General features: G+C 71.1%; 83 protein-coding genes, 5 pseudogenes and 1 riboswitch (1 of these 89 only partly in view). Of the genes and pseudogenes, 64 read left to right on the forward strand and 24 right to left on the reverse strand.

The window, feature by feature from the left end; all coding sequences use genetic code 11:
- Positions 1–1,170, reverse strand: partial view of a phosphatidylglycerol lysyltransferase domain-containing protein gene (locus R2S09_RS22050; protein ID WP_316742775.1) — the 5' portion only. 747 nt of this gene lie to the left of the window's left edge; the window shows 1,170 of its 1,917 coding nt (coding positions 1–1,170); it begins with the start codon at positions 1,168–1,170; its stop codon lies beyond the left edge, outside the window.
- A gap of 214 nt (positions 1,171–1,384) precedes the next feature.
- A complete protein-coding gene (locus R2S09_RS22055) occupies positions 1,385–1,675 on the reverse strand; it encodes a hypothetical protein (RefSeq protein WP_316742777.1) in 291 nt (96 codons plus the stop codon).
- Between the two features lie 470 nt (positions 1,676–2,145).
- On the opposite strand from R2S09_RS22055, the pseudogene R2S09_RS22060 reads away from it, so the two are divergent.
- Positions 2,146–2,196 (forward strand): annotated as a pseudogene (locus tag R2S09_RS22060) (hypothetical protein); the annotation flags it as partial.
- A 251-nt stretch (positions 2,197–2,447) separates the two neighbouring features.
- Here the strand turns inward: R2S09_RS22060 and R2S09_RS22065 are convergent.
- Positions 2,448–3,341 carry a LysR family transcriptional regulator gene (locus tag R2S09_RS22065; protein ID WP_306190097.1) on the reverse strand — a complete coding sequence of 298 codons (894 nt, stop codon included), beginning with the start codon at positions 3,339–3,341 and terminating at the stop codon, positions 2,448–2,450.
- Positions 3,342–3,421: 80 nt separating this feature from the next.
- Here R2S09_RS22065 and R2S09_RS22070 point away from each other — a divergent pair, with 80 nt between their 5' ends.
- The 3 genes from R2S09_RS22070 (at position 3,422) to R2S09_RS22080 (ending at position 6,107) form a co-directional block, all read left to right on the forward strand.
- Positions 3,422–4,345, forward strand: coding sequence for an EamA family transporter (locus R2S09_RS22070; RefSeq protein ID WP_316742779.1), 924 nt, complete (start codon positions 3,422–3,424; stop codon positions 4,343–4,345).
- A 287-nt stretch (positions 4,346–4,632) separates the two neighbouring features.
- Positions 4,633–5,643 carry a helix-turn-helix domain-containing protein gene (locus R2S09_RS22075; protein ID WP_316742781.1) on the forward strand — a complete coding sequence of 337 codons (1,011 nt, stop codon included), beginning with the start codon at positions 4,633–4,635 and terminating at the stop codon, positions 5,641–5,643.
- Between the two features lie 104 nt (positions 5,644–5,747).
- Positions 5,748–6,107, forward strand: a complete 360-nt coding sequence (locus R2S09_RS22080) for a hypothetical protein (RefSeq protein ID WP_306190046.1) — start codon at positions 5,748–5,750, stop codon at positions 6,105–6,107.
- Between the two features lie 117 nt (positions 6,108–6,224).
- Here R2S09_RS22080 and R2S09_RS22085 read toward each other — a convergent pair whose 3' ends face one another.
- The gene (locus tag R2S09_RS22085) at positions 6,225–6,662 is read right to left on the reverse strand and encodes a hypothetical protein (protein ID WP_010353923.1); all 438 of its coding nucleotides are present in this window, start codon (positions 6,660–6,662) and stop codon (positions 6,225–6,227) included.
- Between the two features lie 606 nt (positions 6,663–7,268).
- Here R2S09_RS22085 and hemL point away from each other — a divergent pair.
- The 8 genes from hemL (at position 7,269) to R2S09_RS22125 (ending at position 15,687) form a co-directional block, all read left to right on the forward strand.
- Positions 7,269–8,585: a glutamate-1-semialdehyde 2,1-aminomutase gene (gene hemL / locus R2S09_RS22090; protein WP_306190044.1), complete on the forward strand. Its 1,317-nt coding sequence runs from the start codon at positions 7,269–7,271 to the stop codon at positions 8,583–8,585.
- A complete protein-coding gene (locus R2S09_RS22095) occupies positions 8,582–9,283 on the forward strand; it encodes a histidine phosphatase family protein (RefSeq protein WP_316742785.1) in 702 nt (233 codons plus the stop codon). The genes hemL and R2S09_RS22095 overlap by 4 nt, the downstream gene beginning before the upstream one ends.
- A 203-nt stretch (positions 9,284–9,486) precedes the next feature.
- Positions 9,487–10,818 (forward strand): hypothetical protein, encoded by a 1,332-nt coding sequence (locus R2S09_RS22100; RefSeq protein WP_306190042.1) that lies wholly within the window; start codon positions 9,487–9,489, stop codon positions 10,816–10,818.
- 66 nt (positions 10,819–10,884) lie between these two features.
- Positions 10,885–11,550: a TlpA disulfide reductase family protein gene (locus tag R2S09_RS22105; RefSeq protein WP_316742788.1), complete on the forward strand. Its 666-nt coding sequence runs from the start codon at positions 10,885–10,887 to the stop codon at positions 11,548–11,550.
- Between the two features lie 6 nt (positions 11,551–11,556).
- Entirely contained in the window at positions 11,557–12,318 is a 762-nt protein-coding gene (locus tag R2S09_RS22110; protein WP_306190040.1) for a cytochrome c biogenesis CcdA family protein, read from the forward strand.
- A 3-nt stretch (positions 12,319–12,321) separates the two neighbouring features.
- Entirely contained in the window at positions 12,322–14,121 is a 1,800-nt protein-coding gene (locus tag R2S09_RS22115) for a cytochrome c biogenesis protein ResB (protein WP_306190039.1), read from the forward strand.
- Entirely contained in the window at positions 14,118–15,224 is a 1,107-nt protein-coding gene (gene ccsB / locus R2S09_RS22120; RefSeq protein ID WP_306190038.1) for a c-type cytochrome biogenesis protein CcsB, read from the forward strand. Before R2S09_RS22115 ends, ccsB begins: the two co-directional genes overlap by 4 nt.
- 64 nt (positions 15,225–15,288) lie before the next feature.
- Positions 15,289–15,687 carry an SRPBCC domain-containing protein gene (locus R2S09_RS22125; RefSeq protein ID WP_306190037.1) on the forward strand — a complete coding sequence of 133 codons (399 nt, stop codon included), beginning with the start codon at positions 15,289–15,291 and terminating at the stop codon, positions 15,685–15,687.
- Between the two features lie 25 nt (positions 15,688–15,712).
- Here the strand turns inward: R2S09_RS22125 and R2S09_RS22130 are convergent, their stop codons facing one another.
- Positions 15,713–16,690 carry an isopenicillin N synthase family oxygenase gene (locus R2S09_RS22130; protein WP_306190036.1) on the reverse strand — a complete coding sequence of 326 codons (978 nt, stop codon included), beginning with the start codon at positions 16,688–16,690 and terminating at the stop codon, positions 15,713–15,715.
- A gap of 97 nt (positions 16,691–16,787) precedes the next feature.
- Here R2S09_RS22130 and R2S09_RS22135 point away from each other — a divergent pair, with 97 nt between their 5' ends.
- From R2S09_RS22135 to R2S09_RS22170, 8 genes are all read left to right on the forward strand, one after another.
- Entirely contained in the window at positions 16,788–18,245 is a 1,458-nt protein-coding gene (locus tag R2S09_RS22135) for a menaquinone biosynthesis decarboxylase (protein WP_306190035.1), read from the forward strand.
- Positions 18,242–19,144: a menaquinone biosynthesis prenyltransferase MqnP gene (mqnP, locus tag R2S09_RS22140; protein WP_306190034.1), complete on the forward strand. Its 903-nt coding sequence runs from the start codon at positions 18,242–18,244 to the stop codon at positions 19,142–19,144. The genes R2S09_RS22135 and mqnP overlap by 4 nt, the downstream gene beginning before the upstream one ends.
- Before the next feature lie 28 nt (positions 19,145–19,172).
- Positions 19,173–19,847, forward strand: a complete 675-nt coding sequence (locus R2S09_RS22145) for a UbiX family flavin prenyltransferase (RefSeq protein ID WP_306190033.1) — start codon at positions 19,173–19,175, stop codon at positions 19,845–19,847.
- A gap of 65 nt (positions 19,848–19,912) precedes the next feature.
- Positions 19,913–20,368, forward strand: a complete 456-nt coding sequence (locus tag R2S09_RS22150) for an Lrp/AsnC family transcriptional regulator (protein ID WP_030174273.1) — start codon at positions 19,913–19,915, stop codon at positions 20,366–20,368.
- Between the two features lie 38 nt (positions 20,369–20,406).
- Positions 20,407–21,570 carry an aminofutalosine synthase MqnE gene (gene mqnE, locus R2S09_RS22155; protein ID WP_306190032.1) on the forward strand — a complete coding sequence of 388 codons (1,164 nt, stop codon included), beginning with the start codon at positions 20,407–20,409 and terminating at the stop codon, positions 21,568–21,570.
- Between the two features lie 51 nt (positions 21,571–21,621).
- On the forward strand, positions 21,622–22,296 hold the full coding sequence (locus tag R2S09_RS22160) for a UdgX family uracil-DNA binding protein (protein ID WP_306190031.1): 675 nt from the start codon (positions 21,622–21,624) through the stop codon (positions 22,294–22,296).
- Positions 22,297–22,848: 552 nt separating this feature from the next.
- Positions 22,849–23,148 carry a DUF4229 domain-containing protein gene (locus R2S09_RS22165; RefSeq protein ID WP_306190030.1) on the forward strand — a complete coding sequence of 100 codons (300 nt, stop codon included), beginning with the start codon at positions 22,849–22,851 and terminating at the stop codon, positions 23,146–23,148.
- A gap of 72 nt (positions 23,149–23,220) precedes the next feature.
- The gene (locus R2S09_RS22170) at positions 23,221–23,886 is read left to right on the forward strand and encodes a TetR/AcrR family transcriptional regulator (RefSeq protein ID WP_306190029.1); all 666 of its coding nucleotides are present in this window, start codon (positions 23,221–23,223) and stop codon (positions 23,884–23,886) included.
- Here the strand turns inward: R2S09_RS22170 and R2S09_RS22175 are convergent.
- Together R2S09_RS22175 and R2S09_RS22180 are read right to left on the reverse strand one after the other, a co-directional pair.
- The gene (locus R2S09_RS22175) at positions 23,874–24,710 is read right to left on the reverse strand and encodes a MaoC/PaaZ C-terminal domain-containing protein (protein ID WP_316742862.1); all 837 of its coding nucleotides are present in this window, start codon (positions 24,708–24,710) and stop codon (positions 23,874–23,876) included. The genes R2S09_RS22170 and R2S09_RS22175 overlap by 13 nt on opposite strands.
- A pseudogene (locus R2S09_RS22180) lies at positions 24,710–24,916 on the reverse strand (short chain dehydrogenase); the annotation flags it as partial. The pseudogene R2S09_RS22180 and the gene R2S09_RS22175, both read right to left, overlap by 1 nt.
- A gap of 597 nt (positions 24,917–25,513) precedes the next feature.
- On the opposite strand from R2S09_RS22180, the gene R2S09_RS22185 reads away from it, so the two are divergent.
- Positions 25,514–27,484, forward strand: a complete 1,971-nt coding sequence (locus tag R2S09_RS22185; RefSeq protein WP_316742796.1) for an AMP-binding protein — start codon at positions 25,514–25,516, stop codon at positions 27,482–27,484.
- 36 nt (positions 27,485–27,520) lie between these two features.
- Here R2S09_RS22185 and R2S09_RS22190 read toward each other — a convergent pair whose 3' ends face one another.
- Positions 27,521–28,195 carry a class I SAM-dependent methyltransferase gene (locus R2S09_RS22190; RefSeq protein WP_316742798.1) on the reverse strand — a complete coding sequence of 225 codons (675 nt, stop codon included), beginning with the start codon at positions 28,193–28,195 and terminating at the stop codon, positions 27,521–27,523.
- Between the two features lie 308 nt (positions 28,196–28,503).
- Positions 28,504–28,707, reverse strand: a complete 204-nt coding sequence (locus R2S09_RS22195) for a cold-shock protein (protein ID WP_004984723.1) — start codon at positions 28,705–28,707, stop codon at positions 28,504–28,506.
- A gap of 361 nt (positions 28,708–29,068) precedes the next feature.
- On the opposite strand from R2S09_RS22195, the gene R2S09_RS22200 reads away from it, so the two are divergent.
- The 6 genes and pseudogenes from R2S09_RS22200 to R2S09_RS22225 all read left to right on the forward strand — a co-directional run bounded on the left by R2S09_RS22200 (position 29,069) and on the right by R2S09_RS22225 (position 33,939).
- Complete coding sequence (locus tag R2S09_RS22200; protein WP_316742804.1) at positions 29,069–29,917, forward strand: menaquinone biosynthesis protein; 849 nt, start codon at positions 29,069–29,071, stop codon at positions 29,915–29,917.
- Positions 29,918–30,006: 89 nt separating this feature from the next.
- Positions 30,007–30,480 (forward strand): annotated as a pseudogene (locus R2S09_RS22205) (serine/threonine protein kinase); the annotation flags it as partial.
- A 399-nt stretch (positions 30,481–30,879) separates the two neighbouring features.
- Positions 30,880–31,233, forward strand: a pseudogene (locus R2S09_RS22210) (zinc ribbon domain-containing protein); the annotation flags it as partial.
- A gap of 187 nt (positions 31,234–31,420) precedes the next feature.
- Positions 31,421–32,635 carry a cyclic dehypoxanthinyl futalosine synthase gene (gene mqnC / locus R2S09_RS22215; protein WP_316742806.1) on the forward strand — a complete coding sequence of 405 codons (1,215 nt, stop codon included), beginning with the start codon at positions 31,421–31,423 and terminating at the stop codon, positions 32,633–32,635.
- A gap of 7 nt (positions 32,636–32,642) precedes the next feature.
- A complete protein-coding gene (locus R2S09_RS22220) occupies positions 32,643–33,101 on the forward strand; it encodes an imidazolonepropionase-like domain-containing protein (RefSeq protein WP_316742807.1) in 459 nt (152 codons plus the stop codon).
- 145 nt (positions 33,102–33,246) lie between these two features.
- Positions 33,247–33,939 carry a demethylmenaquinone methyltransferase gene (locus tag R2S09_RS22225; RefSeq protein WP_306190023.1) on the forward strand — a complete coding sequence of 231 codons (693 nt, stop codon included), beginning with the start codon at positions 33,247–33,249 and terminating at the stop codon, positions 33,937–33,939.
- Between the two features lie 22 nt (positions 33,940–33,961).
- Here R2S09_RS22225 and R2S09_RS22230 read toward each other — a convergent pair whose 3' ends face one another.
- Together R2S09_RS22230 and R2S09_RS22235 are read right to left on the reverse strand one after the other, a co-directional pair.
- Entirely contained in the window at positions 33,962–34,285 is a 324-nt protein-coding gene (locus tag R2S09_RS22230; protein ID WP_316742808.1) for a PASTA domain-containing protein, read from the reverse strand.
- Positions 34,286–34,404: 119 nt separating this feature from the next.
- Complete coding sequence (locus R2S09_RS22235; RefSeq protein ID WP_316742810.1) at positions 34,405–34,920, reverse strand: GNAT family N-acetyltransferase; 516 nt, start codon at positions 34,918–34,920, stop codon at positions 34,405–34,407.
- A 97-nt stretch (positions 34,921–35,017) separates the two neighbouring features.
- Between R2S09_RS22235 and R2S09_RS22240 the strand changes: the two genes are divergently transcribed.
- Positions 35,018–36,310, forward strand: coding sequence for a geranylgeranyl reductase family protein (locus R2S09_RS22240; RefSeq protein ID WP_306190020.1), 1,293 nt, complete (start codon positions 35,018–35,020; stop codon positions 36,308–36,310).
- Positions 36,311–36,521: 211 nt separating this feature from the next.
- Here the strand turns inward: R2S09_RS22240 and R2S09_RS22245 are convergent, their stop codons facing one another.
- A complete protein-coding gene (locus tag R2S09_RS22245; protein WP_306190019.1) occupies positions 36,522–37,358 on the reverse strand; it encodes a C40 family peptidase in 837 nt (278 codons plus the stop codon).
- 873 nt (positions 37,359–38,231) lie between these two features.
- On the opposite strand from R2S09_RS22245, the gene R2S09_RS22250 reads away from it, so the two are divergent.
- The 15 genes from R2S09_RS22250 (at position 38,232) to recQ (ending at position 56,546) form a co-directional block, all read left to right on the forward strand.
- Positions 38,232–38,591, forward strand: coding sequence for an NADH-quinone oxidoreductase subunit A (locus tag R2S09_RS22250; RefSeq protein ID WP_007383963.1), 360 nt, complete (start codon positions 38,232–38,234; stop codon positions 38,589–38,591).
- Between the two features lie 14 nt (positions 38,592–38,605).
- Complete coding sequence (locus R2S09_RS22255) at positions 38,606–39,160, forward strand: NADH-quinone oxidoreductase subunit B family protein (protein ID WP_030174336.1); 555 nt, start codon at positions 38,606–38,608, stop codon at positions 39,158–39,160.
- A 68-nt stretch (positions 39,161–39,228) separates the two neighbouring features.
- Positions 39,229–39,966 (forward strand): NADH-quinone oxidoreductase subunit C, encoded by a 738-nt coding sequence (locus R2S09_RS22260; protein ID WP_306190095.1) that lies wholly within the window; start codon positions 39,229–39,231, stop codon positions 39,964–39,966.
- Positions 39,963–41,294 (forward strand): NADH-quinone oxidoreductase subunit D, encoded by a 1,332-nt coding sequence (locus R2S09_RS22265; protein ID WP_316742814.1) that lies wholly within the window; start codon positions 39,963–39,965, stop codon positions 41,292–41,294. Before R2S09_RS22260 ends, R2S09_RS22265 begins: the two co-directional genes overlap by 4 nt.
- The gene (nuoE, locus tag R2S09_RS22270; protein WP_306190015.1) at positions 41,291–42,160 is read left to right on the forward strand and encodes an NADH-quinone oxidoreductase subunit NuoE; all 870 of its coding nucleotides are present in this window, start codon (positions 41,291–41,293) and stop codon (positions 42,158–42,160) included. The genes R2S09_RS22265 and nuoE overlap by 4 nt, the downstream gene beginning before the upstream one ends.
- Positions 42,160–43,536, forward strand: a complete 1,377-nt coding sequence (nuoF, locus tag R2S09_RS22275) for an NADH-quinone oxidoreductase subunit NuoF (protein ID WP_316742816.1) — start codon at positions 42,160–42,162, stop codon at positions 43,534–43,536. The genes nuoE and nuoF overlap by 1 nt, the downstream gene beginning before the upstream one ends.
- A complete protein-coding gene (locus R2S09_RS22280) occupies positions 43,533–46,037 on the forward strand; it encodes an NADH-quinone oxidoreductase subunit G (protein WP_316742817.1) in 2,505 nt (834 codons plus the stop codon). Before nuoF ends, R2S09_RS22280 begins: the two co-directional genes overlap by 4 nt.
- Positions 46,034–47,398, forward strand: a complete 1,365-nt coding sequence (gene nuoH / locus R2S09_RS22285; RefSeq protein WP_306190012.1) for an NADH-quinone oxidoreductase subunit NuoH — start codon at positions 46,034–46,036, stop codon at positions 47,396–47,398. Before R2S09_RS22280 ends, nuoH begins: the two co-directional genes overlap by 4 nt.
- Positions 47,391–48,032: an NADH-quinone oxidoreductase subunit NuoI gene (gene nuoI / locus R2S09_RS22290; RefSeq protein WP_306190011.1), complete on the forward strand. Its 642-nt coding sequence runs from the start codon at positions 47,391–47,393 to the stop codon at positions 48,030–48,032. The genes nuoH and nuoI overlap by 8 nt, the downstream gene beginning before the upstream one ends.
- Positions 48,029–48,871: an NADH-quinone oxidoreductase subunit J gene (locus tag R2S09_RS22295; protein ID WP_306190010.1), complete on the forward strand. Its 843-nt coding sequence runs from the start codon at positions 48,029–48,031 to the stop codon at positions 48,869–48,871. The genes nuoI and R2S09_RS22295 overlap by 4 nt, the downstream gene beginning before the upstream one ends.
- Positions 48,868–49,167 carry an NADH-quinone oxidoreductase subunit NuoK gene (nuoK, locus tag R2S09_RS22300; RefSeq protein ID WP_003974374.1) on the forward strand — a complete coding sequence of 100 codons (300 nt, stop codon included), beginning with the start codon at positions 48,868–48,870 and terminating at the stop codon, positions 49,165–49,167. The genes R2S09_RS22295 and nuoK (R2S09_RS22300) overlap by 4 nt, the downstream gene beginning before the upstream one ends.
- A 15-nt stretch (positions 49,168–49,182) precedes the next feature.
- Complete coding sequence (gene nuoL, locus R2S09_RS22305; protein ID WP_306190009.1) at positions 49,183–51,129, forward strand: NADH-quinone oxidoreductase subunit L; 1,947 nt, start codon at positions 49,183–49,185, stop codon at positions 51,127–51,129.
- Between the two features lie 5 nt (positions 51,130–51,134).
- Positions 51,135–52,706, forward strand: coding sequence for an NADH-quinone oxidoreductase subunit M (locus R2S09_RS22310; RefSeq protein WP_306190008.1), 1,572 nt, complete (start codon positions 51,135–51,137; stop codon positions 52,704–52,706).
- Positions 52,703–54,352 carry an NADH-quinone oxidoreductase subunit NuoN gene (gene nuoN, locus R2S09_RS22315; protein ID WP_306190007.1) on the forward strand — a complete coding sequence of 550 codons (1,650 nt, stop codon included), beginning with the start codon at positions 52,703–52,705 and terminating at the stop codon, positions 54,350–54,352. Before R2S09_RS22310 ends, nuoN begins: the two co-directional genes overlap by 4 nt.
- A 187-nt stretch (positions 54,353–54,539) precedes the next feature.
- Positions 54,540–56,546: a DNA helicase RecQ gene (recQ, locus tag R2S09_RS22320; protein WP_316742864.1), complete on the forward strand. Its 2,007-nt coding sequence runs from the start codon at positions 54,540–54,542 to the stop codon at positions 56,544–56,546.
- Between the two features lie 14 nt (positions 56,547–56,560).
- Here the strand turns inward: recQ and R2S09_RS22325 are convergent, their stop codons facing one another.
- Both R2S09_RS22325 and fahA read right to left on the reverse strand, forming a co-directional pair.
- Positions 56,561–57,499, reverse strand: a complete 939-nt coding sequence (locus tag R2S09_RS22325; protein WP_316742827.1) for a M56 family metallopeptidase — start codon at positions 57,497–57,499, stop codon at positions 56,561–56,563.
- Between the two features lie 288 nt (positions 57,500–57,787).
- Positions 57,788–58,999 (reverse strand): fumarylacetoacetase, encoded by a 1,212-nt coding sequence (fahA, locus tag R2S09_RS22330; protein ID WP_316742828.1) that lies wholly within the window; start codon positions 58,997–58,999, stop codon positions 57,788–57,790.
- 245 nt (positions 59,000–59,244) lie between these two features.
- Between fahA and R2S09_RS22335 the strand changes: the two genes are divergently transcribed.
- The 3 genes from R2S09_RS22335 (at position 59,245) to R2S09_RS22345 (ending at position 62,813) form a co-directional block, all read left to right on the forward strand.
- Positions 59,245–60,483: an ATP-grasp domain-containing protein gene (locus R2S09_RS22335; protein WP_306190004.1), complete on the forward strand. Its 1,239-nt coding sequence runs from the start codon at positions 59,245–59,247 to the stop codon at positions 60,481–60,483.
- A 206-nt stretch (positions 60,484–60,689) separates the two neighbouring features.
- Complete coding sequence (locus R2S09_RS22340) at positions 60,690–61,892, forward strand: FAD-dependent oxidoreductase (protein WP_316742830.1); 1,203 nt, start codon at positions 60,690–60,692, stop codon at positions 61,890–61,892.
- Between the two features lie 114 nt (positions 61,893–62,006).
- Positions 62,007–62,813 (forward strand): Cof-type HAD-IIB family hydrolase, encoded by an 807-nt coding sequence (locus tag R2S09_RS22345; RefSeq protein WP_316742832.1) that lies wholly within the window; start codon positions 62,007–62,009, stop codon positions 62,811–62,813.
- Positions 62,814–62,833: 20 nt separating this feature from the next.
- On the opposite strand, the gene R2S09_RS22350 is transcribed toward R2S09_RS22345, so the two are convergent.
- Positions 62,834–63,325 (reverse strand): transglycosylase SLT domain-containing protein, encoded by a 492-nt coding sequence (locus R2S09_RS22350; protein WP_306190001.1) that lies wholly within the window; start codon positions 63,323–63,325, stop codon positions 62,834–62,836.
- A gap of 3 nt (positions 63,326–63,328) precedes the next feature.
- Positions 63,329–63,514, reverse strand: a riboswitch (cyclic di-AMP (ydaO/yuaA leader).
- Positions 63,515–64,106: 592 nt separating this feature from the next.
- Between R2S09_RS22350 and R2S09_RS22355 the strand changes: the two genes are divergently transcribed.
- The 4 genes from R2S09_RS22355 to R2S09_RS22370 all read left to right on the forward strand — a co-directional run bounded on the left by R2S09_RS22355 (position 64,107) and on the right by R2S09_RS22370 (position 68,515).
- A complete protein-coding gene (locus tag R2S09_RS22355) occupies positions 64,107–65,117 on the forward strand; it encodes a polyprenyl synthetase family protein (RefSeq protein ID WP_030174370.1) in 1,011 nt (336 codons plus the stop codon).
- Between the two features lie 281 nt (positions 65,118–65,398).
- Positions 65,399–66,613 (forward strand): DUF2092 domain-containing protein, encoded by a 1,215-nt coding sequence (locus R2S09_RS22360; RefSeq protein WP_316742834.1) that lies wholly within the window; start codon positions 65,399–65,401, stop codon positions 66,611–66,613.
- 41 nt (positions 66,614–66,654) lie between these two features.
- A complete protein-coding gene (locus R2S09_RS22365) occupies positions 66,655–67,635 on the forward strand; it encodes an ABC transporter ATP-binding protein (protein WP_316742835.1) in 981 nt (326 codons plus the stop codon).
- A complete protein-coding gene (locus R2S09_RS22370) occupies positions 67,622–68,515 on the forward strand; it encodes an ABC transporter permease (protein ID WP_316742836.1) in 894 nt (297 codons plus the stop codon). The genes R2S09_RS22365 and R2S09_RS22370 overlap by 14 nt, the downstream gene beginning before the upstream one ends.
- Before the next feature lie 12 nt (positions 68,516–68,527).
- Here the strand turns inward: R2S09_RS22370 and R2S09_RS22375 are convergent, their stop codons facing one another.
- A complete protein-coding gene (locus R2S09_RS22375; protein WP_306189996.1) occupies positions 68,528–69,037 on the reverse strand; it encodes a DUF6668 family protein in 510 nt (169 codons plus the stop codon).
- A gap of 177 nt (positions 69,038–69,214) precedes the next feature.
- Between R2S09_RS22375 and R2S09_RS22380 the strand changes: the two genes are divergently transcribed.
- A complete protein-coding gene (locus R2S09_RS22380) occupies positions 69,215–70,432 on the forward strand; it encodes a tetratricopeptide repeat protein (protein ID WP_316742838.1) in 1,218 nt (405 codons plus the stop codon).
- An 18-nt stretch (positions 70,433–70,450) separates the two neighbouring features.
- On the opposite strand, the gene R2S09_RS22385 is transcribed toward R2S09_RS22380, so the two are convergent.
- The 3 genes from R2S09_RS22385 to R2S09_RS22395 all read right to left on the reverse strand — a co-directional run bounded on the left by R2S09_RS22385 (position 70,451) and on the right by R2S09_RS22395 (position 72,991).
- Positions 70,451–70,942 (reverse strand): VOC family protein, encoded by a 492-nt coding sequence (locus R2S09_RS22385; RefSeq protein WP_316742840.1) that lies wholly within the window; start codon positions 70,940–70,942, stop codon positions 70,451–70,453.
- 18 nt (positions 70,943–70,960) lie between these two features.
- Positions 70,961–72,004: an EamA family transporter RarD gene (rarD, locus tag R2S09_RS22390; RefSeq protein WP_316742842.1), complete on the reverse strand. Its 1,044-nt coding sequence runs from the start codon at positions 72,002–72,004 to the stop codon at positions 70,961–70,963.
- 132 nt (positions 72,005–72,136) lie between these two features.
- Complete coding sequence (locus R2S09_RS22395) at positions 72,137–72,991, reverse strand: SDR family oxidoreductase (protein ID WP_316742843.1); 855 nt, start codon at positions 72,989–72,991, stop codon at positions 72,137–72,139.
- 94 nt (positions 72,992–73,085) lie between these two features.
- Between R2S09_RS22395 and R2S09_RS22400 the strand changes: the two genes are divergently transcribed.
- The gene (locus R2S09_RS22400) at positions 73,086–73,493 is read left to right on the forward strand and encodes a helix-turn-helix domain-containing protein (protein ID WP_316742845.1); all 408 of its coding nucleotides are present in this window, start codon (positions 73,086–73,088) and stop codon (positions 73,491–73,493) included.
- Between the two features lie 49 nt (positions 73,494–73,542).
- On the opposite strand, the gene R2S09_RS22405 is transcribed toward R2S09_RS22400, so the two are convergent.
- The 5 genes from R2S09_RS22405 to R2S09_RS22425 form a co-directional block, all read right to left on the reverse strand.
- Positions 73,543–74,544 (reverse strand): 2-oxoacid:ferredoxin oxidoreductase subunit beta, encoded by a 1,002-nt coding sequence (locus R2S09_RS22405; protein WP_316742865.1) that lies wholly within the window; start codon positions 74,542–74,544, stop codon positions 73,543–73,545.
- Between the two features lie 118 nt (positions 74,545–74,662).
- The gene (locus tag R2S09_RS22410; protein ID WP_316742846.1) at positions 74,663–76,591 is read right to left on the reverse strand and encodes a 2-oxoacid:acceptor oxidoreductase subunit alpha; all 1,929 of its coding nucleotides are present in this window, start codon (positions 76,589–76,591) and stop codon (positions 74,663–74,665) included.
- 310 nt (positions 76,592–76,901) lie between these two features.
- The gene (locus tag R2S09_RS22415; protein ID WP_306192877.1) at positions 76,902–77,561 is read right to left on the reverse strand and encodes a response regulator transcription factor; all 660 of its coding nucleotides are present in this window, start codon (positions 77,559–77,561) and stop codon (positions 76,902–76,904) included.
- A gap of 256 nt (positions 77,562–77,817) precedes the next feature.
- Positions 77,818–79,200, reverse strand: coding sequence for a sensor domain-containing protein (locus tag R2S09_RS22420; protein ID WP_316742866.1), 1,383 nt, complete (start codon positions 79,198–79,200; stop codon positions 77,818–77,820).
- A gap of 130 nt (positions 79,201–79,330) precedes the next feature.
- Positions 79,331–80,566 (reverse strand): sensor histidine kinase, encoded by a 1,236-nt coding sequence (locus R2S09_RS22425; RefSeq protein WP_306192865.1) that lies wholly within the window; start codon positions 80,564–80,566, stop codon positions 79,331–79,333.
- Between the two features lie 288 nt (positions 80,567–80,854).
- On the opposite strand from R2S09_RS22425, the gene R2S09_RS22430 reads away from it, so the two are divergent.
- From R2S09_RS22430 to R2S09_RS22485, 12 genes and pseudogenes are all read left to right on the forward strand, one after another.
- Complete coding sequence (locus tag R2S09_RS22430; RefSeq protein ID WP_037868573.1) at positions 80,855–81,247, forward strand: NADH-quinone oxidoreductase subunit A; 393 nt, start codon at positions 80,855–80,857, stop codon at positions 81,245–81,247.
- The gene (locus R2S09_RS22435; RefSeq protein ID WP_316742849.1) at positions 81,238–81,906 is read left to right on the forward strand and encodes an NADH-quinone oxidoreductase subunit B family protein; all 669 of its coding nucleotides are present in this window, start codon (positions 81,238–81,240) and stop codon (positions 81,904–81,906) included. The genes R2S09_RS22430 and R2S09_RS22435 overlap by 10 nt, the downstream gene beginning before the upstream one ends.
- Complete coding sequence (locus tag R2S09_RS22440) at positions 81,903–83,330, forward strand: NADH-quinone oxidoreductase subunit C (protein WP_316742850.1); 1,428 nt, start codon at positions 81,903–81,905, stop codon at positions 83,328–83,330. The genes R2S09_RS22435 and R2S09_RS22440 overlap by 4 nt, the downstream gene beginning before the upstream one ends.
- Complete coding sequence (locus R2S09_RS22445) at positions 83,327–84,295, forward strand: complex I subunit 1 family protein (RefSeq protein ID WP_316742851.1); 969 nt, start codon at positions 83,327–83,329, stop codon at positions 84,293–84,295. Before R2S09_RS22440 ends, R2S09_RS22445 begins: the two co-directional genes overlap by 4 nt.
- Positions 84,295–84,888 carry a 4Fe-4S binding protein gene (locus R2S09_RS22450; RefSeq protein ID WP_316742852.1) on the forward strand — a complete coding sequence of 198 codons (594 nt, stop codon included), beginning with the start codon at positions 84,295–84,297 and terminating at the stop codon, positions 84,886–84,888. Before R2S09_RS22445 ends, R2S09_RS22450 begins: the two co-directional genes overlap by 1 nt.
- Positions 84,885–85,490, forward strand: a complete 606-nt coding sequence (locus R2S09_RS22455; RefSeq protein WP_306192870.1) for an NADH-quinone oxidoreductase subunit J — start codon at positions 84,885–84,887, stop codon at positions 85,488–85,490. Before R2S09_RS22450 ends, R2S09_RS22455 begins: the two co-directional genes overlap by 4 nt.
- Positions 85,490–85,891 (forward strand): NADH-quinone oxidoreductase subunit NuoK, encoded by a 402-nt coding sequence (gene nuoK, locus R2S09_RS22460; protein WP_306192871.1) that lies wholly within the window; start codon positions 85,490–85,492, stop codon positions 85,889–85,891. The genes R2S09_RS22455 and nuoK (R2S09_RS22460) overlap by 1 nt, the downstream gene beginning before the upstream one ends.
- Entirely contained in the window at positions 85,888–87,882 is a 1,995-nt protein-coding gene (locus R2S09_RS22465; RefSeq protein ID WP_316742855.1) for an NADH-quinone oxidoreductase subunit L, read from the forward strand. The genes nuoK (R2S09_RS22460) and R2S09_RS22465 overlap by 4 nt, the downstream gene beginning before the upstream one ends.
- A 6-nt stretch (positions 87,883–87,888) precedes the next feature.
- Positions 87,889–89,571, forward strand: coding sequence for an NADH-quinone oxidoreductase subunit M (locus R2S09_RS22470; RefSeq protein ID WP_316742856.1), 1,683 nt, complete (start codon positions 87,889–87,891; stop codon positions 89,569–89,571).
- Complete coding sequence (locus tag R2S09_RS22475; protein ID WP_316742858.1) at positions 89,568–91,091, forward strand: NADH-quinone oxidoreductase subunit N; 1,524 nt, start codon at positions 89,568–89,570, stop codon at positions 91,089–91,091. The genes R2S09_RS22470 and R2S09_RS22475 overlap by 4 nt, the downstream gene beginning before the upstream one ends.
- A gap of 151 nt (positions 91,092–91,242) precedes the next feature.
- Entirely contained in the window at positions 91,243–92,106 is an 864-nt protein-coding gene (htpX, locus tag R2S09_RS22480; protein WP_306192876.1) for a zinc metalloprotease HtpX, read from the forward strand.
- 645 nt (positions 92,107–92,751) lie between these two features.
- Positions 92,752–92,957, forward strand: a pseudogene (locus R2S09_RS22485) (hypothetical protein); the annotation flags it as partial.

The following is a 92,957-nucleotide window of genomic DNA, read 5'->3' on the forward strand; positions in this document are numbered from 1 at the left end:
GGCCTGCCGTACGACCCGCATGGCCCGTCCGTCGAGGCTGAAGTCGGCGACGTCGACGATGGCCTCGTCGCCCAGTTCGAGGGCGTCCAGGCCGTGCCGGGCGTAGATCGTGCCGGCCTCCTCGCTGGCGCCCATGACGGCGGGCGTCCAGGCGTGGCGGCGGGCCTCGGCCAGCCAGGCGTCGATGGCGCCCGGCCAGGCCTCGGGGTCCCCGATGGGGTCGCCGGAGGCGAGGCTGACGCCGCCCACGACACGGTAGGTGACGGCGGCCTTGCCGGTCGGGGAGAAGATGGCGGCCTTGTCGCGGCGGAGCGCGAAGTAGCCGAGGGAGTCCCGTTCGCCGTGCCGGCCGAGCAGCTCGCGCAGCCGCTGCTCGTCCTCCCCGGTGAGCAGGGCACGGCCGCGGGGGGAGCGGAAGCAGGCGTACAGGACGAGGAGGAAGGTCGCCGCCGTCAGCGCGTTGATGGCGATGTCGACCAGGCGGGGCGCGTGCACCTCCGGGACGCGGTCGGCGAGCGGGCCGACGCTGATGCCGCGCAGCACGACGTAGACGATCTTCTTGCCGAGGGGCGCGCCGCCCTGCGCCTTGTTGGTGACGTCGACCAGCCAGGTGCCGACGGCGCCGGTGACGAGGAGGCCGGCGGCGCCGACGGCGAGGGCGAGCCGGGGGTTGGAGCGGTCGCCGACGGCGTTGAACTCGCGCCGGCCGATCAGCAGCGCGGCCACGAACAGGCCGGTGAGCGCGGCGGAGAGCCAGTTGAAGAGGTGGTCCTGGAACCGGTCCTGGGTGAGGGCGAGGACGTAGAGCGCGAAGAGCGGTCCGGCGAGCAGCAGGTTGAACACCCAGGCCGCCCGCTTCCGGCGCCGCATCACCATGGCGAGGAACAGCGCCAGCGCGGCGGAGACCAGGCCGGCGGTGGCCAGGTACGGCGTGAAGAACTCGCCCGCGTTGTGCTCGTGGACCTCCTCGCGGAACGGGAGCGAGAGCACCGCGACGATGTTGAGGACGGCGAGCAGCCGCAGGTACCAGACGGTGGCCGCGGCGGCCCGCTCCCGCAGCCGGGGGCCCGGCCTCAGGCCGGTCCCGGGGCCGGGGGAGGGGTGCTCGGAGCGGCGGGAGCCGCGCTGCGGGGAGAGCGGGGGGACGACGACCGACTTCTGTACGGGCATGGGTGACACGTCACCTCGGAGGAGACCACCGGGACCGGTGGAAACGGGACGGGAGCGGACAGCGGACGGGCCGCGGGGGACAGCGGGACTGCGGGGACTGCGGGGACTGCGGGGACAGCGGGGACAGGGGAGAGACAGGGAGCGGACAGAGGGCGGACAGCAAGGGGACGCACCCACTGTTCCGGTAAAAGGTAAGGAGCGGGGGAACGGGCCCTTACTCGCCGGGGACGGGGGCGGGACCGCCGTCGGCGGAAGCGGGGTTGTCCTCGGAGAACTCGGATCCGTCGCCGTCGTCGATGCTTCCGTCGTCGTGGGCCGCGTGTCTGCGGGACGCCGTCAGCAGCCACGCCAGGTTGCCCGCTGCCGCGCCGGCCGCCACTGTGGCCGCGATGACCCCGGCCGTGGCGAAACCGTCGCTGAACAGATGCGGTCGCCGGTCGAGGCTGTGCAGCCCGAAGCCGCACAGCTCGTACACGCCGACGGCCGCGATGGTCAGACTGAGCACGAGCACGGCGACGGTCGGCCCGAGCCCGCCCTCCGCCTTCTCACCTGGCGACGGGACCGGTCCCGAACAATGCGCTTCCTGCATGGATCCCCCGTGGACAGTTGGACGGCGAGCCGGACCCTACAGTACGTAGTGCCCCACCGCCGGACGAAACCGACCGCCGCCACTCGGACATACGTTCAGGCTGCCCGCGTACGCTCGCTCCTGAGGGGCTCGACACCGGCCGGGTGACGACGGGCGGTGAGGAGCACATCGGATGGTGACACACGAGCGGGCGCAGGCGCGGGAGCGGGAGCCGGAGCCGGACCCGGCCGAGGGGCAGCGCGAGCACTGGCAGCGGGTCCACGGCGAGCGCCCCGGCAGGTACGGGCAGGCCACTGCGCGAGGCCGCCGACGTCCTGGGGGTCGCCGAGCTGGTCACCACGGTGGTGCACGGCGTCCGCGATCCGCTGCCGCTCGCGGACGACTCGGTGGACGCGGTGTTCACGCACATGCTGCTGCGCATGGCGCTGACCACCGGGGAGATACACGCCCTGGTCGCCGAGGTCCGCCGGGTGCTGCGGCCGGACGGCACCTTCGTCCACACCGTCCGGCACACCGGGGACGCGCACTACCGGGCCGCTGCCGGGCACGGTGACGACGTCCGGGAGCACGGCGGCTTCGCCGTCCGCTTCTTCCCCCGTGACCTGGTCGACGATCTGGCCGAGGGCCGGCGCCTGCGCGAGGTCCACGCCTTCGAGGAAGGCGACCTGCCGCGACGCCCGGGGGCGCGTCACGCAGACGGCGGCCTGACCCCGAGCACGCCGAGCATCGCCCGGGTCGCCGGACTCGGGTTGAACCGGCTCCAGGCCAGATACTCGGCGCGGTGCGGTCCGTCGGTCACCGGAACCAGAGCCAGCTGGGGGTCGTCGGCGGCCAGCGGCCGGATGAACGCCGACGGCAGCAGCGCGACACCGAGCCCGCGTGCGATCAGCCGGGTGATCAGCTCGGCGGCGCCGGTCTCGTAGGCGACCTCGCGGACCAGGCCCGCGGCGGCGAACGCCTGGTCGGACTGGGCCCGGGCGGGTGTCCCGGCCACGAAGTCCACGAACGGCTCCTCGGCGATCTCGCGCAGCGTGAGCCGGGAGGCGCCCGCGAGCCGGTGCCCGGCCGGCACCACCAGGACGTGCCGGTCGTGATCGAGGACGACACTCTCCACACCGGAGGGCCGTTCGCCCTCCGGCAGCCCGAGGAAGGCGATGTCCAGGTCGCCGCCCCGGATCGCCGCCACCAGTTCGTCGCTGCGCCCGGAGCGGAGCAGGACCTGGACGTCCGGATGCCGGGCGCGGTACCGCTGGAGCAGCTCGGGCACGTCCACGGCGGCCGTGGTCATGATCACGCCGACGGCGAGCCGGCCGCGCACCACGCCGGCCGCGGCGGCGGCATCGGCGGCCGCCCGGTCGGCGGCGGCCAGGCACTCCCGCGCACCGGCGAGGAACGCCGCTCCGGCGCTGGTCAGCTCGACGCGGCGGCTGGACCGGGCGAACAGCCTGACCCCGAGCTCCCGTTCCAGCCCGGCGATCCGGTGGCTGAGCGACGACTGCACCACGCAGCAGCGCTCCGCGGCACGGGTGAAGTTACGGGTTTCGGCGACGGCGACGACGTACCGCATCTGCTGGAGATCCACGGCATCCATCGTCATCCTTCATTGTTGCCATGACAAGCATGCTTTGCATTCATGGTGCCCTCTTGCCGAGACTTCCTCACATGCATGGCCTGACCGAGCGATCACCGGCCCCGATACGGACGTCGTACGCCCCGCGGGCGGCGATGGGGACCGTCGCACTGACCGCCCTCGCCCCCGCCTCCTGGGGCACCACGTACGCCGTGACCACCGAACTGCTGCCGCCCGGGCATCCGCTGTTCGCCGGGCTGATGCGCGCCCTGCCCGCCGGGCTGCTCGCCCTGGCGGTCACCCGTGTGCTCCCGCGCGGGGACTGGTGGTGGAAGGCCGTCGTCCTCGGCGTGCTCAACATCGGCGCCTTCTTCCCGCTGCTCTTCCTGGCGGCGGAACGGCTCCCCGGCGGGGTCGCCGCGACCCTCGGCGCCACCCAGCCGCTGCTGGTGGCCGGGCTGGCCATCGCGGTGCTCCGCGAGCGGCCGACGGCCTGGCGATGGATCTGGGGTGTGATCGGTGTGGCCGGTGTCGGACTCGTCGTGCTCGGCCCCACCGCCCACCTGGACGCCGTCGGGGTGCTCGCCGGCCTCGGCGGTACGGCCACCATGGCCGGCGGCGTCGTCCTCACCAAGCGCTGGGGCCGCCCCGAGGGGGTCGGTCCCCTCACCCTGGCCGGCTGGCAACTGACGGCCGGCGGCCTGCTGCTGCTCCCGCTCACCCTCGCGATCGAGGGGGTGCCGCAGCGGATCGACGCCGGTGCGGTCGGCGGCTACCTGTGGCTCGGCAGCATGGGCGGGCTGATCGCGTACACGCTCTGGTTCCGCGGCATCGGAAAGCTGCCGGTCGGCGCGTCCGCACCGCTGGTGCTGCTGTCCCCATTGGTCGCGACCGTGGTCGGCATCGCGCTGGGCGAGTCGCTGAGCCTGTCGCAGACCGCCGGTTTCGTGCTCGCCCTGGCGGCCCTGCTCGCCGCGCAGCTCAACCCCCCGAAAGCGGCGACTGCGAACAAATGACCAGCATCGGAACGCATGCGCGGAGTGCGTGGATGAATTCAGGCGAATCCATGGCCTGTTCGGACAATTTACCGCCGTTGGGTGGACATCCCCCGCCCCGCTCCGTCATCTTCGCTCTCGCGAACGTGTCGCGGGTGGACCGACCGCTGTGACCGATGTCCTGACCGCTTTCCGACCACCCACCCGTGCAGCTCGCACCGCGCGAAAACGGGGAGACGGGGCCCGGTACCGTCGGTCCGGGGGGACGGAGAGCGCTGGATGCCCCAGAGAACCACCACGGGGGATCCATGCTGCACATCCACTTCACCGAGGCCGACCTTGCCCGCACCCGGGTGGCAACCGCGCCCGACCCCATGTGGGAGACGCTGATGGCCACCCACCGCCTGGCGGGGCGCGGCCGGCCCGCACCCTGCTTCCTGGCCTGGCGCGAGCGTGCCCGAGCCGCGCTGACCGCCTGCGGACTCGTCCGCGCCACGCGTCTGCTGCTGTCCGTCGCGCCGCCCCTCGCCTCCTACTTCCCGGACTTCCTCACCCCGCCGGAGGGCGCGGCGGGGCTGGAGGCGGGCCTGGAGGCGCTGTGCGCGACACCTCGCGACCGCGTCCGTACGGAGGTCATGCTCACCGTCCGCACCGCCGGCGCGCACCGTCCCACGGCCTTCCAGCGGGAGTTGGCCGCCGGCGACCGGGAGCCGCTCACCGAGACGGCGGACATCATGCGGGCGCTGTACCACGAGACGATCGAGCCGGACTGGACCCGGGTCGACGCCGGTGTGGACGCCGACCGGGCCCTGCGCGCCAGGGCACTGCGTGACGGCGGTGTCGACGGCCTGCTGGACTCGCTGCGGCCGGCCGCGGTGTGGGACCCTCCGGTGCTGCGCAGCCGCTACCCGGTCGAGTACGACCTGCACCTCGGGGGCCGCGGACTGCTGCTCATCCCCTCCTTCTTCTGCTGGCGCAACCCCATCGCACTGGCCGATCCGGCGCTGCCGCCGGTGCTCGTCTACCCGATCCGGCACGGCGAGCCACGGCTTCCCGAAGGCACCCGGGGCGCGTCGCGCGTCGGCGCGCTGACCCGGCTGCTGGGACCCACCCGGGCGCGGGTGCTGGCGGTGCTGGAGCACACGGCGACGACCGGGGAGATCGCCCGGCGGCTCGCCGTCTCCCCGGCCACGGCCAGCGAACACGTGCGAGCGCTGCGCGAGGCGGAGCTCGCCGAGAGCCTGCGCGACGGCGGCACCGTGCTGCACACCCTCACCCCGCTGGGAACGGCCCTGCTGCACGGCGGGTCATGCGGCTGAGCAGGGTGTTTCGGGCGCACCCGAAACCCGTCGCCGCCAACGGGCCGCCGGGAACAAGCTGTTGGCACAGGCAACGCACACTCGACACCGGGGGAGACATCCGCATGGGAATCAAGCAGCGAGTCGCGGGTGCGGCAGTGGCCGCGGCGGCGGTCCTGGGGGCCGGGTTCGCCGCGGCGCCCGCACAGGCGCAGACGGCGGCGGCCCACTCCTGTCCGTACAAGGCGATCTGCGTGCACATGCACCACGCCGGCAAGTCGGACTGGACGTGGAAGAACTACTGGTCCTGCAACGACTTCTACCTGGGCAGCTGGGTCCCCACCTCCTACATCAACCACCAGACCCACGGCACCAGGGCCAAGTTCAAGGACCGCGGCAGGCACGTCATCCAGACGACGCCCGGCGCCTACAGCAAGGGCGCGGTCAAGTACCCGTACTCCACCTACTACGTCCGTCCCTGCTGACGTACGACGACGCCGGCTCCTTCTGACGTGGCCGGCTCGCGCGCGGGCCGCCGACTCCCATCGGCGGCCCGCTCGGCATGCCGGACGCCCTCCGAGGGACTCGGCCGTGTCAACCGCTCAGGGCCACACCAAGCAATACGGCTGATGTCCTGCCTCGTGCAGCCGGTGCGAGAAGTCCTGCCATTCGTGGAGCAACTGGTACACGTTGAACGCGTCTCTCGGGCCGCCGCGGTCGGGGACCGTGGACCAGATGAAGGCGGCCGCGCCGACCGCTTCCTCGCCGATGTCGCGGAGGGGGTCGACGACGGTCATGGGGAGCTTGACGACGGCGTAGTCGGGGTGCAGGACGACCAGTTCGAGCGGCGGCACCTTGTGCAGGGGGACGCCCTCGATGCCGGTCAGCACCATCGCGGCCATGGTCTCCGGCTTGATCTTGGTGAACATGCCGTTCATGCCGAGCTCGTCGCCGCCGAGTTCCTCGGGGCGCATCGAGATCGGGACGCGGGCCGCGGTCGCACCGTCCGGCGCGCCGAAGTACTTGTACGTCACCCCCACCCGACCACCATTCCTGCTCCCCGCCCGAAGGCTGTCGACCCGCCGGTCCGTCCGGTCGTCCGTCCGCCGGTCCGGCCGCTCGGGCTCACTCGGTGCACCCTGTGCCTGACGTGCCTCGGCCGCCTGCTCCGCGGCGCGCCGGTGCCTTCCCCGCCGGGCACGTCGAGGACCCAGGTCATCAGTCCCCTCGCCCAGTCCGCCACCGCGATGCATATCTCCACCCGACTGCTTTTCTAGGACGCGTGGCCCCCGCCGCGCAACCCGATCATCGTGTCAGTGACCTCCCCCACGGCCGCACGCCGAAACGTGCGCGAAAACATCCGCCCGCGGGAGCTTCGAGGATCCTCGCGGCCCTCGACACGGCCTTCGCCCTGTCCATACGTACGAGGAGCCCAGTTTCTCAGATGGGCGCGGGCGAATCCGCTTCTTCGGGCGCGTGGATCTTCCGCGGGCTCCGTTCCGGTGTGTCGGCCGGCACCACCGCGGCCCGGCACTCCGCCCCCGCTGGCCTACCCTGAACAGGTCACTGCCCACCGGATTCCACGAAACCCCGTGTGAAACCCCGTGAAAGCCGAGAAACCCGAGAAATCGGAGAAGCCGCAGGTCATGAGCGAACTGCCATATCCATACGAAGCCCCCGTCTCGCAGGCGCTGTTCGATCGTGCGGCGGCCGTCACGCCCGGCGGCGTGAACTCGCCGGTGCGTGCCTTCCGCGCCGTGGGCGGTACGCCCCGGTTCATGGTGTCCGGCAGCGGGCCGTATCTGAAGGACGCCGACGGGCGGGAGTACGTCGACCTCGTCTGCTCCTGGGGGCCGATGATCCTCGGGCACGGACGGCCCGAGGTGATCGCCGCCGTGCAGGAGGCGGTCGCGCGCGGTACGTCCTTCGGCACGCCCGGTGAGGGCGAGGTCGCGCTCGCCGAGGAGATGGTGGGCAGGGTCGCACCGCTGGAGCAGGTCAGGCTCGTCTCCAGCGGGACCGAGGCCACCATGTCCGCGATCCGGCTGGCCCGCGGGTTCACACAGCGGACCAAGGTGATCAAGTTCGCCGGGTGCTACCACGGGCACGTCGACTCCCTCCTCGCCGCGGCCGGGTCCGGGGTCGCCACCTTCGCGCTGCCCGACACGCCGGGCGTCACCGGCGCCCAGGCCGGCGACACGATCGTGCTGCCGTACAACGACCTCGACGCGGTGCGCGCGGCCTTCGCCGCCCACCCGGGCGAGATCGCCTGTGTGATCACCGAGGCCTCGCCCGGCAACATGGGCGTCGTCCCGCCGCTGCCCGGGTTCAACCAGGGGCTGAAGGACCTGTGCCGGGAGAACGGCGCGCTGTACATCTCCGACGAGGTCATGACCGGGTTCCGCACCAGCCGCGCCGGCTGGTACGGCGTCGACGGGGTCGAGCCCGACCTGATGACCTTCGGCAAGGTGATGGGCGGCGGATTCCCCGCCGCCGCCTTCGGCGGGCGTGCCGACGTCATGGCGCACCTCGCGCCCGCCGGGCCCGTCTACCAGGCCGGCACCCTGTCGGGGAACCCGGTCGCCACCGCCGCCGGCCTCGCCCAGCTGCGCCTGCTCGACGAGGCCGCGTACGCCAAGGTGAACGCCGTCTCGCAGCAGATCCAGGCCATGGTGTGCGAGGCGCTGACCAAGGAGGGCGTGGCGCACACCCTGCAGAACGCCTCCAACATGTTCTCGGTGTTCTTCACCGACCGCCCGGTGCGCGACTACGAGGACGCCAAGGCGCAGGAGTCGTACCGCTTCACCGCCTTCTTCCACGCGATGCTGGCGAACGGCGTCTACCTGCCGCCCTCGTCCTTCGAGTCCTGGTTCGTCTCCACCGCGCACGACGAGCAGGCCCTGCAGCGGATCGCCGACGCCCTTCCGGCGGCGGCCCGGGCGGCGGCGGAGGCGACGGCATGAGCGACGCGCCGGAGAAGAACGGCAAGGACGACGTCACCGTCGTCCACCTCATGCGCCACGGCGAGGTGGAGAACCCGACCGGGATCCTGTACGGGCGGCTGCCCGGCTACCACCTCTCCGACCTCGGGCGGCAGATGGCCGAGCGGGTCGCCGAGCACCTCGCCCCCCGCGATGTGACGTACGTCGTCGCCTCCCCGCTGGAGCGGGCGCAGGAGACGGCCACGCCGATCGCCAAGGCGCACGGGCTCGACCTCGCCACCGACGAACGGCTGATCGAGGCGGCGAACGTCTTCCAGGGCAAGACCTTCGGGGTCGGCGACGGCGCGCTGCGCCGGCCGGCGAACTGGAAGCACGTGCTCAACCCGTTCAAGCCGTCCTGGGGGGAGCCGTACGTCGACCAGGTCGTGCGGATGATGGGCGCGCTGAACGCGGCCAAGGACGCCGCGCGCGGCCATGAGGCGGTGGTCGTCAGCCACCAGCTGCCGATCTGGATCGTGCGCTCCTACGTCGAGCGGCGGCGGCTGTGGCACGACCCGCGCAAGCGGCAGTGCACGCTGGCCTCGCTGACGACGTTCACGTACCAGGGCGACCGGATCGTCTCCGTGGGCTACACCGAGCCCGCCCGCGACCTGGTGCCCGCTCATCTCCTCGCGGGCGCCAAGCCGGTGAAGGGGCAGGGGAAGGCCTTCGGGGCTTGAGGTCCGGAGACCCCGGCGAGCCGGAAGCCCCGGCGAGCCGGAGGGAAGTGCACGGAGTGTAAGCGCGCGGTAAGGGTTCCGTCACATACGGACAATTTCCCGCTATTTGTTGTGAAATTCATATCGCTCCCGCGCAACCATCGCGTCCGTCACGCCCTCTGAGTGGGTGACCACATCAGAGGACGTGACGGATCGGGGAACTCATGCGCACCTTCTCCCGGAGGGGAATACTCGGCCTCGGCGCGGGCACCGCGGCTGCCGCCGGACTGGCCGGCTGCGGCAGCCTCAAGTCCTCGGACGGCTCGGGTCATGCCGGCGGTTCCGGGTCGGGCACGGGTTCGCACGGGGGCAAGGGCCCCGGGGGCAAGGGCACGGAGGCCCCGGCCCGTCCGATCGGTGACGGCTCGACGTCGTTCACCGGCAAGCAGCCCCACCAGCCCGCCAGGCCCGAGCCGCTGGAGCCGGGTCAGACCCCGCCGCAGTTCGTCATCTTCTCCTGGGACGGGGCGGGCGAGGTCGGCAACGGCCTGTTCCCGCGTTTCCTGGACCTCGCCAAGCAGCACGACGCCCATATGACCTTCTTCCTCTCCGGGCTGTATCTGCTGCCGGAGAGCAAGAAGCGGATGTACGACCCGCCGAACAATCCGCGCGGCGCCTCCGCCATCGGCTATCTGAACGACGACCACATCAAGGCCACCCTCGCCAACGTCCGCCGCGCCTGGCTGGAGGGCCACGAGATCGGCACCCACTTCAACGGGCACTTCTGCGGCGAGACCCACGGCTCGGTCAAGTGGTGGACCCCACAGCAGTGGAAGAGCGAGATCGAGCAGGCCAAGTCCTTCGTCAAGCAGTGGCGGACCAACACGGGCTGGCACGACCTGCCCTCCCTGCCCTTCGACTACGACAAGGAGCTCGTCGGCGGCCGCACCCCCTGCCTGCTCGGCCAGGACAACCTGCTGCCCACCGCCCGTGAGCTCGGCTGGCGCTACGACGCCTCCTCGCCCGGCGGCCGTCAGGTGTGGCCGGTCAAGCGGCTCGGGATCTGGGACCTGCCGTTGCAGCAGATCCCCTTCCCCGGTCGCAGGTTCGAGGTCCTCTCCATGGACTACAACATGCTCGCCAACCAGTCGGTGAACTCCACCAAGGCCCCGCCCTCCAACTACCCCGGCTGGCGCCGGCAGTCCGCGCAGTCCTACATCCAGGGCTTCCAGCGGGCATACGAGACGAATCGGGCTCCCCTCTTCATAGGCAACCACTTCGAGCAGTGGAACGGCGGGATCTACATGGACTCCGTCGAAGAGGCCTTCAAGCACATCGCGCGCGAGAAGGAGAAGGGCGCGGACGTCCGCCTGGTCTCCTTCCGGCAGTTCGTCGACTGGATGGACGTACAGAAGCCGGAGGTGCTCGCCAAGCTGCGCACCCTGGAGGTCGGGCAGCGGCCGGCCGGCGGCTGGAAGGAGTTCCTGAAGGCCACCGGGACCTCCACGACGTCCGGTGCCTCCGGGGCTGCGAAGGGCACTGCGAACGCTGCCTGAAATGCGGTTTTCCGCCCGCGAGGGGGGCGCGCAAGATCCCCGGAACAGGCATGCGAAACTTTTCACATGAGTGTCGTCAGCCGCGCCCCCCAGTGCTCGAACCGGGCGAACCGCACGTCCGCACCGCACCGCACGCGCACGACCCGCGTCCGCGGGCGCACCACCCTCCTCGCGGCCGGGGCCGCCGCCCTGGCACTCGCCCTGTCCGCGTGCGGTTCCGGGGGCACCTCCGGCGGCTCCGGCAACACCAACTTCATCACCGGCTCCGACGGCATCGCGACCGTGAAGAAGGGCGACCGCAAGCCCGCGCCCGATCTGTCCGGCCGGACCATCGACGGCAAGCAGCTCGACATCGCCTCCTACAAGGGCAAGGTCGTCGTCCTCAACGTCTGGGGCTCCTGGTGCGCACCCTGCCGGGCCGAGGCACCCAACCTGGTGAAGGTCGCCAAGGACACCGCCGGCAAGGGTGTGCAGTTCGTCGGCATCAACACCCGTGACACCAGCACCCAGCCGGCCCTCGCCTTCGAGAAGCGCTACGGGGTGCCGTTCCCGAGCCTGTACGACCCGAGCGGCAAGCTCATGCTCCGCTTCAAGAAGGGCACGCTGAACCCGCAGCTCATCCCGACCACGATCGTCGTCGACCGGGACGGGAACATCGCGGCCCGCGCCCTTCAGGCGCTCAGCGAGGAGAAGCTGCGCAAGATGCTCGACCCGGTCGTCGCGGAGAAGTGAGCCGCCGTGCTACTGGCCGCAGCCACTGACCCCAACCGGACGGTGTTCAGCGGAGCTCTGCTGCTCGCGCTGCCCATCGCCGTGCTCGGCGGGCTCGTCTCCTTCTTCTCCCCGTGCGTCCTGCCGCTCGTCCCCGGTTACCTGTCCTACGTGACGGGCGTCACCGGCACCGACCTGGCCGAGGCCCGGCGCGGACGGATGGCCACCGGCGCCTCCCTCTTCGTCCTCGGCTTCACCGTCGTGTTCGTCTCCGGCGGCGCGCTGTTCGGGTTCTTCGGGCAGACCCTCCAGGACTACAAGGGCACCCTGTCCAAGGTACTGGGCGTGCTCATGATCCTCATGGGCCTGTTCTTCATGGGGATGCTGCCCTGGCTGACCCAGCGTGAGTTCCGCCTGCACAAGCGCCCGGCCGCCGGGCTGGTGGGCGCGCCCTTGCTCGGCGCGCTGTTCGGGGTCGGCTGGACCCCGTGCATCGGCCCGACCCTCGCCTCCGTCGTGGCCCTCTCCTCCAACCAGGCCAGCGCCGGACGCGGTGCCGTGCTGACCGTCGCCTACTGCGCCGGGCTCGGCATCCCGTTCGTGCTGACGGCGGTCGCCTTCCGCAAGGCCCTCGGCGCCTTCGGCTGGGTCAAGCGCCACTATGTCTGGGTGATGCGCATCGGCGGGACGATGATGATCGTGACCGGTGCGCTGCTGCTCACCGGCGCCTGGGACCGGCTGGTGCAGGAGATGCAGACCTGGTCCACCGGCTTCACTGTGGGGATCTGATCCATGAGCAAGACGACCACCGGCACCACCGCCGACGAGACCCCCGCCGCCGGGCACCCCGGGGCCGCCGAGGACGACCTGGGCGCGGCCGGCTCACAACTGTCCACCGCGCCCACGGAGACCACGGTCCCCGGCTCCTTCGGCGGCAACCGCGCCCCCGGCCTGGCCGGCCGGCTCGCCTGGACCGGGCGGGAGATCACCGGCTGGGTGCGCTGGTTCTGGCGGCAGCTGACCTCCATGCGGGTCGCGCTGCTGCTGCTGTTCCTGCTCTCCCTGGGCGCCATCCCGGGCTCGCTGATCCCGCAGAACGGCAGCGACGCGCTGAAGGTCGAGTCCTTCAGGCAGGCACACAAGACGCTCGCGCCGATCTACGACAAGCTCGGCCTGTTCCACGTCTACAGCTCGGTGTGGTTCTCCGCGATCTACATCCTGCTGTTCGTCTCGCTCATCGGCTGCATCGTCCCGCGCACCTGGCAGTTCACCGGCCAGCTGCGCAGCCGCCCGCCGGGTGCGCCGAGGCGGCTGACCCGGCTGCCCGCGTACGCCACCTGGCGCACCGCCGCCACGCCCGAGGAGGTCCGCGAGGCCGCGCTGACGGTCCTCAGGCAGCGGCGCTTCCGCGCACACACCGAAGGTGACGCGGTCGCCGCCGAGAAGGGCTATCTGCGCGAGGCCGGCAACCTGGTCTTCCACATCGCGCTGATCGTGATGCTGATCGCCTTCGCCTGGGGCCAGCTGTTCAAGACCGAGGGCAACAAGCTGATCGTCGAGGGCGACGGCTTCACCAACACCCTCACCCAGTACGACGACTTCAAGTCGGGCAACCTCTTCAACGACGACGACCTGGTGCCGTTCAGCTTCAACCTGAAGAACTTCACCGCCACCTACGAGCGCAACGGCCCCAACAGGGGCACCGCGCGCACCTTCCAGGCCGCGATCGATTACAGCGTGGGCGCCGACGGCAAGGCCCGGCACGACGTCATCAAGGTCAACCACCCGCTGGAGATCGGCGACGCCAAGGTCTACCTGGTCAGCCACGGCTACGCTCCCACCGTCACCGTCCGCGACGGCAAGGGCGACGTCGTCTACCACCAGGCCGTGCCGCTGCTGCCGCTGGACTCCAACGAGACCTCGCAGGGCGCGGTCAAGGTCATGGACGGCTACACCGACCCGCAGGGCAAGAGCGAACAGCTCGGCTTCGCCGCGTTCTTCGTGCCCACCTTCGCGGGCGCCGGCCAGGGCTCGATGTTCTCCCAGTTCCCCGGCCCGGACTTCCCGGTCCTCGCGCTGGGGGCCTACCACGGCGACCTGGGCGTGGACGCGGGCGTCCCGCAGAACGTCTACCAGCTGGACACCAAGAACCCGAACCTGAAGCCCTTCAAGGACGCCAAGGGCAACATCCTCAAGGGCCGACTGCTGCCCGGCGAGACGATGAAGCTGCCGAACGGCGCCGGGTCCATCACCTTCGACAAGGACATCAAGGAGTGGGCCGGCTTCCAGATCGTCCAGCAGCCCGGCAACGGCTGGGCGCTGACCGGCGCCGTCGCCGCCATCGCCGGCCTGGCCGGCTCGCTGTTCATCCAGCGCCGCCGCGTCTGGGTCCGCGCGGTGCGGGGCGCCGACGGCGCGACGGTCGTCGAGGTGGCGGGCCTGGGCCGCAGCGAGTCCGCGAAGCTCCCCGAGGAGATCGGCGACCTGGCCGCCCTCGTTCACGACAAGGCACCGACACAGACCGACGCCGACCCCGACCGGGAGCCGGACGCCGACACCCCCGTACCCGCCGAAGGGGCTGAGAAGAAATGACTCTCGCCGCCGCAACCGAGCTCGCCACGGCGACCAACGAAAATCTCGCGCACATCAGCAACACGCTGATCTACTCCTCGATGGCCGTCTACACCCTGGCCTTCTTCGCGTACATCGCCGAATGGCTCTTCGGCAGCCGCAGCAAGGTGGCCCGTACGGCCGCCGCGCTGACCGCCAAGGGCGAGGCCGCCGCCACGGCCCGGGGCCCGGCGGTGACGGTGAAGTCCGCCGGGGGCACCGCCGTGCTGGAGCGGCCCAAGGTGGTCGTACGGTCCTCGGCCGGCTCCCGTGACGTGCCCGACGGTCCCGGCGCGCACGGCGGCGACGAGCAGGGCGACCTGTACGGCCGGATCGCCGTGTCCCTCACCGTGCTCGCCTTCCTGGTGGAGCTGTGCGGCGTCGTCGCCCGCGCGGCCTCCGTGGAGCGGGCGCCGTGGGGCAACATGTACGAGTTCAACATCACCTTCTCCACGGTCGCGGTCGGGGTGTACCTCGGTCTGCTCGCGCTGAAGAAGAACGTGCGCTGGCTCGGCCTGTTCCTGACCACCACGGTCCTGCTCGACCTGGGCCTCGCGGTCACCGTCCTGTACACGGCGAGTGACCAGCTGGTCCCGGCCCTGCACTCGTACTGGCTGTACATCCATGTCTCCACCGCGATCTTCTGCGGCGCGGTCCTCTACGTCGGCGCGGTCTCCACGCTGCTGTACCTGTTCAAGGACTCCTACGAGAACAAGCTGGCGGGCGGCGGCAAGCCCGGCTCCTTCGCGACCTCCGTGCTGGAGCGGCTGCCCGCCTCGGCGTCCCTGGACAAGTTCGCCTACCGCATCAACGCGGCCGTCTTCCCGCTGTGGACGTTCACGATCATCGCGGGCTCCATCTGGGCGGAGTCCGCCTGGGGCCGCTACTGGGGCTGGGACCCGAAGGAGACCTGGGCGTTCATCACCTGGGTCGCCTACGCCTGCTACCTGCACGCCCGCTCGACGGCCGGCTGGAAGGGCCGCAAGGCGGCGTACATCGCGCTGATCGCGTTCGGCTGCTGGCTGTTCAACTACTACGGCGTGAACATCTTCGTGAGCGGCAAGCACTCGTACGCGGGCGTCTGACCCCCCGGCCTCCGGGACCGACGGCACACGTGCGCCGTCATCCGTATGGAGTCAGGCTGGTGCCATGACCGGATCCATCGAACAGGGCACCAGCCAGACCCACGGGAACACGCACCTGCTGCATTTCGTGGTGCGGCTTCCCCGGCCCATGGGGAAGGTCTGGCCGGCGTTTGCCACCGCCGAGGGGCTCGCGGGATGGTTCACCGCCGCCGACGAACTCCAGCCCCGGCTCGGCGGCGCGGTCACCCTGCGGGGCCTGGGCAGCGGCCGGGTCACCGCCTGGGACGTGGACCGGATCGCCGAGTACACGATGGAGGACGGCGGCCGCCTCCGCTTCCACCTGGAACGGGACGGCGACCAGGCGTGCGTCCTGCGCTTCACCCACGAGTTCCAGGGCGAGCAGGACTCGGAGGCGGGCTGGCGCACCCGCTTCGAGCGGCTGATCGAACAGCTGGCGGTCTAGACGGCCGGCCGCTCGCGGCCCGCCCTCAGTCCACCGCGATCGCGTCCAGTTTCTCCCGCAGATAGACGTGCGAGTCGACGGGCTCGTACGCCACCCGCCCCACCGGCGCCGGCACCGACTCCACCCGGGTGCCCGGTGTGCACTCGCCGAAGTACACCAGCGACATCAGCTCCTCGGCCGGGGCGTCCGCGGGCGGCGGCAGCACCCGGTGCCGCCCCGAGCGCCAGCGGTCGCCGGTCCACCGGGCCATCAGGTCACCGATGTTCACGGTGAAGGCCTCCGGGTCGTGGGGCGCGTCCTGCCAGCCGCCCTCGTCGGTGAACACCTGAAGCCCGCCCTTGCCGGCCTGCCGGTCCAGGATCGTCACCGTCCCGAAGTCGGTGTGCGGCCCGATCCGGAACTGCCCGGGCGCGGGCGCGCCCACGACGTCCGTCCCCGGATACCAGTTGATGTTGAACCCGTACGTCGGACGCGCCATGTGCCGGGTGAAGAAGTCCGCTTCGAGCCCGAGGGCCGCGCCCAGCAGCGACAGCAGGTGGTGCTCCAGCTCCGCCATCCGGTCCAGGTACTCCTCGCACAGCGGGCGCAGTCCGGGCACCTCGGCGGGCCATACGTTCGGCACGTACCACTCGGCGTCCACGGCCGGGTCGCCGAACGGCTCCCGTGTCGCGAACGTCAGCGACTCCTTCAGGTCCGGCGGGGTCCAGGTGCCCTCCGCGTACCCGTTGGCCTCGGCCCCCGGCCCCAGCCAGCCGCGCCCGCCGACCTTCGCCGCGTAGCGCTCCTTGACGGAGACCGGCAGTGTGAAGAACGCCCGCGCCGCCGCCCGGATCCGCGCCCGCAGCCCCGCATCCACCCCGTGCCCGCCGACCAGCAGGAACCCGGCGCTCCGCAACGCCTCGTCGACGGTACGCGCGACCCTGTGCCGGTCCCCGGCGTCACCGGAGAGCCAGGGGCGCAGATCGACGGTGGGGACGGGCGCGCATGCCGGTGCCTGGTCCATGCCCCTACTGTGCGGGCGCCGGGCCTCCGCGGCAACGGGCCCTGACGGCAACCCCCGGTGGCGGGACCGCGGTGGCGCGTGGAAGATACTGGGACGCATGGCTTACGACGATCTTCGCTCCCTGCTCAGGGCGCTGGAGCGCGAGGGCGACCTCAAGCGCATCAAGGCCGAGGTCGACCCGTACCTGGAGGTCGGTGAGATCGTCGACCGGGTCCAGAAGTCCGGCGGTCCCGCGCTGCTCTTCGAGAACGTGAAGGGCTCGGCCATGCCGCTGGCCATGAACGTCTACGGCACCGACCGGCGGCTGCTGAAGGCGCTCGGTCTGAAGTCGTACGGCGAGATCAGCGACAGGATCGGCGGGCTGCTCAAGCCCGAGCTGCCGCACGGGTTCGTGGGTGTGCGCGAGGCGTTCGGCAAGCTCGGCGCGATGACGCACGTACCGCCGAAGAAGGTGAAGAGCGACAACGCGCCCGTGCAGGAGGTCGTGCTGCGCGGCGACGAGGTGGACCTCGACCGGCTGCCGGCGCTGTTCACCTGGCCGAAGGACGGCGGGTCCTTCTTCAACCTGGGGCTCACCCACACCAAGGACCCCGAGAGCGGCGTCCGCAACCTCGGGCTGTACCGCCTCCAGCGCCACGACAAGCGCACCATCGGCATGCACTGGCAGATCCACAAGGACAGCCGCAACCACTACCAGGTGGCGGCCAGGAGGGGCGAGCGGCTGCCGGTGGCCATCGCCTTCGGGTGCCCGCCCGCCGTGACGTACGCCTCCACGGCCCCGCTGCCCGGGGACATCGACGAGTACCTGTTCGCCGGGTTCCTCGCGGGCAGGCGGATCGAGATGGTCGACTGCCGGACGGTGCCGTTGCAGGTGCCGGCGCAGGCGGAGGTCGTGCTGGAGGGGTGGCTGGAGCCCGGCGAGATGCTGCCTGAGGGGCCGTTCGGCGACCACACGGGCTTCTACACCCCGCAGGAGCCGTTCCCGGCGCTGACCATCGACTGCGTGACGATGCGCAGGCGCCCGCTGCTCCAGTCGATCGTGGTCGGCCGCCCTCCGACGGAGGACGGCCCGCTGGGCCGGGCCACGGAGCGCTTCTTCCTGCCCCTGCTGAAGATCATCGTGCCGGACATCGTGGACTACCACCTGCCCGAGGCGGGCGGCTTCCACAACTGTGCGATCGTCTCGATCGACAAGAAGTACCCCAAGCACGCGCAGAAGGTGATGCACGCGATCTGGGGGGCGCACATGATGTCGCTGACCAAGCTGATCGTGGTCGTCGACGCCGACTGCGACGTGCACGATCTGCACGAGGTCGCCTGGCGGGCCCTGGGCAACACGGACTACGCCCGCGACCTCACGGTCGTCGAGGGCCCCGTCGACCACCTCGACCACGCCTCCTATCAGCAGTTCTGGGGAGGCAAGGCGGGCATCGACGCGACGAGGAAATGGCCCGAGGAGGGCTACACGCGTGACGGCGGGTGGCCGGACATGGTCCTGTCGGACCCCGATACGGCGGCCCTGGTGGACCGCCGCTGGAAGGAGTACGGCCTGTGAGCAGCGCCTCCGCGGCACTTCCGCAGCCGGGACGCACCAAGGCGTTCCTGCGCCTGGTGATGATCGAGCACTCGGTGTTCGCGCTGCCCTTCGCGTACATCGCCTCGCTGACGGCGATGTACGCGTGGGACAGGAACATCCACTGGGGGCGGCTGCTGCTGGTCACCGTCTGCATGGTGGGTCTGCGCACCTTCGCCATGGCGGTCAACCGGATCATCGACCGGGAGATCGACGCCCGCAACCCCCGGACCGCGCACCGCGAACTGGTGACCGGCACGATGTCCGTCCGGCACGCCTGGACGGGCGCCCTGATCGCCGTCGTGGTTTTCCTGGCCGCCGCGGCCCTGCTCAACCCGCTCTGCCTGGCCCTCGCCCCCATCGCGGTGATCCCGATGGTGGTCTACCCCTACGGCAAGCGGTTCACCGACTTCCCGCAGGCCATCCTGGGCCTGGCCCAGGCGATGGGCCCGATCGGCGGCTGGCTGGCGATCAGCGGCGAGTGGAACTGGAAGGCGGTGGTCCTGGGCCTGGCCGTCGGCATCTGGATCGGCGGCTTCGACCTGATCTACGCCTGCCAGGACGTCGAGACCGACCGTGAGATCGGCGTGCGGTCGGTCCCGGCCCGCTTCGGCATCCCGGCCGCCATCTGGGGAGCCAGGGCCTGCCACACCGTCACCACCGCGCTGCTCGTCTGGTACGCGGTCGTCACCGGCGCGGGCACCTTCTTCTGGCTGGGCCTGGTCGTCGTGGCCGCCGCCTTCGTCTACGAGCACACGATCGTCCGCCCACACGACCTGTCCCGCCTGAACAGGGCGTTCTTCAGCGTCAACGGGTTCATCGGGATCGCCCTGTTCGTGTGCGCGCTGCTGGACCTGCTGGTGCGGGGCCTGTCGGTCTGAGTACCCGGCATCCCGGTACGCTCAAGACGTGAACGCAGGAGAAACGCAGCGCACGCCTTGGATCGTGGGGGTGTCCGGAGCGTCCGGTACGCCGTACGCGGCCGCTGTGCTGCGGGCGTTGCTCGACGCCGGGGAGAGTGTCGACCTGGTGGTCAGCCGGGCCTCGCGGCTCACGCTGCTCGACGAGACCGGCATCTCCTTCCGGGACGCCCACTGGCGGGACGACCTGCGGGAATGGCTGGCGCGCGGGGCCGACGGCAAGCCGGACGCCTTCGACGCCGACGTCGAGCGTGTGCGGTACTGGAACGCCGGGGACCTGGCCGCGGGGCCGTCCTCGGGGTCGTACCCCATGAAGGGCATGCTCATCGTGCCGGCCTCCACCGCCTGTGTCGCCGGGGTCGCCCTCGGGCTGTCGAAGGATCTGCTGCAGCGGGCGGCGAGCGTCACCCTCAAGGAGCGCCGGCCGCTGGTCGTGGCCGTTCGGGAGACCCCGTTGAACGGACCGACGCTGCGGCACCTGGTCGCACTGGACGACGCGGGCGCCACCGTACTGCCCGCCTCTCCGGCCTTCTACGCGGGGGCGACGCACATCCAGGACCTGGTGGACTTCGTCGCCGGACGTGTGCTCGACGCGGTGGGAGTCGCGCACACCCTCTACCGGCGGTGGAAGGGCGAACTCGGCGGCGCCACCGGCCCCGCCTGAGCGGCAGCCGGCACCCACCCAGCCCTTATCACTTCAGAGAACTCTTCAGCGGAAGGCTCGATCGCATGGACGCGGTGGACAGGCAGCTCATCCAGGCCCTGAGAGAGAACGGCCGGGCCTCCTACGCGGAGCTGGGGCGCCTCGTCGGGCTGTCGGGACCGAGCGTCACCGACCGCATCAACCGGCTGGAGGCGGCCGGTGTCATCACCGGCTACCGCGCCACCGTGGACGCCGCCTCGCTCGGTCTCGGCGTCACCGCCCTGATCGGCATCTCGCTCTCGGACGCCGCCGACCACGAGGACGTGGCGCAGCGGCTGAAGGACCTGCCCGAGATCGAGGACTGCTGGTTCATCGCGGGCGACGACTCCTACATGCTCAAGGTGCGCGCCACGGACGTCGACGGTCTGGAGAAGATCATCCGGCGGCTGTCCGGCACCAAGGGCGTCTCCCGGACCCGTACCACCATCGTGCTGTCCACGAAGTGGGAGAACCGGGTCGGGGAGCTGCCGGAGGAGGTGTAGGCATAGGGTTGGCCGAGCTGTCGGAGAAAGGTGTTGGCATGGACGTCGGGCTCAAGCGCGAGCTGGAGGAGAAGGTCCGCTCCGGTGAGCGGCTGACCCGTGAGGACGGCATCGCACTGTACGAGTCGGACGACCTGGCCTGGCTCGGCGGCCTGGCGCACGAGGTGCGCACCCGTATGAACGGCGACGTGGTGCACTTCAACGTCAACCGGCACCTCAACATGACCAACGTGTGCACCGCGTCCTGCGCGTACTGCTCCTTCCAGCGCAAGCCGGGTGAGAAGGACGCGTACACGATGCGCATCGAGGAGGCGGTGAAGCTCGCCAAGGCGATGGAGTCGGAGAACCTCACCGAACTGCACATCGTCAACGGCCTGCACCCCAACCTGCCCTGGCGCTACTACCCGCGCTCCCTGCGCGAGCTGAAGGCGGCCCTGCCGGACGTGTCGCTGAAGGCGTTCACGGCCACCGAGATCCACCACTTCGAGACCATCTCCGGGCTGTCCGCCTCCGAGATCCTCGACGAGCTGATCGACGCCGGCCTGGAGTCGCTGACCGGCGGCGGCGCAGAGATCTTCGACTGGGAGGTCCGGCAGCACATCGTGGACCACCGCACCCACTGGGAGGACTGGTCCCGTATCCACCGCCTGGCGCACGAGAAGGGCCTGAAGACCCCGTGCACCATGCTCTACGGCCATATCGAGGAGCCCCGCCACCGCGTCGACCACGTGCTGCGGCTGCGTGAACTCCAGGACGAGACCGGCGGCTTCCAGGTCTTCATCCCGCTGCGCTACCAGCACGACTTCGTCGACATGAAGGACGGCAAGGTCCGCAACCGGCTCCAGGCCCGCACGACGATGGCGACCGGTGCGGAGGCGCTGAAGACGTTCGCCGTCTCCCGGCTGCTGTTCGACAACGTTCCGCATGTGAAGGTGTTCTGGGTGATGCACGGCGTGCAGACCGCCCAGCTCGCGCTCCAGCACGGCGCGGACGACATGGACGGCTCGGTCGTCGAGTACAAGATCACGCACGACGCGGACGACTTCGGCACCCCGAACAAGCTGACCCGTGAGGACCTGCTGGAGCTGATCCGCGACGCGGGCTTCCGTCCGGTGGAGCGCAACACGCGCTACGAGATCATCCGGGAGTTCGACGGCCCGGACCCGGCGCGCCGCGAGTCGCCGCAGCCCATGCGGGTGTGAGCCCGTCGCCCGCGCGGGTGTGAGCCCATCGGGGCGCGGTACCCGGCGGGCGTGAGTCCACGTACGTCAGCTGCCGCCGGGGCGCCCGAGGAGGCGTACACCGCCGAGCCCTTCGTACCGGAGCGCGGCGGGCTGCCGGCGCTGCGCCGGGCCGCCGCCGAGTGCCGGGGCTGCCCGCTGCACCTGAACGCCACGCAGACGGTGTTCGGCGCCGGGAACACGGACGCCCGGGTCATGCTGGTCGGCGAGCAGCCGGGGGACCAGGAGGACCGGCAGGGCAAGCCGTTCGTCGGGCCCGCGGGCCGGCTGCTGGACCGGGCGCTGGCCGAGGCGGGCATCGACCCCGACGAGACCTACGTCACCAACGCCGTCAAGCACTTCAAGTTCACGCAGGCCGAGCCACGCAAGCGCCGGATCCACAAGGCGCCGAGCCTGCGGGAGATGACGGCGTGCGGGCCGTGGCTCGCCGCCGAGCTGGCGGTCGTGGAGCCCGAGCTGATCGTGGTGCTCGGGGCGACGGCCGGGAAGGCGCTGCTCGGTTCGTCGTTCCGGGTGGGCGAGGTGCGCGGCACGGTCCTGGAGCGGGAGATCCACGGGCGGCCCGAGCGGCTGGTGCCGACCGTGCATCCGTCGTCGGTGCTGCGGGCGCAGGACGACGAGGACCGGAAGGCGGCGTACGGGGGGCTGGTCGCGGACCTGAAAGTGGCGGCGAGAGCACTGGGGTAATGGCTACCAGTGCGTCGCCGCCACGGCCTTCCAGACCTTCAATACCTACCGGCTGATGACCCACTGGCTGTAGATCTACACGGTGATGGTGCACCGTTCCTGAAGACTGGGCAGGAGTGAGTCATGCTCAGCCGCACGCCCCGAACGGTCTTGGGCGCTCCCCCACTGCCTGAACGGCGTGGGAGGTACCCCCAGGTCCCCGGCGTACTCGACCCCGGGGCAGCGACACGGATCCTGTGCACGGTCCGATCCAGGGAGGCCGGTTCCCTCACGACCTGGCCATATGGGCACGGCCAGAGGCGACGGGGAAGCCCCGAACCATCTCTCTGGTGGAGCGGGGCCCCGCACGCCGGCACCGCACCCGGCGTCCCAGATCGCATGATCACCGTAGCCCGAACGGCCCAGGCCAAGCCGACGACGTGATCATGCTTCTGCCGTTGACCTGAGGGTTTGCCCGCTTTGGCACCCCCGTGAAAGATCCGGTGACGAGCGTGCTTCACTGGACCGTGGGCCTTTGGACCTCCCCCCATGGATACGGAAGAGTGGATTGAGATGCTCCGCTACACACTGATGCGCCTCGGGCTCTTCGTGGGCTGCCTCGTGGTCGTCTGGGGCCTCGTCCACTTCGGCATCGCCCCGCGCGGCCTCGGCAGCTCCAACGGCCTGTGGATCGCCCTGCTCGCCCTGGTGGTTTCGGCCCCGATCAGCTTCGTCGCCCTGCGCAAGGAGCGGGACCGGGCGTCGGCGCAGGTCGCCCGGCGGGTGGACCGGATGAAGGAGAACATGCAGGCCAGCGCCGGGGCGGAGGACCTGGCCGACGATCAGGCGCGGGCCCGGTCCCAGACGTCCTGATCCGGCCGGAGCGGCCGCGCGTGGCCGCTCAGGGGCCCTGCGGGCGGCATCGCGAACCGTAGGCTTGCGCCCATGGGTGCCGTGAAGACCAAGCGGATGCCGCGGGCCGTTCGCGAACAGCAGATGCTCGACGCCGCCGTACGGACCTTCGGGCGGCGCGGCTACATGGCCGCGTCCATGGACGAGATCGCCGAACTCGCGGGCGTCTCCAAGCCGTTGGTCTACCTGTATCTGAACTCCAAGGAAGAACTCTTCAGCGCCTGCATACGGCGCGAGGCCACCGCGCTCACCGAGGCCGTGCGCGCCGGGGTACGCGCCGATGCGCCCGCCGACCTGCAGCTCTGGGAGGGGCTGCGGGCGTTCTTCACGCACACCGCGCGGTACCCGGACGGCTGGGCGGTGCTGCACCTCCAGGCGCGCACGCACGGTGAGCCGTTCGCGTCCGAGGTGGCCGCGATGCGCGCGGAGATCGTCGCTTTCGTCACCCAGCTGATCGCCGTCACGGCCCGGCACGCCCACGGCGACCCCGATCTGCCCGAGCACGACGTCGCCGGGCTGGCCGAGGCCCTGGTCGGCGCCGCCGAGTCCCTCGCCGCGTGGGCGAACACCATCCCGGGTGTCACCGCCCGTCAGGCCGCGGCCACTTTGATGAACTTCGCCTGGGCGGGCCTGGGCAATCTCATGGAGGGCCGGGTCTGGTCGCCGCCCGGGGAGCAGTCCGTGGCTCAGACGGGGTAGACATCCCCGGCCACATGCACCCGTTCCCCCCGGCCCCGCAGCTCGAAGCGCCCGCCCTCCGCCGCGTACGTCACCGCCCCCGGCAGCAGCACCGGCGCCCGGAACTCGGCGCGTACGACGCAGGACGCGGGCGTGCCGTGCGCGGCGAGACAGCGGGCCACGGTCCACATGCCGTGCGCGATCGCGCGGGGGAAGCCGAACAGCCGGGCGGTGAGCGGGTGGAGGTGAATCGGGTTGCGGTCGCCGGACGCGGCGCCGTACCGCCGGCCGAGATCGCCGGCCAGGCGCCACTCGGCGACGGCGGGCAGCGGCTTCCGCGTCTCTCTGGGCGGCTCGGCGGCCCCGTGCCGCGTGCGGTGCCGGGCCAGATACCGGCTCCTCGACTCCCATACGACGTCCCCGCCGGCCCGGAGCTCCGTCACGACGACGGCCTCCGTGCCCCGCCGGTGCGGCGCCAGAGCGTCGACGCACACGGTGAGTTCGTACTCACCGGTGGCCGTCAGCGCCCTGTGCCGCGTGATCTCCAGCGACGTGTGGACGAGGCCGAGCAGCGGCAGCGGGAAGTTCCTCCCGCTCATCAGCCGCATGGCGAGCGGGAAGCCGAGCACGTGCGGATACGTCACCGGCAGCGCGTCGCCCCCGGCGGGGAACCCGCACACCCGCTCGTACGCCGCCAGCCGGGCGCGGTCGGGGCGCAGCCCCGTCAGGACGAGCCGCACGCGCGGGAACTGGGCGTCGGGGCCGGGCCGTTTGAAGGGTGACAGCAGGGCCCCGCGCAGGAGGAGAGGCGGAAGGGAAGGAGCCCCGGTGAGGACGAGACGCATCACGCCCCCAGCAGGCTCTGCCCGCAGACGCGGACGACCTGGCCGTTGACCGCGCCGGAGGCAGGATGGGCGAGCCAGGCGGTCGTCTCGGCGGCGTCGACGGGCAGGCCGCCCTGGGCCAGGGAGTTCATGCGGCGGCCCGCCTCGCGGAGGAGCAGCGGGATCGCGGCGGTCATCCTCGTCTCGATGAACCCGGGCGCGTCGGCGTCCCGGATCCCGGTGGCGTCGAGGGCGATCGCGGCGGGGGCGTTCCCGCCCGGGTTGAGGCCTGTGCGGGCGAGGACGGGGGCGAGATCGAGAGTGGACGTCCCGGCGGGCAGGTGCGGGAGCGAGCCGTCCGGGGCGGGCCGTTCGGGCGGCCGGCGGCGCAGCCCGGCCTGCTGGGGCAGGCCCGGGCGCCGGGTGCGGAAACGGCCGGGTGCCGTGCCGGTGAGGCTCAGGTGGCGGTCGGCCATGTGCAACTCCCGCGCGTCTGAAGTCCGAAGTCCTTACTCTGGAGTAAGGTTACCGAAGGTAAGCCTATGGCACGGGTGAGGAGCCGGTCGAGATGAGCCCCCCTTGCGCGACCTCCGGACCCCGCTCCTTGAAATCGAAGCTTGCACAGCCCCGTTCCCGGACCACCTCCCGACCCGCCCCGAACCCGCACGGACTCCCCACGAGCGCGCCGTACGATCCCGCTTGCAACCGGCGGTAACACCCAAGGCCCGCACAGCCGCGCACGCACCACCGGTGAACGACTCGGTTCGCATCGCGCGTACCCCCATGCAGCAGAGCGGTAGTCGCCGCCGGCCCCAGGAGCTGCCATGCCCATCTCGTACTCGTCGTCCCCGTCGGCCTCCGGTTCCGCCGTGCCGCCGTCCGCACCGGAGCGCGAAGGTTACGACTACGACCCCGACGGCGGCCCGGTGTTCGTCGCGCCGGAGACCCGGCGGCTGGACGGCGAGGTGCGGGAGGCGTACGTACCGCCGCTGGTGGCTCAGGTGACGCACGGCTCGCTGGCCGACCTGCCGTTCGAGAACGCGACCGCGGAGCCCGCCCGCCGCGTCCTGAGCCGGCGGGCCGCGAGCGGCGGCTGGACGCATCTGACGGCACACCAGTTCGCCGACGAGGTGCGGGCGGTGGCGAAGGGTCTGATCGCGGAGGGCCTGATGCCGGGCGACCGGATCGCGGTCATGGCCCGCACCAGGTACGAGTGGACACTGCTGGACTTCGCGGCCTGGGCCGCGGGCCTGGTCACCGTCCCCGTCTACCCCACCTCCTCCCTCTTCCAGACCCGCTGGATCCTCCAGGACTCCGGCGCGGTCGCCCTGGTGACCGAGACGGCCGGGCAGGCGGCGGCGCTCGGCCCGGAGCGCGACCGGCTGCTGGACCTGCGCCACATCTGGGTCGTCGACCAGGGACACGTCGACCGCCTGGCGGAGGCGGGCACGGCCGTCCCGGACCAGGAGGTGGACGTGCGCCGGGGGATGCTCGGCCCCGACACACTGGCGACCCTCGTCTACACCTCGGGCACGACGGGCCGCCCGAAGGGCTGCGCGCTGACCCACCGCAACTTCCTGGCCGAGGTCGACAACGCGATCGAACTCCTCTACCCGGTCTTCAGGAGCAGGACGGCGGAGGAGCCCGCGACGCTTCTCTTCCTCCCCCTCTCGCACGTCTTCGGCCGCATGGTGGCGGTCGCCTGCGTCCGCGCCGGGGTACGGCTGGGCCATGCGCCGAGCCTCGCGGCCGAGGACCTGCTGGCCGACCTGGCGAGCTTCCGGCCGACGTTCCTGCTGGCCATCCCGTACATGCTGGAGAAGATCTACAACAACGCCCGGGCCACGGCCGAAAGCGGCGGCCGGGCGTCCTCCTTCGACCGCGCCGCCGGAGTGGCCCGCCGCTACGGCGAGGCGGTGGAGGAGCGCCGGCACGGCACGGGCCCCGGACCGAGCCGCGCCCTGAAGACGGCACGCGCCTTCTACGACCCGCTCGTCTACCGCCGGATACGCGGCGCCCTCGGCGGCCGGCTGCGGCATGTCATCTGCGGCGGTTCCCCGCTGGGCCGCCGCCTGGCGGCCTTCTACGCCGGGGCGGGCATCGAGGTCTACGAGGGATACGGCCTGACGGAGACCACGGGCGCGGCCACGGTGACGCCCCCGCACCGGCCCCGCCTGGGGACGGTCGGCTGGCCGCTGCCGGGCACCAGGGTGCGGATCGCCGCGGACGGCGAGGTGCTGCTGAGCGGCGGCCAGGTGTTCCGCGGGTACTGGGATCCGAACGCGGGCGGGGTGGTCCCGGCGACGCACGACGGCTGGTTCCCGACGGGTGACATCGGCCGCCTGGACGACGAGGGGTATCTGACGATCACGGGCAGGAAGAAGGAGATCCTGATCACGGCGGGCGGCAAGAACGTGGCCCCGGCCCCCCTGGAGAACTGGCTCCGTTCGCATCCGCTGATCTCTCAGTGCATGGTCCTCGGCGACGGCCGCCCCTACGTCTCCGCGCTGATCACCCTGGACCCGGACGGCATCACCCACTGGCGCCGGATGAACGGCAAGCACCCGGTGCCGCCGGAACTGCTGACCGACGACCCTGATCTGGCCGCCGTCCTGCAACGGGCCGTGGACGAGGCCAACAAGCTGGTCTCCCGCCCCGAGTCGATCCGCCGCTTCGCCGTGCTGCCCGTGGACTTCACCGAGGCGGCGGGCCATCTGACTCCGTCGATGAAGCTGCGGCGGGAGGCGATCCTGCGCGATTTCGCACGGGATGTGGAGCGTCTGTACGAGGCGTGAGCCGGGGGTGCGCCGGCGGCGGACGGCTGCTCGAGTTCACGCCTCGTGCGGTGCCGGGAGGGGAGGCTTGCGGGCGATCAGGAACGCCTGCGGGGCCGACTCCCCGAGCGCCTCGTCCGGCTCCCGCACCATCCGGGAGTGCGGTGTGAAACCGGCCGCGGTCAGCAGGTCGCCGATCCGCTCCGGCCGCCGTCGCTCGAAGTCCAGCGAGACCGGGTGGCCGAAGGGGCGTTCCAGGCGGAGCGGCTCGTCGCCGGCCTGGAAGGCGACCAGCAGATGTCCGCCGGGCGCGAGGACGCGGCGGAACTCCGTGAAGAGGGACGGCAGCCGGTCCACGGGCGTGTGGATCGAGGAGTACCAGGAGACGACGCCGGCGAGGGCGCCGTCCGGGACGTCCAAGTCCAGCATCGAGCCCTGCTCGAACCGCAGCCCCGGGTTCTCCCGGCGGGCGACGGCCAGCATGGACGCCGACAGGTCCAGGCCGAACACGTCCGTCCCCAGCGCGGCCAGGTGCGCCGTGACCCGCCCGGGCCCGCACCCGAGGTCGGCCACCTCGCCGCCGTCCCCCACGAGCTCGGCGAAGGCCGTGAGCACCGCGCGGTCCAGGGGCCTGGCCGCGAGTGGCTCGCGGAAGAGCTCGGCGTAGTCCTCGGCGATGGCGTCGTAGAAGGTGCGGGTGGGGGTGAGGAAGTCCGTCGGGTTCGTCGTCATGGCCGGGACTGTAGGGGTGCCCACTGACAACGAGGGGAGACCGGCGGACAAGGGAAGTCCGTCGGACGAGGGAAGACCGTCGGACGAGGGAAGACCGTCGGACGAGGCGAGACCGGTGGACCGGCGGGAAGGCCGGTCGCCCGGCGGGCAGGAGGGAAGGAAGGAAGTCGTAAGGCGCGCGGGGAAAAGAGTTCGCGGAGAATTCATCGAACACGGGAGCCCCGGCCCGCAAAGGCAGGAGCCCCGTCGCCTGGCGGCGCGGGGCTCCTTGGGTACTGCACTCAGATCTGGTACTGCGCGAGATTCGCTCAGACCGGGGTGACGTTCTCCGCCTGCGGGCCCTTCGGGCCCTGGGTGACGTCGAAGGACACCTGCTGGTTCTCTTCGAGGGAGCGGAAACCGGTCGCGTTGATCGCGGAGTAGTGGACGAAGACGTCGGGGCCGCCGCCTTCCTGGGCAATGAAGCCAAAGCCCTTTTCGGCGTTGAACCACTTCACGGTTCCGGTAGCCATAAGCCCTCCTTGGGCCCAAAGGGTCGCCCTGCTCCAGAACCTGCAATGTGAAAACGAGATCGCCGCACAACTGCATACGTCTGAAAACGACCAGAGCCCGCGGTCACATGCTCCGCAGGCTCTGTACTGCAAGGGAAACCAAAACTGCAACTTGGTGGCGAGCCTAGCACGCGGGCCCGGGAAAGCAATAGAGGTCAAGATCACGTCACCCGGACGTTTGAAGGCTCTGGCAAGAGGTTGACACAGAGCATTTGGTGGAAGTAGGCCCGGGCATCGGCCGAGCGGGTGAGAGCCGAGGCGGTCCCGGGGCGGGCGCGGGGGCGGCGACGGGACCGTACCGGCCAGGGTCTAGTCTCGCGATGTGGACAATTCTCGCACCCGGCCGCGCGTCGGCCACATCCAGTTCCTCAACTGCCTGCCCCTGTACTGGGGGCTCGCGAGAACGGGCACGCTCCTCGATTTCGAGCTCACCAAGGACACCCCGGAGAAGCTCAGCGAGCAGATCGTGCGGGGAGACCTCGACATCGGGCCGGTCACCCTCGTGGAGTTCCTCAAGCACGCCGACGACCTGGTCGCCTTCCCCGACATCGCCGTCGGCTGCGACGGTCCGGTGATGTCGTGCGTGATCGTCTCGCAGGTCCCGCTGGACCGGCTCGACGGCGCCCGCGTCGCCCTCGGCTCGACCTCCCGCACCTCCGTCCGCCTCGCCCAGCTGCTGCTCGCCGAGCGGTACGGGGTGACGCCGGACTACTACACCTGCCCGCCCGACCTGAGTCTGATGATGCAGGAGGCGGAGGCGGCCGTGCTCATCGGGGACGCGGCCCTGCGCGCCAACCTCCACGACGGCCCCCGCTACGGCCTCGACGTGCACGACCTCGGACAGCTGTGGAAGGAGTGGACCGGTCTGCCGTTCGTCTTCGCGGTCTGGGCGGCACGCCGCGAGTACGCCGAGCGGGAGCCGTTCCTCACCCGCAAGGTGCACGAGGCCTTCCTGTCCTCCCGCGACCTGTCCCTGGAGGAGGTCGGCAAGGTCGCCGAACAGGCGGCCCGCTGGGAGGCCTTCGACGAGAAGGTCCTGGAGGAGTACTTCACCACCCTCGACTTCAGCTTCGGCGGACCGCAGCTGGAGGCGGTCGCGGAGTTCGCCCGGCGGGTCGGCCCGACGACGGGGTTCCCGGCCGACGTGAAGGTCGACCTGCTGCAGCCGTAGCAAGCCAGGGCCCGGCCCTGCGAAGTCCATGGGGAGACCCCGCCGTTCGGCACTACCCTGCTGGGGAGCCGTACGGGGAGGATGGACGCATGCACCCGCTGGGAGCCGACGAGCCCACCGCCGTGGGGCCCTACCGGCTGCTCGGCCGGCTGGGCTCCGGCGGCATGGGCCGCGTCTACCTCGGGCGCAGCGCGGGCGGCCGCACGGTCGCGGTGAAGATCGTGCACCCGCACTTCGCGCTGGACGAGGAGTTCCGGGCCCGGTTCCGGCGCGAGGTGGCCGCCGCGCGCCGGGTGGGCGGCGCCTGGACGGCCCCGGTGCTGGACGCCGACCCCGAGGCGCCCGTGCCCTGGGTCGCCACCGGTTACGCGGCCGGCCCCTCCCTCACGGCGGCGGTCGTGGACGTCGGGCCGCTGCTGATCGACTTCGGCATAGCCCGGGCGATGGACGGCACGGCGTCCCTGACCTCGTCCGGCGTCTCGATCGGCTCGCCGGGCTACATGGCGCCCGAGCAGATCCTCGGCAAGGGCGTCACGGGCGCGGCGGACGTCTTCTCCCCTGGTCTCTTGCGAGGAAGCCCCGGCGTTCACGCCGGGGGAATGGCATCCCGCGTCGGCGACGCGGAGCGTCGCCACAACCATGCCCCCGGGGCGCGGAGCGCCCCGACCGCCGGCCCTGCCCGGCGGGGCCGGGCAAAGGTGAACGTGTGTGCCCCTGTTCGCCGGTCGGGGTGAGGGTGAGGGGAAGGCGTGCGGGTGTGCGGGACTCGTACGTACGGTCAGGCGGTGGGGAGTCGGCTGATCGGAACAAGGCAAGGGGTGTGGGGCGGTGCGGGAGGCCGGGGAGGCGGCGGGACACGCGCGCTACACCTACCGGCTGCGGGTGTCGGCGACCGCCCGTGCGGGGCTGGAGGCGGAATGGGCCCGCTGCCGCTGGGTGTGGAACGTATGCGTGGCCCGCTCATCGCGGTGGAGGACTTCCGGCCCAGGTTCCTGGGCCGGTCGTCGATGGCACGGAAGGCGGCGGACGCCGCGATCGGCGCCACCAAGCAGGCCCTGGTCGAGATGGGCCGCAAGCACGGGCGGGACGTGCGTCTGGTGCATCCCGCGCACACCACGATGGACTGCGGCCGGTGCGGAGCGAGAACCAAGCACGCCCTGCCGCTGTCGGAGCGCACCCACACCTGCACCGCGTGCGGAGCCGTATCTCCACGGGACAAGAACTCCGCGCGCGTGATGCTCCTCCGGGCAGGTCTGGACCCGGCTGGTGTCGAGGGCACAAGACCTCCCGGAGCGCTGCTCCGGGAGGCGGCCTGAGCCAGGAATCCCCCCTTCAGGGAGGGGAGCAGTCAACTCCGAGGACCCGAAGGCAGGCAACCCCAAGGCCCGCGTGACCCGCGTCGGCTGACGGGGCGCCCGGCGCGGGGCGGCCTGGCGTCGGCTCGGTGAACGCGCTGGCGTAGGCTGGCCGGGTCCGTCCAGACCCTTACGAAAGGGACCGCCGGTGACCGAGAAGGCCGACCTCGCATCTGTTGATGTCACAGCCGTCCTCGACCGTGCCGCCGCCGGCGGGCGGATCACCCCCGAGGAGGCGCTGGAGCTCTACCGCCACGCGCCGCTGCACGCGCTGGGCGCCGCCGCCGACGCCGTGCGCCGCCGCAAGTACGCGGGCACCGAGCACATCGCGACGTACATCATCGAGCGCAACATCAACTACACGAACGTGTGCGTCACCGCGTGCAAGTTCTGCGCCTTCTACGCCGCTCCCAAGGACACGGAGAAGGGCTGGACCCGTGACCTGGACGACATCCTGCGGCGGTGCGCCGAGACCGTCGAACTCGGCGGCACGCAGATCATGTTCCAGGGCGGCCACCACCCCGACTACGGGGTGGAGTACTACGAGAGGCACTTCCGCGCCATCAAGGAGGCCTTCCCCCAGCTGGTCATCCACTCGCTGGGCGCCTCCGAGGTCGAGCACATGGCCCGGATCAGCGGTGTTTCCGTCGAGGAGGCCATCACCCGGATCCACGAGGCCGGGCTCGACTCCTTCGCCGGCGCCGGCGCCGAACTCCTCCCCGAGCGGCCGCGCAAGGCCATCGCGCCGCTGAAGGAGTCCGGCGAACGCTGGCTGGAGATCATGGAGACCGCGCACCGGCTGGGCGTGGAGTCCACCTCCACCATGCTGATGGGCACCGGTGAGACCAACGCCGAGCGCATCGAGCACCTGCGCATGATCCGGGACGTCCAGGACCGCACGGGCGGCTTCCGCGCCTTCATCCCGTACACCTACCAGCCGGAGAACAACCACCTGAAGGGCCGCACCCAGGCCACCATCTTCGAGTACCTGCGGATGATCGCGATCGCCCGCCTCTTCCTGGACAACGTCATGCACATCCAGGGCTCCTGGCTGACCACCGGCAAGGACGTCGGCCAGCTGACCCTGCACTACGGCGCCGACGACCTCGGTTCGATCATGCTGGAGGAGAACGTCGTCTCCTCCGCCGGTGCCAAGCACCGCTCCAACCGGATCGAGATCATCGAGCTGATCCGCCGGGCCGGCCGTGTCCCGGCCCAGCGCTCGACGACGTACGAGCACCTCGTCGTCCACGACGACCCGGCGAACGACCCGGTCGACGACCGCGTGATGTCCCACATCTCCTCGACCGCGATCGCGGGTGGCACCGCACACCCCGAACTGAAGCTGCTGGCGTCCAACTGAGCCTGCCGTGCTGACGATCCACGCGGCGGACGAGGTCCGCCGGTCCTGGGAGGGCGACGATTCCGGGCCGGTGCGGGACGGTGCCGTCGCCGTCGAGGGCGACCGGATCGCCGCCGTGGGACCGCTCGATCAGGTGACCGAGCGGTTCCCGGGTGCGCGGGTGCGCCGCTGGCCCGGTGTCCTCGTTCCCGGCCGGGTCCACGAGGGCCCCCTCCCCGAGGCCCCATCGCCCCGCGAACGCGTGCACGCCGTCCTGAAGTCGGGGGCGGTGGCCGTCCGGGAGCCGTACGCCGACTCGCCCGAACTCCGCGCCGCCGCCCGGCGGAGCGACGTCCTGGTCCTCACGGGCACGGCCTCACCGCCCGCCCTCGTTCCCGGCGGCCGCGCCGATCTCGCCGTGTTCGACGGCACCGGCGCCTGCCTTGCCACCGTCTGCGCCGGACGCCTCGTGCACCGCCGCCGCTGAGCCCCGGCGGGATCTCCTTCTCCTCGGCGAAGGAGCGCACCCGCGCCGCGTCGGAGAGCGTGAACGTCCCGCCCGCGACGTTGCGGCACGGAGGAAGCCGAGGCCGCTTCCGTGACGCCGGGCCCAGGCCTGCCACAATGGGCCCGTGACCCGCGCATCCCTGGAGAAGCAGCCGCACGAAGTCGCCTCGATGTTCGACGGCGTGGCGGAACGGTACGACCTGACCAACGACGTGCTGTCCCTGGGACAGGACCGGCGGTGGCGCAAGGAGGTCGCCAGAGCGGTCGACGCCCGGCCGGCGCAGAAGGTCCTCGACCTCGCCGCCGGTACGGCCACCTCCTCGCTGCCCTTCACCCGCGCCGGCGCCTACGTCGTCCCCTGCGACTTCTCCCTCGGGATGCTCCAGGTCGGCAAGCGGCGGCACTCCTGGCTGCCGTTCACGGCCGGCGACGCCACCCGACTGCCGTTCAAGGACGACACCTTCGACGCGGTCACCATCTCCTTCGGGCTGCGCAACGTCCAGGACTTCGACGCGGCGCTGCGCGAGATGCACCGGGTGACCCGGCCCGGCGGCCGGGTGGTGATCTGCGAGTTCTCGCACCCCACCTGGGCGCCGTTCCGCACCGTCTACACCGAGTACCTGATGCGCGCCCTGCCACCGGTGGCGCGCGCGGTGTCCTCCAACCCCGACGCGTACGTCTACCTCGCCGAGTCCATCCGCGCCTGGCCCAACCAGCCCGCGCTGGCCGAGCGGCTGCGCAAGGCGGGCTGGTCGCGGGCGGCCTGGCGCAACCTCAGCGGCGGCATCGTGGCCCTGCACAGGGCTTTCAAAGCCTGAGCGCCGAGGCGGGTCGTCGTTGTCATGTGGGGGTGACGGCTGCGGGGGCGACGGCGTACGGCTGGCCCGGTTCGTCCAGTTCCCGCGGCAGGCCGGCCGCGGGCGGCCTCGGGACACGCGGCTCGCGGACGCCTCCGCCGCCCTCGCCCAGGCCGAAGTCGAACCACACGTACACCATGGAGTCCCGGGGCACCTCGGCACCGGGCTGCGGGTACTGGCGTACGACGTAGTCGACGAGGGTCAGGTGGAAGTCGGGGCGGTCGGGCGCGTTGAGGAACAGGCCCCGCGCCCGGGCGGTCTCGCGTGCGTCCACGGCCATCAGTCCGACCAGGCGCGGAACGCGCACTTCCGGTGTCTTGGGTGTTATGTGCACAGACGTCACCCCCAGCGGTACTGGAAGGGTAACCGGCCAGGGTGCCGCCCGGAAGCGTCAGGTGTCTTTCCGTGACAATCGAATACGCTCCGTCACGAGGCACCGAGGTCGAGCCGGTAGCGGTGGCCTTCGCGCCGCGACACCGGGGCCACGAAGGTCTCCTCCAGGCGCATGCCGAGGCGCCGGGTGACGGCGATGGACCGCGCGTTGCGGGCGTCCACCATGGCCACCACCGTCGCCAGTCCCACCGCGCGCAGCCGCTCCAGGGTCATCCGGGCGGCGGCGGTGACGTATCCCCGGCCCCAGTACTCCCGTCCGAGCCGCCAGCCGATCTCGATCTCACCCACCGGGCCCCAGTCGCCCGGCCACGGCTGGGCGCCGGTGAAACCCATGACCGTGCCGGACTCGTCCAGCATCGTCCAGAAGCAGAAGCCCCGTTCGGCGTCGTGCCGGCGCTGGCGGGCGGTGAGCTCCTCGTAGACGGACAGCCCGGCCGGCTTGCCGCCGTGGAACTCCATGACGTCCGGGTCGTCGAAGATCCGGTGCCAGGCGACGGCGTCCTCGTCGGTGGGGACGCGCAGCCGTACGACGGGGAGGGCTCGGTTCACGGGGCATCCCTTCGGCCGGGTGATCAATTCTGCTGAATAGACTGCCCATGTCCAGTGCCGGTCGGCACGCTGATTTCAAACTTGGGGAGATCCCGCCGTGACCGTCGTGACTGAGCCCCTCTCCGAGAACACCGCCGATGTGATCGTCGTGGGCGCGGGGCCGGCCGGTTCCACCACCGCGTACCACCTCGCGCGGGCCGGTCTCGACGTACTCCTGCTGGAGAAGACCGAGTTTCCGCGCGAGAAGGTCTGCGGCGACGGTCTCACCCCGCGCGCCGTCAAGCAGCTCGTCGCCATGGGCGTCGACATCTCGGAAGAGGCCGGCTGGCTGCGCAACAAGGGGCTGCGGATCATCGGCGGCGGTATCCGGCTCCAGCTCGACTGGCCGGAACTCGCCTCCTTCCCCGACTACGGACTCGTCCGCAAGCGCGACGACTTCGACGAGCAGCTCGCCCGGCAGGCCCAGAAGGCCGGCGCGCGGCTGTTCGAGCGCTGCAACGTCTCCGGGCCGGTCGTCGACGACCGCACCGGCCGCATCACCGGGGTGAAGGCCAGGCTGGGCGAGGAGAAGCGCGAGGTCACCTTCCACGCGCCGCTCGTCGTCGCCGCCGACGGCAACTCCACCCGGCTGTCCCTGGCGATGGGCCTGCACCGCCGTGAGGACCGCCCGATGGGCGTCGCGGTACGGACGTACTTCACCTCGCCGCGCCACGAGGACGACTACCTCGAGTCCTGGCTGGAGCTGTGGGACCGCCGCGGCCCCCAGGACCGTCTGCTGCCCGGCTACGGCTGGATCTTCGGCATGGGCGACGGCACATCCAACGTGGGCCTCGGCGTGCTCAACACCTCCGCCTCCTTCAAGGAGCTGGACTGGCGCGAGATCCTCAAGGCCTGGTGCGCCTCCATGCCCGAGGACTGGGGCTACACGCCGGAGAACATGACGGGGCCGATCCGCGGTGCCGCGCTGCCCATGGCCTTCAACCGCCAGCCGCACTACACGCGCGGGCTGCTGCTCGTCGGTGACGCCGGCGGCCTGGTGAACCCCTTCAACGGCGAGGGCATCGCCTACGCCATGGAGTCCGGCCAGCTCGCCGCCGACATCATCGTCCAGGCGCACTCCCGCGGCACGGCCGCCGCGCGCGAACTCGCCCTCCAGCGCTACCCGCGCGTCCTGAAGGACACCTACGGCGGCTACTACACGCTGGGCCGGGCCTTTGTGAAGCTCATCGGCAACCCGAAGGTCATGCAGATCGCCACGCAGCGCGGCCTGACCCACCCGCTGCTGATGAAGTTCACCCTCAAGCTGCTGGCCAACCTCACCGACCCCACGGGCGGCGACGCGATGGACCGCATCATCAACGGCCTGAGCAAGGTGGCGCCGAAGGCGTGAACCGCCGCGGGACGCGATGACGGAGAGGCCGGCTCGTTCTGCGAGCCGGCCTCATCCATGTCCGCCGGAGAAGCGGCCCGGGGCCTTCTCGGGGCCTCTTCGGGGTCTGTTCAGGTCCTGTCCGGACGAATCGGGCGAGCCGGGAACGCCGGAAGGGCCGCTGCCCCCGAGCGGCTGCGGCCCTTCACCCCGTACGGCTCTGCGTGGTGCTTCAGAGCACCCGGACCGCGCCGGTCGGCGGGTCGTACGACAGCGGCTTCTCCACGATGCCGGTGGAGGGGTTCTGCGCGCCGACGAACATACCGTCACCGACGTACACGGCCACGTGGTACGCGCTGCCCGCGCCGCCCCAGTAGAGGATGTCGCCCGGCTGGAGGTTGGACAGCGACACCTGGGTACCGGCGGTCGACTGGTCCTGCGAGACGCGCGGCAGGCTGATGCCCACCTGCTTGAAGGCGGCCTGCACCAGGCCGGAGCAGTCGTAGGCGCTGGGCCCGGTGGCGCCCAGGACGTAGGACTTGCCGATCTGCGCCTTGACGAAGGAGATGACGGCGGCGGCCGAACCGGTTGCCGTGGACGTGCTCGTGGAGACGGAGGCGGACGCGGAGACACCGGAGCCCGTCGAGGCGGAGAGCGTGGTCCGTGCGGTGCTGCGCGAGGCGCGCTCGGCGGCGGCCTTGCGGGCGGCGGCCTCTTCGGCCTTCTTCCTGGCCTCGGCCTCGGCCTTCTTCTTCGCCTCCGCCAGGTCCGACTTGGCCTGCTTCGCGGCCTTCGCGGCGGCCGCGTCGCGCTCGGCCTGCAGCTGGTAGTTCGCGGCGGCCTGCTGCGTGGCGTCCGCGGACTGGGCGACCTGAGCGGCCAGGTCGGCCGTCAGCGTGGGCAGTTCGAGGGTCTGGGTGACCGGCTCGGCCGCGTTCGCCGACGAGGCGGACGCACTGGCCACTGCCAGGGTGCCGAGGACGCCACCGGCAACTCCGGCCCGCATCGCGATTTTCGACGCGCTACGGCGGGGTTTCCGGTGGCTGCGTATGTGAGCGGTGTGGGACATGGGAACAACGGGTATCAGGGGCTCCTTCATATCTTCAAGAAACGTGTGCTGCGCCACATTTACTCAATCGGGATCCCGAATCCCGGGCGTGTCGCTCTTTATTGACGCCGTAACGGACATTACGGGCGCAGGTGATCATGCCTGTGATCATGGTCTTTCGCTGTTACGTCCGAATTGCCCTACCGCCTACCACTGGTTGGGACCGTTGGCCAAGCCCGGTTCTCATGGGCTTCTCATGGATGTGGCGGAGGTCACGGAACGGTCACCGTGCCGCTTGCGTCTGTGCGTCAGGCCCACTCGCGGTCGTGAGAGGCGTTACGAGCGATATGCCTGTTTGGCTAACTGAAGTCCCTCTCATCACAAGAGCCACGCCAATCTCGCGAGCCTCGACGGACTCAGCCGCCTCTCCTGTACCCCTCCCGTCGGCCGCCGCCGGCTTGTGAAGCGGTGAACGTGTCCACTTCCCGTTCCGTCATCCCCCTGATGTGTGAAAAGCGGCCCTATATCAAGGTCTTGACGGCCGTCGCCACTTTGCGCCGGACGCTGGGCATCTGATAGAGCGAACCCCTCTCACCTGCAAATACGAGGTAAAATGTAACCACTGGTGATCGCTCAGGTGCTTCGAGTGCGAAGATCACCGCTCATCCGCCTTGATGATCGTTCGTCAGGTGGTGGAGATCACAAAGCTCGAGTAATACCCCGTGTCGCAGATCACAGAGCGTCGGGCATAGGATGCCCTGCAGTTGGGCTTGTGACCTGCTTCACATGTTCTCGATCTTCGCCGGGGCAAGCGGGGGTGGTGGGACAGATGAGACGGATCTGAGTCCAGCGCAACCGCCAGCAGTCAGTGCCGACTGAGAGGAGCGAGGAGCGGTGAACGCGTATGCGCCCATCCTCGTACTGGGAGCCCTCGGGGCAGGCTTTGCGATCTTCTCCGTGGTCATGGCCACGCTGATCGGTCCGAAGCGGTACAACCGCGCCAAGCTCGAGGCGTACGAGTGCGGTATCGAGCCGACCCCCACGCCGGCCGGCGGCGGGCGCTTCCCCATCAAGTACTACCTGACGGCGATGCTCTTCATCGTCTTCGACATCGAGATCGTCTTCCTCTACCCCTGGGCGGTCACCTTCGACGCCCTGGGTGTTTTCGGGCTCGTGGAGATGCTGCTCTTCGTGCTCACCGTCTTCGTCGCCTACGCGTACGTATGGCGGCGCGGCGGCCTGGAATGGGACTGAGGGGCCTTACAGACATGGGACTCGAAGAAAAGCTGCCGAGCGGATTCCTGCTGACGACCGTCGAGCAGGCCGCGGGCTGGGTGCGCAAGGCGTCCGTCTTCCCGGCCACTTTCGGCCTCGCCTGCTGCGCGATCGAGATGATGACCACCGGCGCCGGCCGCTACGACCTGGCGCGCTTCGGCATGGAGGTGTTCCGCGGTTCGCCCCGGCAGGCGGACCTGATGATCGTGGCCGGCCGGGTCAGCCAGAAGATGGCGCCGGTCCTCAGGCAGGTCTACGACCAGATGCCCAACCCCAAGTGGGTCATCTCCATGGGCGTCTGCGCCTCCTCGGGCGGCATGTTCAACAACTACGCGATCGTCCAGGGCGTCGACCACGTCGTCCCCGTCGACATCTACCTGCCCGGCTGCCCGCCCCGTCCCGAGATGCTGATGGACGCGATCCTCAAGCTCCACCAGAAGATCCAGTCCAGCAAGCTCGGCGTGAACGCCGAGGAGGCGGCCCGCGAGGCGGAGGAGGCGGCGCTCAAGGCCCTGCCCACGATCGAGATGAAGGGGCTGCTGCGGTGAGCGACGTGAACGGCGCCGGCGGTGCGAAGGGCACGGGCGGCGCGAAGGGCACAGGCGGCGCGAACGGGCTGAACGGGTCCGCGAACGGGGCCAACCCGGAGAAAGCCCTCTCCGCCGAGAACCTGCCCGGCCGGCGCGGCGAGGGCGGCGAGGAGATCCGCGTCCAGCGCGGCATGTTCGGCGCCAACAACGGCGGCGACACCTCCGGCTACGGCGGCCTGGTCCGCTCGGTCCGCCTCCCGGGACCGGCCACCCGGCCCTACGGCGGCTGGTTCGACGAGGTCGCCGACGAACTCGAGGGCGCGCTGGAGGAACAGGGACTCCTGCCCGACAACGCCATCGAGAAGACGGTCGTCGACCGCGGCGAGCTCACCTTCCACATCGAGCGCGAGCACCTGCTGCGCGTCGCCCGCACCCTGCGCGACGACCCGGCCCTGCGCTTCGAGCTGTGCACGGGGGTCAGCGGCGTCCACTACCCGCACGACAAGGGGCGCGAGCTGCACGCCGTCTACCACCTGCGCTCGATCACCCACAACCGGCTGATCCGCCTCGAGGTCAGCGCCCCCGACAGCGACCCGCACATCCCGTCGCTGTTCTCGGTCTATCCGACGAACGACTGGCACGAGCGCGAGACCTATGACTTCTTCGGGATCGTCTTCGACGGTCATCCCGCGCTGACCCGGATCATGATGCCGGACGACTGGCAGGGCCACCCGCAGCGCAAGGACTACCCCCTCGGCGGCATCCCCGTCGAGTACAAGGGCGCACAGATCCCGGCTCCGGACCAGCGGAGGTCGTACTCATGAGCACGCACACCCCCTCTTCCGCAGCGGCCCGCGAGACCACTGAAGGCACCGTCTACACGGTCACCGGTGGCGACTGGGACGAGGTCGTCCAGTCCGCGGCCCGCGCCGACGACGAGCGCATCGTCGTCAACATGGGCCCCCAGCACCCGTCCACCCACGGAGTGCTGCGCCTGATCCTGGAGATCGAGGGCGAGACCGTCACCGAGGCCCGCTGCGGCATCGGCTATCTGCACACCGGGATCGAGAAGAACCTCGAGTACCGCACGTGGACGCAGGGCACCACCTTCGTCACGCGCATGGACTACCTGACGTCCTTCTACAACGAGACCGCCTACTGCCTCGCCGTGGAGAAACTCCTCGGCATCGAGGACCAGGTCCCCGACCGGGCCACGATCATCCGGGTGCTCCTGATGGAGCTGAACCGGCTCTCCTCCCACCTGGTGTGCATCGCCACCGGCGGCATGGAGCTGGGCGCCACCACGGTCATGATCTACGGGTTCCGCGACCGGGAGATGATCCTCGACATCTACGAGCTGGTCACCGGCCTGCGGATGAACCACGCGTACATCCGGCCCGGCGGACTCGCCCAGGACCTGCCGCCCGGCGCGGTGGACCAGATCCGCGAGTTCGTGAAGAAGATGAAGAAGAACCTCCCGGAGTACGACAAGCTCGCCACCGGGAACCCCATCTTCAAGGCCCGCATGCAGGACGTCGGGTACCTCGACCTGGCCGGCTGCATGGCCCTCGGCGCCACCGGCCCGATCCTGCGCGCCACCGGCCTGCCGCACGACCTGCGCAAGGCCCAGCCGTACTGCGGCTACGAGACGTACGACTTCGACATCCCGACCGCCGACACCTGTGACGCCTACGGCCGCTTCCTGATCCGCCTGGAGGAGATGCGCCAGTCGCTCAGGATCGTCGAGCAGTGCCTGGACCGGCTGCAGCCCGGCCCGGTCATGGTCGCCGACAAGAAGATCGCCTGGCCCGCCCAGCTCGCCCTGGGACCGGACGGTCTGGGCAACTCCCTCGACCACATCAAGAAGATCATGGGCACCTCCATGGAGGCCCTGATCCACCACTTCAAGCTGGTCACCGAGGGCTTCCGGGTACCGCCGGGACAGGCGTACGCGGCGGTCGAGTCGCCCAAGGGCGAGCTCGGCGTGCACGCCGTGTCCGACGGCGGCACCCGCCCCTTCCGGGTCCACTTCCGCGACCCGTCCTTCACCAACCTGCAGGCCATGGCGGCGATGTGCGAGGGCGGCCAGGTCGCCGACGTCATCGTCGCCGTCGCGTCCATCGACCCCGTGATGGGAGGCGTCGACCGGTGACCACCTCTTCTTCCGAGGGCGTCAGCCTGGGCATGCCGCAGCTGCCCGCGCCCGACTACCCGGACGACGTCCGCGCCCGTCTGGAGACCGACGCGCGCGAGATCATCGCCCGCTACCCCGACTCCCGGTCCGCCCTCCTGCCACTGCTGCACCTGGTGCAGTCGGAGGAGGGGTACGTCACGCGCACCGGGATGCAGTTCTGCGCGGACGTACTCGGCCTGACCACGGCGGAGGTCACCGCGGTCGCCACCTTCTACACCATGTACCGGCGCAAGCCGTCCGGCGACTACCAGGTGGGCGTCTGCACCAACACGCTGTGCGCGGTGATGGGCGGCGACGCGATCTTCGAGACGCTGCAGGAGCACCTGGGCGTCGGCAACGGGGAGACCACCGACGACGGCAAGGTCACGCTGGAGCACATCGAGTGCAACGCGGCCTGCGACTACGCGCCGGTCGTGATGGTCAACTGGGAGTTCTTCGACAACCAGACCCCGGCGAGCGTCAGGCGCCTCGTCGACGACCTCCGCGCGGGACGGCCGGTGTCGCCGACCCGCGGCGCGCCGCTGTGCACCTTCAAGGAGACCGCCCGGATCCTGGCCGGCTTCCCCGACGAGCGGCAGGGAGCCACCGAGGCCGGGGGCAGCGCGGGACCCGCCTCGCTGGTGGGCCTCCGCCTGGCCAGGGGAGAGGCCGCACCCGCGCGCGTGGTCCATCCCCGCGAGGGCGGCCCGCACGACGGACCGCGGGACGCGGCCGTGCACGAGCCGTCGCCGGCGGAGCACCTCAGCTCCCACGACGCGCCGCGGGACACATCGGCCTCCGACCCGTCGCACCCGGCGGGACCCGTCGCAGAGGAGGGGGAGTGATGACCGTGTCCACTCCGTATGGGGGCACCTCCCAGCCGGAGGCTGGGGGAGAGTCCAGCCCCGAGAAACTGCTCGCACCCGTGCTGTCGGCCTTCTGGGACGAGGACAGGTCCTGGACGCTGGACGTCTACCGAAGGCACGAAGGGTACGAGGGGCTTCGCAAGGCACTCGCGATGTCGCCGGACGACGTGATCGCTTACGTCAAGGACTCCGGTCTGCGCGGGCGTGGCGGCGCGGGGTTCCCGACAGGGATGAAGTGGCAGTTCATTCCCCAGGGTGATGGAAAGCCGCACTATCTGGTTGTCAACGCCGACGAATCGGAGCCGGGCACCTGCAAGGACATCCCGCTCCTCTTCGCGAACCCGCACAGCCTCATCGAGGGCATGGTGATCGCGTGCTATGCCATCAGGTCGTCGCATGCCTTCATCTATCTGCGGGGTGAAGTCGTCCCCGTGCTGCGGCGGTTGCACTCGGCCGTGCGCGAGGCCTACGCGGCGGGCTACCTCGGCGAGAACATCCTGGGCAGCGGAGTCGACCTCGACATCACCGTGCACGCGGGCGCGGGCGCGTACATCTGCGGTGAGGAAACAGCACTGCTGGACTCGCTCGAAGGCCGCCGGGGTCAACCGCGGCTGCGTCCCCCCTTCCCTGCTGTCGCGGGCCTCTACGCGTGCCCGACTGTGGTGAACAACGTCGAGTCGATCGCGTCGGTTCCCGCCATCCTGAAGAACGGCAAGGAATGGTTCAGGTCGATGGGCAGCGAGAAGTCCCCGGGCTTCACGCTCTACTCGCTCAGCGGCCATGTCGCGAGCCCCGGCCAGTACGAGGGCCCGCTCGGCATCACGCTGCGCCAGCTCCTCGACATGAGCGGCGGCATGCGCCCCGGGCACCGGCTGAAGTTCTGGACGCCGGGCGGCTCCTCGACGCCGATGTTCACCGACGAGCACCTCGACGTCCCCCTCGACTACGAGGGTGTCGGCGCCGCCGGTTCCATGCTCGGCACCAAGGCCCTGCAGTGCTTCGACGAGACGACGTGCGTGGTGCGGGCCGTGACCCGCTGGACCGAGTTCTACGCCCACGAGTCCTGCGGCAAGTGCACGCCCTGCCGCGAAGGGACGTACTGGCTCGTGCAGTTGCTGCGGGACATCGAGGCCGGCAAGGGCGTCATGGCCGACCTCGACAAGCTGAACGACATCGCCGACAACATCAACGGCAAGGCCTTCTGCGCCCTCGGCGACGGTGCGGCCGCGCCGATCTTCTCCTCCCTGAAGTACTTCCGCGAGGAGTACGAGGAGCACATCACGGGCCGCGGCTGCCCCTTCGACCCGGCCAAGTCGACGGCCTGGGCGGACCAGCACACGGAGGTGCTCGCATGACCGTGACCACCAACGCCACCTCCTCGGGCGGTGAGGCGGCACTCCCGCCGGAAGATCTCGTGACGCTGACGATCGACGGCATCGAGATCAGCGTGCCCAAGGGCACCCTGGTCATCCGGGCCGCCGAGCAGCTCGGCATCGAGATCCCCCGGTTCTGCGACCATCCCCTGCTCGCCCCGGTCGGTGCCTGCCGCCAGTGCATCGTCGAGGTCGAGGGCCAGCGCAAGCCCATGGCGTCCTGCACCATCACCTGCACGGACGGCATGGTGGTCAGGACGCAGCTGACCTCGCCGGTCGCGGAGAAGGCCCAGAAGGGTGTGATGGAGCTGCTGCTCATCAACCACCCGCTGGACTGCCCGGTCTGCGACAAGGGCGGCGAGTGCCCGCTGCAGAACCAGGCCATGTCCCACGGCAACGCCGAGTCCCGCTTCGAGGGGAAGAAGCGGACGTTCCAGAAGCCCGTGCCGATCTCCACGCAGGTGCTGCTGGACCGCGAGCGGTGCGTGCTGTGCGCGCGCTGCACCCGGTTCTCCAACCAGGTCGCCGGCGACCCGATGATCGAGCTGCTCGAGCGGGGCGCGCTGCAGCAGGTCGGCACCGGCGAGGGCGACCCGTTCGAGTCGTACTTCTCCGGCAACACCATCCAGATCTGCCCGGTCGGCGCGCTGACCTCGGCGGCCTACCGGTTCCGCTCCCGCCCCTTCGACCTGGTGTCGTCGCCGTCGGTCTGCGAGCACTGCGCGGGCGGCTGCGCCACCCGCACCGACCACCGGCGCGGCAAGGTCATGCGGCGGCTCGCCGCCAACGACCCCGAGGTCAACGAGGAGTGGATCTGCGACAAGGGCAGGTTCGGCTTCCGGTACGCGCAGCAGAAGGACCGGCTGACGACGCCGCTGGTGCGCAACCCCGAGGGCGAGCTGGTCCCGGCGTCCTGGCCGGAGGCGCTGGAGATCGCCGCCCAGGGCCTGCTCGCCTCACGCGGCCGGACCGGCGTCCTCACCGGCGGCCGGCTCACCGTCGAGGACGCCTACGCGTACAGCAAGTTCGCGCGCGTGGCGCTCGACACCAACGACATCGACTTCCGCGCGCGCGTGCACAGCGGCGAGGAGGCCGACTTCCTGGCCGCCCGGGTCGCCGGACGCGGACGGGACGTCGACGGTACGGGCGTCACGTACACCTCCCTGGAGAAGGCACCCGCCGTCCTGCTCGTCGGCTTCGAGTCCGAGGAGGAGGCGCCCGGAGTCTTCCTGAGGCTGCGCAAGGCCTGGCGGGGGCACAGGCAGAAGGTTTTCGCCCTGGCCACCCACGCCACCCGGGGCCTTCGGAAGGCGGGCGGCACGCTGCTGCCGGCCGCGCCGGGCACCGAGACCGAGTGGCTGGAGGCGCTGGCGAGCGGCGTCGGCCTGGAGGAAGACGGCGCACGGGCCGCGCAGGCGCTGCGCGCCGAGGGCGCCGTGATCGTCGTCGGGGAGCGGCTGGCCTCGGTGGCGGGCGGACTCACCGCCGCCGTACGGGCCTCGTCCGCGACCGGCGCCCAGCTGGTGTGGATGCCGCGGCGGGCGGGCGAGCGCGGTGCGATCGAGGCGGGCGCGCTGCCGTTGCTGCTGCCGGGCGGCCGCCCGGCGACCGACCCGCGCGCCCGGGAGGAGGTCGCCGCCGTGTGGGGCGTCGCCGAACTCCCGCACCGCTACGGCCGTGACACCGCCCAGATCGTCCAGGCCGCGGCCGACGGCCAGCTGCAGGCGCTGGTCGTCGCCGGTGTGGAGGTCGCCGACCTGCCCGACCCGGCACGCGCGCGTGCCGCCCTGACGGAAGTCGGCTTCCTGGTGTCGCTGGAGCTGCGGCCCAGCGAGGTCACCGAGCACGCGGATGTCGTCCTGCCCGTGGCGGCCGTCGCGGAGAAGTCCGGCAGCTTCCTCAACTGGGAGGGCCGGGTGCGCTTCTTCGAGGCCGCGCTCAAGCCCGACCAGATGACCCGCCGCCTGGCGCCCAGCGACCTGCGGGTGCTGCAGATGCTGGCCGACGCCATGGACGTCCATCTGGGGCTGCCGGACCTGCGGACCGCGCACGCCGAGCTGGACCGGCTCGGCGCCTGGACCGGGCCGCGCGCCACCGACCCGCTGGAGAGCGCGGGCGTGCTGCCCAGGCCGGCCGCCGGGGAGGCCGTGCTCGCCGGGCACCGGCTGCTGCTCGACCACGGCGTCCTCCAGGAGGGCGACGAGGCGCTCGCCGGGACCCGGCACGCGGCACGCGCGCGCGTGTCGGCCGCCACGGCCGCCGAGGCGGGCGTCGCCGAGGGCGACCCGTTCGCCGTGACCGGCCCCTCCGGGACGGTCGAACTCCCGCTGGAGATCACCGAGATGCCCGACCGGGTGGTGTGGCTCCCCCTGAACTCCGTCGGCGGGGGCGTCGCCTCCGACACCGGTGCCCTGCCCGGCTCCCTCGTCCGCATCGGCCCGGCGACCCGCGCGACCGAGGCCCCCAAGGAGGTGGAGGCATGAGCCCGTACCTCGCCGCAGAGAACCTCTCGATGTTCGGCACCGACCCCTGGTGGCTGGTCGTCGTCAAGGCGGTGTTCTGCTTCGCGTTCCTGATGGTGACCGTGCTGTTCTCCATCGTCTGGGAGCGCAAGGTCGTCGCCTGGATGCAGCTGCGCATCGGCCCGAACCGGCACGGCCCCTGGGGACTGCTCCAGTCGCTCGCCGACGGCATCAAGCTGATGCTCAAGGAGGACGTCGTCGTCAAGCGCGCGGACAAGGTGGTCTACGTCCTCGCGCCGATCGTCGCGGCCATCCCGGCGTTCATGGCGATCGCGGTGATCCCCTTCGGCCCGGCGGACAACGAGGTATCGATCTTCGGCCACCGCACGGCCATGCAGCTGACCGACCTGCCGATCGCGGTGCTCTACCTCCTCGCGGTCGCCTCGGTCGGCATCTACGGCATCGTGCTGGCGGGCTGGAGCTCCGGATCGACGTATCCACTGCTCGGCGGCCTGCGCTCGTGCGCGCAGATGATCTCCTACGAGATCGCCATGGGCGCCGCGTTCGCCTCGGTGTTCCTGTACTCGGGGTCGATGTCGACGTCGACGATCGTCGCGCAGCAGCACGACCGCTGGTACATCCTGCTGCTGCCGGTCTCCTTCGTCCTCTACATCGTCACCATGGTCGGCGAGACCAACCGCGCCCCCTTCGACATGCCGGAGTCCGAGGGCGACCTGGTGGGCGGGTTCAACACCGAGTACTCGTCGATCAAGTTCGCGATGTTCATGCTCGCCGAGTACGTGAACATGGTGACGGTCTCGGCCGTGTCGACCACGCTCTTCCTCGGCGGCTGGCGGGCCCCCTGGCCCATCAGCACCTTCTGGGCGGGCGCCAACCACGGCTGGTGGCCGCTGCTCTGGTTCGTGATCAAGGTGCAGCTGCTGCTGTTCTTCTTCATCTGGCTGCGCGGCACCCTTCCCCGGGTCCGCTACGACCAGCTGATGAAGCTCGGCTGGAAGGTCCTGATCCCGGTCTCCGTGACCTGGCTGATGCTCGTCGCGGCCGTGCGGACCCTCAGGAACGAGAACTACGACTTCGCCGACATCGCCCTGTACGTCGGTGGCGCCGTCCTGGCCCTGCTGGTGCTGTCCTTCGTCGCGGACATGTTCCGGGAGAAGGCGAAGACGGCCGAGCGGCCGGCGGCCGAACCGGCCGGGTTCGACCCGATGGCCGGCGGGTTCCCCGTACCCCCGCTGCCGGGTCAGGAGCTGCCGGCGGTGCCGCGGCGCCGTTCCCGCCGCGAGGGCGAGTTGATTGTCAGTGGCGGATCGGATACTGCCAGTGACGGATCTCTGGATGGAAAGGAGGCGTCCGATGGCTGAGGAGCCCAAGGAGACCAAGCCCGGTTTCCTGAACCCCGTGGCCGGCTTCGGCGTGACCTTCAAGGCCATGTTCAAGAAGCGGCTGACCGAGCAGTACCCGGAGCAGAAGAAGACCACGGCTCCGCGCTTCCACGGACGGCACCAGCTCAACCGCCATCCGGACGGCCTGGAGAAGTGCGTCGGCTGCGAGCTGTGCGCCTGGGCCTGCCCCGCCGACGCGATCTACGTGGAGGGCGCCGACAACACCGACGAGGAGCGCTACTCGCCGGGCGAGCGGTACGGCCGCGTCTACCAGATCAACTACGCCCGCTGCATCCTGTGCGGCCTGTGCATCGAGGCGTGCCCCACGCGCGCGCTGACGATGACCAACGAGTTCGAACTGGCCGACTCCAGCCGCGCGAACCTGATCTACACCAAGGAACAGCTGCTCGCCGGCCTCGAAGACGGCATGGTCGACTCACCGCACGCCATCTACCCGGGCACCGACGAACAGGACTACTACCGGGGCCTGGTGACGGAGGCCGCGCCCGGCACGGTGCGCCAGGTCGCCGTCTCCAAGGGCGAGGGCCCGCAGGAGGCGGCCACGACCTTCGGCGAGGACGAGCCGGCCTCGGAGAAGGTGATCGGCCGATGACCGCACAGCTCGCCGCCTACACCACCTCCACCGGTGAGGCCTTCCAGTTCTGGGTCCTCGGCACCGTCGCGGTGATCGGGGCCCTGTGCACCGTCTTCATGAAGAAGGCCGTGCACAGCGCCCTGTGCCTGGCCGGCACCATGATCGTCCTGGCGGTGTTCTACCTCGCCAACGGCGCCTACTTCCTCGGCATCGTGCAGATCGTCGTCTACACCGGCGCGATCATGATGCTGTTCCTGTTCGTGGTGATGCTCGTCGGTGTGACCGCCGCGGACTCCCTGAAGGAGACCATCAAGGGCCAGCGCTGGCTGGCCCTGTTGTGTGGGCTCGGCTTCGGCGTCCTGCTCCTCGCGGGCATCGCCAACGCCTCCCTGAAGGACTTCGCCGGCACCGGCAAGGCGAACGCGAACGGCAACGTCGAGGGCCTGGCGTCCCTCATCTTCACCAAGTACGTCTTCGCCTTCGAACTCACCGGCGCCCTGCTCATCACGGCCGCCGTCGGCGCCATGGTCCTCACCCACCGGGAGCGCGTCGAGCGCGCGAGGACCCAGCGCGAGCTGTCGGAGCAGCGCGTGCGCGAGGGGAAGTACCTGCCGCCGCTGCCGGCCCCCGGCGTCTACGCCCGGCACAACGCGGTGGACATCGCGGGTCTGCTGCCCGACGGCACCCCGTCCGAGCTCACGGTCAGCAAGACCCTGCGCGAGCGCGGTCAGATCCGTGACGTCTCCGCCGAGGCGCTGAACGACCTCAAGGCCCTGGAGCAGCGCGCCGAGGAACGCCTGGAGCGCACCGAGATCCAGCCGTCGGCCTTCAAGCGGACCGAGGAGGCGTCGAAGTGAACCCCGTCAACTACCTCTATCTCGCCGCCCTGTTGTTCACGATCGGTGCCACCGGCGTCCTCATCCGGCGCAACGCCATCGTGGTCTTCATGTGCATCGAGCTGATGCTGAACGCCTGCAACCTCGCGTTCGTCGCCTTCTCCCGGATGCACGGCAACCTCGACGGCCAGATCATCGCCTTCTTCACGATGGTCGTCGCCGCAGCGGAGGTCGTGGTCGGGCTCGCGATCATCGTGTCGCTGTTCCGGTCCCGCCACTCGGCCTCGGTCGACGACGCCAGCCTGATGAAGCTGTAAGGGGTCGGAAGAATCGTGGACAACCTGATTGCGCTGCTGATCGCGGCGCCCCTGCTCGGAGCGGCCGTCCTCCTGGCCGGCGGCCGGCGACTCGACGCCGTCGGCCACTGGCTCGGCACCCTGCTCGCGGCCGTCTCCTTCGTGATCGGCCTGGTCCTCTTCGCCGACCTGCTCGGCAAGGACGCCGGACAACGGACGATGATCCAGCACCTGTTCAGCTGGATCCCGGTGGCCGGCTTCCAGGCCGACGTCACCTTCCGGCTCGACCAGCTGTCGATGACGTTCGTGCTGCTGATCACCGGCGTCGGCTCACTGATCCACCTGTACTCCGTCGGGTACATGGAACACGACGAGCGGCGCCGCCGCTTCTTCGGCTATCTCAACCTGTTCCTCGCGGCGATGCTGCTGCTCGTCCTCGCCGACAACTACCTGCTGCTGTACGTCGGCTGGGAGGGCGTCGGTCTCGCCTCCTACCTGCTGATCGGCTTCTGGCAGCACAAGCCCAGCGCGGCCACCGCCGCGAAGAAGGCCTTCCTGGTCAACCGCGTCGGCGACATGGGTCTGTCGATCGCGATCATGCTGATGTTCACGACGTTCGGGACGTTCGCCTTCGGCCCGGTCCTCAGCCATGCGGGGGACACCGGCGAGGGCAGGCTCACCGCGATCGGCCTGATGCTGCTGCTCGCCGCGTGCGGCAAGTCCGCCCAGGTGCCGCTGCAGTCCTGGCTCGGGGACGCGATGGAGGGCCCGACCCCGGTCTCCGCGCTCATCCACGCCGCCACGATGGTGACCGCGGGCGTCTACCTCATCGTCCGCTCCGGCGCGATCTTCAACGCCGCCCCCGACGCGCAGCTCGCCGTCACCGTGGTCGGCGCGGTCACGCTGCTGTTCGGTGCGATCGTCGGTTGCGCGAAGGACGACATCAAGAAGGCGCTGGCCGGCTCGACCATGTCGCAGATCGGCTACATGGTGCTCGCCGCGGGCCTCGGCCCCATCGGCTACGTCTTCGCGATCATGCACCTGGTGACGCACGGCTTCTTCAAGGCCGGGCTCTTCCTCGGTGCCGGTTCCGTCATGCACGGCATGAACGACGAGGTCGACATGCGCCGGTACGGCGGCCTCAGGAAGTACATGCCGGTCACGTTCATCACCTTCGGCCTCGGCTACCTCGCCATCATCGGCTTCCCGGGCCTGTCCGGCTTCTTCTCCAAGGACAAGATCATCGAGGCGGCCTTCGCCAAGGGCGGCACCGAGGGCTGGATCCTCGGCGGCGCGGCCCTGCTGGGCGCGGCCATCACGGCGTACTACATGACGCGGGTGATGCTGATGACGTTCTTCGGCGAGGAGCGCTGGCGCCACCAGCCGACCGCCTCCCCGGCCGAGCCCGACGTGGAGCCGGCGGCCGAGGAGCGGGGCGAGCACGCTGAGCCGCACCCGCACGAGTCGCCGAAGGTCATGACGATCCCCATGATCGTGCTGGCCGTCGGGTCCGTCTTCGGCGGCGCGTTCTTCAGCATCGGCGACCGCTTCCTGCACTGGCTGGAGCCGGTCACCGGGCACAGTGAGGGGAACTCGCCGGTCAGCGCGTGGACGGTCACCGCAGCGACCATGGTGTGCCTGGTCGTCGGCGTCGCGATCGCCTACGCCCAGTACGGCCGCAAGCCGGTCCCGGTCGTCGCCCCGCGCGGGTCGCTGCTCACCCGGGCGGCCCGGCGCGACCTGCTCCAGGACGACTTCAACCACGTCGTCCTGGTCCGCGGCGGCGAGCACCTCACCCGCTCCCTGGTGTACGTCGACCACACCCTGGTCGATGGCGTCGTCAACGGCACGGCGGCCTCCATGGGCGGCCTGTCCGGACGGATGCGCCGGCTGCAGAACGGCTTCGCGCGCTCCTACGCGGTCTCGATGTTCGGCGGTGCGGCGCTCCTGGTCGCCGCGACCCTGCTGATGAGGGCGGTCTGATACCGATGTCCTTTCCTCTGCTGACAGCGACGGCGGTGCTCCCGGCCCTCGGGGCGGTGGCCACGGCCGCCGTGCCGGCCGCCCGGCGCACCGCCGCCAAGTGGCTGGCGCTCATCGCCTCGCTCGCCACGCTCGCCCTGGCCGTCGCCGTCGTGGTGCGCTTCGACCCGGACGGCGCCCGGTACCAGCTCACCGAGTCCCACGCCTGGATCTCGGCCTTCGGGGTCCGGTACGAGCTCGGTGTGGACGGCATCGGCGTGGCGCTGCTCGCGCTGACCGCCCTGCTGATCCCGTTCGTGATCCTCGCGGGCTGGCACGACGCCGACCCGCTGGAGACCGGCAGCCGCCGCTGGCGGCCGACGCAGGGCTTCTTCGCCCTGATCCTGGCCGTCGAGGCGATGGTGATCATCTCCTTCGAGGCCACGGACGTCTTCCTCTTCTACATCTTCTTCGAAGCCATGCTGATCCCGCTGTACTTCCTCATCGGCGGCTTCGGGGACCGTGCCCACGAGCACGGTGAGGAGACGGCCTCCACACAGCGGTCGTACGCGGCGGTCAAGTTCCTGCTCTACAACCTGGCCGGCGGTCTGATCATGCTGGCCGCGGTGATCGGCCTGTACGTGGTGGCGGGGAACTTCTCGCTCACCGAGATCGCGCAGGCCCGCGCCAACGGCTCCCTGCACATGGCGACCAGCACCGAGCGGTGGCTGTTCCTCGGCTTCTTCTTCGCCTTCGCGGTGAAGGCGCCGCTGTGGCCGCTGCACACCTGGCTGCCCAACGCCATGGGAGAGGCCACCGCCCCGGTCGCCGTCCTCATCACGGCGGTCGTGGACAAGGTGGGCACCTTCGCGATGCTCCGCTTCTGCCTCCAGCTGTTCCCGGAGGCCAGCAAGTGGGCCACGCCCGTCATCCTCGTCCTGGCCCTGATCAGCATCCTGTACGGGGCGCTGCTCGCGGTGGGCCAGCGGGACATCAAGCGTCTGGTGGCCTACGCGTCGATCTCGCACTTCGGCTTCATCATCATGGGCATCTTCGCGATGACCAGCCAGGGCCAGTCCGGTGCGACGCTCTACATGGTCAACCACGGCATCTCGACGGCCGCGCTCCTGCTGGTCGCCGGGTTCCTGATCTCCCGGCGCGGCTCGCGGCTCATCGCCGACTACGGCGGCGTCCAGAAGGTGGCGCCGGTGCTCGCCGGGACCTTCCTGATCGGCGGTCTGGCGACGCTCTCGCTGCCGGGGCTCGCGCCCTTCGTCAGTGAGTTCCTGGTCCTGGTCGGCACGTTCACGCGGCACCCGGCGATCGGCATCATCGCCACCTTCGGCATCGTGCTCGCCGCGCTGTACACCCTCGTCCTCTACCAGCGGACGATGACCGGTCCGGTGAAGCCGGAGGTCTCGGCGATGCCCGACCTCCGGGTGCGCGAGCTGGTGGTGGTGGCCCCGCTGATCGTGTTGCTGATCTTCCTGGGGGTCTATCCGAAGCCCGTCGCGGACATCGTCAACCCGGCGGTGAAGCAGACCATGTCCGACGTACACCAGACCGACCCCAAGCCCGAGGTGGAGGCGGCCAAGTGAGTGCAACAGCCGTCCACAGCCTGTGGACAACGGCAGCCGACCCGATCTCGAAGATCCAGGCGCCGAAGATCGAATACGGGCAGTTGTCGCCCACCCTGATCGTCGTGGGCGCGGCGATCGTCGGGGTGCTCATCGAGGCGTTCATCCCGCGCAGGTCCCGTTACTACGCCCAGGTGTTCGTGTCCGTCGTCGCGCTCGCCGCCGCGTTCGCGGCGGTCGTCGCGCTCGCGGCGGACGGCTACGGCACCACCAAGGCGCACATCGCGGCGATGGGCGCCATCGCGGTCGACGGTCCCTCGCTCTTCCTCCAGGGGACGATCCTGCTGGCCGCCCTGGTCGGCCTGTTCACCTTCGCCGAGCGGCGCCTGGACCCGCAGGCGCACGGCAACCATGTCGACTCCTTCGCGGCGCAGGCCTCGGCCGTGCCGGGCAGCGACAGCGAGAAGGCCGCGGTGAAGGCCGGTTTCACCACCACCGAGGTCTTCCCGCTGCTGCTCTTCGCGGTCGCCGGCATGCTGGTGTTCCCCTCGGCCAACGACCTGCTGACGCTGTTCGTGGCCCTGGAGGTCCTCTCCCTGCCGCTGTATCTGCTGTGCGCGCTGGCCCGCCGCAAGCGGCTGATGTCGCAGGAGGCCGCGGTCAAGTACTTCCTGCTCGGCGCGTTCGCCTCGGCGTTCACCCTGTTCGGCATCGCACTGCTGTACGGGTACGCGGGCTCCGTGTCGTACGCCACGATCGCGCGGGTGGTCGAGGGCAACGTGCCCAACGTCGACCCGGCGCTGGCCAACACCATGGGCAACGACGCGCTGCTGCTGATCGGTGTCGCGATGGTCGTGATGGGCCTGCTGTTCAAGGTGGGCGCGGTCCCGTTCCACATGTGGACGCCCGACGTCTACCAGGGCGCCCCGACCCCGGTCACCGGATTCATGGCGGCGGCGACCAAGGTGGCGGCGTTCGGCGCGCTGCTGCGGCTGCTGTACGTCGTGCTGCCGGGCATGCGCTGGGACTGGCGGCCGGTCATGTGGGGCGTGGCGATCGTCACCATGCTGGGCGGTGCGATCGTCGCGATCACGCAGACCGACATCAAGCGCCTGCTGGCGTACTCGTCGATCGCCCACGCGGGATTCATCCTCGCGGGTGTCATCGCCACCTCGAAGGACGGCGTGTCCTCCGTGCTGTTCTACCTGGCCGCGTACTCCTTCGTGACGATCGGCGCGTTCGCCGTGGTGACGCTGGTGCGCGACGCGGGCGGCGAGGCGACGCACCTGTCGAAGTGGGCCGGTCTCGGCCGGCGCTCGCCGCTGGTGGCGGCCGTGTTCGCGGTGTTCCTGCTGGCCTTCGCGGGCATCCCGCTGACCTCCGGGTTCGCCGGGAAGTTCGCCGTGTTCAAGGCGGCGGCGGAGGGCGGCGCGGTGCCGCTGGTCGTGATCGGTGTGATCTCGTCCGCGATCGCCGCCTTCTTCTACATCCGGGTGATCGTGCTGATGTTCTTCAGCGAGCCGCGGCCGGAGGGCCCGACGGTGGCCGTGCCGTCGCCGCTGACGATGACCGCGATCGGCGTGGGTGTGGCGGTCACGGTGGTCCTGGGCGTGGCCCCGCAGTACTTCCTGGACCTGGCGAACCAGGCAGGGGTGTTCGTGCGCTGAGACACCCCCTTCACCGGCCGGCTGCCCGGCACCCCGTCAGCGGGGGTGCCGGGCAGCGGTGTGAGGGGGGTCGCAGATTCACAGGGCCCCGGACCCGGGTGCCGGCCTGTGGACAACTCCGGCGTTGTCGGCGCCGCCCCCTATCGTGGAGGCAGTGGTCGAGGGACGACGTACGGGGGACGAGACGATGGGCGGGACGGGCGGTGTCACCGAGATGTCAGTGACGGACAGCGAGACGCTGGCCACGCTGAACCGGGTCTTCGGATACGAGGCCTTCCGGGGCGAGCAGGAAGCGGTCATCGATCATGTGGTGGCGGGCGGCGACGCCGTCGTGCTCATGCCCACCGGTGGCGGCAAGTCGCTGTGCTACCAGATCCCGGCCCTGGTCAGACCCGGTACGGGCATCGTGGTCTCGCCGCTGATCGCGCTGATGCAGGACCAGGTGGACGCCCTGCGGGCGCTGGGCGTGCGCGCCGGGTTCATCAACTCCACCCAGGACTTCGACGAGCGGCGCGTGGTGGAGGCCGAGTTCCTGGCGGGCGAGCTGGACCTGCTCTATCTGGCACCGGAGCGCCTGCGCCTGGACACCACGATGGACCTGCTCTCCCGCGGCAAGATCTCCGTCTTCGCCATCGACGAGGCGCACTGCGTCTCGCAGTGGGGCCACGACTTCCGCCCGGACTACCTGACCCTGTCGGTGCTGGGCGAGCGCTGGCCGGACGTGCCGCGGATCGCGCTCACGGCGACCGCCACGCGCGCCACCCACCAGGAGATCACCCAGCGGCTGGACATGCCGCGGGCCCGGCACTTCGTGGCGAGCTTCGACCGGCCCAACATCCAGTACCGGATCGTGCCCAAGTCCGACCCCAGGAAGCAGCTGCTGGCCTTCCTGCGCGCGGAGCACGCGGGCGACGCGGGCATCGTGTACTGCCTCTCGCGCAACTCGGTGGACAGGACGGCCGAGTTCCTCTCGCAGCACGGCATCGCGGCGGTGCCCTACCACGCGGGCCTGGACGCGGGCACGCGCGCTGCCCACCAGTCCCGCTTCCTGCGCGAGGACGGCCTGGTCGTGGTCGCCACGATCGCCTTCGGCATGGGCATCGACAAGCCGGACGTGCGGTTCGTCGCCCACCTGGACCTGCCCAAGTCGGTCGAGGGCTACTACCAGGAGACGGGACGCGCCGGACGGGACGGCCTGCCGTCGACGGCCTGGATGGCCTACGGCCTGAACGACGTCATACAGCAGCGCAAGCTGATCCAGTCCTCGGAGGGCGACGAGGCGTTCCGCCGCCGGGCCGCGGCGCACCTGGACTCGATGCTCGCCCTGTGCGAGACGGCCCGGTGCCGCCGTGGCCGGCTCCTCGCCTACTTCGGCCAGGAGCCGGATCCGAACGGCTGCGGCAACTGCGACACCTGCCTGACCCCGCCCGAGACCTGGGACGGCACGGTCGCCTCCCAGAAGGTGCTGTCGACGGTGGTGAGACTGCAGCGGGAGCGGGGGCAGAAGTTCGGCGCGGGGCAGATCATCGACATCCTGCTCGGCAAGCGCACCGGCCGGGTGATCCAGTTCGACCACGACCAGCTGTCCGTGTTCGGCATCGGCGAGGATCTCACCGAGGGCGAATGGCGCGGTGTCGTACGGCAGTTGCTGGCGCAGGGACTGCTCGCGGTCGAGGGCGAGTACGGGACGCTGGTGCTGACCGACGCGAGCGGTTCGGTGCTGCGGCGCGAGCGGGAGGTACCGCTGCGCAAGGAGCCGAAGCGGCCGGCCGCCGCACGGTCGGGCTCCTCGTCCTCGGGGTCGTCGGCGTCCTCGGGACGCGGCAGGAGCAAGGCCGCCGTGGCCGAACTGCCCGAGGAACTGCTGCCCGCCTTCGAGGCCCTGCGCGCCTGGCGTGCCGAGCAGGCCCGCGAGCAGGGCGTCCCGGCGTACGTCATCTTCCACGACGCGACGCTCCGCGAGATCGTCACGCTCTGGCCCACATCGGTGGCCCGGTTGGGCACGGTCGGCGGGGTCGGCGAGAAGAAGCTGGCGACATACGGAGAGGGCGTCATCGCGGTGCTCGAGTCGCTGGGCGGACCGGCCGCCGCCGGGGCGGACGGCCCGGCCGGACGGGACGCGGCGCAGGACGCACCCGGTCCGGACACCGAGGCGGACCGGGACACCGAGCCCGAGCCCGAGGACTGGACGTAGCCGGACCGGCCGGCTCAGCGCAGCGCCGTCAGCCCGGGGGCGAAGGCGATCAGGAGCGGCAGCAGGGGAACCAGGGCCGCCACCGTCGTCGCGAGGGCCCTGCGCCTGCGGTCCAGCCGGGGCGGGGGCTCCAGGAGGCGGTCCACCCGCTCACCGAGCAGACGGTGGCTGGAGGCGCAGGAGAGGACGCCGCGGTGCTGGTTGAGCTCGATCAGGGCGAGGGCGGTGGTGAGGTGGCCGTGGCGGCGGGAGGCGGTGTCGTCGGCGGCCAGTTCCACCAGGCGGTGGGTCTGGTCGCAGAAGTGGGTGAACAGCGGGACGCGCGGGAAGCCCGTCGCCAGTGCGGTCGACAGGTGCAGCAGCCAGTCGTGGTGGGCGCGGGCGTGTCCGCGTTCGTGGGCGAGGACGGCGTCGAGCTGATGGCCGGTGAGGCGGTGCAGGGCGCCGGTGGTGACGACGAGCTGCGGCGGATGGCCGGGCATCCACCAGGCGTCGGGATACTCGTCCTCCAGCACCAGCATCGGGCCGCGGGCAGCGGGTAGCCCGGCGGGCAGGTCGGGTGCGCGCTCCCGCAGGTGCGCGCGGGCCAGGCCACGGCGGCGGCGGGCCTCCGCGAGCTCGCGGCCGAGCATCGCGGTGGTCCAGGCGGCCCCGCACGCCAGCAGCAGGGTCAGGGCGGTGGCCCAGGCCGGCGCGGCCGAGAGACCGTACGCGGCCGTCACCGACGCCGGGGCGGGCGCGAACACCCGGTCGCGGACGGTGTGGAAGACGGCCGCGGTGCCCAGGACCAGCCCGGCCAGGCAGCACAGGAGGACGGTGGCGACCAGGCACTGCCACACCCACAGCGCCACGACCGGTTCCCGTTCGGGCCACACCGCCCGGGTCAGCGCGCGTGGCACGGGCACGGCGGCCGTCAGTGCGACGGCGCCCAGCAGGAGCAGGCAGACGGTCATGCCACGGACTCCGGATCCTGATCGGAGGTGGGCGGGTGTCGGGTCGTGCGGTGGGGCGGTGCTGCGGGGTGGTGCGGCGGTGCTGTGCGGCGGCCGGCGCGGGGTCCGCGCACGGCCTGCCGTCAGTATGACGGGGGTGGGCGGCGCGAGTCAGGGCCTGAACGACACCAATCCCCGCCGCACCCACCGCGTCACGGTGCGCACACCACCGGGCGCGCACTCCGGTGCGCACATCGCTGTGCGCACCTCACCGCACCCACCGCCGCGCGCGGCCCCGCGACGTGCCGGTCAGTCCGCCACGATCCGTCCCGTGACCTCTCCCAGCCCCACCCGTACGCCGTTCGCGCCCGGGGCCCAGCCGGACAGCGTCACCACGTCCCCGTCCTCCAGGAACGTCCGCTTGCCGTCCGGGAGTTCGAGCGGCTCGCGGCCGTTCCAGGTGAGCTCCAGCAGCGAGCCGCGCTGCGCGGGCTCGGCCCCGCTCACGGTGCCCGAGCCGTAGAGGTCGCCGGTGCGCAGAGACGCACCGTTGACCGTCATGTGGGCGAGCTGCTGGGCGGCCGTCCAGTACATGGTGGAGAAGGGCGGCTCGGACACCACATGGCCGTTGATCGCGACGGAGATCCGCAGGTCGTAGCCGCCGGGCTCCTCCCCGGAGTCGTCCAGGTAGGGCAGCAGCGGGTGGGTGCGCTCCGGCGGGGCCACCCGTGCCTCCTCCAGCGCGTCCAGCGGCGTGATCCACGCCGACACCGAGGTGGCGAACGACTTCCCGAGGAACGGGCCGAGGGGCACGTACTCCCAGGCCTGGATGTCGCGCGCCGACCAGTCGTTGAGCAGGCACAGCCCGAAGACGTGCTCCCGGAAGTCCTCCAGCGCCACCGGCCGGCCGAGGCCCGACGGCACGCCGACCACGAAGCCGACCTCGGCCTCGATGTCCAGCCGGACGGAGGGTCCGAAGACCGGGGCGGGGTCGCCGGGGGCCTTCCGCTGGCCCGCGGGGCGCACGACGTCCGTGCCCGACACGACCACCGTGCCCGAGCGGCCGTGGTAGCCGATCGGCAGGTGCTTCCAGTTGGGGGTCAGCGAGTCCTCGGCGTCCGGGCGGAAGATCTGCCCCACGTTCCGCGCGTGGTTCTCGGAGGCGTAGAAGTCGACGTAGTCGGCGACCTCGAAGGGCAGATGCAGGGTCACCGAGGACAGCGGGTGCAGGAACGGCGCGACCGTCTCCTGGTGCGACGGCACCGTCACCCACGCCGTCAGCGCGCGCCGCACGTCCGACCAGGCGGTGCGGCCGGCCGCGAGCAGCGGGTTCAGAGTCGGCCGCGCGAGCAGGGCGGCGTACGGCGAGCCGAGCGCCACGGCCGCCGCGCCCGCGTCGAGGACGTGGTCCCCGAGCCGGACACCGACGGTCCGCTCCTGCGATCCGGCACGGGAGAAGACGCCGTAGGGAAGGTTGTGCGGACCGAAGGGGTCGCCCTCGGGGACCTCGAAGGGGGGCATCGGGTACTGCCTCTCTTTCGTGTGCCGTGCGTTCCAGGTGGTTCGGGCCACACGTTCATGTGGTCGCGCCACACGTTACGGGGGCGTCGGCTGTCTTGGGCAGTGCCTAAAGAGTTTGCAATGTCCGGATTGGCCTTGTCGGAGCGGGCAATTCCGGCTTAGCGTCCTTTGGGGGACGCGGACGGGGTGGGTCCGCTCCGTAGGGGGGACACGTGGGGGGACCCGTGGCCAGGAATGCCGTCAGCGTGCCTTTCGGCGCCGACCGTGACGTGCCGGGCCTGATCGTGAAGTTCGGCGACTATCCGCTGCACCACGGCGGGGTGGGGGCGATCCGCAGTCTGGGCCGGCTGGGCGTGCCCATGTACGCGATCACCGAGGACGCCTACACCCCGGCGGCCTCCTCCCGTTATCTCAAACGGGCGTTCGTCTGGCCGACGAGGGGCACCGAGGAGGCGGGCCACCTGGTGGAGGGGCTCCTGCGGATCGGGAGCCGTATCGGGCGGCCCGCCGTCCTGGTCCCCACCGACGAGGAGGCGGCCGTCCTGATCGCCGAGCACCAGGACGAGCTCAAGGGCCACTTCCTCTTCCCGCGCGTCGCCCCGGAGCTGCCGCGCCGCCTGGCCAGCAAGCAGGGCCTGCACGAACTGTGCGTCGAGCACGGCATCCCGAGCCCGGTGGCCGCCTTCCCGCAGTCGTACGACGACATCGCCGCGTTCGCCGAGACGGCCCGCTTCCCGGTGGTGGCCAAGAACCGCGAGGCGTTCGTACGCCGCAGCCGGCCGGCCGTGAACGGCACGACGCGGATCGCCACCCGCGAGGGACTGCTCACGCTCGCCCGCGACTGGGGCGAGCGGCCGGGGGTGATCCTCCAGGAGTACCTGCCCCGGGAGGAGGCCGAGGACTGGATCGTGCACGCCTACTTCGACCAGGACTCCACGCCGCTCGCGATGTTCACCGGCGTGAAGGTCCGCTCCTGGCCGCCGCACGCGGGGATGACGGCCAACGCGTACGTCGTCGACAACCCGGAACTCGCCGACCTCGCCGCGCGTTTCATCAAACAGATCGGCTTCACCGGAATCATCGACCTCGACCTGCGTTTCGACCGGCGCGACGGACAGTACAAGCTGCTCGACTTCAACCCGCGCATGGGCGCCCAGTTCCGGCTCTTCGAGAGCGAGTCGGGGGTGGACGTCGTACGCGCCATGCACCTCGACCTGACCGGGCGGCCCGTTCCCGAGGGGGAACAGCGGGCCGGCCACCGCTATGTCGTGGAGAACATCGACCTGCCCGCCCTGATCGCCTACCGGCGCAGCGGATACACCACACCGCACGCTCCGGCGAAGGCGAGCGGGACCGAACTGGCCTGGCTCGCGGGTGACGACCCGCTGCCGTTCCTCACCATGCTCGCGCGCTTCGTGCGGCCGGGCGCGATCCACCTCTACCAGCTGTGGCGTACCAAACGCCGCGGCAGCACGGCCGGTTAGACACCGGCCACGGGCAACCGCCCGCACGTGCGTACCCCGTACCGCCGCAGCCCGGCACCCTCACGCCCTCACGCCCCCACAGCCCCGCATCCACCCGTCGAACCGGTGGCACCGCCGGCCGTGTCCGGCGGTCGTCCCCGCGGTCGGCCACGCCCACCGCGACGGCCCGTGAAGTGACGCATCAGCACGTCCTGGGGAGGGACTTCGTGAACCATCCGGTAGCAGTCATCGGTGCCGGGCCCTACGGCCTGTCCACCGCCGCCCACCTGCGAGCACGCGGCATTCCGGTCCGTGCCTTCGGCGAGCCCATGGTCGCCTGGCGGGACCACATGCCCGCCGGAATGCTGCTCAAGTCGACCCCGGCCGCCTCCACCATCGACTGCCCACGGCGCGGCCACACTCTGGTCGACTACTGCGACGCGGCCGGCATCGAGCGGCTGGTCACCGACGAGGACATCATCCCGGTGGAGACCTTCGTCGCCTACGGCGAGTGGTTCCAGCGCAGGCTGGTGCCCGAACTGGAGCGGACCCGGGTCGTGTCGGTCGACCGGCGGCCGGGCGGCGGCTTCGAGCTGAAGGTGGACTCCGGGGAGCAGTTCGCCGCGCGCGCGGTCGTGGTCGCGACCGGCCTGTCGGGCCTCGCCCATCTGCCGCCCGAGCTGGCCGGCGCGGCACCGGACGGCCCCGCACCCGCCGGCGGGGTCTCCCACAGTTCCCAGCACCACGACCTGACCCGGTTCGCCGGCAAGGAGCTGATCGTCGTAGGTGCCGGCCAGTCCGCGCTGGAGACCGCCGTGCTCGCGGCGGAGGCCGGCGCGCGGGTGCGGGTGGTGGCGCGCGGCCGCGGCAAGGTCGCCTTCGGCGCCCCGCCCTGGGACCAGCCCAGGCTGCGCCCCGAGTCCCCCTTCGGCCGCGCCTGGTCGCTGTGGGCGCTCAGCCACTACCCCCACCCCTACCGCCGCCTGCCCGCCCAGGTACGCCACTACCTGGCCCGACGGGTCCTCGGCCCGCTCGGCGCCTGGTGGCTGCGCGACCGCTTCGAGGGAACGGTGCCGGTCGTCGAGGTGGCCCGGATCGTTCGCGCCGAGGCGCTCGACGGCCGCGCGGCACTGACCGTGCGCACCCTGGGCAGCAGCACCCGGGAACTGACCGCCGACCACATCGTGGCGGCGACCGGCTACCGCGTCGACCTGGCCGCGCTGGGCTTCCTCGGCCACGAGCTGCGCACGGAGCTCGCGGTGAGCCGGGGTGCCCCGAAGCTCGGGGCGGGCTACGTCTCCTCGGTCCCGGGCCTGTACTTCACGGGGCTGCCGGCGGCGGCGTCGTACGGCCCGGTGATGCGCTTCGTGTGCGGCACGGAGTTCGCCTCACCACGGCTGGCACGCCACCTGGCGGCGGCACACGGCTGAGCATCTCGCGGACGCCGGAGGCGAGTTGGAGGGAGGTGGCCGGTAAGGAGGGGGCCGCGGGGGTCGTCCGGTTCCGGTGGGGCCGGGGGTGCGGCGGATCCGTATTCTCTGATCATGCCCGCTCCCCTTGCCTATGCCCTCATCGCCACCGACCTGGACGGAACGCTCCTGCGCGGCGACGACACCGTGTCCGAGCGGTCCCTGGCCGCGCTCGCGCGGGCGGCGGCGGCCGGTGCCCGGCACCTCGTCGTGACCGGCCGGCCGGCGCCGAGGGTCCGGACGCTGCTGAAGGCCCTGGGCTCCACGGGCCTCGCGGTGTGCGGCCAGGGAGCGCAGCTCTACGACGCGGCGGCGGACCGTCTGCTGTGGTCGGTCACGCTGGACACGGAGACGGCCGAGACCGCGCTCGGCAAGATCGAGGCCGAGGTGGGGGAGGTGTACGCCGCGGTCGACCAGGACGGAGCGGACGGGCTCACGCTCATCGAGCCGGGGTACCGCATGCCGCACCCGACCCTGCCGGCGTCGCGGGTCGAGCGGCGCGAGGAGCTGTGGCAGGCGCCGATCAGCAAGGTGCTGCTGCGCCATCCCGTGCTGTCCGACGACGAGTTGGCCGAGGTGGCCCGTGGCGCGGTCGGTTCGCTCGCCACGGTCACCATGTCGGGGCCGGGCACGGTCGAGCTGCAGCCGTGCGGCATCACCAAGGCGACCGGGCTGGCGCTGGCCGCCGAGCGCCTGAGGCTCGGCCGGCACAGCGCCCTGGCCTTCGGTGACATGCCGAACGACATCCCCATGTTCCAGTGGGCCGCCCGGGGTGTGGCCATGGCCGACGCCCATCACGAGCTGAAGGCCGTGGCCGACGAGGTCACCTTGTCGAACGAGGACGACGGCGTCGCCGTCGTCCTCGAGCGGTTGTTCCCCTAGAGAACAGGTGGGACGACCGATCAGTACGCGCTGAAGACGTTGTCGATCGAGCCGTACCGGTCGGCCGCGTAGTTGCAGGCGGCCGTGATGTTCGCGACCGGGTCGTAGATGTCGAACGAGGTGCCGTCCACGTGGTACGCGTTGAAGGTCGGCTGGATGACCTGCAGCAGGCCCTTGGACGGGATGCCCTTGGCGGCGTTGGAGTCCCAGAGGTTGATGGCCCGCGGGTTGCCGGACGACTCGCGCATCACGTTGCGGTAGATGCCGTTGTAGCTGCCCGGGATGCCCTTGTCGGCCATGATCGCGAGGGACTCGCGGATCCAGCCGTCGAGGTTGTTCGGATAGGCGACCGTGCTCGCGGCCCTGGTGGTGGTGCTCTTGGCCGGGGTGGCGGCGGAGGCGCTGGTGGCGCCGATGAGCGGCAGGGCGAGGACGGCGGCACCGGTGCCGCTGACGGCGAGGGTGCGGACGAGACGAGCGGCGCGGGTACGGCGCTGGACCTGTGCGGGCATGGGAATTCCTCTCCTACGCCTGCGAGGTGAGCTGTCGGGTTCGGGCGGGGAGGTGCCCGGCCGTGTCCCGGAGGACATGGCTTCACCCCAAGCCGTTCCGGCACGGCGTACGACGACGTACGACGCTCCGGCCCGGCGACTTACCTGGGTCCCCCGCTCCTGCCATGAGTGGTTCGGTCGATGGGCATCGGGCGGCGGCAGGATTCGGCGTCCGCTCGATGGACCGGGAACGTATGCGAGAGCACACGCCCGGAACAAGTGCTCGGATTACAGATCGTCCTGTTTGACCTTGATCTGAGGCGTTTGGGGTGCTTGATCCTTTGCTGTTGCCAAGGGTCAACTGGCATGCGGGGGAAGGGAAGGCAAGGAGACGGGGCGCACGGAGGGTCGAAGGCCCGGCGTGACCCAACTCACGGTTTCATGGGACGAGGAGCAATTACGGCTAAGCGGAATATAGATGGCAATAGGGTTAAATCGGGCCATGGAGTGTGCGGGCGTGACGGTCGTCACTTCGGGTGACGTCGTGGCCTGTGTGTACGTGTGCACCTGTGCGCATGTGTGCGAGTGGGGGCGGCCGCGGGTAGGGAGAGGTAAGTCGATAAATATCTGTTCATATGTGGTGAACGAAAACATATCGGGCGTGATCCGATACCGCCTGGCCTGTATAGGTGGGCGCCATCGGTGATCGAAACGTGACCGGATACGCTGACTTGAGTGATGGCAGCGACCTATCGACAAACCGTGTAAGCGCCAGCAGACACCAGCAGACAGGAGACCCCTCGTGACCGTCGTCGGGCCGTTCGGGCTGAGCGTGCGGGACCAGGCTCTCGAAGCCGATGTCCAGGCCGGATTGGCGGCTGTCGAGGAAGGGCTGCTCGAAGCCACCAAGAGCGAGGTCCCCTTCATCACCGAGGCCGCGCAGCACCTGGTCAAGGCGGGCGGGAAGCGGTTCCGGCCGCTGCTCGTGATGCTGGCGGCGCAGTTCGGCGACCCGTACGCGCCGGGGGTCGTGCCCGCGGCCGTGGTGGTGGAGCTGACCCACCTGGCGACGCTGTACCACGACGACGTGATGGACGAGGCCGCGGTGCGGCGCGGAGTGGCCAGCGCGAACACCCGCTGGGGCAACTCCGTCGCGGTCCTCACCGGCGACTTCCTGTTCGCCCGGGCCTCCCAGATCCTCGCCGACCTCGGGCCCGAGGCGGTCCGCGTGCAGGCACTGGCGTTCGAGCGGCTCGTCACCGGGCAGATCCTGGAGACGGCGGGGCCCCAGGACGGACGGGATCCGGTCGACCACTACCTGGACGTGCTGGGCGGCAAGACGGGGTCGCTGGTGGCCGTGTCGTGCCGGTTCGGCGCGATGATGTCCGGGGCCGACGAGACCGTCGTGGACGTGCTGACGCAGTACGGGGAGCGGCTGGGCGTCGCCTTCCAGCTGGCCGACGACGTGCTGGACATCGCCTCCGACTCGCACGAGTCCGGCAAGACCCCGGGGACGGACCTGCGGGAGGGCATCGCGACCCTGCCGGTGCTGCGGCTGCGCGAGCGCGCGCAGCGGCTGGGACTGTCCGAGGACATCGCGCTGTGCGAGCTGCTGGACTCCGACCTGAGCGACGACGCGCGGCATGCGGAGGCGCTCGCGGCGCTGCGGGAGCACCCCGCCCTGGAACAGGCCCGCCGGGACACCGTGCGGTACGCGGAGGAGGCGCGCGCCGCGCTGGCGCCGCTGCCCGAGTGCGACGCGAAGGCCGCGCTGCTTCAGCTGTGCGACGCGGTGGTGCACCGCGCCGGCTGAGGCCGGTCCTCCCCGAAGCGGCCGGCCGGGGCCGGTTCTCCTCACAGATCGCGGGCGGCGTCTCCACCCCACCCCTACGGGATGGTGGAGACGCCGCCGCTTCGTGTCATACCGCAGGCGTACGCGGAGTTGGCTCCGCGGTCTGACGCTTCCGCGCGGCCGATTTGGTCAGATGGAAACCACGGACCACACCACTCCTCACCGATTCGGGTGAGAATGGCGGCTCGGGGTGGGAGCAGTACAGACGGGCAGCCGCCGCCGACGACGGAGGTAAGGCACACATGGCACCGTACGAATCCGACGACACCAGGAACGCGGCGGTCGACGACCCGCACTCGGCGCGGCGCAAGGCCGCGCGCTACGTCGTCCCGGTCGCGGTGGTGGGGGTGGCGGCGGCGACCATCGGGCTCGTCCCCGCACTCGCCGACTCCGGCGACCCGGACCTGCCGAAGATCACCGCGCAGCAACTCATCGAGAAAATCGCCAAGTCGGACGTCCAGCAGCTGTCCGGCACGGCAAAGATCACCACCGACCTCGGTCTGCCGAACCTCGGCGGTCTGGAGAGCGGCCTGCTCTCCGGCGCCGCCAAGGGCGGTGACGGATCGTCGGCCGACCCGAGCACCAAACTGACCGAGCTGGCCGCCGGCACGCACACCCTGCGCGTCGCGGCCGACGGCCCGGACCGGCAGAAGGTCTCGCTGATCGAGAGCGCCGCCGAGTACAGCCTCATCCACAACGGCAAGGACGTCTGGGGCTACGACAGCAAGTCCAACGAGGTCTACCACAGCACCGCGGACCAGGACGGCACCAAGCACCGGGACGAGGTGCCGGCCACGCCCGGGGACTTCGCCGACCAGGCCCTGAAGTCGGTCGACGACACCACCTCGGTGACCGTCGACGGCACCGCGCAGGTCGCCGGCCGGGACGCCTACCGGCTGGTCATCAAGCCCAAGCACGCCTCCGGCACCACGGTCGGTGTGATCAGCATCGCGGTGGACTCCAAGACCGGGATGCCGCTGAAGTTCACGCTCACCCCGGCGAGCGGGGGTGCCGCCGTGGTGGACGCCGGCTTCACCCAGGTCAGCTTCGCCAAGCCGGCCGCGTCCACCTTCGACTTCACGCCGCCCAAGGGCGCGAAGGTCACCGAGAAGAAGGACACCGAGGCGGGCGCGCGCTCCGTCCGGCCGGGGGTCCCGCACCAGGACCTCACCCCGCAGAAGGGGCTCGCCAAGGAGGGCACGAAGGTCCTCGGCAAGGGCTGGAACTCCATCGCGGTCCTCGACTCCGGCACCAAGGGCGGCATCCCGTCGTCCTCCGGCAAGGGGGACCTGGGCGGCTTCCTCGGCTCGCTCGGCGACCACGTCAGCGGGAAGTTCGGCAAGGGCACGGTCTTCTCCACCCGCCTGGTCAACGCCCTGATCACGGACGACGGCAAGGTCTACGTCGGCACCGTCACCAAGGACGCCCTGGTGAAGGCGGCGAACGCCGGACAGTAGGCACGCGAGAGCACGACGGACCGAGGGAGCCGAGGGAGCCGATGGACGAGGTGTCCGCCACGCAGCCGGAGCGGGCCGCGCGGGGTGCGGAAGACGGCGTCATCCACACCCGTGCGCTCACCAAGCGCTACCGAGGCGGGCAGCTCGCCGTCGACGGCCTGGACCTGACCGTCCCGGCGGGCAGCGTCTTCGGCTTCCTCGGTCCGAACGGCTCGGGCAAGACCACCACCATCCGCATGCTGATGGGGCTGATCGAACCCACGTCCGGCACGGCACGGGTCCTGGGGCAGCCCATGCCCCGCTCCTCGCGCGCCGTGCTGCCGCACGTCGGCGCGCTGATCGAGGGCCCGGCGCTGTACGGCTTCCTGACCGGCCGGGACAACCTGCTGCGCTACGACGCCGCCGACCCGACCGCCGATCCGCGCACCCGCGGGGCCCGGGTCGCGGCCGCACTGGACCGGGTGGGTCTGACCGCCGCCGCGGGCAAGAAGGCCAGGGCGTACTCGCTGGGCATGAAGCAGCGCCTCGGACTCGCCGCCGCGCTGCTCCAGCCGCGCAGACTGCTCGTCCTGGACGAACCGACCAACGGCCTCGACCCGCAGGGCATGCGGGAGATCCGCTCCCTGGTGCGGGAGCTGGCCTCGGACGGCACGACCGTCTTCCTCTCCTCCCATCTGCTCGACGAGATCGAGCAGGTGTGCACGCACGCGGCGGTCATGGCCCGGGGCAGGCTGGTCACCCAGGGCTCGGTCGCCGAACTGGCCGCGGGGGCCCGCGGACGGCTGGTGGTCACCACACCGGACACGGCGGAGGCGGCCCGGGTGCTGAAGGAACAGGCAGTCGCCGACGTCGTCGTCACCGACGACCGGGTGACCGGCGAGCCGCCGGAGCGCGATCTCGCCGAGGTGAACGCCGCTCTTGTCACGGCAGGAGTGCGCGTGCGGGGCTTCGGGGTCGAACGTGCCTCGCTGGAGGACGCGTTCGTGGCACTCACGGGGGAGGGGTTCGATGTCGCGGGCTGAGACGGTGCCGGGACCGGCGCGGACCGCCGTGGGCTCTCCGAAGCCGCTGTGGACCCTCGGGCTGCTGCGCAGCGAGCTGGTGACCACGTTCCGGCGCCGGCGCACCCTCGCGCTGCTCGGTGTGCTGGCCGCCGTGCCGGTCCTCGTCGGAGTGGCCGTCCGGATCGAGACCGGGGACGGCTCGTCCGCGGCGGGCGGGGGCGGGGGCGGTCCGGCGTTCATCACACAGATCACCAACAACGGGCTGTTCCTGGTGTTCACCGCGCTGGCGGCCACACTGCCGTTCTTCCTGCCGATGGCCGTGGGCGTGGTCGCGGGCGACGCGATAGCCGGCGAGGCGAACGCGGGCACCCTGCGCTATCTGCTGGTCGCCCCGGCGGGCCGCACCCGTCTGCTGCTCACCAAGTACGCCACGACGATGGCCTTCTGCCTGGTCGCCACCCTGGTGGTCGCCGTCTTCGCGCTCGCCGTGGGCGCGCTGCTCTTCCCCCTGGGCGACCTGACGACCATCTCCGGCACACGGATCAGCTTCGCCGAGGGGCTGGGCCGGGCGCTGCTGATAGCCCTCGTCGTCGCCGCGTCACTGATCGGACTCGCCGCCCTCGGTCTGTTCGTCTCCACGCTGACCAACAGCGGCATCGCGGCCATGGCGACGACCGTGGGCCTGCTGATCACGGTGCAGATCCTCGACCAGATACCCCAGTTGCACGCGATCCAGCCGTACCTCTTCTCGCACTACTGGATGTCCTTCGCCGACCTGATGCGCGAGCCGGTCTACTGGGACGGCCTGGTGAAGAACCTGGAACTCCAGGCGCTGTACGCGGCGGTGTTCGGCTCGGCGGCCTGGGCGCGGTTCACCGCGAAGGACATCACCGCGTAGCCCGGTCCGAGGTCAGGTCCGAGACCGGCGCGACCCTCCGACCGCGCCGGTGAGACGGGCCAGCGGCTCGGTCTCCCGTGGCGGAGGTCCGCTGAGGTCGCCGAGGCGCCAGTCGGGCACCCAGGGGACGCGGTAGACGTCGATGACGGACTCGATCGGCGCGATCCGGTCGGCGAGCTGCCGCGGCAGCCGGCCCGGCGCGTCCGCGACGAGCACCACGGCGTCCAGATCGAGCCCGGCCGGGGCCTCGCCCCTGCGGAACGTCCCGATCGTCCGTGTCACGGCGTCCAGTCCGGCCGCGTGTGTCCGGGCGACGAGCAGCACCGACGGGGGAGCGTCGGGGCCGGGCCAGTTCCGTCCGCAGTCGTGGCCGCCGTAGACGGCCGCGAGTGTGGTCGTGCCCGCGCCGCCGTGGGTGGCCACCCAGGAGAACCGCCGGGGTGTGACGAGGGGCAGGTCGTGGGTGCGGGCCACCGGCCCGCGGAGCCAGATCTCCGGTCCGTGCTGCACGCCAGTTCGCATGCCCGTTCCCTCTCTGGTCATCCCGACGGTCGTGGCGTTCGGAGCGTTACCCCGCTCACACCGGCGCGGTTCCTGGTGCGAGGCTGTGACGTCGCGGTGACATGGGGAGCGCGGCCGAGCAGAGAGACTCGACAGTACGCGTACGACCGGATGGCACGCATCCGAGTGAGGGAGCCGATGTCTCGACTGAGCCGCGAGAAGAAGCGGGAACAGAAGCGCGCCACGCGCTCGGCGGCACCCATGACGACGACGCCGATCCCCGTCCATGTACCCGTGACACCGGCCGACACCCCCGAGCGCCCCCAGGCCATGGAAGGCACCGGCGCCGGACGCTGGGCCTCGGTCGGTGGTGTGCGGGTCCAGTCGGCGCCCGGCGAGGAGATCCACCAGGCCGTGCTCGACCACCTCCAGGGCATCGCACTCGCCACCGGCCGCTCCGTCCTCGCCACGGTCACCGACGAACGCATCGGCTACGTCGTCCCGCTCCAGGTCCACGGCGACGGCTCCAGCACCTTCGCGGCGGAGCCCGTACGCGCCTTCGCACCGGACGAGCCGGCACAGAACGAGCCGGCACAGAACGAGCAGACGCGGAACGAGCAGACGCGGAACGAGCCGATACGGGACGGCGCGACTCACGTGCTGCGGCAGGTGCCGGTCGCCCCGACGTTCGCGCTGCGTGCCGTACCGGAGCCGCCGGCCGGCACGACGGCTGCCGCACCTCCCGTGGCATCCCCCGCGCCCCCTCCCGGGACGGCGGTGGCCCCGATGGGAGAGTTCGGCCCGCCCCCGGTGATGGACGCGGGGCCGCCGGTGAGGGACGACCCCGACCAGAAACCCATCCCCGCGCGTGGGTTCGACGCCGTGGCCGAGGCCGTGCTCGGGGACGACCCCAGGGCCGCCAGGACCGCGGCCGGTGACGGCGGCACCGGTCTGCTCGCCGAACCCATGGCGCGGGTCAGCGAAGCCGTGAAGGCGGGACGCATCGAGGAGGCGGCGACCCTCGCGGACCGCACCGTCGCGGAGGCCTCCGGCACCCTCGGCGCTCAGCACCCCGAGGTGCTGCGCCTGCGCGAACTGGGCGCCTACATCGCCTACTTGGCCGGTGACCCGCTGCGCGCCTTCCACCTCTCGCTCGAACTGGCCCGCGTCCACCGCGGCACCGGGGACGCGGAGGGCGCCTACGACAACGTCCGGAGCGCGGCCACCGCCTGGCGTGCGGTCCGCGACCCCGAGCAGGGTCTCGGTCTCGGCCGGGACCTGATCGACCTGTGGGCCGCGCTCACCGCCGAGGACGGCCCGGCCGCCGACGACATCGAACAACTGGAGTCCGCCCGCGCCCGCATGGGCCGCCTCACCGAACGGGCCCGCAGGCAGGCACCACCGCCGTCCGCCTGACCTCGAGGGCGACGAGTCCTACGCCACGCAGAACTCGTTGCCCTCCGGGTCCGCCATCACCACCCACTCCCCGGCGGGCTCCTTCACCTGGCGCAGCTCGCTCGCCCCGAGGGCCTTGAGCCGCTCCACCTCCGCCTCGCGCCGGCCCTCACCCGGGTGGAGGTCGAGGTGGAGCCTGTTCTTGCCGGACTTCGGCTCCGGCACCCGCTGGAACAGCAGCCGCCGACCCAGCCCGGTGCCGCGCTCGTGGTCGTACGGATCGTCGGGGTGCCGCACGGCGACCAGGTCCCGGAAGGCCGGGCGGCCGTGGTACTCGACGGTGGCCTCGCCCGGCAGCGCGCCGAGCTCCAGCAGCCGTTCGATGAGGGCGCTGTTGTCCTCGACCTCGTAGTGCAGCGCGCCGGCCCAGAAGTCGGCCTGCGCGTGCGGGTCGGCACAGTCGATGACGAGCTTCCAGTGCACGGGGGCGGGCGCGCGGTCGGCAGACGTCCCGGTCTCGGTCTGAGTCATACGGTCACTTATACGGGGTCAGGCCTCCACCACGCCCGAGTTCAGCTGCGAAGCCTCGCCCGCGGCGGATCCCGGCACCGGAGCCTGCGACGGCACCTGCCCCCGTACCGCCGAGTGGACCTGAGCCTCCGTCGCCGGGCGGGGAGCGGTGAGCCCGGCGCGGATCTGGGCGGCCCGGCGGGCCGAGCGCAGCCCGTCCCAGGTCAGCATGGACAGCGCCAGCCACACCAGGGCGAACCCGGCCCAGCGTTCGGCCGGCATGGACTCGTGGAAGTAGACGACGCCGAGCAGGAACTGGAAGACCGGCGCGAGGTACTGCAGCAGCCCCAGTGTGGACAGCGGCACGCGGATCGCGGCGGCGCCGAAGCAGACCAGCGGCAGCGCGGTGACGACGCCGGTGGAGGCGAGCAGGGCCGCGTGCCCGGCGCCCTCGCTCGCGAAGGTCGAGTCGGCCTGCCCGCCGAGCCACAGCAGATAGCCGAGCGCGGGCAGGAACTGGACCGCCGTCTCGGCGGCCAGCGACTCGATGCCGCCGAGGTTGACCTTCTTCTTCACCAGTCCGTAGGTGGCGAAGGAGAAGGCCAGGCAGAGGGAGATCCACGGCGGGCGGCCGTAGCCGACGGTGAGCACCAGCACGGAGGCGGCGCCGGTGCCGACCGCCGCCCACTGCACGGGGCGCAGCCGCTCCTTGAGGATCAGCACGCCCATCGCGATGGTGACCAGCGGGTTGATGAAGTAGCCGAGGGAGGCCTCCACGACGTGCCCGCTGTTCACGGCCCATATGTAGACGCCCCAGTTGACGGTGATCACCGCGGCGGCGACCACGATCAGAGCGAGCCTGCGCGGCTGCCGGAGCAGTTCCCCGGCCCAGGCCCAGCGCCGTGTGAAGAGCAGCGCCACGAGGACGAAGGCGAGGGACCACACCATCCGGTGGGCGAGGATCTCCACCGCCCCGGCGGGCTTGAGCAGGGGCCAGAAGACGGGGACGAGCCCCCACATCCCGTAGGCCGCGAAGCCGTTCAGCAGTCCTGTGCGCCGCTCGCCGTGCGACTTCTCGGTCACGTGCCCTCCCTCTCGTTCGGCCTGGCCGGATCCCAGTGCAGCAAGCAAGAAGGTAGCGCCGAGCACCCCCGCTTGTCATGTCCGTATCGGCATACGGTCATGACAAGCGGGGGTGGGGAGGCGTACGGGGTCTCAGCCCTCGAGCGCGGCGGCGATCGCCTCGGCGAGCGGGGTGGTCGGGCGGCCGGTCAGCCGGGACAGATCCCCGGAGTCGACCACCAGCTCACCCTTCTCGATGGACGCGTCCACGCCCGCCAGAATCGCGGCGAGTGGCCCGGGCAGCCCGGCGCCCGCCAGGATGCCCTGGTACTCCTGAACCGAGACCGGCCGGTAGCCGATCTCCTTGCCGGTCTGCCGGCCCACTTCGGCGGCGAACTCGGCGAAGCCCCACGCCTGGTCCCCGCCCAGCTCGTACGTCCGGTTCTCGTGACCCTCGCCGGTGAGCACCGCGACGGCGGCCGCCGCGTAGTCGGCGCGCGAGGCGGAGGAGATCCGGCCCTCGCCGGCGGCCTGCACGACGGCGCCGTGCTCCAGGACCGGGGCGAGCTGCTCGGTGTAGTTCTCGTGGTACCAGCCGTTGCGCAGCAGCGTGTAGGGCAGTCCGGAGGCGAACAGCGCCTCCTCCGTCTCCCGGTGGTCGTCGGCGAGGGCAGCCGTCAGGCTGCCGGGGGCGCTGGTGTAGGCGAGCAGCGCGACGCCGGCTGCCTTGGCCGCGTCGATGACGACCCGGTGCTGCAGCACCCGCCCCTTGTCGAACTCGTTGCCGGAGATGAGCAGCACCTTGTCGCCGGCCGCGAACAGGCCGTCGAAGGTCTCGGGCGCGTTGTAGTCGGCGACGGCGATCCGCACGCCGCGCCCGGCGAGGTCGGCGGCCTTCTCCGGGGTGCGGACGACGGCGGTGATCCGTTCGGCGGGAACTTTCTCCAGCAGCTGCTCCACGACGAGGCGGCCGAGGTGTCCGGTGGCTCCGGTGACGACGATGCTCATGGGGGGTCTCCGTAAGGCATGGGGTGTGTCCGGCACCGACCTTATGGGAGGTGCTAACTATCAGAAAGTACCCACTTTGAAGTAAGGTACTGGCATGGCAGTAAGTGAAAGGCAGCTCGCGGACGCCGAGGCGCTGTGCCCCCACCGCCTGGTCCTGGAGCACGTCACCAGCCGCTGGGGCGTGCTGGTGCTGATCCAGCTCCTGGACCGCCCGTACCGCTTCAGCGAACTACGGCGGGCGATCAGCGGCTTCGGCGGCCGGGGCGTCAGCGAGAAGATGCTCACGCAGACCCTCCAGACCCTGGAGCGCGACGGCCTCGTCCACCGGAACGCCAAGCCCGTCATCCCGCCGCGCGTCGACTACTCCCTGACCGGGCTGGGCCGCGAGGCGGCTGAGCAGGTGCGCGCCCTCGCCCAGTGGACCCATGACCGCATGGGCGAGGTGGAGAAGGCTCGCCTGGCATACGACGAGGCCCGGGACGCGCGGTCCCGGGCCTCGTGAGCGGACGACAAGCGGACTCGGACTCAGCCCGACGACAGCGGACTCGGACTCAGCCGACGACCGTCCAGGTGTCCCCGCCGGCCAGCAGGGCGGCCAGGTCGCCCTTTCCGCGCTGCTCGATCGCCGTGTCCAGCTGGCCGGCCATCAGGGTGTCGTAGACCGGCCGGTCCACGGACCGGAACACCCCGATCGGTGCGTGGCGGAGGGTGTCGGGATCGGCCAGCCGCGACAGGGCGAACGCCGTCGTGGGGGAGGCGGAGTGCGCGTCGTGGACCAGGACGTCGCCCTCGTTCTCCGGCGTCACCGTGACCACCTTCAGATCGCCGGTGGCCGCGTCCCGCACCACACCCCGCGTGCCGTCGGGCCCGAAGCGGATCGGCTGCCCGTGCTCCAGGCGGATCAGGGCCTCCTCGGCCTGCTGCCTGTCCTTCAGGGCGTCGAAGGCGCCGTCGTTGAAGATGTTGCAGTTCTGGTAGATCTCGATCAGCGCCGTGCCCGGGTGGGCGGCGGCCTGGCGCAGCACCTCGGTCAGGTGCTTGCGGTCGGAGTCGATCGTGCGGGCCACGAAGGAGGCCTCCGCGCCGATCGCCAGCGACACCGGGTTGAAGGGCGCGTCCAGCGACCCCATCGGCGTCGACTTGGTGATCTTGCCCAGCTCGGAGGTCGGGGAGTACTGGCCCTTGGTCAGGCCGTAGATCCGGTTGTTGAACAGCAGGATCTTGAGGTTGACGTTGCGGCGCAAGGCGTGGATCAGGTGGTTGCCGCCGATGGACAGGGCGTCGCCGTCACCGGTGACGACCCATACGCTCAGGTCGCGGCGCGAGGTGGCCAGGCCCGTGGCGATGGCGGGGGCGCGGCCGTGGATCGAGTGCATCCCGTAGGTGTTCATGTAGTACGGGAAGCGGGAGGAGCAGCCGATGCCGGAGACGAAGACGATGTTCTCCTTCGCCAGGCCCAGCTCCGGCATGAAGCCCTGGACGGCGGCGAGGATGGCGTAGTCCCCGCAGCCGGGGCACCAGCGCACCTCCTGGTCGGACTTGAAGTCCTTCATCGACTGCCGGCCCTCGGCCTTCGGCACGAGGGAGAGCGCCTCGACGGTCCCCCTGCCGGTGCCGGGACCGGTGCTCGCGTCCGTCTCGGTGCCGGCGCCGGCTCCGCGTGCGGTCGTCTCAGCCATCGATGGTCTCCTTCAGAGCGGTGGCGAGCTGCTCGGCCTTGAACGGCATGCCGTTGACCTGGTTGTACGAATGGGCGTCCACCAGGTACTTCGCCCGGACGAGCGTGGCGAGCTGCCCGAGGTTCATCTCGGGGACCACCACCTTGTCGTAGCGCGCCAGCACCGCGCCGAGGTTCTTCGGGAAGGGGTTGATGTGACGCAGATGGGCCTGCGCGATCGCCGTGCCACCCGCGCGCAGCCGGCGTACGGCCGCCGTGATCGGCCCGTACGTCGATCCCCAGCCGAGGACGAGCGTGCGCGCCTGGTCCGGGTCGTCGACCTCGATGTCCGGCACCTCGATGCCGTCGACCTTGGCCTGCCGGGTGCGGACCATGAAGTCGTGGTTGGCCGGGTCGTAGGAGATGTTGCCGGTGCCGTCCTGCTTCTCGATGCCGCCGATGCGGTGCTCCAGGCCCGGCGTGCCCGGGATCGCCCACGGGCGGGCCAGCGTCCTGGCGTCCCGCTTGTACGGCCAGAACACCTCGGTGCCGTCGGCGAGGGTGTGGTTGGGGCCCTGCGCGAACTGCACCCTGAGGTCCGGCAGCTCCTCCAGCTCCGGGATCCGCCAGGGTTCGGAGCCGTTGGCCAGGTAGCCGTCGGAGAGCAGGAACACCGGCGTGCGGTACGTCAGTGCGATGCGCGCCGCCTCCAGGGCCGCGTCGAAGCAGTCCGCGGGGGTGCACGGGGCGACGACCGGGACCGGGGCCTCGCCGTTGCGGCCGTACATCGCCTGCAGCAGGTCCGCCTGCTCGGTCTTGGTCGGCAGGCCCGTGGAGGGGCCGCCGCGCTGGATGTCGACGACGACCAGCGGCAGCTCCAGGGAGACCGCGAGCCCGATGGTCTCGCTCTTGAGCGCCACCCCCGGGCCGCTCGTCGTGGTCACCGCCAGCGAACCGCCGAAGGCCGCCCCGAGCGCGGCCCCGATGCCCGCGATCTCGTCCTCGGCCTGGAAGGTCCGCACACCGAAGTTCTTGTGCTTGGACAGCTCGTGCAGGATGTCCGAGGCCGGCGTGATCGGGTAGGAGCCGAGGAACAGCGGCAGATCCGCCTGGCGGGAGGCGGCGACCAGCCCGTACGCCAGGGCCAGGTTGCCGGAGATGTTGCGGTAGGTGCCGACGGGGAACGCCTTCGCCGCCGGGGCGACCTCGTAGGAGACCGCGAAGTCCTCCGTCGTCTCGCCGAAGTTCCAGCCCGCCCGGAACGCCGCGATGTTCGCCGCCGCGATGTCCGGCTTCTTCGCGAACTTCGACCTCAGGAACTTCTCGGTGCCCTCGGTCGGCCGGTGATACATCCAGCTCAGCAGGCCCAGCGCGAACATGTTCTTGCTGCGCTCGGCCTCCTTGCGGGACAGGTCGAACTCCTTCAGCGCCTCCACCGTCAGCGTGGTCAGCGGCACCGGGTGCAGCTGGTAGCCGTCCAGCGAGCCGTCCTCCAGCGGAGAGGCGTCATAGCCGACCTTCTGCATCGCCCGCTTGGTGAACTCGTCGGTGTTGACGATGATCTCCGCGCCGCGCGGCAGGTCGCCGATGTTGGCCTTCAGCGCGGCCGGGTTCATGGCGACCAGGACGTTCGGCGCGTCACCGGGCGTGAGGATGTCGTGGTCGGCGAAGTGGAGCTGGAAGGAGGAGACGCCCGGCAGGGTACCTGCGGGGGCGCGGATCTCGGCCGGGAAGTTCGGCAGTGTCGACAGGTCGTTGCCGAAGGACGCGGTCTCCGAGGTGAACCGGTCACCGGTGAGCTGCATACCGTCACCCGAGTCACCCGCGAAACGGATGATCACCCGGTCCAGACGCCGGACGCCCTTCGTCCCGGCCGCCCTGCGCTGCTCCCCTACGACGGCTCCGTCGGCCTGCTCCGCTGGACTGCTGACCTGGCTGGTCACTGAACTGGACCTCCTTCGAGGCGGCTGTGTGGGTGCGGCCTTGCCCAAGACCTTCCCGGTTTCAACCCTACGACCGTCAGGTTCGCCTTCCCTGCACCGTTCGCATGGTGGACGCACCCGTGAGACGGTCCGATGTCCTGATCTGTCACCCCGTGCCGGCCGCGCTCCGTCACGCGGTGCCGGCCGCTCGGACCTCCTTCGGCAGGCTCGGCGCCCGTTCTCTCGTCAGCACGTTCCGCGCTCGCTCTCTCGTCGCGCTCGTGGTCGGCTCGACGCCCTGATCGACCCTGACTGACACAGTGTCAACCGGTCAGGAGTTGAGATAGGTGAGGACGGCCAGAACACGCCGGTGATCCCCATCACTCTGTGACAGACCGAGCTTCAGGAAGATGTTGCTGACGTGCTTCTCCACCGCCCCGTCGCTCACCACCAGCTGCCGGGCGATGGCCGAGTTCGTCCGGCCCTCGGCCATCAGGCCCAGTACCTCCCGCTCCCGCGGGGTGAGACCGGCCAGCACGTCCTGCTTGCGGCTGCGCCCGAGCAGCTGGGCGACCACCTCCGGGTCCAGGGCCGTACCGCCCTGCGCGACCCGCACCACCGCGTCCACGAACTCCCGCACCTCGGCCACGCGGTCCTTGAGTAGATAGCCGACGCCGCGGCTTGATCCCGCCAGCAGCTCCGTCGCGTACCGCTCCTCCACGTACTGAGACAGCACCAGCACACCGAGATCGGGATGAGCCTTGCGCAGCCGCACCGCGGCCCGCACGCCCTCGTCGGTGTGCGTCGGCGGCATCCGCACGTCCGCCACCACGACATCGGGCAGCTCGCCCTGGCCATGCAGCTCGGTGATGGTCTTCACCAGCGCCTCGGCGTCACCGACACCGGCCACGACGTCGTGCCCCCGGTCGGTCAGCAGCCGGGTCAGGCCCTCCCTGAGCAGCACTGAATCCTCGGCGATGACCACCCGCACTCTGTCCTCCACGTTCCCCGGCCCCCCACAGCCTCGCTGCCTCGGTCTCCCGGCCGTCCACGAGGGAACGGCTACGACACGGTCCAGCATTCCAGCATTCGGACCGCGACGCGCCCGGGCCTGGCGAAGCAGGGGAGCTCACCGGGGTTGCGGGGACTGCCATGGGGGCGCTGCCACATGGTCCGGCCCGTGTGCCGCGACCGTACGGCCGCGGCCCACAGGCCGCGTCGACTGATTCCGTTGTTGCCGTGTGCGCTCAGCGCCGCCAGGGCAGCTCCGCCGTCACCCGGGTGGGACCCCCGGCCGGGGAGTCGACGACCAGGATCCCGTCCACCGCGTCCAGCCGCTCCGCCAGCCCCGCGAGCCCCGACCCGGCGGAGACGTCGGCACCGCCCACCCCGTCGTCCATGACCTGGAGCATCAGCCGGTTCTCCGAGCGCCACACGTCCACCGAGGCCGACCGCGCCCGGCTGTGCTTGCTGATGTTCTGCAGCAGCTCGGACACCGTGAAGTAGGCGATCCCCTCGATCGCCGGCGCCGGCCGCTCCGCCAGGTCCACTTCCACCCGCACCGGCACCGTGCAGCGCGAGGCGACCGCGGACAACGCCGCGTCCAGGCCCCGGTCCGTCAGGACCGCCGGGTGGATCCCGCGCGCCAGGTCCCGCAGCTCCCGCAACGCGGTCTTCACCTCGCCGTGCGCCTCGTCCACCATGCGCGCCGCCGCGTTCGGGTTCTCGGCCAGCTTCTCCTTCGCCAGTCCGAGATCCATCGCCAGCGCCACCAGCCGGGCCTGCGCCCCGTCGTGCAGGTCGCGCTCGATGCGCCGCAGGTCGGCGGCGGCCGTGTCCACCACGACCCCCCGGTCCGACTCCAGCTCCACCACCCGCGCCGACAGCCGCGACGGCCCGAGCAGCCCGTGCACCATCACCCGGTCCACCGTCGTCAGCGCCCGGATGATCCACGGTGTGGCCAGTGTGAACAGCAGACCCACCAGCCCGGTCACCGTGATCTCGAACGGGTTGTCGATGTAGATCCGGTGGTGCTCGTCGCCGTAGAGCTGGATGCCGCCCTGGCCGACCCACATCGGGAAGACCCAGAACCACAGCGGGTACGTCAGCAGCGTCCAGCCCACCGACCAGACGGTCACGGCGACCACGAAGGAGAACACCGCCCACGGGAACTGCACCACGGCGTAGAGCAGGGCCCGCCAGGAGGTGCCGCTCTTCAGCACCGCCCCCGTCCAGGCCAGCAGTCCGTCGCCGGTCCTCGGGCGCAGCGGCTCCGGGTCGGCCACCTCCAGGCCGAGCAGCCCGCGCGCCCGCGCCCGCTCCAGCACGCCGAACCCGCGGCAGCCGGCGAGCGCCGCCGCCAGCACCGGGATCCCCAGGAACGTCACCAGCAGGCCGCCGCCCAGCGAGACCATGGTGACGGCGTATGTGAAGAGCATGATGCCGATCGGCAGGCCGAGCAGCACGTATCCGAACTCGCGCCAGCTGCGTGCCTCGAACGGCGCCCGCAGACCGGCGGGCAGCCGGTGCCGCCGGCCGGTGCCCTCGCCGTGGAAGCCGGTCCCGCTGTAGGGCTCGTATCCCTGTCCGTACTGCGATCCGTACTGGTGCGATCCGTACTGGGTGGCCATCGGCGTCGTCCCGTTCCCCTCGTCCTGCTCGTCGTGGTGCTCGCGTGCTTCCGCTGGTGCTCCTTCAGCCTGCTCGACCGCAGGTGACGGGGCCATGGAGCGCGTCGGCGTCCTGGGCGGGGGGTTTTCCCTACCCCTCGCGGGTGCCCGTGCCCCGGCCGCCAGGGGTGCCGGTCCGGTCCCGCCAGGGCAGTTCCGCCGTGATCGTCGTCGGACCGCCCTGCGGCGACTCGACGACGAACAGCCCGTCGACGGCGCCCAGCCGCTCCGCCAGGCCCCGCATACCGGTGCCGCGGTCCAGGCTGGCGCCGCCGCGGCCGTCGTCCCACACCTGGATCAGCAGCCGCTCGTCGGTCCGCCACACGTCCACCGAGGCCGATCTCGCCCCGCTGTGCTTGCTGATGTTCTGCAGCAGCTCCGAGACCGTGAAATAGGCGATGCCCTCGATGGCCTCGGCCGGACGCGCGTCCAGGTCGACCGTCACCTTCACCGGCACCGTGCAGCGCGTGGCGACCGATGACAGGGCCGCGTCCAGGCCGCGGTCGGTCAGCACGGCGGGATGGATGCCGCGGGCCAGGTCGCGCAGCTCCTGCAACGCGAGCTTCACCTCGCCGTGCGCCTCCTCGACCATCGCGGCGGCCGAGTCGGGATCCTCCAGCAGCTTCTCCTTGGCCAGACCCAGCCCCATGGCCAGGCTGACCAGCCGGGCCTGCGCCCCGTCGTGCAGGTCCCGCTCGATGCGCCGCAGGTCGGCGGCGGCCGTGTCCACCACGACCCCCCGGTCCGACTCCAGCTCCGCGATCCGCCGCTCCAGCTCGTCCGAGGGCGACAGCAGCGCCCGCACCATCGCCCGGTCCACGTTCGACAGGCCCCGTGCGAGGAACGGCAGCACCGGCCACAGCACGAACAGCGACGTCAGGGTGACGGTGAAGGTGAGGATGCCCCAGGGCAGCCGGATGAAGTCGTACAGCGCGGTACGCCAGCCCACCGGGTCCTTCAATGCCAGCCACAGCCGGTTGAACATCCCCTTGGTGCGGCCCAGCGGCAGCGGGCTCGGCTCGTCGATCCGCACCCCGAGCAGTGCCCGGGCCCGCGCCCGCTCCAGCCTGCCCAGCTGCCGGGCGCCCATCAGCCCGGCCGCGAGCAGCGGGAAGCCGACGACGGTGACGGTCATGCCGGTGCCGATGGTCAGCACCGTCACCACATAGACGAAGCCGAACAACGCCACCGGCAGGTTCACCAGGAGATGCGCGATCTCCTTCCAGGTGGTCGGGTCGAAGGCGAAGCGAGCCGGCGGCAGCCGGTCCCGGTCCTGGTCGTCGGCGCCGGACGCCGCCGGGCCGGTGGAAGGGATACGTGCGGTCATACGGGTCAGCGTGCCGTGCGACGGGCCTCCGGCGCCATGAGGCCGACCGCCCTGGCCGGCGGGGGAAAACCCCACCCCCGCCCCACGGTGCGAGGGGCCCGTCTCATGAGACGCGGCGGGTCCGTCTCAGGCTGCGGCGGGCCTGTCTCATGGTGCGACGGGCTGCTTACCCTCTCTTTATCAGGGCCTAGACTCCCGTGCGTACAGAATCCCGTGCGTACAGAACTACGGACACCACGAGGCCAGGGAGCGAGGGACGGACCGGTGCCTGAGACGTTGCCGCAGACGGTGCGGGGGTCGACCCTCGTCGCGGCGGACTACTTCCAGTCCTACTCGGTCGTGGGCCTGCTCGCCGTCGTGGGTGTGCTGTTCGTCGCCGTCGCCTTCGGCGCCGGCCGTCTGCTGCGCCCGGTGGTCCCCACGCCCGAGAAGCTCCTGACGTACGAGTGCGGCGTCGACCCTGTCGGCGAAGGCTGGGCCCACACCCAGGTCCGCTACTACGTCTACGCCTTCCTGTACGTGATCTTCGCCGTCGACTCGATCTTCCTGTTCCCCTGGGCGACGGTCTTCGCCGCCCCCGGCTACGGCGCGGCGACGCTGGTGGAGATGTTCGTCTTCCTCGGCTTCCTGGCCGTGGGCCTGCTGTACGCATACAAGAAGGGCGTCCTGGCATGGACGTGAACCCCTCCACCACGGGCGCGAACGGCTCGACCCAGGGCGTGGACCCCTCGGTCTCCGAGCCCGTGTACCTGCCGGAGCCGAAGCGGCTGGGCGCGCTCGCGCGGCTGGCCCCCGAGCCGATGAAGGTCATCCTGAACTGGGGCCGCCGCTACTCGCTGTGGGTCTTCAACTTCGGCCTCGCCTGCTGCGCCATCGAGTTCATCGCCGCGTCCATGGCCCGCCACGACTTCATCCGCCTCGGCGTGATCCCGTTCGCGCCCGGGCCGCGCCAGGCCGACCTGATGGTGGTGTCCGGCACGGTCACGGACAAGATGGCCCCGGCGGTCAAGCGTCTGTACGAACAGATGCCCGAGCCCAAGTACGTCATCTCCTTCGGCGCCTGCTCCAACTGCGGCGGCCCCTACTGGGACTCGTACTCCGTCACCAAGGGCGTCGACCAGATCATCCCGGTGGACGTCTACGTCCCCGGCTGCCCACCCCGCCCGGAGGCGCTGCTCCAGGGCATCCTGAAACTCCAGGAGAAGATCGCGCGCGAGTCCCTGGGGGAGCGGTACGGCAACGGGCCGGCCCGGCCCTCGGCCGCCGCCCTGCAGAGCGATCTGGTCCAGGCGCCCGCTGCGGCTCCCGCCGGGACCGCCGGTGAGGAGGACGCGCGATGAGCGGCACCGGCTGGCTGCCCGCGCCCGCCGAGGAGCTGTTCGGCGCCGAGGCCACCGCGGAGGAGTCCTACGAGGTCCTGACGGTCGACGTACCGCCGACCGCGTGGGTGTCCGCGCTGCGGACCGCCCGCGACGAGCTGGGCTGCACCTACTTCGACTGGCTGAGCGCGGTCGACGAACCGGGCACCGGCTTCCGGATCTCCGCCCATGTGGTGGCGCTCTCCCCGGTACGGCGGCTGCTGCTGCGCACCACGGTCGCACACGAGGCGCCGGTCCTGCCCACCGCGGTGGACGTCTACGCCGGTGCGGCCTGGCACGAACGCGAGACCCACGAGATGTTCGGGGTCGCCTTCGAGGGCCACCCGGCCCTGGACCACCTCCTGCTCCCGGAGACCTTCGAGGGCCACCCCCTGCGCAAGGACTTCGTCCTGGCCGCCCGGGTCGCCAAGGCCTGGCCCGGGGCGAAGGAACCGGGCGAATCGGAGCACGGCGGTCCCAAGCGCCGCCAGATGCTGCCTCCGGGCGTCCCCGACCCCAACGAGTGGGGCCCCATGAAGGGCCGGCTCCCGGCCGCTCCGGCCCGTCCGGCGAGGGGCGCCGCCCGGGCGGCGGGCGACCGTCCGGCCCGTGCCGCCGGCGACCGTCCGGCCCGTGCCGCCGGCGACCGTCCGGCCCGTGCCGCCGGCGACCGCCCGGCCCGTGTCGCCGGCGACCGCCCGGCACGGCGTACCCGCACGGCGGCCGAGGGCTCGGCGAGCCAGACGGCCGCGGCGCCGGGTGCGGCGGCGACGGGTGCCGGGGCGGCCGGTGCCGGAGAGGCGACTGCGGCCGGTGCGGCCACTGGTGCGGCGCAGGGCGCGGCACCGGAGGGTGCCGCCGCCAGGCCACGCCGGATGCGGAGCGCGAGCCAGGGCTCGGCGAGCCAGCAGCGGGCCGCCGCGTCGGAGGAGGCACCGGAGAGCGCGGTGGCACCGGAGAGCGCGGCGGCGCAGAAGCAGGCCGCGGCGGAAGGCACCAGGGAGCAGGCCCCGGCGGCAGCCGAAGGACCGGCCGCGGAGGCCTCGGTGGCCCACGAGCCCGTCGCTCCGGCCGAGGGCGCGGCTCCCCCGGCACCGTCCGGGCCGCGCCGCGCGCGCAGCGCGAGCGAGGGTTCGGCCTCGCAGCGGGCGCGGGCGGCGACTCCGGAGGAACCCGGGCCGGCCACGCCGGCCAAGGCCCCCCGCAGCTCCGACGCCCCCTGGCACCACGCCCGCCCGGCCTTCGACGAACCCGAAAAGAAGCCCGAACAGAAGTCCGAACGAAATCCGGAACCGAAGCCCGAGCGCGAGCCCGAGCCCACACGCGAAGGCCCCGACCGCCGCGCCGGGCCTGACCAGTCCGACAGCCCCGACCAGCCCGACCGCCCCGAAGGAGGCCCGCAGTGAACGACGCTGTCGACGTCGCCCTGCGACTCCTGATCGTCTTCGCGGTCTTCCTCACCTTCCCGCTGATCGTCGGTCAGACCGAGCACAAGGTGATGGCCCACATGCAGGGCCGCCTCGGCCCGATGTACGCGGGCGGCTTCCACGGGTGGGCGCAGCTCGTCGCGGACGGTGTGAAGTTCGCGCAGAAGGAGGACGTGGTCCCCGCGGGCGCGGACCGCCGCATCTTCCAGCTCGCTCCCGCCGTCGCCCTCCTGCCGTACCTGCTGGTCCTGCTCGCCGTCCCCATCGGGCCGGGCGAGGGCGCGGTCGGTCAGGTCCTGGACGCGGGCATCTTCTTCGTGCTCGCCGTGATGGGCGTGGGCGTCCTCGGTTCCCTCATGGCCGGTTGGGCCTCCGCCAACAAGTTCTCCCTCCTCGGCGGCCTGCGCACCGCCGCCCAGCTCCTCGCCTACGAGCTCCCGATGCTGCTCGCCGCCGCCTCCGTGGCGATGGCGGCCGGCACGGTCTCCCTCACCGGCATCCTCGACGCCTTCCACTGGTGGTGGCTGCCCTGGCAGATCGTCGGCGCGATCGTCTTCTTCGTCGCCGGCCTCGCCGAGCTCCAGCGCCCGCCGTTCGACATGCCGGTCGCCGACTCGGAGATCATCTTCGGCGCCTACACCGAGTACACCGGCCTGCGCTTCGCCCTGTTCCTCCTCGCCGAGTACGCCGGGATCATCGTCCTGTGCGGTCTGACCACCGTCCTCTTCCTGGGCGGCTGGCACGGGCCGTGGGGCGCCGAGGGCCTCGGCTGGGTGTGGACCCTGCTGAAGACGGCCGTCCTCGCCTTCGTCGTCATCTGGCTCCGCGTCACCTATCCGCGGCTGCGCGAGGACCAGCTCCAGAAGCTGTCCTGGACCCTCCTCGTCCCCCTGTCCCTCGCCCAGATCGCCCTCACCGGCATCGTCAAGGTGGTGATCTCCTAGTGTCCCCCGTACCTGGCTCCGGCCTCGCCAAGGGCCTGGCCGTCACCCTGCGCACGATGACGAAGAAGACCGTCACCGAGCAGTACCCGGACGCCCTGCCCGACCTGCCTCCCCGCACCCGCGGCGTGATCGGCCTGTTCGAGGAGAACTGCACGGTCTGCATGCTGTGCGCCCGCGAGTGCCCGGACTGGTGCATCTACATCGACTCCCACAAGGAGACGGTCCCGGCGGCGGCCCCCGGCGGCCGCGAACGCAGCCGCAACGTCCTCGACCGCTTCGCCATCGACTTCTCCCTGTGCATGTACTGCGGTATCTGCATCGAGGTCTGTCCTTTCGACGCCCTGTTCTGGTCCCCGGAGTTCGAGTACGCCGAGACCGACATCCGCGACCTCACCCACGAGCGCGACAAGCTGCGCGAGTGGATGTGGACCGTTCCGGCCCCGCCCGCCCTCGACCCCGGCGCGGAGGAGCCGAAGGAGATCGCCGCCGCCCGCAAGACCGCCGAGAAGCTGGCCGCAGCCCAGGCCGAACCCACCGGACCGAAGGCCCAGGCCGAACCCACCGATCCGAAGGAAGGAGAAGGACGGTCGTGACCCTCGCCGCCGCACAGCACGGCTTCCTCTCCCCGACGGGCGTCGAGATCGCCTTCCTCCTCGTCGGCCTGGCCACCTTCGGCGCCGCGCTCGTCACCGTCACCACCCGGCAGCTGGTGCACGCCGCCCTGTGGCTGGTGGTGACCCTGGGCGGGCTCGCCGTCGAGTACCTCCTGCTCACCGCCGAGTTCATCGCCTGGGTGCAGGTCCTCATCTACGTCGGCTCCGTCGTCGTCCTCCTCCTGTTCGGTCTGATGCTCACCAAGGCCCCCATCGGCCGCTCCCCGGACGCCGACTCCGGCAACCGCTGGGCCGCCCTCGCCGTGGCCGCGGCCTCCGCGGCCGCCCTGGTCTGGGTCGTCGTCGACGCCTTCCGCACCACCTGGATCGACCTGGACGGCGCCGCCGCCGGCACGACGAAGGTCACCGGCGAAAGCCTCTTCCAGAACTGGGTCCTGCCCTTCGAGGCCCTCTCCGTCCTGCTGCTCGCCGCCCTGGTCGGCGCGATCGTCCTGTCCCGCAAGGCGAAGGCGGACGCCGCCACCGACGCCCGGGTCCGTGCGGCCCGGGGCGAGCAGGCCGCCGAGGAAGGCACCCGCTGATGCACCTGGTCTATCCCGCCGTACTCTCCGCCCTCCTGTTCTGCACCGGTCTGTACGGCGTCCTCGCCCGCCGCAACGCGATCCTGGTCCTGATGTCGGTCGAGCTCATGCTCAACGCCGTCAACCTCAACCTGGTCGCCTTCGACGTCTGGCTCAGCAAGGCAGCCCGCGAGACCCTGCACTCCGGCCAGGCGCTGACCCTGTTCACCATCGCCATCGCCGCCGCCGAGATCGGCATCGGCCTGGCGATCGTCCTCGCCGTCTACCGCAACCGCGGCAGCTCGGACATCGACCGGCTCCGCGACGCCGCCGAGGGCCCCGACGACGACTCCGACCCCGGCCACGACAGCGACGCCGCCGCGACCGCGCGGGCCGCCGAGAAGGCTGAGGCCACCGCGTGACCACGACCACCCTCGCCGTCCTCGTACCCCTCCTTCCGTTCCTGGGCGCCGCGGCCGGCCTGCTGCTCGGCCGCACGACCCCCGGCTTCGTCCGCCCGCTCGCGGTCCTGCCGACCCTCGCCTCCCTCGTCCTGACCGTGCTGGTCGCCGCCGCCCAGGGCGGCGGGCCCGCCGTGGACGCCGCCACCGAGCTCACGCCCACCGGCTCGGTCCCCATCGAGCTCGCCCTGCACATCGACGGCTTCGCCGCGCTCGTGGCCGTCCTGGTCGGCGTCGTCGCCGGCTGCGTGCAGATCTACTCGACGGGCTATCTCCGCGACGACCCGCGCTACCCCTCCTACGCCGCTCTCGTCTCCCTGTTCACCTCCGCGATGCTGCTCGTCGTCTACTCCGGCGACCTGATCGTGCTGCTGGTCGGCTGGGAGATCATGGGCATCTGCTCCTACTTCCTGGTCGGCCACTACTGGGAGACCCCGGAGGCCCGCGCCGCCTCCATCAAGGCCTTCCTGGTCACCAAGCTCGGCGACGTGCCCTTCCTGATCGGTCTGTTCGCGCTCGCCACCGACGCCGGGTCCTTCCGGATCACCAAGGTCCTCGGCGCCGTGGCGAACGGCGGCCTGCCCCACCCGACGCTGATCGCCCTGCTGCTCCTCGCGGGCGTGGCCGGCAAGTCGGCGCAGTTCCCGCTGCACACCTGGCTGCCCGACGCGATGGCGGGCCCGACCCCCGTCTCCGCGCTGATCCACGCCGCGACGATGGTCGCCGCCGGTGTCTACTTCGTCGCCCGCCTCCTCCCCGTCTTCCAGGCCTCGTCGGCCGCGATGGTGGTTCTCGCCGTCATGGCCGCCGTGACGATGGCCGGTTCGGCGCTCGCCGCGCTCGCCCAGGACGACATCAAGCGCGTCCTCGCCTACTCGACGATCGGGCAGCTCGGCTACATGACCGGCGCGCTCGCCGTCGGTGACCGCGATGCCGCCGTCTTCCACCTCCTGTCCCACGGCGCCTTCAAAGCGCTGCTCTTCCTCGCCGCCGGCGTGATCATCCATGCCGCCGGCACCAACTCACTGGCCGCCATGTCGCGCATGGCCGGCCTGCGCGACCGCGTCCCGGACGCCTACTGGACGATGACCGTGGCGCTTCTCGCGCTCGCCGCGATCCCGCCCTTCAGCGGCTTCTTCTCCAAGGAGTCCGTGCTCGGCGCCGCCGAGCACGTCGCCACCGGCCGCACCGGCCACGCCCCCGGCCCGGCCGGCTGGATCGTCCTCGCCGCCGGACTCCTCACCGCGCTGCTCACCGCCGCGTATGCCACGCGGCTGTGGCTGCTGGCCTTCCGCGGCCGGGGCGCCGGGGCCCCCGACCACGGCGGGCAGCCCCTGACCATGAACGCCGTGCTGTGGGTGCTCGCCGTGCCCTCCCTCGCGTTCGGCGGCCTCGCCTTCCGGGTGCTGCCCGACTGGTTCGACGGCCGCGACCTCGCCCCGACCCTGACCACCTCCGTGCTCGGCACGGGCCTGGCCCTGGTCGGCGCCGTCGTGACCTACGGCGCCTGGCGGCACACCAGCGCACTCGCGGCCCGTGTCCCGCTCGGCGCGGTCGCCGCTCACCCGGAGGCCGACGCCGGACTCGTCGAGGCCGAGGCCATCGCCGCCCACCGGCCCGCCTACGGGGACATCGCCTACGCACCCGACCCCGCCGACCCCGGACGACTGCTGCTCGGCCCGCTCCACCGCCACGCGGCCGTCGGCTTCCACCTCGATGCCGTGTACGCGACCCTCTTCGTCCGCCCGGTCCTGGCCGGGGCGAGCCTCGTCAGGTTCCTCGACCGCGAGGTCGTCGAGACCTACGTACGCGGCGCCGGAGCCGTGCCCCGGCTGCTCGGAGCCGCCGTACGGCGGGCCCAGACCGGCAATGTGCAGACCTATGTGAGCGCGCTGCTCGCCGGCACCGTCGTCCTGGCGGTCGCCGCCGTCCTTCTCGCCACGGGAGCGTGAGCAGGCGTGATCGATATCAACGAGTCCGTGATGCGGTTTCTTCTGGCATTCGTCGTCGTCGGCCCGCTCCTCGGGGCGCTCGCCGCCCTCCTGCCCTCCCGCCCGTCACCCGACCGCCACCCCTCAAGGAGCCGCTTCGCGGCGCCCCTTCTGGTCACCGGGCTGAAGGGGAAGTCGCCCGAGCAGGCTGTGCTCCGGCACGGCGTGACCGTCAGCGGCGCGATCCTCATCGCCGCGATCGTCCTCGCGGCCGGCTTCGACCACGACCACCCGTCGAAGATGCAGGCCACCACCGACATCAGCTGGATCCCCGCACTCCATGTGCGCATCCACCTCGGCATCGACGGCATTTCCCTCCCCCTCGTCGTCCTGACCGCGCTGCTGACCTTCCTCTGCGCGCTCCACAGCTACTTCAAGCCGCCCGCGGGCCCGTCCCCGAAGGCCTTCGTCGCGCTGCTGCTCCTGCTCGAGTGCGGCACCCTCGCGACCTTCGCCGTCCTCGACCTGCTGCTGTTCTTCCTCGCCTTCGAGACCGTGCTCGTCCCGATGTACTTCCTCATCGCCCGCTGGGGCGGCGAGGGCCGCCGGGCCGCCGCCTGGCGGTTCATCCTCTACACCCTCCTCGGCTCGGTCGTCATGCTGCTCGGCCTGCTCCTGATCGGGATCAAGGCCGGCACCTTCGACATGGTGGCACTCGCCACTGACAACGGCCGGTCACTCACCGCATCCGTGCAGGTCATCGCCGTTCTGGCGATCGGGATCGGGCTCGCCGTCAAGACCCCGATGTGGCCGCTGCACAGCTGGCTCCCGGACGCCCACACCGCCGCCCCGACCGTCGGCTCGGTCCTGCTGGCCGGCGTCCTGCTGAAGATGGGTACGTACGGGTTCGTCCGGATCCTGCTGCCGATCGCGCCGCACGGCTTCCACACCTTCGCGCCCTACCTGGCCGCCTTCGCCGTCGTCGGGATCATCTACGGGTCCCTGGCCTGCCTCGCCCTCGCCAAGCGCGGTGCCAAGGGCGACCTGAAACGGCTCATCGCCTACTCCTCCGTCGGCCACATGGGCTTCGTGCTCCTCGGCATCGCCACCACCACCCCGACCGGCGTGAACGGCGCCCTGTTCGCCAACATCGCCCACGGCCTGATCACCGGCCTGCTCTTCTTCCTGGTCGGCGGGCTCAAGGACCGTACCGGCACCACCGACCTCGACGCCCTGGCCCTCCCGTCACCCGACCACCGCCCCTCAACGAGCGGCTCCGCCGCGCCGAATCAATTCGAGACCGGCGCCGCCCTCTACGGCAAGGCCCCTCGCCTCGGCGGCCTGCTCGCCTTCGGCGCGGTCGCCTCGCTCGGCCTGCCCGGCCTCGCCGGATTCTGGGGCGAGATGCTCGCCCTGTTCGGCGCGTTCAAGCCCGCCGCCGACCTCAGCCGGCCCGCCTTTCTCACCTTCATGGCGATCGGCGCGTTCGGCACCCTGCTGACGGCCGCGTACATGCTCGTCGTGGTCCGCCGCGTCTGTATGGGCGCCGTACCGCAGCAGGCTCCGAAGCTCGCCGACGTCCACAGTTTCGAGTTCGCGGCCTGGACCCCGCTCGTCGCCCTCACCGTCCTCGCCGGGCTCTGGCCGAAGGCCCTGCTCGGGCTCACCGACCCGGCCGTGCAGCAGCTCCTCGCAGGAGGCACCCGATGAGCGTCCTGGCCCAGTCGCCGGCCGCGTCGGCGGTCCAGTCCGTCGACTGGCTCGCCATCGCGCCGCCCACCCTCACCGCGGTGATCGCCCTGGTGGCGCTGGTCGCCGACCTGTTCGTGCCGAAGACGCGCAAGCCCGTCCTCGGCTGGCTCTCCGTCGCCGGCCTCGCCGCCTCCGCGCTGTTGCTGCTGCCCCTCCTGGACGGTGACCGCAGCACCTTCTGCCTGACGAAGCAGGCCGGCGTCTGCAGCTACACCGCCGACCACTTCACCCTCGTCATCCAGTTCCTGGTCCTCGGCGGCGCCCTCCTCGCGGCCCTGCTGTCCGTCACCGCGCTGAAGGACGCGCGCGGAGGACTCCCCGAAGGGGAGTACTGGTTCCTGCTGCTGTCCTCCGCCGCCGGAGCCGCCCTCCTGCCCGCCTCCCGCGACCTCGCGACCCTCATCGTCGCCCTGGAAGTCGCCTCCCTGCCCGCCTTCGCCCTGGTCGGCCTGCGGCACGGCGACCGGAGGTCCTCCGATGCGGCCCTGAAGTTCTTCCTGTCGTCGGTCACCGCCACCGCCGTCAGCCTGCTGGGCATCAGCTTCGTCTACGCCTCCACCGGCACCCTCTACCTCACCCGGATCGCCGACCGCATCCAGCACGTCGACGGGCAGCTCCACACCCTCGCCCAGACCGGCGTCGTCCTCACCCTGGTCGGCTTCGCCTTCAAGACGGCCGCCGTCCCCTTCCACTTCTGGGTGCCCGACACCTACGTAGGCGCGCCCCTGCCCATCGCCGCCTACCTGTCCGTGGTCGGCAAGGCCGTCGGCTTCACCGGCCTGATCCTCGTCACCGTCGTCGCCTTCCCGTCGTACGCCGACGCCTGGGGCCCCGCGCTCGCCGTGCTCGCCGCCCTGACCATGACCGTCGGCAACGCCGGCGCCCTGCGCCAGCAGGCCACGCGCGCCTACAGCGCGATCCGGCTGCTCGCCTGGTCCTCCGTCGGCCAGGCCGGCTACCTCCTGGTGCCGATCGCCGCCGCGGGCTACTCCAAGGACGCCCAGAAGTCGATCGGGTCCACGGTCGCCTACGCCCTGATGTACGCCGCCGTGAACCTCGGCGCCTTCGCCGTGGCCGCACTCGTCGGCCGTACGAGGCGACACAACCGCCTCACCGACTACCGCGGCCTGTACGCCACCAACCCGGTGACCGCCCTCCTCCTGGCCTTCTTCCTGCTGTGCCTGGCCGGGCTGCCGCCGGGTGTCATCGGCCTGTTCGCGAAGGTCACGGTCTTCTCCGCGGCCGTCGACGCCGGACTCGGCTGGCTCGCCGTCGTCATGGCCGTCAACGTCGTCGTCGCGCTGTTCTACTACCTCCAGTGGACGGCCCTGCTGTTCCGCGCCCCGGAGGGCGAACCCCTCCGGCACCGCGTCCCCGCCCCCCTCACCGCGGCGATCACCCTGACGGCCGTCATCGGCATCGCCCTGTCCGGCGCACCCCAGCTGGTCCTGCGCTTCGCGAGCACCGGCCTGTTCTGAGCCGGCGCCCCCGCACCCGCCGGGGAACCCGCGGCGCCCGCCTGGCGTTGACCGGACAGGAAGGGTCAACTGGACGTGACATCACGACACCAGTGGCACCGCACAGCAACAAGCGAAGGGTTCCCCTGCCGCACCACTTGGAGGGCGTACCGTGCACCGCCGGCACAACGGGCTCAGGACCGCAGTACTCCTCGGGGGACTGTCCGCACTCATCATCGTCATCGGCAGTCTCTTCGGCCGCACCGGCCTGATCGTCGCCGTGCTCGTCGCCATCGGCACCAACGCCTACGCCTACTGGAACAGCGACAAGCTGGCCCTGCGCGCGATGCGCGCCCGCCCGGTCAGCGAGTTCGAGGCCCCGGCGCTGTACCGCATGGTCCGCGACCTCTCCACCCAGGCCCGCCAGCCGATGCCCCGCCTGTACATCTCACCGACGGAGGCGCCCAACGCCTTCGCGACCGGCCGCAACCCGCGCAACGCGGCCGTGTGCTGCACCGAGGGCATCCTGCGCATCCTGGACGAGCGCGAGCTGCGCGGGGTCATCGGCCACGAGCTGAGCCATGTCTACAACCGCGACATCCTGATCTCCTCCGTCGCCGGCGCCCTCGCTTCCGTGATCATGTTCCTGGTCAACTTCGCCTGGCTGATCCCGGTCGGCCGCTCGGACGACGACGAGGGCCCGGGCCTGCTCGGCATGCTTCTGATCGTGATTCTCGGCCCGCTCGCCGCCACGCTCATCCAGCTGGCCATCAGCCGCTCCCGGGAGTACGAGGCCGACGCGTCCGGTGCCCGCCTCACCGGCGACCCCCTCGCCCTCGCCGGCGCCCTGCGCAAGCTGGAGACGGGCACCCAGCAGCTCCCGCTGCCTCCCGAGCCGCGCATCGAGACCGCCAGCCACATGATGATCGCGAACCCGTTCCGCCCGGGCCAGGGACTGTCGAAAATGTTCTCCACGCACCCTCCCATGGCAGAACGCATCGCCCGACTGGAGCAGATGGCCGGCCACCACCGATGAAGACAATCCTCGACGTCATCCGGTGGTGATCACCGCGGGCAGCGGCTCGGGCCGGATTTACCGGCTGGCGCTTGGCCCCACGGCCCGGCAGACTGCCGGGCCGCTCCCAAGCTGCGTGGATAAAGTGCCCCGGCTAGTATCGTCTGTATGGCCGGTGCCAAGGGCCATTGCGGTCAGGGAAGGCAAAGGCACCGGGGTGAGCCGCCGATGCGGCCTGTTGCTCCCATATCCCCTCATCTCGCGTGGTCATATGCGGTGACGGTTTAGGCGGGAAGACCTGGTGCAGGGGTTCCTCACTCAAGGTCAGCGTTCACAAACATGTACTGCATATGGCAGGGGCCCTCTGTGTTGTTGCGCTACTTGCCGCAACACCAGTGTCGCTGGGCACAGGAAATATGGCGATTTCTCGAAGTAGGTTGTGTCTCCGGTCGGGAAGCTACAATTTCCTGTCCCGATTCAACAGCCGGCACCCGCGCCAACTCTCTCAGGAAAGAGACTTCTCAACCTGAACCTCCCAGGCTCGAATGTGTGCACCTTCGCTGACTCTTCGAGCAGCTAGTTTTTAGGCTAGATGTTAGCCGCAGGGGGAATGGTTCACCGCTGGGGGAAAGCGGTTTACCTGGAAAAGAGAGCTGGAGAGGTTCCATGTTCACTGCTCGAAAGCGTATTGGGCGCATAGCAGGCATCTCCTGCGTTGCCGCTCTGGCCGCCGGCACCCTCGGCGTGGCGAACGCCGAAGCCGCACCGACCACCCAAGACGCTGTGGTGCATTCGGTCAGCAAGCCGAAGCCGCCACGTCCGAGGCCGAACACACCGAACACGCCGAACACGCCGAACACGCCGGGTGGCGG

Source organism: Streptomyces sp. MK7 (assembly GCF_032658145.1).
GTDB classification, from domain to species: Bacteria; Actinomycetota; Actinomycetes; order Streptomycetales; family Streptomycetaceae; genus Streptomyces; species Streptomyces spiralis.

Excerpts from the sequence above, each read along its gene's own strand:
- R2S09_RS22070 (WP_316742779.1), top strand. The coding sequence starts at position 3,422 with ATGCATGGCCTGACCGAGCGATCACCGGCCCCGATACGGACGTCGTAC.
- R2S09_RS22075 (WP_316742781.1), top strand. The coding sequence starts at position 4,633 with ATGCTGCACATCCACTTCACCGAGGCCGACCTTGCCCGCACCCGGGTG.
- R2S09_RS22080 (WP_306190046.1), top strand. The coding sequence starts at position 5,748 with ATGGGAATCAAGCAGCGAGTCGCGGGTGCGGCAGTGGCCGCGGCGGCG.
- hemL (WP_306190044.1), top strand. The coding sequence starts at position 7,269 with ATGAGCGAACTGCCATATCCATACGAAGCCCCCGTCTCGCAGGCGCTG.
- R2S09_RS22095 (WP_316742785.1), top strand. The coding sequence starts at position 8,582 with ATGAGCGACGCGCCGGAGAAGAACGGCAAGGACGACGTCACCGTCGTC.
- R2S09_RS22100 (WP_306190042.1), top strand. The coding sequence starts at position 9,487 with ATGCGCACCTTCTCCCGGAGGGGAATACTCGGCCTCGGCGCGGGCACC.
- R2S09_RS22105 (WP_316742788.1), top strand. The coding sequence starts at position 10,885 with ATGAGTGTCGTCAGCCGCGCCCCCCAGTGCTCGAACCGGGCGAACCGC.
- R2S09_RS22115 (WP_306190039.1), top strand. The coding sequence starts at position 12,322 with ATGAGCAAGACGACCACCGGCACCACCGCCGACGAGACCCCCGCCGCC.
- ccsB (WP_306190038.1), top strand. The coding sequence starts at position 14,118 with ATGACTCTCGCCGCCGCAACCGAGCTCGCCACGGCGACCAACGAAAAT.
- R2S09_RS22125 (WP_306190037.1), top strand. The coding sequence starts at position 15,289 with ATGACCGGATCCATCGAACAGGGCACCAGCCAGACCCACGGGAACACG.
- R2S09_RS22130 (WP_306190036.1), bottom strand. The coding sequence starts at position 16,690 with ATGGACCAGGCACCGGCATGCGCGCCCGTCCCCACCGTCGATCTGCGC.
- R2S09_RS22135 (WP_306190035.1), top strand. The coding sequence starts at position 16,788 with ATGGCTTACGACGATCTTCGCTCCCTGCTCAGGGCGCTGGAGCGCGAG.
- R2S09_RS22150 (WP_030174273.1), top strand. The coding sequence starts at position 19,913 with ATGGACGCGGTGGACAGGCAGCTCATCCAGGCCCTGAGAGAGAACGGC.
- mqnE (WP_306190032.1), top strand. The coding sequence starts at position 20,407 with ATGGACGTCGGGCTCAAGCGCGAGCTGGAGGAGAAGGTCCGCTCCGGT.
- R2S09_RS22165 (WP_306190030.1), top strand. The coding sequence starts at position 22,849 with ATGCTCCGCTACACACTGATGCGCCTCGGGCTCTTCGTGGGCTGCCTC.
- R2S09_RS22170 (WP_306190029.1), top strand. The coding sequence starts at position 23,221 with ATGGGTGCCGTGAAGACCAAGCGGATGCCGCGGGCCGTTCGCGAACAG.
- R2S09_RS22175 (WP_316742862.1), bottom strand. The coding sequence starts at position 24,710 with ATGCGTCTCGTCCTCACCGGGGCTCCTTCCCTTCCGCCTCTCCTCCTG.
- R2S09_RS22185 (WP_316742796.1), top strand. The coding sequence starts at position 25,514 with ATGCCCATCTCGTACTCGTCGTCCCCGTCGGCCTCCGGTTCCGCCGTG.
- R2S09_RS22190 (WP_316742798.1), bottom strand. The coding sequence starts at position 28,195 with ATGACGACGAACCCGACGGACTTCCTCACCCCCACCCGCACCTTCTAC.
- R2S09_RS22195 (WP_004984723.1), bottom strand. The coding sequence starts at position 28,707 with ATGGCTACCGGAACCGTGAAGTGGTTCAACGCCGAAAAGGGCTTTGGC.
- R2S09_RS22245 (WP_306190019.1), bottom strand. The coding sequence starts at position 37,358 with ATGTCCCACACCGCTCACATACGCAGCCACCGGAAACCCCGCCGTAGC.
- R2S09_RS22255 (WP_030174336.1), top strand. The coding sequence starts at position 38,606 with ATGGGACTCGAAGAAAAGCTGCCGAGCGGATTCCTGCTGACGACCGTC.
- R2S09_RS22265 (WP_316742814.1), top strand. The coding sequence starts at position 39,963 with ATGAGCACGCACACCCCCTCTTCCGCAGCGGCCCGCGAGACCACTGAA.
- nuoF (WP_316742816.1), top strand. The coding sequence starts at position 42,160 with ATGACCGTGTCCACTCCGTATGGGGGCACCTCCCAGCCGGAGGCTGGG.
- R2S09_RS22280 (WP_316742817.1), top strand. The coding sequence starts at position 43,533 with ATGACCGTGACCACCAACGCCACCTCCTCGGGCGGTGAGGCGGCACTC.
- nuoH (WP_306190012.1), top strand. The coding sequence starts at position 46,034 with ATGAGCCCGTACCTCGCCGCAGAGAACCTCTCGATGTTCGGCACCGAC.
- nuoI (WP_306190011.1), top strand. The coding sequence starts at position 47,391 with ATGGCTGAGGAGCCCAAGGAGACCAAGCCCGGTTTCCTGAACCCCGTG.
- R2S09_RS22295 (WP_306190010.1), top strand. The coding sequence starts at position 48,029 with ATGACCGCACAGCTCGCCGCCTACACCACCTCCACCGGTGAGGCCTTC.
- R2S09_RS22310 (WP_306190008.1), top strand. The coding sequence starts at position 51,135 with ATGTCCTTTCCTCTGCTGACAGCGACGGCGGTGCTCCCGGCCCTCGGG.
- recQ (WP_316742864.1), top strand. The coding sequence starts at position 54,540 with ATGGGCGGGACGGGCGGTGTCACCGAGATGTCAGTGACGGACAGCGAG.
- R2S09_RS22325 (WP_316742827.1), bottom strand. The coding sequence starts at position 57,499 with ATGACCGTCTGCCTGCTCCTGCTGGGCGCCGTCGCACTGACGGCCGCC.
- fahA (WP_316742828.1), bottom strand. The coding sequence starts at position 58,999 with ATGCCCCCCTTCGAGGTCCCCGAGGGCGACCCCTTCGGTCCGCACAAC.
- R2S09_RS22345 (WP_316742832.1), top strand. The coding sequence starts at position 62,007 with ATGCCCGCTCCCCTTGCCTATGCCCTCATCGCCACCGACCTGGACGGA.
- R2S09_RS22350 (WP_306190001.1), bottom strand. The coding sequence starts at position 63,325 with ATGCCCGCACAGGTCCAGCGCCGTACCCGCGCCGCTCGTCTCGTCCGC.
- R2S09_RS22360 (WP_316742834.1), top strand. The coding sequence starts at position 65,399 with ATGGCACCGTACGAATCCGACGACACCAGGAACGCGGCGGTCGACGAC.
- R2S09_RS22365 (WP_316742835.1), top strand. The coding sequence starts at position 66,655 with ATGGACGAGGTGTCCGCCACGCAGCCGGAGCGGGCCGCGCGGGGTGCG.
- R2S09_RS22370 (WP_316742836.1), top strand. The coding sequence starts at position 67,622 with ATGTCGCGGGCTGAGACGGTGCCGGGACCGGCGCGGACCGCCGTGGGC.
- R2S09_RS22375 (WP_306189996.1), bottom strand. The coding sequence starts at position 69,037 with ATGCGAACTGGCGTGCAGCACGGACCGGAGATCTGGCTCCGCGGGCCG.
- R2S09_RS22380 (WP_316742838.1), top strand. The coding sequence starts at position 69,215 with ATGTCTCGACTGAGCCGCGAGAAGAAGCGGGAACAGAAGCGCGCCACG.
- R2S09_RS22385 (WP_316742840.1), bottom strand. The coding sequence starts at position 70,942 with ATGACTCAGACCGAGACCGGGACGTCTGCCGACCGCGCGCCCGCCCCC.
- R2S09_RS22395 (WP_316742843.1), bottom strand. The coding sequence starts at position 72,991 with ATGAGCATCGTCGTCACCGGAGCCACCGGACACCTCGGCCGCCTCGTC.
- R2S09_RS22400 (WP_316742845.1), top strand. The coding sequence starts at position 73,086 with ATGGCAGTAAGTGAAAGGCAGCTCGCGGACGCCGAGGCGCTGTGCCCC.
- R2S09_RS22405 (WP_316742865.1), bottom strand. The coding sequence starts at position 74,544 with ATGAAGGACTTCAAGTCCGACCAGGAGGTGCGCTGGTGCCCCGGCTGC.
- R2S09_RS22420 (WP_316742866.1), bottom strand. The coding sequence starts at position 79,200 with ATGGCCACCCAGTACGGATCGCACCAGTACGGATCGCAGTACGGACAG.
- R2S09_RS22425 (WP_306192865.1), bottom strand. The coding sequence starts at position 80,566 with ATGACCGCACGTATCCCTTCCACCGGCCCGGCGGCGTCCGGCGCCGAC.
- R2S09_RS22435 (WP_316742849.1), top strand. The coding sequence starts at position 81,238 with ATGGACGTGAACCCCTCCACCACGGGCGCGAACGGCTCGACCCAGGGC.
- R2S09_RS22440 (WP_316742850.1), top strand. The coding sequence starts at position 81,903 with ATGAGCGGCACCGGCTGGCTGCCCGCGCCCGCCGAGGAGCTGTTCGGC.
- nuoK (WP_306192871.1), top strand. The coding sequence starts at position 85,490 with ATGCACCTGGTCTATCCCGCCGTACTCTCCGCCCTCCTGTTCTGCACC.
- R2S09_RS22475 (WP_316742858.1), top strand. The coding sequence starts at position 89,568 with ATGAGCGTCCTGGCCCAGTCGCCGGCCGCGTCGGCGGTCCAGTCCGTC.